The organism is Ignavibacteria bacterium, assembly GCA_036262055.1.
Lineage (GTDB): Bacteria > Bacteroidota > Ignavibacteria > Tepidaquicellales > Tepidaquicellaceae > DATAJP01.
Genome location: DATAJP010000004.1, coordinates 57,672 through 144,574, shown reverse-complemented (window position 1 = coordinate 144,574; position 86,903 = coordinate 57,672). Strand labels below are relative to the sequence as shown.

The window sequence follows — 86,903 nt, the reverse complement described above, 5'->3', positions numbered from 1 at the left end:
CAATACGATGCTTATGGTAACTTCTACAAACAGCAAAGACAACAGACCGATGGACTCAACTCATTATTCTTTGGTCGATTTCACCATAAGGGAAGATATTTTCTTTAAGAAAATTCCGGGATTGTCGCTTTCAGCTTCCGTCTCATATAACGCAAAAAATGCCGCAAATGATAAATCAAACATAACAGGTTTTGATTTATCGGCGAGCTATACCTTGTTTGATATCTGGACAAATTCTCTTGGATTCAATTTCACAAAAGAAACAGGAAGAAACAAAAAAATGACTCTGTCATTTACTTCAGGTGTACCAGTGTGGCTTTTAGGTGATTTTTTCCTGACCGCCGAACAAAGTTTTTACAGAGAAGAGTTATTCAGATACGGAAACAAAGATGAATTTATTGTAACTGCAGGATTGTCGAAAAGTTTTTAAATAAAAACTCCGTTCAGTATAAAAAAAGAGCTTATGAATACGAGTGCCATAAAAAAAGTAAAAAATTTAGATGTTGTAAGAGAATCAAATTTAAACTTGGCACTTTATTTAAAAGCGGAACAAGAAATAGAAAGAAAAGAAATTAATAGATTTATTCTAATTTTCATAATCTGTATATTATAAGAATTAATAAAATTAAAACTTAATTAAAATAATTTGTTCAAGATTGATAAAGATTTAAGTTTATTATTATTGTTTTTTCATTAGGTTAATCATTTCTGCCGGAGTAGCTCAGCTGGTTAGAGCGTCGGAATCATAATCCGTAGGTCGGGGGTTCAAGTCCCTCCTCCGGTACAACAAAAAAGCCGCTTTTTGCGGCTTTTTTGTTTCATATCATATGAGCCAAAATACCTATATGATGGTTCACTTTATTGCGACATCTAATTAATCCGTCAGTTCGGTTATTCCTTTTACAAAATAATTCATATTTAATAGCTGAGTGTCGTTTAAAGAGTGTCCTGCCTGGTTGACAAGATTTCCGTTTGAATCATATATTTCTCCGTAAAATAACTTATAGGGTTGTTCATCAATTAAAGATTTCTGCATTGCTATAAAATCCCAATCGATTCTGTCTGCATAATTATAAACTTTTGTTACATCAACTCCTCCTTTATCAAATCCCCAGAAAAGCTGCTGATTAATAGAATTCCCCTTTAGTATTTGGTTGGCGGCATAAATTGTAAATACATCCCAATTCCAAATTGCACTTGATACAATATTGTCCGGAGCAAACTCTTTAGAATCTGAATTGTATCCGAAAACAGGAATGTTCATTTCAGCACCAACCTGACAGGGAACGGGGCTATCCATCTGATGCGCAATAACATCAGCTCCGTTTGTGATTATCTCAAGAGTTGTTTTTCTTTCGGCATCGGAATTATTCCAGCTGCCGACAAATTTTGTGATAACCTGAATATCCGGTTTTACTTTTTGCGCTCCGATTGTGAAGGCGTTCAAACCGCGATACACTTCGGGAATTTTTACAGGTGAAACATAACCAATCTTTCCGTTTTTAGAAACCATTGCTGACATCATACCAAGAAGATATTCGGACTCATACATTCTACCCATGTATGTTCCCATATTCGGAGCAGTCATATATCCCGAGCAGTTCATAAAATATTTATCAGGATTTGCAAGAGCCATCGCATAAGTCGGTCCCATAAAATTAAAACTGGTTGTAAAAATCAAATTACATCCCTGTTTCAGTAAACTATCTATTGAATTTATTACTGTTACGCTGTCGGCAGTTTCCATAACTTCGACATAAAGCGCATCATTAACGAGCCCTGATTCGAGCAGTGCAATACGAGAAAGTTCGTGTTCATATGTCCATGTATTAAATGGTGTAAGCTTGTTAAGGTATATAAACCCTGCTTTCAGATTTGTCTGAGCTTGCATTAAATTGATATTTAATAATAATATAATATAAGGAAGTATAAATTTTTTCATGATTTTTGGATTTTCATAATTTTGGGGAATTAAAATTTATTTTCAAAGTAATTTTATAGTAAGTTTTCATTCTTCATAATGAAAAAGTAATGAAATCTTAACATTTGGTACCTTGATATTAAAATCTATTATTATTAAATTGGAAACTATAATAGTTTTTTTAGTTTCCTTTTCCTAAAAATACTTTGAAAATATGTGAAACTTTTTGAAACGGAAACCGAATACACTATCATAGTTTCCAATTTTATTTAATTAATCATTACATTTTAAGCCTTAATAATCAGCACAATGGACTTTTTTTCATATTTAGAAAATACTGACAGGAATAAGATATTGGTATTTTGTCATAACAAATTCGTGAATGAAGGATTTTATAAAACTTCAATGGATGAAATTGCTCAGGAACTCGGCGTGAGCAAAAAAACCATTTATAAATATTTTGATTCTAAAGACACTTTAATAAATGATGTTTGCACACTGCGCATCGAGACGATGAAAAAATATATAGATGAGATAATTAATTCCGACGATGACTGCATAGTAAAGTTTGAAAAAATAGGCGACCTTCATGCAAACTTTACAAAAAATTGCGCTGCGTCATACATAAAAGATGTTAAAACTCATGCTCCTCATCTTAATAAGAGATTTGAAGAATTCGGAAAAGAAACTTCCTTCAGGGTTTTCAGCAAACTTTTAAATCAGGGGAAGAAAGAAAAACTTATATCAGAAGATTACCCCAATAATATGGTGATAGAAATTTTCAGCTCTGCAATGCAGAGAGTATGTTCACCTGATTTTTTAATTAACAACGGTTTTACAATGAAAGAAGCGTTTGAATATGTCGTTGACATTATATTCACTGGCTTTCTTACATCAGAAGGAAAAAAACGATTTAAAAATAAATCCAAAAAAGTTTTACAAAACAATTAAAATGAAAAGACTATTAATTGCATTATTTCTTGTCTTGGGTATGTCATTAAGCTCAGGGGAATTTTTGCAGGCGCAAAACGTCAGAGTTCTTGATATTTATGAGGCGGTTTCAATTGCAAAAGAAAATAATCTTTCCATAAAACTTTCAAAGCTTAATGTCCAACAGGCAGAGTATAAAGTGAGTGAGGTTTACAGTGAAAACCTTGTTCCGAATCTGACGCTGACATCAAGATATACAAGAGCGTTCAAAAAACCAAAATTCATTATCTTTGGCGAGAGCTTTGAAGTCGGAACGGATAATTCACTCACAACTGCGCTTCAATTTCAGGAATCACTTCCTATTTTAGGAACTCCCGTGTTTTCAGGAATAAGGATAGCAGAATATTATACAAATTTGCAGGGTGAATTCCTCAATCAAAGCGAAATTGAAGTTAAAAGAAATGTAAAGCAAGCTTTTTATTCTGTGATGCTTGCAAAACAGGTATTGGTTTTGAACAATGAAATTCTTGCAAATGCATTGGAAAACTTCTCAGTGGTTGAAGCCAGATATAGAAATGGTGTAACAACGGAGTTTGATTATCTCAGGGCGAAGGTAAGAGTAGAAAATGTCAGACCGAATGTTTCGCAGTCAGAAAAAAATCTTGTCCTCGCAAAAAATAATCTGTCTAACATAATGGGCATTCCATCAGAACAACAGATTGACGTTGCCGGCGCACTTGTATATGACAGCACGGAAGTATATGGAACAACTCAGACATTAATTAATACCATAAGTGAAAGAAACGTTTTAGTCCGTCAGCTTCAGATAAGTAAAAAAATAAATGAAGAGCTTGTAAATGTAAATGAGGCAAATTATCTGCCGAAGCTTTCAGTTTTCGGAAATTATAATCTTGAAGCAAATGAAAACGATGATAAATCAATAAGTGAATATAAATTTAATAATTCCATTGCTGCAGGGTTGAGCTTAAGCTGGGATTTGAATCTGTTCAGAAATTCTTATAAGGTTCAACAGGCAGAAGTAGAAATCAAAAAGAATGAGATTCAGATAAATGATTTGAAGAGAAATCTCCGATTGCAAACAGAGAACGTGATTGTGCGCCTTGAAGATGCAAGGAATAGAATCAGGTCGCAGTATGCAACCGTTGGTGAAGCAGCCCGAGGACTTGAGCTTGCAAACATAAGCTACAGAAACGGTGTGATTACACAGATTGATGTTCTCGATGCAAACTTAATTTATAGTCAATCAAACCTGGCATATTTAAGCGCAATATATGATTATCTTGTTGCAAGAGCGGATTTGGAGGCACTGCTTGAGAAATAACATGAGAAGTAAAATGAAAAGTAGTATGAAAAATAATAAAATTTTATCTTTTACAAACAATAATATGAGAAAGCATATTTTAATCTTAACATTGGCAGTTTTTTCTTTAGGATTATATTCCTGCGGAGGAAACAGCAATTCTGAAGTAAAGCCTGAAAAAAAATTGACTCTGGTTAAAGTCAAAACTCTTGAGACGCAATACTTTGAAGAAAAATATTCAGTTGTCGGTGTTGTGAAGCCGTTTACTTCTGCAAAGCTGTCTTCTGAAGAGGGAGGTGTAATTACTTACCTTGGAGTTGATAAAGGAAGCAGGGTCGGAAGAGGACAGGTTGTCGTCCGTTTAAACAAGGATACTGATGTTGCTTCTTACGAGCAGTCAAAAGCACAGTATGAGCTTGCAAAGTCAACATTCGAGAGAATCGAGCGGTTATATAATGACAAGATTGCTACCGAGTCGCAATATACGGATGCAAAGCTTCAGCTTGATATTGCTGAGAGAACTCTAAATGTATTCAATGTAAGATTATCAAAGTCATATGTTACTTCACCGATAAGCGGTGTTGTTGATGCAAAATATATGAACATTGGTGAAATGACTGCGCCCGGCGCACCGATTTTGAATATTGTAGACATATCAAGAGTAAAAGTTACAGCAGGAATTCCTGAAAGATATTTGGGTAATATTACAAAAGGTGAGTCGGTAAAAATAACTTTTGACGTATTTCCAAATGAAGAATTCAGCGGAATCATAAATTTTGTATCTCCGGTTCTTAACCAGCTTAACAGAACTTATGAAGTTGAGGTAACGATACAGAATCCACAGGGAAGATTAAAACCTGAAATGTCTGCAAATCTTGCTTTTACTCTTTTGAAAGTTCCTAATGCAATCGTTCTTGAACAGGATTTGATTGTTGATAATGGTGACGAAAAGTTTGTGTTTGTTGTTGAAGGCAATGTTGCAAAGAAAAGAGTTCTGAAAGTCGGCGCTACGAACAATAACATGGCATACATAGAAAGCGGTTTAAATGCAGGAGACAGATTAGTTAATGTAGGATTTCAATATTTAGCTGATAATGATACGGTTGATGTTGCGCAGTAAAATTAATTAACGGAAGTCATTCCCGTGGAAAATGGGAATCTCGTTCTGTTCTAATAAAAAATAAAAGAAAGAGTTTATGAAATTCTTCAAGCTGTTACAGGAAAATAAAACAACGGTTTACATCCTCACAATCCTGATTGTGATAATTGGTATATTTTCTTATGCAGATTTACCAAGAGAATCGGCACCGTCCATCAAAATTCCATTTGTTTTTGTAACAACGGTTTATCCGGGTGTGTCGCCGCAGGATATTGAAAATCTTGTTACGGATAAAATAGAAAAAGAGATTAAGTCAATCAGCGGTGTGAAAAAAATCACATCTGTGTCGAGAGAAAGCTTTTCATCTATTTCGGTTGAGTTCAATCCCGATGTTTTAATTGATGATGCGATACAAAAAGTTCGCGATAAGGTTTCAATTGCAAAATCCGAAATGCCTAAAGACATCGAAGAGCCGAGCATAATGGAGATTAATTTCTCGGAGCTTCCTATGATGTATGTTAACCTTACGGGTAATGTCGGTTTGATTAAGCTGAAAGAAGTCGGTGATAAGCTTCAGGATAATATCGAGCAAATAAATGGTGTGCTTAGCGCAGAAGTAGTCGGTGGTCTTGAAAGGGAAGTACAGATTAATACCGATGCTAACAGATTGAAATATTATAATGTTAGTTTTAATGATTTGGTGAACGTAATTAGTGCTGAGAATTTAAATATTCCGGGCGGTTCTGTTGAAATCGGGCAATCAAGCTTCTTAATCAGAACTCCGGGTGAATACAGAGACCCGACAAAAATTGCAGACCTTGTTGTGAAATCAAAGGAAGGAATGCCGATATATGTCCGTGATGTTGCGCAGGTTGTTTACGGCTCAAAAGAGAGAACAACTTACTCACGCGAAAACGGAAAAGAAAGTGTTACCATAGTTGTAAAGAAAAGAAGCGGTGCTAATATTATTCAGATTGCTGATGCAGTGAAAGAAATTCTTAATACAAATGAAAATAATATTATCCCGCAGGGAATAACTGCAAGCATAACAGGAGATGAATCCGAGCATATTAAAGACACCGTGCATGAGCTTGAGAATGGCATCATTACCGGTGTAATTCTTGTTTGTATAATTTTATTCTTCTTTATGGGATTGAAAAATGCACTTTTGACGGCAACATCGATTCCTCTCTCATTTTTGATTTCGTTTTGTATTCTTAACATGATGGGTATCACATTAAACATCGTTGTGTTGTTTGCTCTTGTGCTTGTGCTTGGTATAATTGTGGATGATGCGATTGTGGTTATTGAGAATGTTTACCGTTTGCAGGAAAAAGAAGGGTATACTCCTCATGATGCGGCAATAGAAGCTCCGCGAGAAGTGGTCTTTCCGGTTACTATTGCTACGCTTACGATTATGGCGTCATTCTTCCCGTTATTATTTTTCCCGGGAATTGTCGGTGAGTTTATGAAATATTTGCCAATTACTTTGATTGTATGTCTTGCATCATCACTTTTTGTTGCGATGGTTATCAGCCCCATTCAGGCATCCATATTTATTAATTATAAACGCGACAAGGAACGTTCTGCAAAGAAAAAATTCCGACCTGTCGGGAAATTCCTTGAATGGTTCGATGAAAGATTCTTCGGTGTAGCTCTTCAAAAATATGAAAAAGTTGTTCGCTGGTCATTGCACCATAGAAAAACTTCCATTGGTGGTGTAATAATGTTATTATTAGTTGTGTTCTTCCTGTATGGCGGTCCTTTCAATACAGGTGTTGAGTTTTTTCCGGCAGTTGAACCAAAACAGGCAAACATAAATATTTCGCTTCCTGCAGGAACAGACATCAAAACCACAAATGATGTAACTAAAGGGATTGAAACTAAGCTTCCGCAGTTTGAAGATATAGAGTATTATGTGGCAAACGTCGGCTCATCTAATAATCCGATGGATTTTAGCGGAAGCGGTATTCCGAATAAAAGCACCATCACGCTTAACTTTTATGATAAACAAAACAGAAGCCAGAGCTCATTTGTAACAATTGATGAAGTCAGAGAGGCTGTTGGCAGAATTCCGGGAGCAGTACTTGAAATAAAAGAACAGCAAGGCGGTCCTCCGACAGGACCTCCTATCAACATTGAAATCGCGGGAGATGATTTTGAACTGCTTGGTGATTTAGCTGACCAGGTAATTCGTGAAATCAGGGATATTCCGGGAGCAGTAGATTTAAAAAGTAACTTTGATAAAGCTGTTCCTGAAATAAAGGTTATGGTTGACAGGGATAAAGCTGCGCTATACGGGTTAAGCACTGCATCAATCGGTATGACAATCAGAACTGCTGTTTATGGAACTGAAGCAAGTAAATATAGAGTCGGTGATGATGAGTATGATATTTCGGTCAGACTGGAAAAGGATCAGAAAAACAATACTGAGGACATTAAAAATCTTTACGTTAGCAATAAAGACGGTGTGAAAATTCCGCTCACGTCTGTTGCAAGGGTTGAATTCTCAGGCGGTATCGGTGCAATCAGCAGAAAAGATTTAAAACGAGTTGTAACAGTTACTGGTAACAATGAGAACAGAAATGCTAATGAAGTAATGCAGGAGATTCAGGCAAAATTAAAAGATTTCAAACTTCCTGACGGGTACACAATCAGTTATACGGGTCAACAGGAAGACCAGCAGGAGTCGTCTGCATTTTTAGGAAAAGCTTTTATGGTTGCGATACTTTTAGTTTACTTCCTTATGGTTGTTGAGTTTAACTCGGTGAGAACTCCATTGATAATTATGTTCACAATTTTGCTTTCATTGATCGGTGTATTGATTGGTTTGATGTTAACACAAACTCCGTTCGGTATAGTTATGACAGGTATCGGTGTAATTTCTCTTGCGGGTATTGTAGTAAGAAATGCAATTGTTCTTCTTGACTTCCAGCATGAGCTTATGAAGCGCGGTTTAAGCAGGGATGAATCTCTTGTTCAGGCAGGTGTTATCAGGTTGCGTCCGATATTCTTGACAGCTGCTGCCACTATACTTGGTATTATTCCTCTTGCAACGGGAGTTGATTTCGACTGGAGAACATTTTCATGGGTAATCGGCGGGGAGAACAGCGCATTCTGGAGACCGATGGGTGTTGCAATTATTTTCGGTCTTGTAGTATCAACATTCTTAACTCTTGTAATTATTCCGACTATTTATGCAGCGGTTGATGATACGTTTGCAAAAATATTTAAAAGAAAACCTAAGCAGATCGATACGGAAGTAGCAACAATCGGTCCGGACGGGATATAATTTTTAACGTTATTCGTAGAGACGCAACATTTTGCGTCTCTACATTTTTGTTACCTCCTTCTTCTTAACATTCCCAATTCACAAACACACAAAATTGTCTTTTGTAAAATAGATTATTCTTCATAGTTTTAATCAGTTAAAGCCAAAACTATGAAAAGAATAATATTTTTACTCGCATATTTAACCCTCTCTTTTCCGTTATTTGCACAAGTTATTCCAAGAACATGGCTCCAGCCAAATAACTTAAAAGCCGAATTCGGGTTGACCGGGATATTCAATCAAGGATTATCACCAAATACTGCGGGTTGTGAGTGGCCTATTGGTTCAGGAAATCATGTATGCTTTACTGCGGGATTAACAATTGCTGCTATGGTCAATGATTCGTTTGCGATGACAGCTGCAAGTTACAGAGGAGAATGGTCGCCGGGATATTATAATAATGGAGTTTATACAACTAACCCGTCTTTTAGATATTATTCTGTTAAAGTGGGAGATAATTGTTCCAATAATCCGGATTATGCCAACTGGGGATTGATGGTTCCTTACGGAGCTCCGTTCAAAGATGTAAATCAAAACGGTGTATATGACTGCGGAATTGACATACCCGGAATGCCAAATGCAAAACAAACCATATTTATTGTTGTATGTGACGGTGATGAATCACAACACAGCATAGGCGAAGGTTTCGGCGGTGGAGTATTAAAGCCGTTATTAAAATCACAGCTTGCAATAACTGCATGGGGTTATGATTATCCATCTGTCAACAATGCGCATTTCATAAAATATGAAATCACAAATAAAAGCAACAGTACGTGGAAGAAAACTTTTCTGGGTTTGTATTCAGACCCTGACATTGGAGATGCAACTGATGACTGGGGAGGATGTTCGCCGGAACTCGATTTGAGTTTTGCTTATAACAAAGACAATAATGACCCTGAATATGGAGTAAATCCTCCTGCATTTGGATTTGCCATTTTAAGGTCGCCATATGTTTTCAGAAACGGATATAATGACACGCTTGGGATGACTTCCTACAATCTTCTTTGGTGCAATGGTTCGGGCGGACCTGACTGCCAGAATATGCCAAATGGAGAACCGCTTGCTGCCTATAGATGCATGCAGGGTTTTAAAAAAGACGGAACACCGGTTTTAAATCCGCTAATAACAATAGGAACGAGAAAAACAAAATTCTGGTATTCAGGCGACCCTGAAACAAACACAGGATGGAATGCTTCTTACGGTTACATTCCTAACTGCGGAGGCGATACTACGATGACGACCATTTCTCATGCCGGCTGTGGAAGCGTTATGATGCTTATGAACACGGGAAGTGATTCGCTCGAGATTATTCCAAATCAAATAATTGAATATACAATTGCGCAGTTTGTTGAACGCGGAACTTCGAATTTGAATTCTGTTACTCTTCTGAAAAACAAAGTGAACAGCTTGAAAGATTTTTATAACTCGATTGCAAACAGCACTTCAATTTCTCATAACAATGAAATTATTATAAAAGATTATAAGCTTTATCAGAATTATCCAAACCCTTTCAACCCGGAGACAAAAATTAAATTCGACATTCCAAAAACATCACAAGTCCAGCTCGAAGTATTCGACATAAGCGGAAAGCTTATTGCAACGCTTGTAAATGAACAGCTTAACTCAGGACAATATACCATTGCATTCGACGCTTCAAAATTATCATCGGGGGTTTATATATACCGAATGAGAGCAGGTGAGGTTGTTTATTCAAATAAAATGCTTTTGTTGAAGTAATTTAAAAGATAAAATTATGAAAAGAATAATTTTAATACTCGCATATTTTATTTTTACTTTTCCTTTAGCGGCACAAATAGTCGTTGTTCAAAGAGTAAATCTGCAGGCAAATAATCTTAACGCAGTATTTCAGAACACCGGAATATTTAATCAAAATACTGCACTGCAAAATCAACCGGGTTGTGAATGGCCAATTGGCTCGGGAAATCATCTTTGCTTCACAACAGGATTGACAATGGCAGCGATGATAAACGATTCTCTTGCATATACATGCGCTTCATACAGAGGAGAATATGCTCCGGGAACGGTGGTTAATGGGGTTTATTATACAAATTCGACTTTCAAAATTTATTCTGTCAAAGCCGGTGATAACTGCTCAAACAATCCTGATTATGCAAATTGGGGTTTAATGGTTCCATATGGTGCGCCATTTAAAGATGTAAATCAAAACGGAACATATGAATGCGGGATTGACATTCCGGGAATGCCTGATGCAAAGCAAACTTTTTTTATGTGTCTTACAGATGCAAACATTTCTCAACACAGTACCGGCGAAGGATTCGGCGGGGGAGTAACCAAACCGTTGTTTAAATCACAAGTTGCAATAACAGGATGGGGATATAATTATGCTACGGTAAATAATGCGCAGTTCATAAAATATGTCATTACTAATAAAAATAATGTCTCATGGAAGAAAACTCATTTAGGATTATTCTCCGACCCTGATATTGGGGATTCAGATGATGATATGCTTGGTTGTTCGCCTGAACTTGATTTAGGATATGCATACAATGCCGATAATCATGATGCTGATTATGGCGCTAATCCTCCTGCGTTTGGATTTGTAATATTAAGGTCGCCGTTTATATGGAGAAACGGAGCTCAGGATACGCTAGGACTAACTTCTTTCATGCCTTTGTTCAGAAATGGAGGGGGTGCGCCTCCTTGTGTGGTTGAAAGTGTTTTATCACCGCAGGCGTATAATTATATGAGAGGATTTAAAAATGATGGAACACCATGGATGGAACACAACTCTACTCCATTAACTCCGACACGTTATTTGTTTCCGGGTGACCCTGAAACTCAAACGGGCTGGACGTACAACAAAGGAATTACAATTGATTGTCAGGGAGGTACTCCGGTTATTTATAATTCGCTTCCAGGATATGACGTAAAAATGATAATGAATACGGGAAGTGATTCATTGGATGTATTGCCTAACCAGAAAATTGAATATACAGTAGCGCAGTTTGTTGAACGCGGAACGTCGAACTTAAATTCTGTAACACTACTAAAAAACCGCGCAGCAAGCTTAAAGACCTTTTACAATCTCGTTGCAGGCAGTGTTTCAATTTCACATAGCAATGAAATTATTATAAAAGATTATAAGCTTTATCAGAATTATCCAAACCCTTTCAACCCGGAGACAAACATTAAATTCGATATTCCAAAAACATCAAATGTCCAGCTTGAAGTATTCGACATAAGCGGAAAGCTTGTTGCAGCACTTGTAAATGAACAACTTAACTCAGGACAATATACAATTAAGTTCGATGCAGGCGGCTTGTCCTCAGGGATTTATGTTTATCGAATGAGAACAGGTGATGTTGTTTATTCAAATAAAATGCTTTTGTTAAAGTAAAAAAGGCAAAAGGCAAAAGGTAAAAGAGAAAAGGGAAAAGGCAAAAATGAAAACGTTATTAATTTTTATATTAGCTATTATATCTTCCAATGCAATGTCACAGACGGTTTATACTTATTATCCGATAAATTTGAATACGGCAGTGAATTTGAATGGAGCGAATCAAAACATTATTATAGGAGATAATGGATTAATATTTATCAAAGATTATAATGGATGGAATCAAGTAAATTCTGGAACAACAGAAAATTTAAATTGGATAAATCGAACAAGGCTTCTTCTAGCAGGTAATAATGGAGTAATTTTAAGAGGTGGGGGAGCTAATTGGGTAAGAATTTATACAAATGGTTTTAATTCAAATCTCAATGGAGTTGAAATTGCTGCATCTTCTTATCCTCTTCCAAATTCAATTAAATTCATTGCTATTGGTGATAACGGAATGATAATAAGTTCTTCAAATCAGGGTGTTAGTTGGTCGCAAATCAACAGCAATACAACAGAAAATCTTAATTCATTTTCTTCGTTAGGTACTAATTCCTTTACAAATCATATCTGGATTGCGGCAAACGGAGGTAACATAATCCGTTCGACAGATGCCGGTTCAACATGGACAAAAATTTATACGGGAAGTAATCACAATTTATATTCAGTTCATTTCAAAGATACTGCAAACGGAATAACGGTTGGTGAACACGGAATCATAAAGCGGAGTTATGACGGAGGGCAAACATGGAGCAACATTCCGTCTCCTGTTACTACTACTTTGAAGTGCATTGCCGGAACTTTAAATTCATCCTTTTTAAAAATTGCGGGAGATAATGGTGTGATTTTAAAATCGACTGATTTCGGAATAACATTTACGAGAGACTCAACGGGATTTAATACAAACCTAAATTCGATTTATAACATAGATACTAATTTGTCGATAGTAACGGGAAATAACGGCAAAGCATATCAAAGGCAGATAGATTCCCTGTATCTGCCCTGGTCAACAATATCGGGAAATAATGTTAGAGTTTATATTTCGAACAGAGGCGTCATAGGTCAAAATACTTTATATCAGAATTCTCCGGGGTTTGAATGGCCGGTTGGCTCAGGAAATCATTTAAACTTTACAAGCGGGATTACAATTGCTGCCAAGTATCTTGGCGCGTTGAGAATGGCTTGTGTATCATTCAAAGGTGAGTATAAACCCGGTTATACAGTTTCAGGAAGCTTTGCAACTGATAACAGATTTAAATTTTACAAAGTAAAAAAATTAGATGTCGCAGGTTCGAGTTATGATTATGACAACTGGAGATTGATGACGCCTTATGGAGCTCCGTTTGTGGATGTGAATCATAACGGAATCTTCAATCCGGGTATTGACAAACCCGGAATTCAAGGGGCGGCTGAAACGGTTTTCATTGCGCTTTCGGATTCAGACCCAACATCGCATACTGTAGGGGAAGGTTTTGGAGGCGGCACACAGCCGCTTTATTGTGATTTGAGGTTAACTTTGTGGACTTATGATTTGCCTCAATTAAGAGACGCTGTATTTATTAAATATAGATTTATAAATAAAAGCAATGTTCAGTGGACTAATGTTCACTTCGGAAATTTCTTTGACCCTGATATTGGTGATGCGACTGATGATTATATAGGATGTGATACAACAAGAAGTTTAGGGTTTGCATATAATGCTGATAATCAGGATCCGGATTATGGGGCTAATCCGCCTGCGTTCGGAAATATGTTTTTAAAAACACCTCAAAGTTTTGGAATGAATTCTTATGCTACGGTTTTTAAATCCTCATCTTCGGGAATGCCTTTCTGTGTATTGGAATCTCATGGTGAGCCAATTCCTACTTATAATTTTATAAGAGGGTATAAAAAAGATAATACACCATGGATGCTTCATCGTTCAAACCCTTTAACACCAATAAGATATTTGTTTTCGGGTGATCCCGAAATGAACTCCGGGTGGACAATGGGAAAGGGTATAACCGTTGATTGCGGAGGAGTTAATCCTGCAATTTTTGATACAATATATGGCGGTGATAAAAGAATGCTTATGAATACAGGTTCAGAAAATTTTTATATGAACCCGAATGATACTGTTGAGATTGTTACCGTGCAGTTTGCGGCGAGAGGAAGCTCGAACCTGAACTCTGTAACGAGATTAAAACAGCTTGCTGATTCCATAAGAACGATTTATGAAAGCGGGTTCTCTGTCGGCATAAATCCGATTTCACAGATTGTCCCAGATAAATTTTCTCTGTATCAGAACTATCCTAACCCTTTTAATCCTATTACGAAAATAAAATTTGATGTTCCGAAAAAATCTTTTGTGATTCTTGAAGTTTTTGATGTAAGCGGAAGATTGATTTCGACTTTGTTGAAAGAAGAAATTTCATCAGGGCAATATGAAGTCCCGTTTGATGCAAATAATCTTTCATCGGGAGTTTATTTTTATAGATTGAGAACAGATGCAGTTATGATTTCAAAGAAGATGCTTCTTCTTAAGTAAGAGGTGAGAGGCAAAAGGTGAGAAGTGAGAGGTGAAGGTAAAAAAAGCAAAAAAGTATAAGGACTGGGATTCCCGCTTTCGCGGGAATGACTTCCTGCATAAAATTATAATTAACCCTCAAATTTGTGAAAAAAGATAGATTTTTAAGTTTTGTTATGGCATATCCATCGGATTATGTTCATTTAAAATAAAAAAGTTAACGCCACCCCGCCGGGTTGATTAATTTCCAAAACTACCAAATTTTGTTGCCATTCAGGAATTTTTGCTGATTTTTAACCTCAAATTCCATTGAAAATTATAATAAAAATCGATATTTTTAGGATTGTTTAAAATAAGGCAAACCTATGTCAGAATCATCATTAAAAGCCGTTAAAAGAACAACCGGCAAGCAATCACTTATCACGGATATCAAGAAATCAGGAATGATTCCGGGAGTTTTTTATGGTCATGGAGTTAAAGAAAATCTCAATATCGCTGCAAAAGAACTCGACCTTAAGCCATTCATCTATACATCTGAATCTCACGTAATAGATTTAGCAATCGAAGGTGATAACACTAAATATAGCTGCATCATAAAAGATGTTCAGTTTGACCCTGTAAAATATAAACCTATACATTTTGATTTAATTGCGCTCAGCGATGAAAATACAATCGACCTTGAAATTCCCGTTCACCTTGTCGGAACTCCGACCGGTGTAAGAGACGAAGGCGGTTTATTACAACATTTTATTCATAAATTGGAAATTCAGTGTTTGCCAAAACACATTCCTTCGAATATCGAATTGAATGTAGAAGGACTGCATATGAATGAATCGATTAAAGTTGGCGACATTAAGCTTGAGAACATAAAAATCTTGAATGATGAAAATGCTTCTGTTGTTGGCGTTGTTCCACCGCAAGTTCAGAAGGAAGAAACTCCTGCTGAAGGTTTAGCAACTGATGAAACCAAAGAACCTGAAGTAGTAGCAAAAGGCAAAAAAGACAAAGAAGAATAATTTTATTTCATTTAGTTCAATATTTTAGTGCAAAGTTCTTTAAGATTTGAATAAATGAAACTGATAGTCGGTCTTGGAAATCCCGGTAATAAATACGCGCTCAACCGTCATAATATTGGGTTTATATTGGTTGATTATATTGCTGATGTGGAAAACTTAAGCTTCAAACCGGGAAAAGGCGAGTATTATTTTGCCGAAGGAAATAATTTTTACTTACTAAAGCCAACGTCATTCATGAATAACAGCGGGATTCCTGTTAGCGAGTTCATGGAGGCGTTTGAAATAAAACCGGAAGATGTTCTGATTGTTCTTGATGATTTTCAACTGCCTCTTGGCACGATTAGAGTAAGACCATCCGGCAGTGACGGTGGACAGAATGGACTGGCTGACATAATTTACCGCCTGAATACAGATGAGATTCCAAGAATGAGGATTGGGATAGGTGAAGACAAACCGCCGGTGAAAGATGATTTTGTAAATTTTGTTCTTGAAAACTTCTCAAAAGAAGAAATAGAAGTCATAAAAAAACTACTTCCCACATATAAAGATTGTATCTTTTCGTTTATCAACGACGGTGTTTTAAAAACAATGAATTTATTTAATAAAAATTTTTTAATTGATTAATCAAATGATTTTTCTCTGCTTCATTTTGAAGGAAGCAAAGAAAAATTATTAACATTAATAGAAAAAATGAAAAAAATACTCGGACTGCTTTTTTTCTTGTTGATTCCGGCAGCTTCATTCGCCAGCGAAGCTGACCTTGTAATTCCGGAATTAACTGCTGACCAGAACCAGTTATTGTATTACGGTATCGTAATATGTATTCTTGGTTTACTTTTTGGTCTCTACCAATTTTTTCAGGTTAAAAAACTTCCTGCGCACAAATCAATGCTTGACGTTGCGCAGATAATTTTTGAAACCTGTAAAACCTATCTTATTCAGCAGGGTAAATTCCTTATAATCCTGTTTGTTTTCATCGGAATATGTATCGGATTTTATTTCGGTTACCTTTCAGGACAATCTGTAGGCGGTGTTGCATTAATCCTGATGTGGACGGTTATCGGTATTCTCGGTTCTTACGGAGTTGCCTGGTTTGGAATCAGAATGAACACTCTTGCAAACAGCCGTATGGCATTTGCATCGCTTCAAAAAAATCCTATTAAGCTTCTGAACATTCCGCTTAATGCAGGTATGAGCATCGGAGTTCTTTTGATTTGCGTTGAGCTTATCATGATGATTATAATCTTCTTGTTTGTTCCTCGTGAGTTTGCAGGAGCAAGCTTCATAGGTTTTGCAATCGGTGAGTCTCTTGGCGCATCAGCGCTCAGAATTGCGGGCGGTATCTTCACAAAGATTGCAGATATCGGTTCTGACCTTATGAAAGTTGTTTTCAAGATTAAAGAAGATGACCCGAGAAACCCTGGTGTTATCGCTGACTGTACAGGTGATAATGCAGGTGACAGCGTTGGTCCGACTGCAGACGGTTTTGAAACTTACGGTGTAACGGGTGTTGCTCTTATTAGCTTTATAGTGCTTGCGGTTGCAGGAGTTGAACTTCAGGCAACGTTGCTTGTGTGGATTTTTGTTATGCGTATCCTCATGATTTTAACTTCCATCGGTGCTTATTACATAAATAAAGTTATTTCAAATGCAAGATTTTCAGGTAAAGAAACTATTGATTTTGAAAAGCCGTTGACTTCACTTGTATGGATTACGTCTATCCTTTCAATAATAGTTACATTCATCGCAAGTTATTTATTAATCGGCGACCAGCCAAATGATTTGTGGATAACGTTATCGGTAATTATAAGCTGCGGAACATTAGGCGCGGCGCTTATTCCCGAATTTACAAAAATATTTACATCACCTAAATCAAAGCACGTTAATGAAGTTGTTACAGCATCAAAAGAAGGCGGCGCTTCATTGACCATTCTTTCAGGTCTTGTTGCAGGTAATTTCAGTGCTTTCTGGCAGGGAATGGTGTTTTTTGTTCTGATGTTCGTTGCTTATGTAGCTTCAAACGGAATTAATATTGCGGGAAGTGAAATTATGATTTATCCTGCAATCTTCTCATTCGGTCTTGTTGCATTTGGTATGCTTGGAATGGGACCTGTAACGATTGCTGTCGATAGCTATGGTCCTGTAACTGATAATGCTCAGTCAATTTATGAGCTTTCACTTATAGAAGAAAACAAAGAAGAGAACGAAAGACAAATTCAGAATGAGTTTGGTTTCAAACCTGACTGGGAAAGGGCTAAGCTTTATCTCGAAGAAAACGATGGCGCAGGGAATACATTCAAGGCAACTGCAAAACCGGTGCTTATCGGAACTGCGGTTGTAGGCGCTACAACAATGATATTTTCATTGATTCTTGTTCTTCAAAATGTCCTTGGCGTTCAGCCGGAATCTATATTAAACTTACTTAATCCATATTCCATTTTAGGATTCCTTTGCGGAGGCGCAGTGATTTATTGGTTCACAGGTGCTTCTACACAGGCAGTAACTACAGGCGCATACAGCGCAGTTGAGTATATCAAGAGGAATATTAACCTCGATGAGAATGCTTCATTGAGCGCTTCAACCGAGAAATCAAAACAGGTTGTTCAGATTTGTACAGAGTATGCGCAAAAAGGTATGTATAATATTTTCATAGCAGTTTTCTCTTTTGCTCTTGCATTCGCTTTCATGTCTTCTCCTGGATTTGATGCTGCTGCTCCTGCATTCTTCGTAAGCTACTTATTGTCTATTGCATTCTTCGGTTTGTTTCAGGCAATCTTTATGGCAAACGCAGGCGGTGCATGGGATAATGCAAAGAAAGTTGTTGAAGTTGACTTGAGAGAAAAAGGAACTCCATTACACGATGCTACCGTTATCGGTGATACAGTCGGTGACCCGTTCAAAGATACTTCATCTGTTGCGTTGAACCCGATTATTAAGTTCACGACATTGTTCGGACTTCTTGCGATGGAAATTGCAATTGTTCCTGACTTCCAGGCGGCGGCTCCTTATGTTGGAGTGGTATTCTTGCTTGTAGCTCTATACTTTGTATGGAGGTCATTCTTTAAAATGAGAATTGTAAAGGCAGTGTAAGGTTATAAGGTATTTAACAAAATTAAAGCCCGTTTTGAGAAATCAAAACGGGCTTTTTTGTTTTAGTTACTAATGTTTGTCATTCCCGCGCAGGCGGGAATCTAGGCAAAGATGATATGAGAAATAAAAATGTTATTATGCAAACGAGACGAGAAAGTATTATTTCTCATAAAAATTCTTGATGGACTAAAATAAATCTTTTGAATCTTTATTCTTTGGATTCCCGCCTACGCGGGAATGACAAAATTGCAATTTTATAATCAGTGTAAAAAAGCAGTATCACCCTAACTCAAACGTAGTTACTCCGAAAATTTTGCCGGTTTCCTGATTTAAAAAACCATTCTTATACATTCGTGCTGTTTCAAAGACATATTTGCGGACATATTTTTTTGCAAGCTCTAATCCCATTTTATTTGCTTCGGGAACATCGAGATAAACGGTATTTCCCGTCGCATAGTCTGCGAGTGCCAGATAAATTTTTTCTGCAATAACGAAATCATCGGCAAACAACGGACCGATTTTGAATCCGTTGCGGCAGTGGCGAATTAATCCGTAACCAACGACTTTATCATTTTTGTCTTTGCGCATAATTCCGCACGCATAAGTTCCTTCCATGTTCAACCAGCAGTTTAAAAAAGTTTTACGATTATATTTCACAATGTGATTATCGTATTCAAAAATTTTTTCAAATGGAATATTTTTTATATCAAGTATTTCGCTTTCGCGTGCACCTCTTACATCTTGTTCTTCGAAACGAAACTGGTTAAATGCTTTTACGTAGCCATGGCTTTCATAGCTTGCTTGCTGTGCAACCACACCGTCCAACCCCGAGCAGATATCTTTCAGATAATCAGAAGCGACCTGCCAGATTTTATGACCATAACCGTGACCTCTGAATTCGTTTTTGACAATATAAAAACCAATAAAACCGAACTCATTTCCATATTTTACAGCAGAAATCGTTGAAATCGGCTCACCGTCAAGTTCACCGATAAAAAATCCATTCGGGTCGGTCTGATAAAAGCAATCAGCATCTTTCAAGCCGGGATTCCATCCTTCCTGAGCAGCCCATTCTATTGCAATGTCAAGGTCTTTACGTGTCATATTTCTGATTACATAATCCTGCATTTTGAATTTAATTAGATTAATAAATAATATAGCTTGAAACTATATTATTATACAAAATTCAAATTTTATTTAAAATTAACTTTTGTTAATGGAGCTTCTTCGTTCTTTTTTAAATGATGAATTGGGATTTAATAATGTTGATGACAAAATCGGACAATTCAAACAATATGAAAAATTAGTTTTTGAGTGGAATGATAAAATAAATCTTGTAAGCAGAAAAACGGAATCTATTGAAAAATACATTATCGGTTCGATTTATTTTCTTAAAGATTATCCATTGAAAGGTAATGAAAAAATTGTCGATGTCGGCACAGGCGGGGGACTACCGGGAATTCCTTTGAAACTATTATATCCTGAATTGGATTTATTGCTTATAGATTCCATTGCAAAGAAAATTAATGCTGTGAGGGACATGATAAATCGTCTCAGTTTGACTAAAATTGATGCAATAACAGGACGTGCTGAAGATTTTGCAGATTTTCTGAAGTACGAGGGAAAATTCGATTATGTGACTGCAAAAGCGGTGACAACTCTGGCGAATTTATATAAATTTTCGCACAAATTTTTGAAACTTTCGGGTAAATTTTTGTGTCTAAAAGGTGGCGATTTAGCTGAAGAGCTGAACGAGCTTTCAAAAAAATATCCTGAAGTTCAACATAAAATAATTGATTTTTCTTTTCCTGAAAAATACGGTTTAATTGAAAAAAAACTTGTAATTTTACAAAAAGACTGATGATAAAATTTTACTTGTTTTGTTTAATTCTAATTCCGCAATTAGTTTTTTCGCAAACATACCAGCTTACAGGCAAAGTCTTCGATAATAATTATAATGCTTCTTTAGCTTTTGTTACACTCAAAGTTGATGGATCTAATTTTGTTACTACTTCAGATGAAGAAGGAAAATACAAGTTTGTTTTGCCTCCGGGTTATTATAAAATATTTGTGTCGCACATAGGATATTTTACGGATTCAATTTATGTTAATCTTGAAGAAAGTGATGCTGAGAGAGACATTTATCTGCGTCAATCTGAAATTTTAACTGAAGAAATAGTCGTTAGCGGTGAAGACCCCGCCTATGAAATTATACGAAACGCAATCAGGTATAAAAATCAATTTAATAAAAATCTGAAAGAATATAATTATAATGCTTATTCCAAGCTGGTGCTTTGGTCGAACCAAATGTCGGTTAAAGATACATTAATTCAAAATAAAGACACCAGCAAAAACGGTTTAGGCATTGTCGCAATTCTTGAATCCGAAACGGAAGGATTTTTTAAAAAACCTGATTTATATAAAGAAGTTATTAAGGCAAAAAAAGAAACTGCGAACACAAGACAGGGAGTAGCACTGCCGTTCATAGTAAATTTTTATGAGAATACTATTGATTTAGAGCAGGTGAAAGTCCCGGGACCTCTGAGCGATGATGCATTTGATAATTATGACTACAGATTGCTCGGAACGACATTTATGGATTCGCTCCCGATTTTTAAAATTGAAATGAAAAATAATTCCGAGGTTGTGCCGCAATTTTACGGAACATTATACATAGCTGACAGCATTTTTTCCTTAATGAAAATAGATTTGAACGTTAACAATGCTGCCAAGCTCAGATTTTTTGATGCAATAAATTTTAAGCAAAAATTTTCACAGTTTAAAGATGCAAATAATAATGTTTACTGGCTTCCCACAGATAACCAGATTTACGGAAACGGTTCTTTGGCAGGTGTTGTGAAATTGAAAGCAGAAGTATTTTCTGTCGTAACGGATTATACGATTAATGTTCCTGCGCCTCCCGGAACTTTTGATAAGTATATCATTAAAGTTCTTCCTGATGCTAAGAAAGATTCTGCTTACTGGAGAGAAAACCAGATAATTGCCAATACACCTGAAGAAAATTATGCATATAAGGAAATAGAAAGAAATGAAAGAATGAAAGCAGGGCAAATCAATATAAGTCCGCTTTCGCTTACATATGGAAAATATATTTCAAGCGTTCCTATAAATTACTTCCATTTTAACCGTGTTGAAGGAACTTATCTTGGATTAAACGCGAATTATACTTCGGAAAAATTCAGAACATTTGTAAATGGAGAATTTGGTTATGGCTTATCGGATAAAAAAACAAAATACAGTTTGTCTTTCACAAACAGATTTCTTGCTGATAAATCACTTGTGCTTAACATAAGTTTATTCAGGGAGCTTGAACCTTTGAATTTTAATGTTGGCTCTATGGCAAGATTTTATAACTCATTCAGGGCTTTAATTGATAAGAAAGATGAATATGATTATTATTATGCATCGGGCTACCGTGTATCATTGAATGCCTCAACAATTCCACAACTAAGATTGGGTATAAGCTATCATCAGGAAAAGCAAACTTCAGCTTTTACAAATACTGATTATAGTTTCAGAAAGAGAGATGAAATTTCAAGAGCAAACCCGCCTATTAATGATGCATTTTTAAGAGCAGTAGGATTTTCACTGAGAATAGACCCGAATGAATATAAATATATTGACTGGGGGGATGACAACGAGTCGAGAATAAGGATGACGGATTTCCCAACACTACAATTTTCATATGAAAACTCATCGAAGAAACTTCAAAGCACTTATGATTTCAGAAAGTATTCTTTGCTTCTGCAGGGCAGGAATCAATTGACTTATTTTTTAAATATGACATACAAAGCCGGAATTACACACATGAGCGGAACAGTGCCATATCAAAGTCTTGCATATTTTAATGCAAACCCGGGCGGCATAAATGCGGCACTTAATTTTAAAGCTATGGACTATCAGGAATTTCTTGGGGACAGATTATATTACATTAATTTTGAAAATAATTTCGGTAAATTTTTCTGGGGGAATGTTCCGGTATTAAATAATCTAAATTTTATCGCTTTTTATAATGCAGGAAAGTCTGAAATCCGAAAGTCAAACTATGACCTTTCCATTTATAAAGGATTTTCAGCAACTGACGGTATATATCAGGAGGCGGGTGTTGGAGTAGGTGGCATTTTGGGCTTATTCCGGCTCGATTTTGCATGGAGATTAAATAATTTTAAAAAGGGTGAAAATTTCAGAATAGTGTTCTCATCTGATAATTTTTAGGATAATTTTTAAGTTTTTCGCTCATAAAAGCTAAATAACAAAGTTGATTTCTCATCATAATTTAAGTAATTTTTTGAAAAACAAAGGGTTTGTATTGAAGGGATTCTTTTACAGTTTAAGTTTTATTATTGTCTGTTTTTTATATCAGAGCGTTTCAGCTTCTGAATTAAATTGGAGAAAAGGCGATGAAGATAAGCTAAAGGATGAACGTCTTAAGAGCAGTATGTGCAAACAGACTTTCAAAGACATAGGTAAAGGTCTTATTGATAACAATGTTAGCTTAATCAGTATTTATTTCAATGAAGATGTATATTTAAATGTAATCGGATCGGATAAAGGATACTATAGCTCATCGCAAGCAGAACTCATTATTACGGATTTTTTTAATTTTTTTCGTATTTATTCATTCAAATATAAGCGTTCACACAGAAAAAATAATTTTGCATATGCAACAGGTGTTTATAAATACAACAAAGGAAGCGGAACAGTCGAGCTTGGAGTCACGATTTCACTGAAATATAATAATAATAAGTGGTATATATACCAATTAAACATTAATTAAAATAAAAAATATTTTATCAAATATTTTTGATAAGCGGTTAAAAGTTCTTATTTTAATCGCTTTTTTCATTATAGGTTGGATTCTGGCAATCAATATAATAACATCGGTTATTATCAATAAATCAGAATCCGGGTGGAATGATATTTCCTCGGAAAAAAATAATAAAAATATTTCGGATGTAAAGAATATTTTTAATGATTATAAAAATGAAATCGGAGATTTATCAAACCGCATCGTAAAAGACTCAATTGTTATTAACAATCTTCTCGAAAATAATTTCCGAAAAACTTTTGAATATTTAATAGACCTGAATCTTAACTCCGGTTATCAGGTTGAGATTTACAACACAAAGCTTGAGCTTTTTGCATTTAAAGGCAGACAATTGCAGCCGGAATATTTCCTTTTACAAAAAACTCTTGCAGGCGGAAAGTTTTCTGTTTTAAAGAACGTCGGATTTTATACTTATTACATTATTTATGCTCCCATAACAGTACCCGGCGGAAAAGTAATAGGTGTCTGCCTCACCTCTGAATTAATCGACATAAAATTTCAGTTAAAGAATCAGTTTTTTCCTGACTTCGGGTTGACTCAGGAAATAAGCGAAAACATGAATGTGAGTGCAGACTTAATTACTGCAAATTCGATATCCGGAAAAATTGAATATGATTCCATTAAATATTCGGGATATATACCGGTTGATATTATTGGTTTAAATGACGTTCAAATCGGAAAGTTGTTCATAAGCAGTTTCGAGAAAGAGCAATACGTGCAAAATATAACTGAATTTAAAAACAAATATGTTTCCGTTCTCGCGTTTTTTCTCGCGTTTATTGTAATTACAATAACAATTCTGCTTTTAAACAAAATTCAAAACAAGAGTATTCAAATTTTTATTTTTGCTCTTGTTATGATTTTAATAAGATATTTTTTGCTGTGGATGGGATTCCCATCTAAGTCATTTGACAGCGATATTTTCTCACCGTCGTTTTACGCTTCACCGTTCGGGTTTGGAATTCTAAAGTCAATAGGAGCATTATTTTTAACGTCAATTTGTCTTCTGATTATATGTGCATATTCGGTTATAATTCAATATAGATATAAAGTCGCCGAACCGATAATAGAGGAACAAAGGATTTGGTTCAGAAATGTTAAGATAGCTGTTTATCTTGCAGGATTTTTCTTTGTTCTTGAAGCATTAGGGCTGATAATAAAAGTTATAATTTCCGATTCCAATCTTAATTTTTTTGACAGGTCTCAAATAATTCCCGATAAAGAGCTTTTTTTGGTGCAGTTATCCATTCTATTTATTTCATTTTCATTGATAACTTTTCTTGTTCAGATTGCATTTGCATTCAGGAATATAGTATTGTTCTCGGATAAAGAATTTTTTAAAAGATACAATATCATCACATTTTTAATTGTATTTTTAATTGTAAACCAGCTAATCGAATGGTTTATCCCTTCTTTTGACCTGGAGTATTATCAGCGCATATTTTTAATTGTTTCAATATTTCTTTTTGTGTTCTACATAAAGAAAAATTTATTATTAAAGCCGGATTACAGAGTCTTAAATCTTAAAACCTTTTCCATTTTTATTCTCATATGCATAGTCATAGTTCCGTTTATTATAATAACGAAGATAACTTCGCAAGAAACAAGATATGTTGAAATTATAGCGCAAAAATTAGCTGAAGATGAAGATGAAAGAATTAATTTTACTATATCAAATGAATTAATGAATCTTTCTTCGCTTACAAGGTTTGAAAATGATTTGAATGATAAAAATCTTCTGCCAAAACTTGCATTTTACTTGTGGGCGGAAAGCAAGCTCAATTCCGAAGATTTTAATTCTGCTGTAGTAATTCTCGATACAAACAGAAAAATATTAAGCGATTTTAATATCAACGATGCAAAGCTTAACACGAATGATATTATCACATTCCTTAATAAGAATTTTTTTGAAAAGGGATATAACATCTCCCTTCAGCAGATATATAAAAATCTTGATACGCTTGAAATTTCGGATACGGCAAATATTATAGATGAAATGGGTTTAAGTGATGAAACACTTGTTCTTGATTCGCTTAACGAAGAGCAATCACCGGTCATAATAGAGAATATAGCGATACTCAAAAATCCGGAAGAAAAATTTTATGTCGGCATTGCTCCGATTGAAAAACAGGATTTAAAAGGAACGCCATTCGCCCGTATTCTCGGGTATTTGGTTATCACGATTCATTCAGAATCGAGGAATTTTCTTCTGCAGACATCAGCCGAATTATTTAAGAATTATAATCGAAGCAACATACTTAATAAATTAATTTCCGACCCTGTCTTAACTGAATATGTGAACGGTGAAATTATAAGCTCAACTGATCCTGATGTCTCAAAATCAACAGTCAATTCACTCAGCATTTTTAAGGAATATCTTAAAAATTCAGAAACAAAATCTGTGTGGAGGATGGAGACGATAAACGATGAAAAATATAGAACTTTTTATATACTTTCGAGCAATTTTGAAAATGTGAGCGAGAATGAAAACACAAACGGCAATGGTGAAAAAGTTTATTCTGTCAGCATCAAACGTGATGACTTCAAAGTCATAACGTTTTTTTATCTGAAGTTTATTTTATTTACGCTTATAATATTTCTGGCTCTGTATTTTATTTTAGCAATATATTATTTGTTAAAAAATAAATCGTTCCGGCTTAACTTCAGAGAAAAATTATTTGTTTCATTTCTGATTGTATCGGTAATTCCGATTGTTTTTCTTGCGATTTATACAAGGTCGTTTATCATCGACAAAAACGATGTTGACCAGAAAAATCAGATTGTATCAGATTTGAATCTGCTTAATGAGAGCTTGAAAGGAATTAATTTTACATTAAGTTTTATTTCAAACCAGGACAGCTTAAAAACAATTCAGAAGGAATTTATTAACCGGAATATTTCACAGTTCGATAAAAATTTTAATTTATATTTAAAGAACCGCCTTGTAAGCACAACAAATGAAGAGCTTTATAAGTCAGATTTGCTTGACACGCGTGTAAGCGCTGAAGCAGCATATAACCTTATTTATCTCAAAAAGGATTTATTTCTTGATAATCAGGATATCGGAAGGTTCTCGTATCTTGTGGGTTATAAACCGTTACGGGATGCGCGAAATAACCTTGTTGGAATAATTTCATCACAGCTTGTTTACAGGCAGAATGAAATCAACGAGGAGCTGACAGAAACACTGACGTTTATCTTTGGGATTTACTTTATTGTAATTATAATTTTGCTAATTGTCGTCAGCTTCTTAACCGAAAAAATTTCTTCGCCGATTCTTGCATTAAGGAATGCAACAGAAAAGGTTTCCAAAGGAGATATTAACGTTGCAATAGACATTAACCGAAACGATGAGCTGGGGGATTTAGTGAGGTCATTTAATATAATGACAGTTGAGCTTGAAAAATCGAGAGCTGAGCTGAAAAAAGCAGAAAGGGAAGAAGCGTGGCGTGACATTGCGCGAAGAGTTGCGCATGAAATTAAAAACCCGCTTACGCCAATGAAGCTGTCGATACAGTATCTTGCGGAAATTTATAAATCTGGCGACCAAAAAACTTTTCATGAGGTTCTATATAAGACCAAGAAAATGATTTCCAATGAAATTGATAAGCTTAACAGGATTGCAACCGAGTTTTCATATTTTGCAAAGCTTCCGAAGCGAAACTATGAGCCGCTTTATGCAAATGAAGTTCTTGAAGATGTAATTTCTTTATATTCAAACCATCCGAACATAAAATTCAAAATCGAACTGAATGACAGCGACACAAAAATTGTTGCAGACAAGCAGGAGCTGAACAGAATTTTTCAGAACCTGATTAAAAATTCAATTCAGGCAATAATTAAGAAGGGTGTAATCGAAATAAATTCGGTCAGAATCGACGGAAAATTCAAAATTGAAATTGCCGATGACGGTATCGGGATGGATAAAGATACTCAAAAGAAGCTTTTTGAGCCGAATTTTTCAACGAAATCATCGGGAATGGGGCTTGGACTTGCAATAACTAAAAAATCACTCGATGACATGAAAGCGAAAATAAAATTTGAATCGAAATTAGGCGAAGGAACTAAAGTGATTCTTGAATTTAAGACATATAAGAATTGAAAAGAACAATTCTTAAAATAATTTTTTTTGTATTTCTCATCAAGGTTTGCGGATGCGCAAATCAGGACCCTCCTCCAGGCGGTCCCGATGATAAATCGCCTCCGGTTGTATTAAAAATCTATCCTGCAAATGAAACGCTGAACTTCAAAGACAATAAAATCACCATTGAGTTTGATGAATATATCGAACGTCGGAGTTTTATGGACGCCTTTTTTATTACACCAAAACCGGATTCGGAAATTAAATTTAACTTCGGCGGAAAAGATGTTGAGATAGAATTTCCCGGCGGATTCAAACCGAACACGACGTATAATGTAACTATCACGAAGGATTTAAGAGATGTTCGTGGAAATAATTCTCTCAATGAACCTATAGTAATTGCTTTTTCAACTGGCAGCCGTATCGACAAGGGAAGTATTTCAGGCAGGGTTTCTCCGCCTTCAAACGATGTTGTTTCTATATTTTGTTATAATTTAAGAACTCATAATCCGGATTCTCTTGACCCTTCGAAAGTAACGCCTGATTACATAAGCCAAACAGGCAAAGAGGGAACTTATATCTTTTCTAATCTTCCATCCTCTGAATTCAGATTTTTTGCGATAATCGATAAAGACCGTAACAGCTTATATGATAAAGATTTTGAAAAAATTGCGGTAACATATCAGGATTTTATTATATCGGATTCTTCGAAAGTTGATGGAGCAAATTTTTTGATAGAAGATTTATCGCCGGTCATAGGGTCGAGAGAATTTTTAGAGCTGCTCAAGCCGGATTCCGCTCAAAGAGTTTTTTCTTCAATTCAAAACAATCAGGAAAATATTGCAAACGTTGAAAACTTTTATTTTTATTTCAGGAATAATACGCTTACAAGATTTGATATTGCCGATAAATTAACGTTAAAGGACACGGCAGGTAACACTATAAGAATAATTTATAACTGGTATTCCGATACATTGCTTCAGATTATTCCAGCCGAACCGCTGCGGTTCAATACCATATATAGGTTTAATGCAGTTTTAGGGACATATAACTATACTTTGAATTTTAAAACTGCAAGCGAATCCAGAACAGGTAAAATTTTAGGAACAATTAATTCCAAACAAGAGATTGCTTCAAATGTTATTTTGAATCTTATTGAAAGTTCTTCAAGGATTTTAATTTTCAAACAAAGTAAACCCCCTGACCAGAAACAATTTGAGTTCAGAGCAATTCCTGTCGGAGAATACAGATTATTTGCATTTATTGATACGGATAACGATGACAGGTTTAATTACGGCTCCGCTTTTCCGTTTGCACCGAGTGAAAGATTTGTTTATTATGAACCACTGCTTAGCGTGAAGCCAAACTGGACTATTGATAATGTTTTTGTAAACTTCTGACAGGTTACTTTCTGACGATGTTTTGTTTAAGGCGGAAGGATAATTTGAAGAAAATAAGCTCAGGATTTATGTTAAGGTCGATGTCTCTGAAAGTATCTTCAATCTCAGAAATAACTTTGAAAAAATTCGTTTTAAAATTTTCATTGAATTTTTTCAGACGGTCAAGCTTATCATGATTCAAAATCATTTTTTCGTTGCCCGCATTTAAAAGCGCCAAATCCCTGAACCAGTAAATCAAAAAAAGCAGAAACTGTTTCATCTTTTCCTTTTCTTTTCCATCGTTTATGTTATCGATTACATTTCCCAAGCTCAAATATTTGTTAGAGAGAAGAAACATAAGATAATCCAGAACTTTATCTTTAACCTCAAGGAAGTATCCCGATAAGATTTTGTTGCAATTATAAATGCTTCCGCCGGAAAGCTCTGCATACATATCAAGGTCTTTTTCCGATAAAGAGGAGTCTTTTGAGCGTATATATTTTTTTATTTCGTCAAGAGAAAGATCATCGAACTGAATTTTCTGACATCTTCCGATAATGGTCGGCAGCAGAGAATTCAATCTTGATGTTGTGAGAATTAATATCGAATTTTTCGGAGGCTCCTCAAGAATTTTAAGTAATGCGTTTGCAGATTGCGGATTCATCATATCCGCATCAGAAATTATGTAAACTTTCTTTTTATTTCCTTCACTAAGATAAATCGAGTTTTTTATGTCACGAATGCTGTTTATGCGAATAAAATTTGCCTTCGGAATTCTTATTTTATGATAAATATCTTCGATTTTATTGTTTATTTCTTCACGTAGAGTCTCATAATCTTCCTGCTTTAAATCATTAACAGAATCATCATCATCCGTATCCTTCCCTCCTGTGGGAAGAGGCATTATGAATTTGACGAAAGGGGAGTTGAAGTTATTAATTTGAACACAGCTTTTACATTTGTCGCATGCTTCACCGTTGACAGGTGTTTCGCAGTTTAGCATTTTAGCAAATTCAAGAGCAACAGCATCTTTTCCTACGCCTTCTTTGCCGTAAAAAATATATGAATGAGCAATTTTTTCGCTTTTAAAAACTGTATTTACGATTTTCTTAACTCGTTCCTGTCCTATTATTCTATTCCACATTTAAATGAAATTTTAAAATGTATTTCCGATACCAAATTGAATCGCATATTTATCATTCCAATTAGCCCCGGATTGAAACAGCCATTTTGTTACTCCAACAGGACCCGGATTCGGGTCATAAAGCTTTAACCCTAAATCTAACCTTATCGCTCCTATTACAGTATAATACCGGATTCCCGGACCGATAGATATTGCGATTTGATTCATTCTAAAATCTTTGATGCCTTCCCAGACGTTTCCGTAATCAACAAAAGCTACAAATCCTAAATCTTTCAATAAAAAATTTTTAGAATCAAGAAATGGTCTTCCTCTGTATTCTATGCTTCCTTCAATAATGAAATTTCCGCCGACTTCCTGATTGGGAACGAACCCGAGCTGGTGAGAGCGCCATCCGCGGTTACTCGAAGCTCCGCCTTCTGTAAATTTGAAATCTGTCGGAAGAGCATCAGTACGTATTTCAACATCATTTTCGACAAAAATATTATTGTCGGAATATTCATATAGAATACCTGTCATAAATTTTGTAGCCAGTACAGATTCAAGAGGGTCTTTCGATAAACTCATAAAAAATTTATTGATAGTGAGAAACTTCAAATATTTAAATGTATGCGTGTTAAAAATTTTTTCAATCAGTCCGCCTATTAGTCCGCTTTCCTGAATATTATTCGTCTGATAAAAACCGCTTGTCGGATATAGTAAATTATCAAGACCATTATGAACAGCAGTTAAGCTTATTCTTGATGAAAAGACATTTACACTAAATGCCCGAAGGGTATCTGTACCGTCGGTTATATCATATTTAGTCGCAAAATTAGTATTTATAAGCTGCCATTCACCTACTAACTTATTTACATATGTAAAAGCCGGCAGGTCATACGAAACACCGTTTGAATTTTTAATCTCAACTACTTTGAAGGTATCGACAGTATAAAAATTAACCTCTGCGCTTATATTCCCGTTTATGTTCTCGTTGTTAAATAGATACGGCTGGTTTACAGTAGCCAGCCCTCCAATTAAATTATCTTCAAGAGTGTGAACTAAACCTCTGACTCTTCCCGTGAACACTCTTCCTCCGCCAAAAAAATACCTATCGGTGAAATTAACACCCAGACCACCGTAAAATTTCTGACGAATGAAATCTCCTATTATTTCAGGAGCAACTTCATATTTATTTCTTAAGATTAATGTGACTTTGTAGTTAATGCGATTATTGGAGTAATCAATGCCTGCAGTATCAAAAGCGCTGCTTTCGAGAAGTGAAACAGATGCAATTTTATTTTCAGTCTTTGCTAACTTTTCCTTACTGAAAAGTTCTCCTTCCTTATATTGCAAATCCCTGTAGAAGTCATTTACATCAATGTCATAAATATTATTTTTTATCGTTATGGTTGTCTTTCCGAAATAATAAATCTCCCCGGTATTGATAAATATCTCAATATTCAAAAGATTATTTCTGACAGGACTTGCATCCATAATTTTTTGCACCACAACTTCCTGTTTTTCAGCGTAAGCATAACCATTATTATTGAGAATTGTTAAAATCCTTATTACCTCTATGTTTACATTATTTTTAGTATAAATTTGTCCGGACTTAACAACATAATCCTTTGGTGTAAATATTTGGTTTTTCGGTGCTGCTGTAACGGAATCTAATCCAAAATATTCGATTTTATTTATTTTATACGGTTTATTTTGAGTTATAATAAATTCAACAGAAATTTCAGTTGTGTCATCATTATAAGTGAAACTTGTATCAACCTCAGCATCAAAATAGCCATTATCAAAATAAAATTTTTCAATTCTCTGCATATCGAGAACGAGCTCATCATAATTAAAATCATCGCCGGATTTTGTGAAGATGATCGACGATAGAGCACTTTCACCAAACTCTTCGTCTCCGTCATTAAATTTGAAAGTTACTTCATCGACAGATAGGGGATGGTCAAATTCTGTATTGGCACCTTGAGAATACAATAACCCGGGTACAAAAACCATCAATAATAAAAATAAATATTTAGAATGGATAATCTTCAATAATGTGTAATTAATATGTAATCAAAATAAAAACCCAATAATCCTCTGAAAAAGATTATTGGGTTCTTATCTTTATAAGGGAAAAATATTTTTAGAAATCTTTAGCCTCCTCATCGTAAAAGAAGTCTTCATCAGTAGGATAATCAAGCCAAATCTCTTCCATGCTTTCGTACGGTTCATCTGTGTCCTCCAATTCTGCTAAGTTATCGATTACTTCCTGTGGGGCTCCTGTTCTCGTTGCATAATCTATCAATTCTGATTTATTGCAAGGCCAGGGTGCATCATCTAAATAGGATGCCAATTCCAGCGTCCAAACCATTTTTTTAAATCCTCCGAATTATTTTTTGCAAATATATCTAAAAAATAATTACTTCAAAACGCAGAAATAAACTTTTTTAAAGTAAATTAGTGTTCTATTTAGCAACAATAAATATTTCTAAAAAATTCTGAATTTTGAAGTAATTATATTAAAATTAATCCCTCAATCTCGGGTCAAGAGCATCTCTCAAGCCCTCCCCGATGAGATTATAAGAAACAACACTTATGAATATCATAAAGCCCGGGAAAATTGCTAGCCACCAGGCGTTGGAAGCATTTCTCGCTTCGTTAATCAATGAACCCCAGGTAACTGTTGTTGCCTTCACCCCAAATCCTAAAAAGCTTAATGCGGCTTCTGTCAAAATTGCACCTGCAATTGCAAATGCACCTGATACCAGAACGGGTGCGATTGCATTCGGCAGAACATGCCTGAAAATTATCCTTAAGTTATTAAAACCTAATGAGGAAGCAGCGGTTACATATTCCATATTTTTAACTTTCAAAACTTCACCGCGAATAAGTTTTGCATCTGCAGTCCATGTGGTTATCCCGATGGCAGCCATCACAAGCCATATGCTGGAACCGTAAATTGCAACAATTGTTACTATCAGGAAAAATGTAGGCAGCGTCATAAAAATTTCAACAAGACGCATTATTACAATATCAACTTTGCCTCCGTAAAATCCGGCAAAAGCTCCTAATGATATTCCGATGAGAAGCGCTATTCCTGCGGCTATGAATCCGACCGAAAGAGAAATTCTTGAGCCATGGATAATTCCTGCAAGTAAGTCCCTTCCCGCGGGGTCGGTCCCCAGATAATGGTCGCCGCTGGGTTTCACAACCGCCGAAGCCAAATCGGTTTCGTTTGCAGCATAAGGAACCGCAGGCCAGATTGTATTCTGAAGCAAGTTTTGGTCATCTAACTTTTTCCAATTGGCAAGTATCAGGTTAGGGTCCCATTTATAAAGCCCTACAGCAGAAAGATAATCATATACAATAGGAAAGTAGGCTTTACCTTCATATTGTGTATATATTGGCTTATTATAAGCAAGAAAATCAGCAAAAACAGCAATATAAATTAAAACAAAAACTATGTTCAAAGCAATCATCGCAAGACGATTCTTTCCGAATTGATGTTTTACCAGAGACCAATATGATTCACCGACTTTCTCACGGCTTTCAATCTGGTCTTTTGTCAACCTGTCTGCACCGAGAACTACGTCAGTTTCAATCGGCTGGGCATTTATTATATCAATTTTTGGTTCGGTTACAATTTTGTTTTCTAATTTATCTATGTCAGGATTATTTGCCATATTAGTTTAAGCTGCTTTTTTTGAAAAAGTAATTCTTGGGTCAACAATTGAATAAATAATATCAACAATCAGAACACCGACAACAGTAAGCACAGCGACAAGCAGAAGCTCAGCCATAATCAAAGGATAATCACGGTCAAGGATGCCCTGATAAAAAAGTTGTCCCATTCCCGGAATGGTAAAGATTGTCTCGACAATAAGCGAGCCGCCGACCATTGCAGGAAGCAGACCGCCGAATATTGTAATAATCGGAATAAGAGAATTTCTCAGAGCGTGTTTCATTATAACGGTTTTTTCGTTCAATCCTTTTGCACGCGCAGTTCTTATGTAATCCTGCCTGATAACTTCAAGCATTGAACTTCTCATCTGTCGTGATAAGAAGGCGAAGCTTGCAAGGCTTGTAATCAGAACGGGTAAGATTAAGTGATGTATTCTGTCCCAAAGCTGTCCCCAGAAAGAGTAAGTTTCATAGTCAAGTGAGGTTAACCCTCCTGTAGGGAAGATATTCCAGAATTCGGGACTGCATAAGAAGAAAATTGCAAGTGTTGCTACCCAGAAATTCGGGAGTGAATATAGAATAAAAAGGAAAACCGTAGTTGCTCTATCGCCGTAGGAATATTGCCTTGCAGCGCTGTATATGCCTACCGGTATGGCAATAGAATATATGAGCAAAAATGATAGCAAGCTTATTGTCAGGGAAACAGGAATTCGTTCAAGGATTTTATTTATAACAGGTCTGTCATCTTTAAATGAGTTTCCAAAGTCACCCTGCGCTATATTTCCGAGCCATATAAAATATTGCTGCCATATTGGCTTATCAAGTCCGAATTTCTTTTTATAATATTCTTTTGTTGCCTGAGTAATCTGATTCTTTGCGCCTGTTTTCATTGCCTCACCTGTAGCGCCGATTCTCATTTCAGTCGGGTCGCCCGGAGCCATACGGCAAATTACGAACGTTATCATTGTTATGATAAGCAGGGTAGGGAAGAAAAGCAAAATCCGTTTAAAAATATAATCAGTCATTGATTAGTTGTTTTAATATTATTTATATCTTGCTAAATCCCGTGATGACCACCACTCTTTCATTAACGGAGAGTTCGGATATGAATACCATCTTGTGTTTTTAAATCTGTCTGAATATAAATATCTTCCTGTAGGTGTCCATAAAAATGTATATGGCTGGTCTTTGTAAATGATTTCCTGCCATTCATTTAGAATTTCTTTTCTTACGCTGTCATCGAAAGTAATTCTGTTTAATTCGATTAACTCATCACTTCTTTGATTTTTATAGCTGATGTGATTGCTGCCCTCACCGTCTGCCTGGGATGAATGCCATATCTGGTAAGGGTCTTCAGGACCTACAGATAACTGCCACGCCATTATTGCTGCATCAAAATCATGTTTCTTAACTTTGTCTAAGAATACAGACCATTCATAATCCTGAATGTCTGCCTGAATACCGATTTGTTTTAAAGCGTCAATAATTACCAATGCAGTCTGTTTTCTTGTAGGATTATTATTGTTTGTGAATGTAAACTTAAAATCTACTTTCTGCCCGTTAATTACTTTATCAAGTATTCCGTCGCCGTCAGTGTCTTTCCAGCCTGCTTCGGCAAGAAGCTCTTTTGATTTTTCCAAATCAAATGGTATTACAGGCAATGTTGAATCAACATATTGGCTTTTGTAAAATATGTGAGACTGGATTGGTATTCCCATTCCGTAAAAAATCTTATCTATAATCATATTACGGTCAACTGCATAACTCATTGCCATCCTTACTTTAGGGTCATTGAATAACGGACTATTGTTGTTCCATCCGATATATGAATATACAGGTTCAAGTACTAACGCTTTTTTTAGTCCGAACTGCTCGGGATTTTTTACATTCTCAACAAAGTCAATTGGACGTATAACATACATCAAATCGGTTTCTTTGTTTTTTGCAGCAGCAATTGCTGCGTTCTGGTCGGAAATTGTTCTCCAGATTATTTTCTCAGGATAAACTTTTCCTTCATCTTTATTCCAATAGTCATTATTTCTGACAACGGAAATTTGCTGTCCTGTTACCCATTTTTCAAGCTTGTATGGACCGCTTCCGACCACATATTTAGGATTTCTTGAAACGTCTTCCTGATTCAGGAAATCAGCAAACTTTTTCATTTCGGGATATTTTGCAGGGTCAAGAGTCTCATTTGCTTCATTCAGCATTTCCCAGCTAAGTCTATCGTTTATGTTTTCTATATCAAGAATCTTTTTAGGAACAATCTTTATATCTCCGATTGCATAAATTGCCCTGAAATATGGCTGTTTAAAAGTAAACTTAACTTTATATTTATCTCCATCAACAAGCTCAACCCTGTCCAAATCGGTAAAATAATTTCTCAATGCCTGGGCGTCAGTGAACGGGTTTTTTATAGCTTTGAATGTGAAGATTATGTCCTCGCCGGTTAAAGGTGTTCCATCCGAAAATTTTACATTATCTTTAAGCTCAAATGTGTAAGTCAGGTGGTCTTCGCTAAGTGTCGGCATATTTTTGGCAAGCTGGGGATAAAGTTCGTAAGTAATTCTGTCCTGCTCAAGCAACTTCTCGAACAAATAATAAGAAATAATCTCATCTGCTGTTGCATCATTAGTTACAACAGGGTTCAGTTTTTCAGCATCCGACATTTCCTGCTTTATAACCCAATCACCTACTGTTGCGCCGCTTAAATCAGGTTCCTGAAGCGGTGTGAGCATTTTTGTTACATTACTCTGGATTATGGGCTTCTTTTTTCTGCCGCCCGCTATTGTTATTAATACTGTCAGGGAAACTATAATAATAAAGAATAATCCGAATTTTTTCATTCTGATTTATTACTTATTTAAATTAAAAAAAATATTTTTTTATATGAGACGCAAAATATTGCGTCTTTACTATTAGTTGTTACTACTCAAAATCGTGCTCAAAGTACTCAATTGTGCGGTCATATTTTTCCTGTTCATCTGTGGTTTCATCCTTAGTTTTACTTTTAATCTCCTCGGATAGTTTCTTTCCAAACTCAACCGCAGGGTTGTAACCGTAGTGTTTACAAAGGTAATTAAGAGCTATAACTTCTGCAATTACAGTAATATTTTTACCGGGGAAAATAGGAAGACGGATAAGTTCAACATCAACGCCAAGAAGATTAATCGTTTGCGTATCCAAACCTGTTCTGTCATATTCGCGTTCAGGGTCCCAATTTAGAAGTTCTACAATTACTTCAACTCTTTTTTGAAAACGAATTGCGCGTATCCCGAATACAGCTCTCACGTCAATTATTCCAAGACCCCGTATTTCCATAAAATGCTGAACAAGATTCGTTCCCGAACCCATCAGAACGCTTTCAGCTTTTTTGGAAACCACAACAACATCATCAGCCACCAGACGGTGACCGCGTTCGATGAGGTCAAGGGCAATTTCGCTTTTACCTATGCCTGATTTACCGGTGAACATTACACCAATTCCGTATACGTCGATGAACGAACCGTGCATCACAACCTGAACCGAAAACTGGTCATCAAGAAAATCGCTGATTAAGTATGCCACACGTGTCGTAGGAACCGGAGTTCTGAATACAGGAGTTTCTGAAATCTCAGCAAACTCAAGAAGCATCTTTGGAATTTCATTTTCATTAGTAACTATGACGCAGGGAATATCAAATTTGAAAAATTTTTGAAGAGTGTGAAGCTTCTTTTCTTCGGATAAAGATTTTAAATATCTTATTTCCGTATTTCCGAAAACCTGGATTCTTCTATGTGTGAATAAATCATAATACCCCGCAAGTGCAAGTCCGGGACGATGAATGTCCTTATCGACAATTGTTTTTGAAGGCTTAATTTCTCCTGAAGTTACTTTTGACAATCTGAAACGCTCTTTACATTTATTGTAAAAAGAATCAACAGTTATCGATTCTTTTTTTATTTCTTTCAGATTGCTGAATCTATCCGACATTCAATTTTATTTAATATAAGTATACATCACACCTGCTTAACGTGGTGTTTATTGGTTTTGTGCTTATCAGCATATTTATAAAGCTGAGCTTCAATTTTTTCGATTGCCATATCAAGTGACTTAGAATAATCATCGGAGCTTTCCTTAGCCATAATACTCTTATCATTTATTTTCATAATAATTTCAGCAGTCTTAATGCTGTTGGTAGCTTTTTCAAAAGAAAGAATTACATCCGTATGCAAAACTTTTACTTCATAAGTTTTTATGGATTCTATCTTTTCTTTGATTTCATCGATGAGGGTTTGGTGAGCTTTGAAGTGGCGGGCAGTTATGTTTATGTTCATGATTTTATCCTTACATTTAAAATAGTGGAATTTTTAACGAATATGCAAAACTATAGTCTAAAAATCAATCAATAAATGCGATTTAATTTTCGTAAAAATATTAACTTAAATCAAAATTGAATACGTAATTTGTGCATTTTTGATACATTTATAATCTGCATTTAATTAGGTATTTTTGTATAAATAAACAAGTTTTTGAATATCTCTTATAAATTATCAAAGAAAGTATATTTTATCATTTTAATCATTTCTTTGATATGGTGTTCGCTCATTATTCTTACTCCCGTTCTTGCAAGCTTACAGGGTTTCCCTGAATCTGTTTCGACTGTTTTATATATTTTCTTTTCAAATGTCTGTCATCAGATTGATGACCGTTCCTATCATATTTTAGGGCATGCGCTTGGTGTATGTTCAAGGTGTTCGTTTATTTACTTTGCATTTCTGATTGGAGTGATTTTATATCCGTTCATACATAAACTTGATAATGTCAGGATGCCCGCAATATGGGTAATTATAACCGCAGCTGTTTTAATGGTCGGTGATGCTTTGCTCGATATATTCGATTTATTTAATAATACTTTTATTACGCGGTCAATTACCGGGTTCATACTTGGGGTTGTTCTTCCGTTTTATCTGATTCCGGGATTTACAATTTTCTCATACGAGATTCAGTCATACTTTAAATACAAAAACCAAACGTCCGATATTAAATGAGGCAGCCAAACAGACTTGCTCCGGTTATTTACTCAACAGCAACAATAACTTTGCTTGCCGTGCTTCCGTTCGTGAATCTTTTGCAGTTTGTATGCTGTGCAAATGCAATACTCGGCGGCGTGATTGCAGCAAATATTTATAACAAGGAACTTGCGAATACGGGAATCAACATTGAGTTCAAAGACGGTGTGATTATGGGTGTTTTGTCCGGGGTGCTTTCGTCTATAATCGTTACGGGGATAAATATTATCATTCTGCTTTTTTCAAATATAAATCCAATCGGCGAAGTGAACATCATGCTGGAGCAGATGAACCAGCCGGTTACGCCTGAAATGAATGAAATTCTTCAATATTTTTCCGATGAGTTCAGCAAATATGGTTTTTCCCCGACAATGTCGATTATTCAACTCATCGGGAGCATGGTTTTATATTCCGCATTTGCTTCAATAGGCGCTGCGATTGCGATTTCAATGATTAGAAAAAAAAGAAACACGGATTCATTCCCCGTAAATTAATTCAGGTAAATAAAAATTTTTGTTCAGATTAGTAAAAATAACAGATAGAGAAGCATGGAAAATCAGGGGAATAGTTTTATTAATCATTATTCTTGGCTTGCTTAATGTTACTTTTCCTGTTCTTAACCTTTTGAGAGATGTTTTTGGATTCACGGGAATGTATGGCAATTATGAAAGTGCCTGCATAGTTCTGAATGTTTTTGGAATACCCTGCACGTTCTGCGGTTTATCAAGAAGCTTTGCAGCATTAATAAATCTTGATTTCAGGACGACGGTTTATTTTAATCCCGTTTCGATTGTTATATACCCGTTGGGTTTTATCATAATATCATTAATAATAATTTTATCTTTTTTTAATTACAAAATCGGAATTGTCCACAAAAAAGCATTTTTATATGTAGTTATAACTATGTTTATTCTAATGTGGTTAATAAATATTTTGTATGGACATCAGCAATAAAAAAATCTAATGTTTGAATATTCGGGGGCGATTCACATACATTCTGTTTTTTCCGACGGCTCAGGCACGGTTGACGAAATAGCATCTTTTGCAAATGAAGTTGGCTTGGATTATTTCATTCTTACAGACCATAATACGATGAAGGCTCGTGAACAGGGAATGGAGAGATGGTATGACAAGACAATGATGATTGTCGGTTATGAACTGAACGATTTGAAAAACAAAAATCATTATCTTGTGCTTGGTGTCGATAATGCAATAGGGACTTTTGAAAGATTGCAGGACGGTGATTTAGGAAATATTAAATCTGCAAATGAATATGTTAAGGAAATAAACGACCTTGGGGGATTTGGTTTCATTGCTCATCCGGATGAAAAACGGCACCATCTTGCAGACCATCCGCCGTATCCGTGGACTGCCTGGGATTGCGAAGATTTTACCGGGATTGAAATCTGGAACCATATGAGCGAATGGATGGAAGGGCTGACTGATAAGAATAAATTGAGCAGGTTTGTTCATCCGCTTCGTTCCATCGTTGCTCCTGCGGAAGAAACGTTGAAGAAATGGGACAAACTGAATTTAAAACGTAAAGTTGTTGCAGTCGGCGGTGTCGATGCCCATGCTTTGAAATATAATGTAATGGGAATGATGATGGAAATTTTTCCTTATAAGGTCTTGTTTAAATCAATAAGGACACATGTTTTCACAGAAAGCCAGTTATCACCCGGAAACCCGCAGAACTTTGAAAAAGATAAGCAGGAAGTTCTAAAAGCTTTAAGAGAGGGCAGAAGTTTTATTGTAAATTATTATCATGGCGATGGAAAAGGATTCCGTTTTTTTGCAGAGTATGACGGTGAAGTTTATAATCTCGGTGATGAGATAAAATATAATCCTTCATCGGGCAAAAAAGTTACGTTAAAAGTTTATTTGCCAAAGGAAGCGAAAATAAGATTAATGAAAAATGGTGTTTGTGTAGATGAGCTTACCTGTTTTAATTGCATGTGGCACTCGGATGAGCCGGGAAATTACAGAATTGAAGCATGGCAGAACAATAAAGGATGGATTTTCTCAAACAACATTAGAGTAACAGTATAAAAATTTAATGACAAAATATAATTATATAAAGAAGATTGACCCGTCTTTAAAATCTAATTGCGGTGTTGTCGGGATTTACAATCATCCTGAAGCATCCATAATGGCTTATTATGCGCTTCACGCCCTTCAGCACAGAGGACAGGAAGCGGCAGGGATTGTATCGAGCCAGTATTTACCGGAAAAAAACAAAAGAGTTTTTAACATTCATAAGGGACTTGGATTAGTTAATACTGTTTTTGCAAATAATAAAATTTTAACTGATGCTTTAAAAGGCGATGCGGCAATAGGTCACAACAGGTATTCAACTACTGGAGCATCGGATAACCGCTCGAACATTCAGCCCTTTAAAGTAAATTACAAAGAAGGGCATCTCGCTCTTTCTCATAACGGCAATCTTACAAATACGAAATCATTAAGAAATGCGCTTGAGAATGAAGGAACGCTTTTCCAGACAACAACCGACAGCGAGATTATTCTGCATCTGATTGCGCGAAGCAAGGAGAAAGAGCTCGAGAATAAAATTCTTGATGCTTTTTCAAAAGTCACAGGCGCATATTCAATTGTGATAATGTCAGATGATAAAATGTATGCAGTGCGCGACCCGTATGGTGTACGCCCTTTATGTTTTGGCAAGCTCGGTGATACTTATGTAATAGCATCGGAAACCACTGCGTTTGATATTATCGGTGCAGAGTATATCCGCGATGTCGAGCCTTCTGAGATTTTGATTCTTGACAGAAATACAATTGAGACAGGTGAAGTGAAGTCGATTTATATGGAAAAAGTTCCTCAGTATAAACATTGCATATTTGAATACATATATTTTTCACGTCCTGACAGCATTGTGTTCGAGGAAAAGGTTGACAAAGTGAGAAGAGACATCGGGAAAGCTCTCGCAGAGCAGTCGCCTCCTCCCGATAAAGACAATCCGCTTAACTCGGATGAGAAAAAAGTCGTTGTCATAAACGTTCCTGATTCATCGAATACTGCAACGCTGGGATATTTTTCACGAAGCGTTAAGAAAAATAAAAATATTAAGAATGAAATTGGTTTAATACGAAGTCACTATATAGGAAGAACGTTTATTCAACCGGGACAAGACCAGCGGGAAATGAAAGTAAAAACGAAATTTAATATTGTTAAGGGAGTTTTGAAAAAAAGAAAAGTTGTGGTTGTTGATGATTCGATTGTTCGCGGAACAACATCAAAGCTGCTTGTCGATTTAATTAAGAAAGCAAACCCTAAAGAAGTTCATTTAAAAATAACTTCGCCCCCTGTTACTTCGCCGTGTTATTACGGGATGGATTTTCCCTCAAAGAATGAATTGATTGCAAACCAGCATGCCGATATCGAGGGAATAAAAGATGAGCTTGGTCTTACTAAATTAGATTATCTTACGATTGATAATTTGTTAAAGACAGTTCCTTACAAAAACCCTAAAACCGGATATTGCACCGCCTGCTTTACCGGTGATTATCCGATTCATATAGAAAAATTTAATCCTGATAACAAAAAAACCTTTGACGATTAACATTTTGAAGTCATTCCCGCGCAGGCGGGAATCCCAATACTTATTTTTATAATGACAAAAGAGCAAAAACAATTTCATAAATCCCGTCGTGAAAAGCTTCTTGAGAAAATTGGCAAAGATTCCATTGCTATTATTGTTTCAAATTCAATGCGAAGTTCCTCATACGATGCTGATTATAAGTTCAAACAAAACAAAAATTTTTATTATCTGACGGGATTTAATGAGCCTGATTCTCTTTTAGTCCTTTCACAGAATAAATTCAGGGTTCCGATTGACGATAAAAAGAAAGGTTTCAAGGAGGTAAATGAAGTTTTGTTTGTCCGTCCAAAAAATCAGAAAGCAGAAATGTGGACAGGCAAACGTCTCGGTGCGGAGAATGTGCCTTCTGAGCTGGGCATTCAACAAGGATTATCGATTAAAGATTTGGAAGTTTTTATGCAGCATATAATGGGAAAATCATATAAGAACTTTTATCTTGATGTTGTCGAGATGTTTAATGTTGACGGCAAGGTGAAAGAATATTTGACCCCGTTCATGCAAAGCTTAAGAGTGAATTCATTTAATTTTCAGATTATAGATATTGCTCATATTCTCGGAGCGATGAGAAAAATAAAAACAAGCTGGGAGGTCTCGCAGATTCAAAAAGCTGTTGACATTACCACTGAATCGTTCATTGATACACAGCGGCAGATAAAGCCGTATCTTTATGAATATCAGGTGCAGGCATTCCTTGAATATAATTATAAAATGCGCGGAGCTTCCGATATGGCATTCCAGACAATAGTTGCTTCGGGAGACAACGCGAATACCTTGCATTACGAAACCAATCAGGATGTAATTGAAAAAGATTCGCTGGTGCTGATTGATTCAGGTGCCGAGTATTGTTATTATTGCGCTGATATTACAAGAACTTTTCCTGCCTCGGGGAAGTTGACCGATGCCCAAAAAGATATTTATGAAATTGTTCTTGATGCAAATAAAAAATGTATAGCAAAAGTAAAGCCCGGAGTGAAACTTTCTTATTTGAGAAAATATTGTGATGATTTAATTGTTGCAGGTTTAAGAAAACTGAAACTTGTTAAGAAAAACGAAGATGGAAGGAATTTTCTTTTCCATGGAGTTGGACATCATCTTGGATTGGATACGCACGATGCGGTTCCTTACGGAAAGGGTGACACGTTCGATAACGATACACTAAGACCGGGTATGGTTATCACGATTGAACCCGGAATTTATCTTGATAAAAAACGTAAAGACATTCCTGCTAAATACAGAGGCATCGGTGTAAGAATCGAAGACGATGTTTTGGTAACAAGAGACGGAAGAAGAAATTTATCTAAGGGTATTCCGAAAGAAATAGACGAGATAGAAATTAGTTAAGTATTATGCGAGTTCGAAGTCGATTTTCTTTGATTCCATATTTGCACGGATTACTCTCACGCGAATTATATCGCCCGCGCGGAAAATCCTTCCGCGTCTTCTGCCGATAGCCGCGTGTTTTTTTTCATCAAATTCATAATAATCATCTGCTATATCTTTAAAGCGAATCATTCCCTCGACAAGAATATCGTTCAACTCGATAAACATTCCGCGCTCAACAATTCCCGAAATCAACCCGTCAAATTCATCTCCGATATGTTTTGAAATATATTGAATTTGTTTGAGCTTTATCACTTCTCGCTCTGCATTGACAGCATTTATCTCCATATCGGTTGATTGCTTGCAGACAATCGGAAGAATCAATTTATAATGATTAATACGTCTATCAAGATTTTTTTCGTTAGTAAGATAATCATATAAAATTCTGTGTACCTGTAAATCCGGATATCGTCTTATCGGGGAAGTAAAATGCGTATAGTCATCAAAGCCCAATCCATAGTGTCCGATGTTAATTGGTGTATAAACCGCTTTTGCCATTGAGCGTATCAAAAGGTTGTTAATAACATATTCTTCCGGTTTTCCTTTTATTGCATCAAGCAGCTTCTTCAATTGATTTTTATCGGGGTTTGGAAATTGAATCTTAACGTCATATCCGAACTGTTTCACAAATTCCGAAAGGTTATTTAATTTCTCAGCATCAGGAAAATCATGAACCCTATAAACAAAAGGCAGATGACGCTTTTCTTCTTTTGCCCTGCGGGTTACATAAAGCGTTGCGCATTTATTTGCAAGAAGCATAAACTCTTCTATCAAGCGCATCGAGTCGAGACGTTCTTTAAGTTTTATTTCTTTTACATTGCCTTTCTTATCCGTAACAAACTTTACTTCCTTGGTTTCAAAATCTAAGCCGCCTTCTTTCAATCTCAAAGCAGTAAGTTTTTTTGCAACCGACATCATAAGCTTCAGTTCTTCAGCATAATCACCCTTTCCAGTTTTAATTATTTCCTGCGCTTCTTCATAAGAAAATCTTCGTTTGCTGTTTATGATAGATTTGGTTATTTCAAATTTCTTTAACTTATAGCTTTTGTTAAGTGTTATGAAAATTGAAAAAGTTAACCTCTCAACATCAGTCCTTAAGGAGCAGATGTCATTAGAAAGTTTTTCGGGCAGCATAGGAATGACCTGGTCAACGAGATAAACACTTGTTCCGCGTTTGAGAGCTTCTTTGTCTATAGGAGTATTTTCTTTTACGTAGTGAGAAACGTCAGCAATGTGAACTCCGATTTCGAATTCACCGTTTTCTTTTTTCTTTATCGATACGGCATCATCGAAATCTTTTGCATCGGCTGGGTCAATTGTAAAAATATCTTCATCTCTTAAATCAATTCTTCCTTCAAGGTCTTCCTTAAACTCCGTTTTCTTAACTTGTTTTTCAATGTCGGAGGGGAACTCCTTTATCAGTTTATATTTGCGGATAACCGACATAGTTTCGGCATCCATATCACCTGACCTTCCAAGCACCTCGATAATATTTCCATAAAGTTCATTGCTTTCATAAATAATGTCTTCAGGATTGAGAACCTCACACACAACTTTATCTCCCGTTTGTGCATCGTAATTGTCTTTATGTGAAATAAATATTTCTTTCCGGCTTAGCTTCCAGTCTGCAAATACAACTCCATGCTTCCGCCCGTACTCATATCTTCCCGTAACGGTTTTGAAAGCATTTAGATTTTCACTTAGCTGTGTTTTCAGGTTTTCTTGTCTTTGTTCAGCTCTTTCGTAATCTTTTATACGCTTATTTGCTTTTTCTCGTCCTCTTTTTCTTCGTTCATTCTGCCGAATGTCTTTTGAGGTTAATTCGTTTTTAGTTTTCCTGGATATTTTGGTTTTTTTATTCGAAGTTTCTTTAGGGGCAGGTTCCTCGCCGGTCGATGCAATTTTAAAAAGCTTTCCGTCACGGATTATAGTTCCATCAGTAAGCAAATTTTTTAACTCACCTTTGATTGCGCTTTTTTTTAGATGAGTCAGCCCTGTATTCTTAATTATGGTGTTAAGCTTAAAAACATCTTTCGGATGTTTTTTAAGAAAAGAAGTTATTTTATCTGCGGCTGATATTTCCAAATCCAATCTTTAAAATTTAATTTTATATTGCAGAATTACGCCTACTCTTTCCTGAGGATTGATAATGGTGTTTCCGCCGTTTATGTTATAAATTCTTTCTAATTGTAGCACCAGATTATTTCCAATTTTAGGACTTATTAATTTACCGATAGGGTAGGTTACAATTACATTTGTGTTCGAGACATCTTCAAAGACCGTTCCTCCAAATCGGACAACGGCATCACCGAACTGCGCGGTAAGATTTAAAGATGTATTCTGAACAACCGAACCTGTTTGCGAATCCTGATAATTTAACCCCGCAGTTTTAATGAATGGGAGAATATTTTGAAGAAGGTTGCCGACATAATCCGAAACAAACATAGTTCCGACGTTTAGTCCTAAATTTGAAACTAAACTGCTTCTTTCTGCACCTGAAATCTGAGTTCTGCCAAAAAGAATAACGGAAATTGCATCACTTGTCGGGTCCGAACCTCCAATATTTGCGCCATTTTTATAGACTGTGAAATTTATAGGATTTAAATCCTTAGCGGTTCCTGTTACTCTCATTTCTACTTTATATTCTTCTATTGCAGAAGGGTCATTTGGATTTGTACTTGAGGTTTCGAATTCAGCTAAAATATCAAGCTTAGGATTAGTTAACTCTCCGTTAAAAGTAATATTTCCGCTTGCGTCAAAATTTCTATAAAATCTGTAATACGCAGCAGGACCAAGGGTTACTTCACCGTTTGCGTAAACATTATCATCACCTGCACGGTTATTCATTGCCAAATTAACAGCGACCTCGCCAAAAAATTCATTTTTGGTTTGTTCGTTGACAATGAAATTCAGATAAATATAATTGTTAGGATTTGTTAAAAGCCGTATATCATAAATAAACTTACTTGAACCTCCGTTAACAGGGATTTGTGATGAATCTAAAGGGACAAAAATTCTTTCAAACGGATTCAATGATGCATAATTTTTCTTGCTCCATGTGTTAATTTCATAAACGAGATATTGCTGTAAAGTATCTCCAAAACTGGATGAGTCAATGAGAACTGTATAAGTAAAGTCATCATTATAAATATCATACTCTTTGCCTGTAACGGGGTTCATTGTTACATTTCCATCTACCAAAATTACATTTCCTGACAAAAGAAGCTCATCAGCATTTCCCGTAATTTTTATAGGATTATCATTTCTGCTTCCGACAATTAAATCACCACCAATACCGAACTTTGACATTCCCGTGCTTTTATCGAACGCCTGAATTGTTCCGCCCATCACAAACTCCATATTGTTCAACTTTAAATTAGTGAAGTCAATAAATCCACTGGTTTCCATATATTGCGAGGGTTCAAATATGCTGTTCATCTTAGAATAATCCAATATCAACTTTTGACCTTCTGTCTTGAAATCTGCTTCAAGCGCATAAGTATTTCTTGTCATATTAAAAACAAACTGTGCGCTATCAAGATTAAGACCGCCCGTGAGAAGCGGATTATCAGATAAACCCGAGACTTTTACGTCACCGTTTAAACTTCCGCTTAAGCCGGAAACAAGCGGGATAAACGGACTGAGTATATCAATCTTAAAATGATTTGCTTCAACATTTAAGTCAACCTGTCTGTTCACAAATACGGTATCCTGCGCTCTTGTAGTATCGCCATCGAGAACAATCAAGATAGGCATATTACCTTTGATTAACAGATTTCCCAAGTTTCTATCGTTATAGAATGCTATATCAGTTTTTAGATTTGTGCTGTCATATTCAAGTATAGCATCAAACCTTCCCAAAATTTTTCTTCGCATAATAAGCGGGTCTGAGTTCACTTCAACATAAAACTTAGGGTCTGATAAGTGTCCTGTATATAATATTTCAACCCGTCTTAAACCTCCTCCGATAAGATTTTCAGGTCTTGTCAGCGGGTCCATAAACTTTTGTAAAGTTGTCATCTTAATATTATTAGCGGAAATCTGAAGATTGCTGTTTTTCTCGAGTGAATAATATCCTTCAAGACCAAGACGTTGATTGTCGCTTATCCAAGTTTCGGCATCGGCAAAAAGTGCATTGGTATCGTTAGTAGTAACATTTGTTTCAACACTAACGTTTTTCTGGTTGCCTATTGTGCTTGTCGAGCTTATCCATTTGCCTGTGCTGATTTCAAAATCTTTGAAGCTTATAAATTTATCTGTATCATTCTGAATATATGCAACCGTAAATTTATTATTATTATGCAGACGGTATTCGTTTATTTTTACATAAAGCAAATCCGTGTTTGTTGCATAACCTCCCGGCAATATATCCAGACTCCCTTTGGTATTCAGAACGTATAAAGTATCACTGCGTCCAAATATATCGTAATTGTTTGTATAGTTGACAAATTTAAAATCCGTGTATAAAGAATCCACAATAAATTTTGTAACGCCTGAACTGTCGGAAGTAATATAACGGATGCTGTCTGCAACAAGGTTTAAGTTGCTTTTGAAATTAGCCAGCTCAGGGTCGGTTGGATTATTTGTGAAATCGAATTTTAATTTAGGATGATAAAAATATATTGATGTATCTTTCAATGCAAAATTACTGAAATCACCATTGGCAGTCATTGTCAGAGTGTTATTTGAATTTACCAAGGTGCCTTCGATAGTTCCTTTTACCGTAAATGAAGTATCATAAAGATATGCAACGGGGGTTAAATCTTTCAGAACGATCTTGTAAATTAAGTTTGCATCCGGAGTAGATGTAACAACGTGACTGCTGACAATTGTTGTCATTGTTGTGCTGCCGGAAGTGTCTTTTGACTGCGCATATTTTTCAAGCTCGTAAGTAAGCTTATCAATGTTATTTGATACAATGGTTCCCAAATCCATAAAATCAAATCTTCCTTTTGCGGTTATGTCGGCAAAATCAGATTTTAAATCAAGATTTGTTTCACCGCCTGATTTACTAATTTGTGCAGTTAAATCTGCAGGAGGAATGAAATATTCCCCGAATGTTGACTGCTGCATTTTTATGTCAAAGTTTCCGGTTAAGTCATCGGGACTAATGCCGCTTCCGTTTAAATCAAATGCAAATGTTAAATTGCTTTTCATAGACTGGTCACCCGTGAAAGTATAGATATCGAGATTTGCAACATCACCTTTGATGTCATAAGAAGGATTTTCGAGATTGCGTATATTGACCTGACCTTTGGCTTTTGATTTTAATGTATTTGAGTTGAAATAAAAATCAACATTAGCAATACCGTTATTCAGATTAATCTGACCTGCCGAAGCTGAGATATTTGTATTTAATATTCTTGAATTTTTAATATCGTAATTGAGATTTGCTACCATTGTTTGCAAATCGAATCCTCTTCCTTCACCTTTAACGGTCAGGTTTACGTTGCTTTCAAGTTTAGGATCTCTGAGAAATTTCCCGAGATTTAAATTGGTTGCATCAAAATCGGTCCGGTAAACTATCTGGCTTTGTGTAAGGTCAAGATATGTGTTTCCGTTTATATTGCCGACTTCGGTTCTAATATCAAAATCGGAATTAAACCGTGTAGGTTCACCTATGTAAGTAATATATGGAGCCCTCACAACGCCGAGATATGAATAATCGGGAACAGGCAAGCCGGGTATGATGTATCTCGTATCACGGGGGTCTATAACTAAATCTTTTCCGGTAATATTAAAATATAATTTTGAAGGTTCTTGTAAATTCTGAATTCTTCCTTTGAAATCATAATGAGAATAAGGAGTATTTAAAATCAGTTTATCGATGAGAATATTGCCGTAGTTTCCGCTTGCCATAAGCTCAAGATGAACTCTTCCTGAGAGAAAATTTAATTGGGGTAGGAAATACAAAAGGTCTTTTGCGTAAAAATTATCTGCAACCATGTCAATTACCACTTCGTTGCTGTCGAAATTTTCATAAATCGTTTCGCCGAATGGATTATAATCTTCCATTCTTAAGTGATTAATAACGATTGAGGAGCTATCAGTGATAATTTTAAAATTAGTAACTTCGGAAATATTTTCTTCGGTTTTGAATTCTGCTTTTCCGCTGAGTTCGTATAAATTAAAATATGAATTTGATTTAAAGCTTATGTTCTTAATGTCAACCATCTTATACTCAGGAGTATATTCAGCTCCCAACTCCCAGTTAATTTCCCGAAGCTGAAGATAATCAACGTTGAGTGAGTCGGTATTTTTAAATGCAAGCTGAGAAAAAATCGTATTCACAGGGAGATTAGAAATGCTGGAATAATTTCCGTTCTTTAAAATTAATTTACCGAGAGAAATTTCCCAATCGAAACCTGCCGTATCAATTATTGCTGTGTCGGGTTGGCTTTTGAAAATTTGTGTATAGTTCCATCTTAAAGAATCATCTTCATTCCTGACCTGGGTAAATAAAATATCCGGGTTGATTAATTCAATGAGTGAAACATTTATTTGTTTGCTAAAAATAGGGAAGAGACTGTAATTAATGTGAATAGTATCGAGTTTAAGAAGCGTGTCATTCTTTACTATAATGCCGGCGTTTAATAAATAAATTTCACTGCGCAGGTTTCCTTCGAGACGTCCGGCATAAATCATACTGCCGGGTTTTACAAGATTTCCGTTAACATATTTTAAACCCTGGTCTAAAACTATGTCCCGGAACCATTGTGTCTGAATAAATATCGCGAGGAGAATTAAAAATGCAATTAATGAAACAAATAAAATTGAAATGATACGGAAAAAACATCCGCGTTTTTTCTTTGCGGGCTTGGAAGCAATTTTTGCTTCGGATGAAGATTCATTATTTTGTTCGATTCTTTGTAAACCTTCACTCATAAATTTTCAATATCCGGGTTACAGCTTTCTTATCTTTTCTAAAATCGACGAAGTGGAATAACCATTAACAAAATTTAAGCTCTTAACTTCACCGCCGTTTGCCAAAACAACATCGGAACCAACTATATCTTCGACTTTCCAGTCACCGCCTTTTACAAGAACATCAGGCTCGATTGCTTTAATCAAGTTATATGGAGTATCTTCCTTAAACAAAATCACGTAATCAACCGCTTTGAGATTATCTAATGCAAACATTCTGTCTTGTTCATTAGTCACCGGTCTTTCATCACCTTTGAGTTTTTTCACCGAAGAGTCAGAATTTACTCCGACTATTAAAATATCACCCAGTTTTTTGGCTTCATTCAGGTACGTAATATGGCCTTTATGTAAAATATCAAAACAACCGTTTGTAAAGACAAGTTTCTTGTTTTCGGATTTAATTTTGGCTCTAATAGGTTTGAAATCTTCCGTGGTCGTTATCATTTTATTTATATCTAATCTTTAATTTCATTCAGATGATTTAATAATTTATCTTTGGTAATGGGAACAATGCCTACTTCTTCAACTACGATTCCTGCCGCATAGTTCGCAAATTTCACCGCTTCGCTCACGGTTGCTCCGCCTGCAAGGCATACTGCAATTGTAGAAATGACCGTGTCTCCTGCACCCGATACGTCCGCAACTTCCCGCGCAACAGTTTCGATTTTTTCTATATTTGTTTTACCGTTTGTTTTTTCGAAAAGCATTACTCCTTTATCTCCGAGAGTCAATACGAGATATGTGCAATTCATTTTGCCCATTAGCTCATCAGCAAGTTTTTCGATTTCTTGCATGTCTTTTGCTTTTTTGCCGAATGCTTCTTCAAGTTCTTTTCTGTTAGGCTTAAATAAAAAAACATTTTTGTACTCAAAGAAATTATAAAACTTAGGGTCAACGAGAACTTTTATCTTGTTATCGTTTGCAAATTGTATGACTTTGCCTATAAGTGATTTGGTTAAAACACCTTTATTATAATCCTGAAGAATGATTATGTCAATCTTTCCTGAATTATTTTTCAGCGTTTCTAAAATTTTATTTTCGGTTTCGGCAGAAATATTTTCTTTCGATTCGCTGTCTATTCTGAGAAGATGGTGGGAATCGGCGATGACTCTTGTTTTTGTTGTAGTTGGTCTCGAGTTTTCTGTAATCATCCCGTTTGTATTTTTGTTCAGCTTTGTCATTTCACTCAGAAGAATTGTGCCTTCATTATCAGAACCAATCACACCGATTAAATACGGCTCAGCTCCGAGTTCCTTTATATTTAAACTCACATTAGCCGCTCCGCCGAATTTGTGCTCGCTTTTCTGAATATCAAAAACCTGCACGGGCGCTTCGGGGGAAATACGGTTAACATCACCAAGCAGGTACTTATCGAGCATAACATCGCCGATAACAAAAATTTTTTTTCCTTTTGCGTTTTTAAGTATTTCTTGTAGTCGATTTATATTCTTGTTTTCCATATTAAAGGGTTACGGCTGTCATGTAATATTCCGAAAATGTCTATTTGGTTAAATTGAGGAGTGATTAAATAATAAATATTGAAAGGGAATTTGTTGATTTTTGCTTTTCTTACATTTTTATAAACAGATTTATATAAAAAAGGATTTTCTTTTATTAACTCAATTGTTCTGTTTATTGTTTTTATAAATTCAACTCCAAGATTAATTTTTTGATTTTCGTACCAATTATATGATTCATTTAAGTCAGATTCTGCATTATCAGTTAATCTAATTATATACATTAATTAGAAGTTATACTTTTTCTTCACATCATCCCAATTTGTATATTTGACTTTTCCTTCGGCAATTTTTTCAAGACGTTCATCTAAAATTACGCGGGTTTCTTCATTAACTTGATAATTTTCATCATTTAAGCTATCCCAAATCTGATATAAAAGTTCAAGCTTTTCGGAAGAATTTAATTTATTAATCTGGTTTATTAACTGTTTATCCATATGTTTAAAATAATCCTAATAATAGCTTATTTCAATGTATTTGCATATAACAAAAACCCCGATAAATCGGGGTTTCAATCTTATAAACTTTATAACCTTATAACTTTATAAACTATTTGATAAGCATCATTTTCTTGATAGCGCTTAATCCGTTAGTTTCCAATCTATAGAAATAAACTCCGCTCGAAAGAAATGCTCCGTTAAATTCAAGGCTATGTTCGCCTGCAACTCTGAAATCATTAATAAGTTTTGCAACCTCACGTCCGGTTATGTCATAAACCTTCAAAATTACATGTGAGCTTTGCGGAATTGAAAAACTAATTTTAGTGACAGGATTAAATGGATTCGGTCTGTTCTGCTCTAACTTAAAGCTGGAGATAACTCCATTGTTTCCAATTGCCGAAGGGTTATCAACATAAAATTTTGTATATCCTGCAGGAGCGGTTAAAGGTTTGGTTATTGTTTTTCCGCTATTTGATGCCGCAGAAATATAATAATAAACATATTTACCAACCGGCTGAGCAGGAATAGATGCTTTGAAAGTATCAGCTGTTGCAGGAGTCATGCTAACTTGAGTATATGCCTGAGTTGTGTCGGTTCTCCAGTAAAGCTTTGCATTGTTCACACCGCTTTTGGTCTGAATGAATGCTTTAACTTCATAAGGAGTTGTTGTGTTGGTTGTGTTTCTCAAATAAGGATGAGAAATGAAAATTGTTTCTTTAATACCAACTTCTTTTGTTATACAGTGAATCGCACCGAGTGCTGAAATCATGCTTGAACAGTTTATGCCGACGATTCTGTAACCTGGCAACGCTTCCCGGTAAATTCTTAATGCAGTTGTATCTTGTGATAAACCGTAAATCGGAACGATAACAGTTTTGTTCACGAAAACTGAATTGGTGTAAGTAAAATAATTCGAGTTTGGAGGATATTGCCCGCTTGCACTTGGCGGCATCGGGATTCTTATAACTTTATAGGGTCTTCCATAACATGTCTGGAAATTATTTAACACATATTGCAGGTTTGCTTCAATCTGGGGACCATCTGCAACACCGTTAGGGTATTGTCCGACTAACAATGTTTCTTCATCAAGTAATTTTATGTGCATGTCAATGTGATGAATCTCATCATAAGGAAGGGTTTCCATTTTGATATATCGGGAAAGTCCGAGATATTTTTTCATTATGGTATCAATCTGCGCAGGAGTCTTTGATGGATTTTCATTTAATATTAATTTCGATGCAAAACCTGTCCCATTGCCGTCAACCATAAAGTTTCCTCCGGTATTGACTAAATCAAATGGTGCTTGTGTTGCAGTAAAAATTGTTGAGTTATAGTAATTGGCAAATGCTGTCGGAACTGCATCATCATTGGGCCTCGGTCTGTTATAAATCCAATCTGCAATTTGTAAAGTGTCATAATTGTTTTTATAAATCATCCATGGACCGTAATCCCTGCACCATATACTATTAAACGGAGCAATTACGAATTTTAAATTTACAAGTGGAACACTTCCGCTTGTTAAATAAGTTTTTACCGAATTTGAATCGGAGCAAACAATATAAACAAATCCCTCATCTTGTGCATAATCAACAATCTGTCTTAAGATTGGCTGATATGTTATCCATGCGATTATTAATCCTTCCTGCGGTTCCCATTCAGCCATAGTTCTCACGGGTCCATAAGGAGGATTAGTAAAATCTGAGAAAGATTGAGGTCTGTTATAAATCAAATCATTATATGCTTTCATCTCGCTTGGCAGAAGATTATTTGGTAAATTCTGCGCAAAAGAAATGTTTGCAATAAAAAGTATAAATAATATTTGAAGGTATTTCATTTTAGAAGTAAGTATTTAGTGTGTTTGTATATTATTGAAGATAGGGGTAATCTGTGTTTAAATAATTTGTAACGTAGTCAAAAACCGCTTCGTCAGCTGTCATTGTTTTTTTCTGATATCCGGCTTTTCGGATTTTGTTCATATCTGCCTCTGTAAAGTCCTGATACTTCTCAATTAATGACTCAGGCATATCAAAATATTCAATATTTACATCTTTTCCAAGTGCTTTAAATATAGGGGTGACGAACTCCTTCCAAGTAATTGCATTGCCCGTGCCGACATTATAAAGTCCGTTTATAATCTTGTTTTCCCAAAAAAACAGAGTCATATCAACTGCATCTTTTATATAAATAAAGTCGCGTCTTTGACCGCCATCACCATATTGGTTGGGTTTTGTGGTCTTAAATAAGCGGATTTTACCTGTTTCTTTGATTTGGTTAAACCCCTTGCAGATTATGCTTCTCATGTCCTCTTTATGGTATTCATTAGGACCATAAACATTGAAATACTTTAAACCCACAATCTTATCAAAAAGTTTATTTGCCTTTGCCCATTTGTCGAACATCTGCTTTGAAAAACCATATCCGTTCAAAGGTCTTAATTTACTGATTTCGTTTTCGTTGTCGTTGTAACCGTGCTCACCGATTCCATATGTAGCCGCAGATGAAGCATAAATGAATCTTATGTTAGCCTGCAATGATTTTTCGCAGAGAAATTTTGTGTATTCAAAATTATTTCTGAGAAGATAATCAAAATCGGTTTCGGTTGTCGAACTGCATGCGCCAAGATGAAAAACAGTATTAATTTCAGCCTTACTCAGGAAATCGTGAGCAACCATTTGTCCGAATTCATCTGCATCAAACACGTCCATATAATTCAGTGAAACAAGATTTTTCCATTTCTCATCCTTTCCGAACTTGTCGACGATAATAATGTTTTCTATACCAAGCTGATTTAACCGCCATACTAAAGCGCTTCCAATAAATCCCGCTCCGCCTGTAACTACAATCATTTATATCTCCTTAATAATAATAATTTCAAAACTGGGATTCCCGTTTCCGCGGGAATGACTTCAAAAATTTTATAACTTTATTTCTTCTAACGTTGAGAACAAATCAGGATCGTTTAGAAAATCGTTTGCTTTGATTATGTTTTCGCCCTGATTCAGCCAATGAACTCTTCCTGCTGCGCGTTCAAATGAAAGCCACGCAAATTCCGAATGCTCATTTGATAACTGCACATTGTCGCTATCAGTTTCCGCTAAGAACAATGGAATTGCTAAAACGGAATCTTCATTATGGTCATAAACAGTCGTAACGTTTTGCAAAGAAGCAAAATATATTGGTGATAATCCTGTTTCTTCTTTTAGTTCTCTCAACGCCGCTTCGTAAGCTTTTTCGTTTCCGTCAATTTTTCCGGTAACCACCTGCCATTTACCGGGAAGTTTTTTAGAGTTATCACTTCGCTTTAAAACTAAAAATCTTGTTTCATTATTAGGAAACTTTCTGATGACATAAACTTCCACGTATTTTATTTCAACTTTCGCCATAAATTTTAAATGGTGAAATAGTGAAGTTGCGAATTTGTGAAGTTTTAATTCACCCCTTCACCATTTCACAACTTCACAACTTGCTAATGTGCTTCGTACCAGTTTGCTCCGACACCAACCTCGACTTCAATCGGAACGTTCAGCTTAATTGCGTTCCGCATATTTCGTGTAACGATGTCCTTCACTTTTTCCATTTCATTGTCATAAACTTCAAAGACAAGCTCATCATGCACCTGCAAAAGCATTTTTGATTTTAATTTATGCTTTGCGAATGCTTCATCTATTTTTATCATCGCCATTTTAATCATATCGGCGGCAGTTCCCTGAATAGGCATATTGATTGCTGCGCGCTCGTCTTCAGCTCTTGCTGCTGCATTTTGATTGTTTATCTGGGACAGATAACGCCGTCTTCCCAATAACGATTCAACATATCCGTGGTCACGCGCGAATTTTTTCGTGCGCTCCATGTAATCACGAACTTTCGGATATTCTCTGAAATATCTTTCGATAATATCTTTTGCTTCCGTATTTTTAATTTCAAGCCGGCTTGCAAGACCGAACGCTCCAATGCCGTATATAATTCCGAAGTTAACTTCTTTTGCCTTACGCCGCATGTTAGGCGTAACATCTTTCTTTTCGCAATTGAAAACCCTCATAGATGTTTCTGTATGTATGTCATGTCCACGCTTGAAAGCATTTATCATGTTATCATCATCTGCATAGTGAGCCATAATGCGAAGCTCAATCTGTGAGTAATCAGCTGACATTATTTTTTGTCCTTTTTGTGAAGGAACAAATGCTTTTCGTAAGCTTCTGCCTATGTCTGTTCTTATGGGAATATTTTGCAAATTCGGATTAACACTTGAGAGACGTCCTGTTGCGGCAACAGTCTGGCTGAAGCAGGTATGAACCTTTCCCGTTCTCGGATTGATTGCTTTAGTTAATCCTTCTATATAGGTGGATTTTAATTTTGTGAGTGTTCTGTATTCGACAAGGAGTCCTGCAATCGGATGCTGATACCGCAGCTCTTCAAGAACCTTTACATCGGTAGAAAATCCTGTTTTTGTTTTCCTCGAAGGATTTAATTTCAGCTTTCCATACAAAATTTCTGCTAATTGTTTTGGAGAATTTATATTAAACCTGTCTCCTGCTGCTTTATAAATTTCATCTTCATATTTCGCTGCAGATTTAACAATCTCTTTGTCAAGCTGCCCTAAAATTTTCTCATCGATTTTTACACCTTGGGATTCCATGTCACCAAGAACTTTTATGAGAGGAAATTCGACTTCGGTGCAAACCTTTACGAGATTATTTTTTTCAAGTTCATATTTTATTCTGTGATAGAGCTGTAAAGTAACATCGGCATCTTCGGAGGCATATTCGCTTGCTTTCTCGACATCAACCTTGTCCATTGTAATCTGGTTCTTACCGCTACCGATTAAATCGGTTATCGGAATGGGGGAGTAATTCAGGTATTTCTCCGCTAAACTGTCCATATCATGCGCTCCTTCAGGTCTCAATATAAATGCTCCGATTAAAGTATCAAAATCCATATTTGCGATTTCAATGCCGTAATACTTCATCGCAATGTAGTCATACTTAATATTCTGTCCGATGAATTTTATTTTTTTATCTTCAAGGAACGGCTTGATTAATTTAAGCGCTTCATTAATTTCAATTCCGATTTTTTCAACGGGTTTATCTTTTGTAGATGCGGGTGCATCAAACAGCGACGCTTCCGTTCTGCTTCGTTTTATGTTGCCGTAAACAGGAACGTAATAAGCTTCGTGTTCTTTGTATGCAAAAGACATTCCAACGATGTTCGCCTGTGTTGCATCGGGATTATCAGTTTCAGTATCAAAGCAAACAACCGGTTCAGAGCTGAGTTTTTTTATCATTCGTTTCAATTCATCAACATTTTTAATCGTATAATAATCATGATGGGTATTCTTAATCGTGTTATGAATCTTTGGCTGTTCTTTTATGTCAACTTTTATTGTCCCAACTTTTTCAATTTTCTGTCCTTTAATTGTAACTTCAGGTTCTTCCGAGGCAGCTTTTTTTTGTGCCTTTGCAGTTTGTCCCGAGAATTTTTTAATGAGTGACTTAAATTCAAATTCGGTCAAAAGCTCAAGAAACTTATTCTGGTCAATATCGCGGCGTTTGAGAGTATGAAAATCGATTTTTACCGGAGCGTTTGTGTCGATAGTTACAAGCTTTCTGCAAAGAAAAGCCATCTCTTTGTTTTCAAGAAGATTTTCTTTCAGCTTTGGCTTTGAAATCCGGTCGATGTTCTTATAAATATTCTCAATTGAGCCGAACTCCTGAATCAATGCCATTGCGGTTTTCTCGCCTATGCCTTTCACGCCGGGCACATTATCCGATGTATCACCCATTAACCCTAACATATCGATTACCTGATGGCAATCGGTAATCCCAAATTTTGTTCTCACGCCGGCAATATCAACTATCTCAACATCCTTCCTTTGTCCGAAAGCAACCCGCGCGGGCTTGTATAAAAATATTTTGTCGGTTACAAGCTGCATAAAATCCTTATCAGGTGTAACCATATAACTTAAAACTTTTTCCTTTTCGGCGCGCTTAACAAGTGTTCCGATTATATCATCAGCTTCATATCCGTCAACGGTCAGCAGAGGAATGCCCATTGCTTTGATGACATCTTTTATTTTTTCAATCTGCCACGGCATATCGGTAGGAATCTCCATCCGCTGCGCTTTATATTGCGGGAACATTTTGTGTCTGAATGTCGGCTTTTCGGTATCGGAACAAATTGCAATATAATTAGGGTCTTCATCTTCAATGATTTTTACAATGGAATTTATAAAACCATAAATTGCGGAAACGTTTTTTCCCTTTGAGTTAATCATAGGACTGCCAATCAGAGCAAAGTAAGCCCTGTAAATCATTGCCATAGCATCAAAGAGAAATAATTTTTGTGTCATCTAATTTATTATGGTTGCGGCAGGTTATTTAATGTGTAAAGCATAAAGAGGAATTTGAGAATGATAAACCATTTCCTTTGTTAAGCTTCTTTTGAAAATTTTCTCGAAGAAATTTCTTTTGTGAATTGCCATTACAAGAATGTCAACAGGGTGAGAGTTTATATAATCTTCAATACCTTTTTCCACATCGGTTCCGTCAGTATACTGAAGAGTTATTTTATCATAACCGATTTCTTTTTTGAGCCCGTCAAATATTGTATCTTTTTCATTCTGAAGAGGTTTATCATCTTCATCACAAACGTGAAGGTAAGTCAATTGAGCATCAAACAACTGAAGAAAGTCTTTTAATTGCATAACTTCTTTTGTGTCATCATCAGTTAAGTTGGAAGCATAAACAACATTCTGAATATTTTTAAAATTTGCCTTTGCAGGAACAGCAAGGACAGGGCATTTAACTTTTTCAAGAACTGATGCGGTATTGCTTCCGAGAATTTTATCAAGCAATCCGCTTTCACCGGTTGTACCCATTACTATCAAATCAATATTATTTTCTTCACAAAATACTTCTATTTCATCGCTCACCAATCCCTGCTTATAAACAACGCTGACGTCAAGATTTTTACCATTTGAATACTTTTGGGATACAAATTCCTTACTCAATGAATCAAGATTTTCCTTTGCAAATTTCTGAGCTTCGTTCATAGTTTCCATAACCAATTCCGCAGGCATATTTGGGTCATAAATGGTTACATTATATACATTTAAGAGATAAACCTGTGCCCCCGAGCGTTTTGCAATTTCTATTGCATAACTCTTTGAGTTTAAAGAAGCCTCTGAAAAATCCGTTGGAAATAGTATTTTTTTCATAATTTTGAGTATGTATTAAAATAAACATATATATAGAAAGATTAAATCTAATATTTGGGGATGAAAAAGAGGATGGAAAAGACTATTAAATGAAAATTATTTTATCAAAAGCATTTTTTTGGTATAAACTGATTCTCCTGCAATTAGTTGATAAAAATATACACAACTGGCAAAATTTGAGCCGTCAAATATTGCTTCATAAACTCCGGAATTTCTAAATTCATTATTTATTAATCTTGTCATTTCTCTTCCAAGCAAATCGTAAACTATTAGAGTGACATATCCTGATTTCGGAATTTCAAAATTAATCTTTGTGGTAGGGTTAAACGGATTGGGGTAATTTTGATGAAGGGAATAGTGATATGTCGTGTTGCTATGTGAATTAGTATTTATGAAAACAGAAGTATTTGAATCAGTACTTTTTATTATTCCATTTTCACCAACAAATATTGCATTCCCGCCATAACTTGAAATTCCCCATAACCAACCAGCATCATAATGTAAACCTGTAGGTTCTAGATTCCAATTTAAACCGCCATTTGTAGTTTTTAATAAAACTGTAGATAAATGCCCAACTATATAGCCTGTTTTTTCATTTGTAAATGTTAAATCGTTCAGAATACTTCCTGTGTTTAATTGTATAGTTTCCCAATTTATACTACCATTAGTTGTTCTATAAATAGGACCATATGGATCAAGAATAAATCCCGTATTTTCATTTAAAAAATAAATATTATTCCCTGCAAATCCCGATTGTTCTGTCCATTGCATGCCTGAATTTGTTGTTTTGTAAATAATTGAAGGAGAAGCCAGAATATATCCGGTTGATTTATTTGCAAAAGTAATACTCACATAATCTCTATTATTTTGTATTACTTGAGTCCAATTAGTACCCCCATTGGTAGTTTTTGAAAATACCCCATTACTTCCAATTAAAAAAGCATCATTTTCGTTAATCATATAAATAGACTTAAAAGAAGCGCTATCATTACTTATTATAATGTTCCAATTAGAACCACCATTTGTAGTTTTTAAAATGTGAGTATGAGTCAATGCCATACCCGTGTTTTCATTTACAAAATGTATTCCGCATACAGTGCTTGGAGTTCCTAGCCTATTATCTGATAATCCGCTTTCCTGTTTAAACCAGGAACTTCCTCCGTTTGTTGTTTTAACAATTACACCATCAACTCCACCTACATAAAAAATTTTATCTGAAAAACAATATGAAGTAATTAATCTAGTAGAGGTGATACTGTTTAACTTACTAATCCAATTTAAACCTGAATTTGTAGATTTATATATTGCACCTAAATGTCCGGTTGCTATTAAAGTAGTCGAATCCATATAACAAAAATCATCTATAGCAATGCTTACAAATTGCCAATTATTACCTGAATTTGTTGTAAACAAAATTCCTCGGGTATTATCCGATTTCACAATTCCAATTCTTTCATTATAAAACAATATTTTTTTCAAATCATACTCAGAATTCAGACCAGTATTTAGTGTAACCCAAGTGTTACCTGAATTGGTTGTTTTAGATACTACACCTCCTCGTCCTGAAATAAATCCTGTTTGAGAATTTACAAAATGAATATTATTCCAATAAGAAGATGGAATAGATGCGCTAACATAAGACCAATTTAATCCACCATTAGAAGTTTGCATTATACCTTGTGTATATCCTATAAATGCATCCCGTTTTCCTAAACACTTTATTACGTTTTCATTTAAAAAAGCAATATCATAAAGATAAGTTATTTGTGGGCTCGTAAAAGCTGCAAATAAAAACCAATTATTGCCTCCACTGGTAGTCTTATAAATTGAATAATTTCCATCTAAAAATAATCCAATATCATTATTAATAAATTTTATTGATCTTATATTATTTCCGTTTTCAAATACAACATACCAATTGTTACCGCCATTAGTAGTTTTTAATAATTTATTGTCATCTCTAAATAAAAATCCTGTTTCACCATTTATAAAAGTTACATTTTTAGTAGTTAGGACATTATTAACATTTTTATTAATCCATTTTTCTCCGGAATTTGTTGTTTCAATGTAAGCACCACCTCCACCAACAGCAATTGCTTTGGTTTCATTTAATGATGCAATAGAAAATAATTGATTGCCTTGAGGACGTGGATTTTGCCAATACCAGCCGGCTTGGGCATAAGCAGATTTGTTCGGTGAGAGAAATAATGATAAAAAAATAAGAAAATATATGGCTTTTCTTACCATTTCTTTTTGGCGATTAATTTAAACTTAAATATAATAGTCATATTTGTCAATGTTAAATTTTCAAAAACCTGAATCTTTTAGTTTAATTTTAATAAAATTAGTTTTATTTTGAATTACCTCTCAAAGCTTTTATGGGGATATACACAAATACTTACACACAGTCCATAATCTAATGAGCGATTCTTTATCGGAGTTTTCCGAAAAATTCAGCTGGTATAAAAAAATTGCCGACAAGCGTATCTATGAGCTTTCGGCTGACAGAAAAGTCATTGCTTCATTAATCTGGACAAAAGATAACGGCACGCTTGCGGAGGGGAGCTCGGCAGAAGGCAAATGGACATTTAAGAGAAGCGGTTTTTTCAGACCGGTTGTTACTATAAGGAAATTGAATGATGAAAAAAATTTTGCAGTGCTTAAATTCAGTTGGGCAGGTGAGTCCGAGCTTTCACTTTCAAACGGTAAAAAATATTTTCTAAAAAATTTGAATCTCTGGCGCGGCGAGTGGGGATTTATCGACGAAAAAGAAAACATTGTTTTGCAAACTGTCCCGAATTATAATAAGCGCGGTGCTGACGGGTTTGTGTATTTTAACTATAAAAGTGTTCCTAAAGAAGAATTATACTTGCTTATACTTTTAAATTGGTATATTATTGTTTCATACTCAGAAGAAGAAACAATATTATCTGCTAAATGAAACTTCCTGCCTATTTAAGAATTTCACTTGTGTATTTAATTTTTGGCGTTCTCTGGATCTTTTTTTCCGATACATTATTGTTCGCAATAATATCTGACCAGGAGACGATTAAAGAGCTGCAGATTTTCAAGGGCTGGGTTTTTATACTTCTGACAAGCGCTACATTATATTTCCTTATGAAAAGTTATTCAATTAAACGCGATCAGCTTGAATATGATTTGCGTGAAACGGAAAAACAGATTAAGGAAACGAACAAAAAACTTGTTGCGCTGACTGAGAATTTATATTTAGTCAGGGAAGAAGAACGATTGAATATTTCTATGGAGATTCACGATGAGCTTGGACAGCAGCTGACTGCTTTGAAAATGGGGATTTCTGCATTCGGAAGCATGATTAACAAAAACAGCGACAAGATGGATGAGAAAACATATTATGAATATAAAGCAGAGCTTGCCGATATGCTTAAGCTGAGCGACGAATCAATTAAAACCATTCGAAAAATTTCATCACACTTAAGAACTGAAGTACTTGAGAAGCTCGGATTGTTTGATGCGATAAGGTCTCACGCTGAAGATTTTGAAAAGAAATTCGGAATACCTGTAAAACTCGAAATGGATTATGAGGATGAAGCACGCAGATATGATAAGAAAAAAGAAATTGTTGTTTTCAGGGTTTTGCAGGAATCATTGACCAACATTGCGCGTCATGCTAAAGCAACAGAGGTGAAAATCTATCTGCTTGAAGAAAATAACATGTTAAATCTTGTAGTATCTGATAACGGTGTAGGATTTTTTATGAATGAAAGCAAAGAGTTCAACAGTCTCGGGATAATGGGAATTAAAGAAAGGGCGCGGCTGGTAAATGCTGGCTTAGAAATTGTCTCAAACCCCGGAAAGGGAACTATTGTTACTCTTTCAGTTCCTTTAAATTGAAGTTAATAATTTTGTTTTAAACTCTTCAACGAATTTTACTGCAGGCAAACCATCAAGTATGTTATGGTCAAGCATTGCGGAATACCTCAACCAGATTTTCCCATCTTCATTTAGTATAGAGCCGATTGCGAAAGTAAATGTGTGTATGCTGTCGGTTATCCCCTGTAAAGGTGAATCACCCATGTTATGAAGCGTCGTTATTGCTGTAGTGCCGAAATATTTTTTTATAAGCTCAGGTCTTCTGCTTACATAATGCCAGTATTTATTTCTCAGCCACAGAGGAAGTTTATAAAACCACATTGCATTTTTATCAAGGAGCTCAGAAACAGGTTTGCGTTTTGCAATGCTAATTTCATTATCGAAATCTTCGATACTCTTACTATGAGCATTTCGGATTATGTAAAATAACGGGATTATCTCACCTTCGATTCTTCTCACGACTGTAATTGCAACATCAACTTCATCAAACTCAATAACATTTTTTTGTTTTTCCCAATAAGTATTTATTGGATTTTTATTATCAGCAACAGTTCTGCTGTAGCAATATAAAAGATAAGGATAAAGCGGAATCTTTTTTTGTTCGAGCTTTGAAATGCACTCAGTCACGTCGAGCTTGCCAAAAATATAAGCATTATTTTTTCGTTTGCCGAGCGTAATCAAATCCTGAATTGCGTAACGAAGGATATTTATCTTTTTTTTCTTCACTTTTTACGATGAACTTTCAGAAATATTCCGTCTTTTGGTTTTAATGTAATGGAAGATGACAGCTCGACTTCTTTCTGATGCGCAAGCTTGAAATCATAATGTCTCATGATTTTTATAATCGAGATTAACAATTCCATCCATGCAAAATTATCCCCGAGACAAACCCGCGGTCCAGCTCCGAAAGGTATGTAAGCATACTTAGCAACTAGCTTTCTCTCGTCGTTTAACCAGCGCTCCGGACGGCACTTCAAAGGTTCGTTGTAAAATCTTTTATCTCTGTGAATAATAAAAGGGAATAATAAAACCGTCGAATTTTTTTTGAAAATATAATTATTTAAAATCAAATCTTCAGTTGGATTTCTCGAAATTGCCCACACAGGAGGGTACAACCTCAATGTCTCAGCAATAAGACATCGTGTATAAATCAATTTATCTAAATCAGAATATTTTATCTCTTCACTAAGAGAATTTATTTCTTCAAAAACTTTTTCTTTGATGTCGTGATGCTTTGCAAGAAGATAAAATGTCCACGCTAAAATTTTTGAGCTTGTATCAGATGCTGCTATATATAGAGTAATCACCTCATTGTAAATCGCAACCTCATCCATTTTATACCCTGAATTTGTCTTTGCATGAATCAGAGCATCAAGCAAATCCTCTTTTCGTTTATGCGATTGAATTCTCTCTTTAATTATTTTTTTTAACTGTGCATCAAATTTCTTTTTAATTTTTTTGAAACGGATTGATTCGGGAATAGGCAGTTTAAGTGATATGTCAGGAGCAATAAGAAGCAGAGGACTTGCATTATAGAACAGCTTGTTTAAATATTGTCCGATTGTAATTAATTCTTCATAACAATCATCCGAGAAAATACTTTGAAGAATCATCTCAACAAATAAATCACCCGATTCTTCATGTATCTCAATGTGTTTCCCTTGTGCAATTTTTTTATCCCATTTGCTAAACATATCATCGATGCTCACGATAACATTATTCATATACTTTGACACGCTGTTCTTTTGAAAAAAAGGTGCCATCATCTTACGGTGTGTGTCGTGAACTTCGCCTTCGCTTGAAATTAGTCCTGTTCCTAAAATTATTTTTAATCTCTGAACCGAAGTGCCTTTCAGGAATTTATCGGGATGTTTTACAAGAATCTTTTCAACTAAATCCACATCGCTGATTAAATACATGTGATGCTTCATAGCTTTAAAGTGAACCGCATCACCGTATTTTTTATGCAGGTCTATTAAATAATCTAAGATTTTAAAATAAAAACTGTAGCTTGCATTCGCTCCGAAGAAACTCTCTTCAGGTCCGGGAGGGAATATATATTTTGTTTCTTGTTTTGTCAAATTACAATTTTAATTTTCTCAATTTTGGCGAGCCCGCCGCTATTACAACAACTACAATTAATGTCATAACAGAATTAAAAACAACCGAAGGGACCGTTCCCATAAGCTTTGCCATCAAGCCGGATTCAAATGCTCCTATTTCATTTGATGAACCCACAAAAATTGAATCCACTGAAGAAACACGTCCTTTCATGTTATCAGGTGTTTTTAATTGTATAATCAACGACCTGATAACAACACTCACTGCATCAAATGCTCCGCTGAGAGCTAATGCAAATAACGATAAATAAAAACTTTTTGAAATGCCGAATATCATCATACTAAGTCCGAATAAAAACACCGTTACAAGCAAATTTCTTCCTGCGTTTTTCGTTAATGGACGACGTGTCATATATATAGCCATCATTACTGCGCCGACTGCCGGAGCTGCCCGCAATGCCCCAAGTCCTTCAGGTCCGACAAGTAAAATTTCTCCCGCATATATCGGAAGAATTGCAACCGCTCCGCCGAACAGCACGGCGAATAAATCGAGCGAAATTGCCCCGAGAATTATTTTATTCTTAAAAACAAATTTAACACCTGCAGTTAAACTGTCTTTCAAGCTTTCTTCTTCATTGAAATCAGGAACAGGCTTACTTTTAATCATCATAAGAAAACCAATTGAAGCAAAAGTGAGCAAAGCATCGACTGCATAAGCAGCTGTAACACCTGCGAATCCGTAAATCAGCCCTCCGAGTGCGGGACCGACAACCATTCCGAATTGCCAGTTAGACGTATTCCATGAAATTGCATTCGGATATATTTCTCTCGGAACAATCTGCGCAAGGAAAGCAAAGTTAGCGGGACTCAGATAACCCCGCGCAATACCGCTCAAAAAAATCACACTATATATAAGAACAAGACGGTTATCTGCAAGAAGCGAGCTTATGTTTGTTGAAATAAATAAAAGCGATACAGAACAGAAAATCATTCCGAGAGAAGCCCAGAAAATTATTTTTTTCCGGTCGTTTCTGTCAACAACGTGCCCGGCATAAAGAGAAATCAAAATTGACGGAATCGCCTCTGCAAGCCCGATTAATCCAAGCGAAAACGGGTCTTTGGTAATTTCATAAACCTGCCATCCGACAATCACCGCCTGCATTTGTGTTGCAAGCACCATAGATAAACGTGTCAGAAGAAAAAACTTAAATTCCTTAATCTTAAGCGCAGAAACTTTTTCCATTTGCTTTGCAAAATATTCTATTTATAAATCAAATTCAGCGTATAAACCCTATGAATTATAAAGTTATGAAACTTGTTTATGAATTATATCGTAATTAAATTCAATTACCGGATAATTTCTATAATTTAAAGAGTGAAACCCCTCATACTTGCAAAGTTAATTTTGTTCGCGGCATTGCTGTTTTCCTCCGTTGGCTTCTCACAGGAGTCAGGAAGCATAGACAGCACAAGAAGCACCGATGGAGAAAAAGTACAGAAGACTGTTAACATTTCAAGTGATACTTCAAGTATAAAAGAATCTGAATTTAAACCTAACATTACCCCCGAACTTCATATCAACAAAATTCCGAATAACTCCATTACGATTGATGGAAAAATTATCGAGGAAATCTGGAAAGAAGCATCCGTTGCGGATAACTTCACTGAAATAAATCCCGGAGATAACGTGAAGCCCGAAGTCGATACAAAAGTATATGTCGCTTATGACGACGATGCGATTTATTTCGCATACATTTGTTATGATGACATGTCAACTGTTCGCGGAAGCATGTGTGACAGGGATTTTATGTATCAGGATGACTGGGTCGGACCGTTCATCGATACATACAACGATGAAAAACAGGCGTTTGAATTTTATGTGAACCCTCAGGGCATACAAGGGGATTTATTCTGGACAGTGAACAACGAAGATTCAAGTCCTGATTATATTTATGAATCCGAAACTCAAAGATATAATGACAGGTGGACAGCTGAGATTCGCATTCCTTTTAAGTCATTAAAATTTCCTGATACGGAAGAACAAACCTGGCGTGTGCATTTGCTTCGCAACCGCGTGCGCGGCGCAAGGCAGAGAATTTATTGGGCATCTGTATCGCGTGATAACCCCAATTTTCTCGGGCAGGCAGGAATTTTCAAAGGCATAAAAAATATTAAACGCGGAAAAAATCTTGAGATAATGCCTTACATAGCCGGAAATCAAACGAGCGCGGTTAATAATTCTCAGGTTCCTGTTCTTGAACATGATAAGGTAAATCTTAATATCGGTGGAACACTTAAATATGGAATTTCATCAACAACAACTTTAGATTTTACGTATAACCCGGACTTCAGCCAGATTGAAGCTGATGCTCAGATAATAGATGCTAATAATCCATTCGCATTATTTCTTCAGGAAAAGCGACCGTTCTTTTTGGAAGGGTCTTCGGTTTTTAATGTGCCGGGAAATATTGTTTATACAAGAGCAATAAACAATCCGCTGTTTGCAAGCAAGATAACCGGGAGAATCGGGAAGTATGAGTTCGGTTATATGAACGCGTATGACCATAACACAACTTTTCTTGTTCCACTTGAAGAAAAAACCTATATCGTTCCTTCTAATAGAAAGTCGCTTTCAAATATATTGAGAGTAAAGTATGATTTAGGCAATGAAAGCTTTGTGGGAATGATTTATTCGGACAGGGAATTTACAAAAGACAGCACAAAATCTTTTGACTTCAGCGGATATAATAGAATAATCGGAATTAACTGGCGTTATGCCTTCGCAAGCAATTATCTTGTAATAGGACAAGCGCTTGGATATTCAACAAAAGAGCTTAACGATACTGCGTTATTTAATGAGCAGGATAAGTTTGGAAATAATAATCAATATACTGCTGCATTCAACGGTGAGAGCTATAATGGTCTTGGAGGATTTCTTGCATTCAGCAGGCGCGCAAGAAACTGGTGGTTTTATAATGAAGCCTCATACTCTCCTCCGGTTGCGCGGAAAGATAACGGATTCATAAGCCGCAACAACATTATGGATTTTTATTTCGAGCAGGGGTACAGCATTTATCCTGAAGGCAAAGTTGTCAATGACTTTACGCCGAACTTCTGGGGCTATATGAGATGGGATACAAAAGGTGCACCGCGGGAGCAATTTTTGCAATTGCAAACTACAGTAGCATTTGCAAATGGAATTTATATTTATCCTGCATATCTTGCTGTTAACAATGAAGTTTATGGAGGAATAAATCACAGGAACGTTAACCGCTGGAGAATCGGTTCGGATATAAATTCATTCAAGCTTATACGCGGCGGATTTAATTATGAAAAAGGTAAATACATAGTGAGGCAGGATAATCCATACGTGGGGAATGGACAAATTTTGAATTTTTGGTTCACGTTTCTCCCAATTGACAGAATAAGAATGGATTTTGAATACAGTTATGAAGATGTATCACAGAACGGAAACGATGCGAGAGAATATGCAGGTTATGTTATGAACAATAAAGTTACTTATCAGATTGATAAGCATTTTGCATGCAGATTGGTTACGCAATACAATAGTTTTTCAAACAGTTTTAACTTTGACCCGCTTGTAAGCTACAAGTGGAATCCCTTCACGGTACTATATGTCGGTTCGACTCACAGCTTCGAGGAGTTCAGCGGCGCAAACAACCATAACTTCTACAAAGAATCCTACCGCCAGATATTTTTGAAGTTCCAGTATTTATGGAGCTTGTAAAAATGCGAGATGTCAGACGTAGGCGTGATACGTGAGATGTGAGATGTGAGATATAAGATGTGAAAAGAAATATAATTCAATTAAGTGAAGTCATTCCCGCGAAGGCGGGAATCCCAGTCTGGAAAATATTATTTTATCTCTCTCAAAACCTCTCTCGCTTTCTCGGCGTCTTCTTCGAGGACTTTAATCATAATATTGTTACTGCCATTTTCGAGGTTCACTAAAAACTCTCCCGTGACCATATGTCTTATATTGTTTTCATCTAAAATCTGTTTGCAGATTTGTATTATAGCGATATTATCCGATGTAAAAACGGTTACAAGCATAATTTTGTTTTATGTAAAATTACAAAATTTAAATTATTTTACACCATAGATTTTTTTAGCCAGCGCATACACTCCAAAAGCAAAAAACGGAGCTGCAAAGACATCGATTGTATAATGAGCTTTTTGCAGAATAACACACATGGCAACTATAATTAAGCTCACCAATAAAAAATATTTAAAATATTTATCGGCTTTAAGCTTTATGTCATTGTTCGAAAAATTTGGAGCATTAAAAGCCAGCAAAGTAATCAACGTGAGCGTCGAAGTATGTCCCGAGAAGAACAAATCTTTCATCACGGGCTGACCTGTTCCTAAAAGAAAAACCAAAGGGTCATTGAATTCAATTGCTCCAGCAGGAACATCAAGAGGGGTAACATACATCGTAAATAATCTCGTCCACACTAAAAATGTATATGAAGTGACTGCCATCATGAGCAGTTTAGGTCTGAAAGAAGCATATATAAGAAAAGAAATCAGGGAGATATAGATAAATGCGAAAGCTATGGTGTCGAGATTAACAGCATTGAAAAATTCAAGAATAGGGTCATTCAGTTGAACGGTATAATTACGATTCTCATTAAAAACTAAGAACTGCGTAAAAATATTTAAACTGGCAAACAGAAAAAGAAAATTGAAAATGAAAATAAAAACATTTTTCTTTGCAGAAAAAAACTCTTTCCAGTTTTTAATCCACATCAGGTCGATTTTTTGATGGTTATTATAAACTCAGCGCCTTTGCCTTTCTCGCTGTTAAGGTTAATATCAGCGTTAATGACATCACAAAGTTTTTTTACGATTGATAAGCCAAGTCCTGAAGAGGATTCACCTCCGGTAGGTCTTGCTGAAAGCTTTGCGTATTTTTTGAAAACTTTTTCTTTATCTTCTTTTGAAAACCCGGGTCCTTCATCCTTGATGGAAATTGATATATGCAGTTCATCAGACACGAGAGTAACTTGAATCTTCTTGTCACACGGAGAAAACTTAATGGCATTTGATAAAATGTTATCCAGTATCTGATGCAGAATAAAAGAATCCATATTCAAAGTAACCAATTCGGCAGGCTTATTATAAATCAGTGCTATGCGTTTCTGTTCGGATTTAAAATGATATAAATTTATTACTTCTTCTATAATCTCGTTTAGGTCGATTTTTTTGAAATTCGGATTTATTGTCCCGCTGCTCAAACTTCGGTCACTTAAGATATTCTCAATGATTTCAAGCATTTGCTTTGAGCTTTCGATTACGTAATCAAGATTTTCAAGCGATTCGGAATCGAGAACTTTTTCATTGTCTTCTTTTAATAATTGAGAAAGTCCTATCACGTTATTAAGTGGATTTCTTAAATCGTGTGTCGCAATGCTTATAAACTCATTTTTCTCTGACAGTAAAATGTTAAGCTGGTTATTTTTATCTTCGAGCTGTTTATTAATTGCGGTAAGTTCAAGATTTTTTTGCTTTGCGAACTCTGCCTCCGCCTGAAGGTTGTCAATTTGATGAACCGTTTCTAAATGCTCGAGCTGTGCTTTCACATTATCGACATATATCTTATTCTGCAGCTCCATATACTTTCTGAAATACTCAAGCGCAGTTTTATGAGAATTCATATGCGTATGAAGGTCGCCTAAATTATAATAGAGGTTTCTGAGCTTGTCAGTGTATTCATTTTTTATGGAAATATCTTCAACGATTTTATAAGATTCTTCAGCTTTCTTATGTCTTCCTTCTTCTTTATGGATGTTGCCGAGATTCATTATTGCATTGGCATAATTGGAATAATCATTCTGTCTCAAAAATATTTCCGCTGCTTCCTCAAATGCAGCCAGAGCGTTAACTGTTTCGCCCTGCTCTCGTTTCATCGCAGCTATGTTGTTCAAAAGCCGCGCGTGGGTATTTATATCATTTAATTCATTACTGATTGCAATTGCCTGATTGTAATATTCAAGAGATTCATCGAACCTCTTCATAAAACTTAATATTAAAGCGATATTTGCAAGAAGCGTCATTTTAGTCCGTGTGCTTTTAACCGAATCAATGTCCTTCAGGACATCCATTCTGATTTTTAAAGCTTCTTCAAAATTCTGAAGCTTCAAATGAACAACAGCAAGATTATCATAAGTTTTTATTAATGCTTCTTCATCGTTTAACCTTTTGAAAATTGAAATAGATTTCTGATAGTGTTCAAACGCCTTGCCATATTCAGCAATCTCTTTGAACATTGTTGCTATGTTGGAGTGCAGGTGAGCAATCTCGAAATCATTTTTATTCTTAGTCTGAATTTCAAGCGCCCTGTAGTATTTTTTCAGTCCTTCTTTTGTGCTTCCTGTTTTGTAATCAATCTGTCCGAGGTATCTAAGCGTGGTAGCAATATTGTGCTCATCATTGATATTTGTAAAATAATTCAATGCAGTTTCAAATTGTTCACGAGATTTTTCCAATTCTTCTTTCAAGAAATGAGAATACCCCGAAATTATTAAATGGAGAAATTTCCCTTTTTCGTAATTTATTTCTTCGGAAAGTTTTTTTGCCTCATCAGCAAGCTGAAGCGCGCGGGTGTTTTCGTCGTGTTTTATTTTTTCCGCTTCGTAATAGAGGGAATTGATTCTTAAGATTGTCTCGGAATTATCCACTAATTAGAAATTTAAACTTAGAGTTAAATTTAAATAACAAAGGAGATTAATCATCAGACTAATCTCCTTTTTGAGCTGGTGAAGGGACTTGAACCCCCGACCTGCTGATTACAAGTCAGCTGCTCTACCAACTGAGCTACACCAGCATAATTTATTCAGATTATTAAAATAAGCAATTTTTTATTTTATTAAAATCATAAAATAAATGATTTTTAGATGAAATTAATTGTAAGCAGGTTAAATAACGACAAATTTGAATCTTTAATTAATTGCTTGCGTAAATTTACATCAGTATATTCACCAAAAATATTATGAGCAATAATATTGAACTTGAAACAATTTATAATTTAAATCACGGAGTTATACATACTAATCTCAAAGGAATTACACAGGAAGAAAGCATTAAACCATCCGGGGAGGGCGGAACATCGATTAACTGGATTCTCGGACATCTTATTTTGACCCGTGACAGTATTTTTCAAATTCTCGGTGTTGATAAAATGTTTCCTGAAAGTCTTAAACCCATTTATTCGAGAGGCACAAAAAATGTTACAGCAGAAAATGCAGAAAAGCTTGAAACTCTTTTGCAGCTTCTCGATAAAACTCAGGAAGTTTTGAAGTCCGAAATAGAAATGTCTCTTGATGAAGAAAAAAGAAAAAATGTTGCATTCTTCGGATTTCATGAGTCATATCACGCGGGTCAGTTGGGAATTATGAGACGAGTGATTGGTAAAGAGGGAAGTATTAAGTAGCAAAAATTAAAAAGGCAAAAGTAAAAAACCTTTTGCCTTTGGAAACTCATTAAGTATTTTTCGTAATTTTAATGCATTGCAGGTTCTTTCTGGTCTTTGGGAAGCTTGCAGCAATCATCAAGATTTTGATATGCTACAGGGTCTGCTTTAACGCCGTTTGCATCATAACCTGCCTTGGCAATTAACTCTTCGACCTTTCCCGCAGAAGTTAAGTTCTTGTCAATCTCAACATCAGCTTTCAGATTTTTTATATCAACAGTCGTCTTAACTATGCCCGGCTGATTTTTCAAAGCAGTTTCAATATTTTTTTTACAGGTTCTGCACTGAACAGTCGGAAGCGATATGGTTATGACTTCAGTTGAAGCTGTCTGCTGTGTGTTTGAATTATTTGACGAGTTGTCAGATGTATTTTGTGAATTCTTATTGCATGAAATAATTATTCCAGAAATAAGAAAAAATAATAAATATAATTTTAATGCTTTCATTTCTTTATAAATTTAATTAACTGCTACTTGCGTTTGCGCGTTTTCTTTGGCTTAGTAGTAGTCGTTTTCTTTTTAGTAGTTGTTTTTCCTTCAGATACTATGAGTGTCTGTCCTATAAGAATAACATCGCCATCTTCAATTTCATTCCATTCAACTAAATCGTTAATGCTGATATTGAATTTATCGGCAATCATTGCAAGATTATCGCCTTTTTCTACAGTATAGGTTTTTTGTTTTTTTGATTTTTCGTTTGATTTGCTTGACTTATCGGTTTCTTCATTGTTAGCAACTTTTTTATCGGAATAAATTGTCAGCTTTTGTCCGACCATAATCATGTCACTTTCCAAATTATTCCATTCCATTATGTCGTCGATTGAAACTCCATATTTACCTGCTATTACTGAAAGATAATCGCCTTCTTCAACTGTGTATGATTGCGATTTTCCTGTATTCTTTTTTGTTTCTTTAACCGTTTCTTTCTTTGTATCGGTTTTTTTAGTTTCTTTCGGGGTAGAAGTACTAATTTCTTTTACATCAGCATCCTTCTTTGTGTTTGTCTTAGTATCCGTTTTGACAAAGTCTTCTTTTTTCTTTTCAGTTTTTAAAGGTTCTTCTTTCTTAGTATCTTTTTTTGTGGTCTCTTTTTTAGTTTCAGTCTTTTTGTTGCTTGTGTTGTCTTTCTTGGTCGTAGTTGAATTTTTATTTCCGGTATTGTTCTTACTATTTACCAAATCTTTAAAGAAAGAACCGTTATCGTTTGAGCTGACTTCTGAGTTTGTTTCAGTGTTTTGGGTCAGATTAACATTCTCAATGTTGGTATTATCAAGGCTTCCTTTATCACCTGATGATGTAATGATAATAAGCTGTTGTCCTTTTTTAGGATATTTTCCATAGCCAAGCTTGTTCCAGATTCTTATGTCAGTAGGTCGGACTCTGTGCTTAATTGCAATACTGCTGAGCTTATCGCTTTCAAGAACAACGTAAGTTTGTTTAGCTGTTGCATTGAATGACGCAATCTTTCTTGTGTCAAGAGGGAAGTAACCTTTTACTTTAAATTTTGTTGCTGCGACCTGTCCGAAATTAAATTTTTCATTTCCGGCAAACTCAGGTGAACTCATGCCGTTTTTTTCAAAGCTTGCTTTTTTATAGTTCTCTGCAAAGGTTTTGTATGTATTATGAGGAATTCTTATTTGATATGCCTGGTCATATACAGGCGTAACATCATTTGTAAGCTCGGGATTTAATTCTCTTATAGTCTCAATATCAGAACCTGTCATCTCCACAATCTGGTCAAATGTAAGTGAAGCTTTTATATTCACTCGGTCATAAGAAATCGGCTTACCCATCTCAAGGTCGGTAAATCCGTAAACTTCAGGGTTTCTATAAATAAACGAAAGCGCAAGGATTGATGGAACATAATTTTTTGTTTCTCCGGGCAGATAATTCCGCATCTCCCAGAAATCCCTTGAACCGCTTTTTCTTATTGCGCTGTTGACTCTTCCCGGTCCTGCATTGTAGGCAGCGAATGCAAGATACCAGTCATCGAAAGTATTGTATAAATCTATCAGGTGGCGTGCGGCAGCATCGGTTGATTTTTCAAAATCCCTTCTGTCATCGCGGTGTTCATCCTGATAAAGTCCATAAGAATATCCTGTTGCAGGCATAAACTGCCATAAGCCAACTGCTCCAGCGCGTGAGACAATTGTCGGATTTAATCCTGATTCCTGTACAGATAAATAGATTAATTCCTCAGGCGCGCCGTAATGCTTTAAAATCTTCCTCATTATCGGGAACAACTTGCCTGAACGGTACATTGTTTTGTCGATGAAATTTTTTCCGCGTTCTGTCTTGCTAAAGAAATCTATGTATTCTTCGACGACACTGTTTTTTATTAACGGTAAATCTTTTCCGTCGGGAAGCGGCTCTATGCCGTCATCAACTTGTGTTACTTCATTAATTTTTTCATAATCTATTGAAAGTTTTTTTGCGAATTTAAATACCTGGCTGTTTTCAGGAATGTTTGATTGCGTGCTGAGATAATCCTGAACAATGCTCACAGCGAGCTCATTGTAATCATTCTTCCAGCTTAAATTGCCCGGAGCATCCAAAACTTTATTATCAACATCGCTTAACATTTTCAAAGCATTATCGAATGCGCTTCGCGATTCATTATCCTGAAAGCTTTCATTATAACTTAATGCTTTTTCGTAGAGAAGAAATGCTTTATCAAGGCGGGTGTAAACTTCAATTGAGTCCTGAATTCTTCCGGCATTCGGGTCAACTTCACTACTGCCCGAACATCCGTTTAATAAAGTTAATGCTACAGCAAGGTAGAATAAACTGTAAAAAAAACTTTTATAAGACATAAAAATTTTTTTCATAATTTACTTAATTTGATTTAAAAAATGTCTTTTTATGAAAGACTTGTCCTTAGAAATTAAGGTTAATTTAAGGTTTTTTAGCAAAAATAGCAAGTAAAATTTTCATTGTAACATATTTTAAATTAAAGCAATTAATAACTTTCATTTAAGTATCACTTCAAAAGAAAAAGCCCCGCTCAATTTCTTGAGAAGGGGCTTTCATTGGAGGATACTCTAAGATGAGGGTTGAGTATCTTTGGAAAAAACTCTTAGATTTAGTTTTTGTATGTAATTGTGTAGTTGAATTTCGTTCCTGCGTATTCTTTTCCTGTCCACAAATTCAGTTCGTTTAGCTGTTTTTCAACATTGGCTTTAAGCGACTCATTTAATCCGGTAATGTTTGAAAAACTTAGCTTACCGTTTTCTTCAACGCTAACTAAAACTGAAACGTTCCCTTTTAAGTTTTTATCGCGATAGTTTAAAAGCGGATTAGTAAGTTTGGTTTTAATTTCGTTTACCAATTGGTAATTTAAGTCTTTTACTGCAAATTTTGTTTCGGCATTTGCACTTGTTGACATCACAACAAAGCATAACACTGCCATTAAAAACACGTATTTTAATGTTTTCATTATTAAAAAATCTCCCTTTTTGGTTTTATCTTGTTGTTGGAATTTTCGGAAGTAACAAGAAATGTTAATTATTTATGTATTCGTATAATTCTAAAAAAAGTTACACCTTTACAATTTCTTAACAAAGAAAATTTCCGTTAAAATTTGTGATAATTCGTGGCTGTTTTCTGAATTTGTTTTACGTTTTACGTTTTACATTTTATTTTCTCGATGGAAAAAAATTATCAATTCACGGTTCCTGATATAAAAACGCGTCAACGTATTGATAAATATATTGTCAACTTCGTTGAAAACGCCTCACGCACAAAGCTTCAAAAAATTATCAATCTCGGCAACGTTACCGTCAACGGTGAGATTATAAAATCAAATTACATTGTAAAGCCGGGCGATGAAATCGAAGTCGAGATGCCCGTTCCCGATAAGCAGGACGTTCTGCCTGAGAATATTCCTCTCGATATAATTTATGAAGATGAGTATTTAATGATTGTGAATAAGCCCGCAGGAATGGTAACGCATCCCGCATATAAAAATTACAGCGGTACGCTCGTGAATGCGATAATGTACTACGCTGAACAAAAGCACGATAAGCTTTCAAACCTCGGAGGATTTGAGCGCGCGGGAATTGTTCATCGTCTCGATAAAGATACTTCTGGGATTCTGGTAATAGCAAAAGATGAAGTTACTCATAGAAAATTATCAGAACAATTTTTTAAGCACTCGATTGAAAGAGAATATAATTCTATTATATGGGGACATTTGAAAAAGAAGTCAGGAACAATTAATGAAAAGCTCGGACGAGATAAACGTGATAGAAAAAAAGTTGCAGTGTATAAATCAGATGATGATGCAGGCAAAATTGCGATTACCGATTACGAAGTAATCGAAGAATATGATTTTTTATCTTTGGTGAAATTAAAGTTGCAAACAGGCAGGACTCATCAAATCAGAGTTCATCTTGCTCATCTTGCTCATCCTGTATTTGGTGATGAGACTTACGGTGGAACAGAACCGCATTCGGTTCAGGTAACAGCAAAGATGAAAGCAACGGTAAAAAATTTACTGGAGATTATGCCGAGACAGGCACTACATGCGAGAGTGTTAGGCTTCATCCATCCTCACACAAACCGGTACATGAAATTTGAAACCGATTTGCCTGAGGATATGAAAAAGCTGATTGCGAAGGTTAAGAGATAAATTATTTAGTACGACAGGCATTCCTGCTTGTCGGGACAGAAAAGAATGTCCGTCCTACTAACAATTGGAATTACTTACCCATAAAATATCCGGTGATGCCACCAATAACTGCGCCGCTTATTGTTCCGAGAATCAATCCTTTTGTAGAGCCATTCTGACTTACAGGACCTCCATCATTCGTTCCGGTTAAATTGCCGACACCGAATCCCAAAAGTCCGCCGCCGACAGCTCCGACTCCCACTCCAATCATTGAACTTTCAAACTTGGAAAGCTGTCCGTTTGCTTCAACATTGTTATACAAACGGTCATAGTAATAATCATCATAATAATTATCATAATATCCGAATCTATAATCCCTGTCTCTTCTTCCGTAGCTTGGATAAGAATACTTTTTGTAATTACGACGATATCCATATCTGCGCCAGTAATAATCATCGTACAACGAATATCTTCTGTAACGATGCCTATGATTATCATAACCAGGCGCTTCACTGCTGTTATTGTTTTTATTGTCTATGCCAGGACCTCTGTCATCTGAATTTCTATCTTGTGAACCTCTATCAGAACCTTTGTCTTGCGAACTTTGCTCACTGCTGTTTGTGGTTCCGTTGCTATTTGAACTTTTCTGCGCAAATACATTTCCTGAAGCAAACGAAATCGCAACTATTGCGAATAAAACAACAAATATATTTTTCATAACTTTATAAAATGTTTACTTATTTGACTATAATACTTAAACATTGGTTTAATCAAATAGTTTCTTATTTTTAGCGCAAAAATCATCCCTTTTCATACCAAATTTGGCATAAATTTATGATTACATCGACGGCTTTTTGCATATCCTGAGTTGATGTCCATTCAAGCTTTGAGTGAAAAGCATGTTCACCCGCAAAGATATTTGGGCAGGGAAGTCCCATGTAAGATAATCGCGAGCCGTCGGTACCGCCGCGAACAGCGTTTAACTTAGGTTCGAGTCCTGCCATTCGCACAGCTTCAATCGCATATTCAATAAGCTTAGGATGCTCATCTAAAATCTTTTTAAAATTTCTATATTGTTCTTTTACCGTGAACTCATATTTGGCGCGTTTGTATTTTGCAAAAACTTCTTTCGTGATTGCAAGCAGTAAATTTTCTTTATCCTTTAAACCTTCATCGTCAAAATCACGGATGATGAATTTCAAAATCGAAACGTCATTGCCTCCGTCAAAATGTATTGGATGAATAAACCCGTCCTTGCCGTCAGTTGTCTCCGGTGAGAGCATAATTTTCGGCAGACCAGAAATTATTTCAGCTCCTATTTTTATTGCGCCTTCCATTTTATCTTTTGCAAATCCGGGATGAGTATTAAAGCCGTTTATTTTAATCGTAACTTCATCGGCTGAGAAAGTTTCATCTTCGATGCTCCCAACAGACTCACCATCCATCGTATAAGCATAGTCTGCTCCGAGCTTTTTCAAATCAACTTTATCGACTCCGCGTCCGATTTCCTCATCGGGCGTAAACAAAATTTTTATCGTTCCGTGTTTTATGTCAGGATTTTTTATGAGATTATAAACAGCATCCATAATTTCGGCAACGCCGGATTTATTGTCCGCTCCCAGAAGCGTTGTTCCGTCTGAGGTTATTATATCGTTGCCGATTTGATTGTCTAATTCGGGATTATCTTCGGGGGATAAAACCTGAGAAGCATCACCCGGCAAAACTATGTCTCCGCCCCGGTAATTCTTGTGAATTACGGGCTTTACATTTGCCCCGCTCATTTCAGGAGAAGTGTCCATATGTGAGCAAAAACAAATTACGGGAACTTTCCTATCCCCATTTGAAGTAAGAGTTCCATAGACGTATCCATATTCATCTAACTCAGCGTCTTTAATACCCATTTCTTTAAGTTCTTTGACCAGCACTTTGCCAAGATTTTTTTGCTTCTCGGTTGACGGATAAGTAGGCGACTCGGGGTCTGATTGAGTATCAATCCGGACGTATCTTAAAAATCTTTCCGTGCAGGTATATTCTTTATTCATAAAATTGTTTGCGTTTTATTTCTTAAAAAATACAAGTATTTTAACTAAAAAATCATCCAAATGAACATAAAATTACTTTTTTTATTTTTAAATTTAGTATTTTTTGCTTCTTTATCAGCTCAGAATGTAACCGAGAAAAAAATATTTCATCTCGATTACAAAGGTAATCCCGACCCCTACAATCTTATACTTGATTCCGTTACAGGTAAATATATTTATATGTATTATTATGAAGAGCAATCAAAAAATTTTCTGATTGCCGATGGTTCTGTTTCAGAGCAATTTGATTTCATAAGCATTTCCGATACAAAGTTTGACAAGCAGGGAAATTTTTTCACAACAGCCGGAAATTATAATTCCGATTACGGCATCGATAATTATTTTTTAATCATAAACAATAAGAATGTTAAGAATTATGATTACATAGATTCTTATTCATCCTATGTTAATGAACAGGGACAGTATGTTTTTATTTTCAAAGAGTTTGGATTCTTCAAGTTCGGTTATATAAATGCTAATGGTGATATGACCCAATCAGAAAGTTTCGATAACATAAAACCGATTCAAAAGACTTATCCTTATGTTGCGCCGGGTGACCCTCAGCCGAATTACAATGATATGTTTTTCACTGATGCTCAGGGAAGAAGGGGGTTTGTGGTTATCAAAGATGGCAAAGCAGGATTTTGGTTTGGCGACCAGCAGATGGGGATGACGGATTATTCAGATATAAATGAAAGCAGTGTTGTTTATGATAATAATGGAAATCTAGCTTACGTGGCAAAGACCACCGGAAAATTTTACGATTATGATAATCCCGGAATAGGCGAGTTCGTTGTAGCTAACAATACACAATACGGTACATTTAAAACAATAATTACTCCGATTGTATTTACATCGGATAATAAACCTGTTTATGTGGTTTCAGATTCTATTGATATGTACATTTATAAATATTATCCGGTCATCGGAAGTGAAAGACAGACTCCGATGGCGAACGGAACTGCCATTGACGGCTTTACAGGTTATATTTACGATTTAAGGATCGATGCTTCAGGCGATATAAAATATAGTGCAACTTCAGTTTATCCTGCTACAATATCTCCGATGGAAACCGAATATGGATATGATTATATGACTTATGATGTTACAAATAATAATGCCCTTGAACTTGGTGTCGGCATAGGGCAGTTCAAAAAAACTTCTTCAGGCGGTTATCTTTATTCTGCTGTTGATCAGTCAACATATAAACCTGAAAAGAAAAAATATTATATAATGGAATATTCAAACGGAGCAGTTACAAAATATTCCAACTCAACTTATAATTACCTGCTTGATTATGGCTATTCACCTGATGGACAATTTTATTACATAATGGATAAGTACGGCGAGTATCAGGATTCATATGCACCTTTGCTGAACAGAACAATTGTGAATGTTAATAATAAAAATTATGAATGCCAGAGTGTTTCATATTTTGGTGATGCAATGACTACAGGTTATATTTGTTTCGGCAAAAACGGCGACTATGCTTTTGCGGAAAATAAACTATTGGATACAGTAACATATACGAATGTCAGCTATGTAATGACAAATAATGGCAAGCTTCCTTTTGCAACAACTATTTCGACCGATGCAAAAGGTTATAATTATATTACTAATATGTTTTATTCAACAAACGGTAAATTGCTTTATGTAGGTTCCTTGTATGGCAATAATCCTGAATCAAGTTACTCAGAAAATGAAATTGTTATTGATAGTAAGCCGACAGGACAGGTTTATGGGATGCTTAGCTTCCTGAATTATGATAAAGAATCAAATACAGTTTCATTTCTCGGGCAGAGAGGAAAGGATATTTACCAGGTTTCTATAGATTTGAACTAAATTAAAATTACTTTGATATATTAAAAAGAGCCGTTTAATTTTATTAAACGGCTTTTCTTTTTTTGACTGATTCATCTAATTTCTCCAATCATAGAATTTCATTTCCCCATCATTCATTTTTAAAACTACTGCTCCTGTTTCATTAAGATTTATAAAACTTGTATTTTCCTCAATACTTAATTTACCATTCAATTTATTATTCGAAGTAAAATAAATATCGCTTTGCACTAAGTCATATGAAAACAAAGAATCATTTTTGGAGATATATGTAATATTATCAGTCAACAAATCTTTGTATGAAACAAAAAAATATTTCGTTGAAGCAGGATTAATGCTATTTAAATAAAGAATATTTTCATTCCGGTATTTTATTATGGCTGAAGCATTATTTATTTCACCTTGTGCAGGAGACAGCATATATATTTTCAAATCATCAGAAAGATTATAAATTGTACCGACAGATAAAGAATTGGGTTTATTCACATTAATAAAAATGTTTGAATTACCGTTTTCTGATTTTTTCAGATAGGGAATAACAACTCTATCAAAGCTATTTTTATCTTTATCCGAATATAGTATTAGATTTTTAGTATCTGCATTGACCACAACAGCATCGTCATTTTTGGCATCGAGAAACGTTATTGATTCTGTTTTATTAAAATTATAATTACTTAAAAATATTCCTGCGCACAAAATTACCGTAACCGACAAACGAAACACAAAATTTTCTTTTCTCATTGTTGCAAGCAAAATCAATATTATGTAAGTAAATATTAAATTTACAATATTGAATTTATAAAACTCGATGAAAGCGAATTTTAACGATGACAGCCAATCAATAATGAAAGATAAAATATTCATTGCGAAATTATTCGTATACGAAATAATGTTCGATAAATAATCCGAAAATAAACTGACAAGAATCTGTAAAAATCCTGTTGCAAGCACAAAATTTGAAACAGGAACTGCAATGATATTGGCAGCAATTGAAACAATTGAGATTTTTCCGAAATATGATGCGCTGACGGGAATTGTCCCTATGATTGCAGCAGTCGAAATGACTATTAACAAAAACAACCACCTGAATAAAAAATTGTTTGTGAACCTGTATTTGAAAATTTTATTTTCAACCTGTCTGAAAACGGTTTCATAAATGAATACCATTGAGATTAAAGAAACAAAAGATAAAATAAACCCTGCATCAAAAAGCTGCTTAGAATCATAAACCAGAATTACTATTGCGGATACTGCAACGATATTATAAAATACAATCTTCTTTTCAATGAGATATGCAATAATGAACAATATTCCCATAGTTGTTGCACGGACAATTGATGGAGTTGCGCCTGTGAACAAACAATATAAAATTAAAAGAGGAATTGTTGTAACTAAAATATAATTTTTAGGGAGACGCAAAATTGACAGACATAAAGTTATGAGTAAAATGACATATGCCACGTTTAAACCTGAAACGGCAATTATATGCATTATGCCCGTATCAATAAAACTTGTTTTCATCTCATCGGATATGCCGGTTCTGTTGCCGGTTATTAAACCTTTTATGAACCCTCTGTTATCACCTTTATAATTTTTATCGAGTATTTGTTCTGAATAATTTCTGGCGGGATTAATGATTTTGGAAAAAATAAAACTTCCTCTGTTATGGTCAAGAACTTTTACGTTATCGAAACTTGAAAGTGTCAATGTTTTATATATGTCATGCATATATAAATATTTTCTGTAATTGAACTCAAAAGGATTTGACGGCGGCTTTGGTGACGAAAATTTTCCCGTTAACTCCACATAATCGCCAATCTGAAGCTGCGGCATTGGTTGCTCTTCTTTTGAAAATTTATTTTTCCATAATGTTGCAAGTATGTTGCCCGTAATTTTAATGCTGTCATTTTCTGAAATAAGATAGGCACTTTCAAATATAAATCTTACGTTGTCATCAAGATATTGAGGATAATCAGCGATGGTTCCTCTGAATGTATATTCAAAATTTTTTGAATCGGGAATTTCGTGAAGAGTAGTTTTAGAAAATTGATGGAAGTCTAAATTAGCTTTGAATATTCCAAATAGAAAAATCAAAACAAAAATATAAATCTGATTTTTAGTTGCAACATTCAAAATGATTAAAAGAACTAACAATATAAATAAAACAAAAATATTGAATTGAAGTGATGAGCCAATTAAAATTCCGATAATTAATGCGATGCAGAATTTTAAAGCAGGAACTGTTTCGAGCCACTTCTCAAATTTCATAAACAAAAAATAGTAAAATTATATATTTTTAGCACTTGACTTTTATATTTTTATATTGCAATATTGTAGTAAATGATTGAACTAACAAAATTTCAAATAAATATAAACATCAGAAGATAGTATAAGAAGTTCTGTTAATGAGGGTTACAGGATTTCTTATTTATAAGGGAGATTGAATTTCGGTTCAATCTCCTTTTGTTTTATGCATAATAAATATTCTTTAATAAGCATCCAATTTTAAGTATTTTGATTGCAAAATAACTCATCTATATAAATTGCTTTCACCTGTTCAGATAATAAAAGCTAAGCGTCACCATAAAGAGTTAACGAAGGAAAACATAAATCATTTCATCGACGGATTTCTCAAAGGTGATGTTACGGATTATCAGATGGCGGCGTTTCTTATGAGCGTTCATTTCAATGGAATGACTGATGAAGAAACATTCCATCTTACTGAAGCTTTTATTAACAGCGGAAAAACAATTGACCTTTCAGAATTTCCTCTTCCAAAAGTAGATAAACATTCCATTGGCGGAGTCGGTGACAAAACTTCGCTTATTATTGCTCCGCTAATTGCGACATTTGATTTGCTTGTTCCCATGATTGCAGGCAGGGGACTTGGGCATACAGGCGGGACGCTTGATAAGCTGGAAGCGATTCCGGGTTTTTCAGCAAACATTTCTATTGCCGAGTTCAAGAAAAATTTACAGAAATCAAAAGTTTGTTTAATCGGTCAGACTTCAGAAATTGTTCCTGCCGATAAAAAGATTTATGCTATTCGTGATGTAACTGCAACGGTTGATTGTATTCCTTTATTTGTTTCAAGCATTGTGAGCAAAAAAATTGCCGAAGGCGCAGATGCTTTAGTTTATGATGTTAAAATTGGCAACGGTTCAAATCTTCCGGATGATGAAGAAGCAATGAAGCTCGCTAAGGAACTTGTAACGGTTACAAAAAAATTCGGGAAGAAAGCTATTGCGGTTTTAACCGATATGAATGAACCGCTTGGTTATAAAGTCGGTAACTGGAATGAGGTCGAAGAGTGCATTGAAGCAATGAGCGGAGTTGATATTCCTGATTTGAATAAAGTTACCGCGGTGCTTTCAGGTGCAATGCTTTATATGTCGGGAATTGCTTCATCGATAGATGAAGGAGAAAAAATTGCAAAAGATAAAATTGCAGATATTAATACTTTTGAAAAATTTAAAGAACTTATTTCAAATCAATACGGAAGAATTGATTACATTACAGATTGGAAAAACAAAAAACGTTCCGGGATTAAACACGATATTAAAGCTGAAGCTGATGGTTATGTCTCTGAATTGAAAGCAATAGATTTTGGATATGCCTCAATAGAGCTTGGCGCAGGGAGAAAAAAATCAGCCGATACAATAGATTTTCTTGCGGGTATTGATTTGAAGAAAAAGGTCGGTGATAAAGTGAAGCAAGGTGAAGTAATCTGCGAGCTTTATGCGTCAACAAAAGAAAAAATTAACAAAGCACTATTTCAGCTTGCAGAGTCAATAAAAGTTTCTGAGAAAAAGCCCAAAGAAAGAGTTTTAATAAAAGACATAATTCAATAAGCTAATGAATAAAATGAAAACAGGTATCATAGCATTTTTATTTTTAACCTCTATTGCTGTAAGTGGGTGTGATAAAATTCCGTTTCTATCCGATTGGCTTGGAATGAAAGGCAAAATGGTTTTTTGTGTGAAGTATAATCCCTCAGAGGATATTTGTGAAAATCAGGGTGCATCGTTCAAAACAGGTAAGCTGACGGTGCTTATTGATTTGTATTCGGGTATTGGGGTTGATGATGTTAATATTAATATTACCGATGTTAAAACCAACAAGGTCATAAATACATTTGAGTTTAGTGTAAATAATGCACTCAAAAAAATTTATTTCGAAAATATTCCGTTTGAATATCCGTCTCAATACCGCGTTTCGGTTTTGAGACCGGATGGAACTGTTATTATAAGTAATGAGGTTACTATAATTAACTAATTCGACTTAATTTATTCTATTTTACGGATGAAAATTTTTTTACTTAGTGTACTTATTTTATTTTTAGTTGTTTGCGATGCAGCTTCTGCTTTTAATATCACTACCGACACTTCAAAAACCCGCAGCAAAAAGAAACAACAAACGGTTAAGCAGAAAGAAATTTATCCTTCACTTCTGGCGTTGGCATTTAACATAAATGAACTTTCTGAGGATAAATCTTTTATAAAAAATCCTGCCCAAAGCTGGACGCCGTTGATGACAAAAGTCCGTAACTTTGAACTTGAAAAATCCGAAGCAATATCTCAAATGAATTTATTTATCAATGAATTAAAAACTTTTCTTGCAAATAAAGATGTCGTAAACATTTCGGAAGAGCAATGGGTATTCCCGGTAAAAGGATACACTGCATCTTCAATAGGAGGACGCGGAGGAAATGGTTATGTCGTCAGTAATTTTGATTTCTTTGACTTGAACACGGGAGGTCATCCTGCGCATGATATTTTTATAAACGATGGCAATCAGGATAATTTAGATGATGCAACCGGCATGCCTGTTGAAATTTTATCGATGACAGGCGGCATTGTAGTCGAAACCCGCAAAAACTGGACTCCCGAAATGACCGACATAAAAGGAGGCAATATAGTTTACGTCTATGATGCGCATTCAAACGGATTTTTCTATTATGCACATCTCGATGTTGTTAATGTTAATGTTGGCGACATTGTTTATCCCGCAACAGTTCTTGGAACTATGGGACGGACGGGTAAAAATGCATACCCCTCGCGTTCTCCAACCCATCTTCATATAATGTATGTAAAATCTTACGATGGTGATTTGCGTCCTGTTAATCTTTATTCACAT

The 86,903-nt window shown here is 35.4% G+C and carries 65 protein-coding genes and 2 tRNA genes (1 of these 67 only partly in view); 32 read left to right on the top strand and 35 right to left on the bottom strand.

The features are described from left to right. Together VHP32_12905 and VHP32_12900 are read left to right on the top strand one after the other, a co-directional pair. The coding region (locus VHP32_12905) for a hypothetical protein (protein ID HEX2788787.1) at window positions 1–430 on the top strand (430 nt) is incomplete at its 5' end. Between the two features lie 280 nt (window positions 431–710). Beyond that, window positions 711–784 (top strand) — tRNA-Met (locus VHP32_12900). A gap of 90 nt (window positions 785–874) precedes the next feature. Here VHP32_12900 and VHP32_12895 read toward each other — a convergent pair. Continuing rightward, on the bottom strand, window positions 875–1,942 hold the full coding sequence (locus tag VHP32_12895; GenBank protein ID HEX2788786.1) for a BMP family ABC transporter substrate-binding protein: 1,068 nt from the start codon (window positions 1,940–1,942) through the stop codon (window positions 875–877). Window positions 1,943–2,230: 288 nt separating this feature from the next. On the opposite strand from VHP32_12895, the gene VHP32_12890 reads away from it, so the two are divergent. From VHP32_12890 to VHP32_12845, 10 genes are all read left to right on the top strand, one after another. Further along, window positions 2,231–2,872 (top strand): TetR/AcrR family transcriptional regulator, encoded by a 642-nt coding sequence (locus tag VHP32_12890; protein ID HEX2788785.1) that lies wholly within the window; start codon window positions 2,231–2,233, stop codon window positions 2,870–2,872. A 1-nt stretch (window position 2,873) separates the two neighbouring features. Then, window positions 2,874–4,193, top strand: coding sequence for a TolC family protein (locus tag VHP32_12885; protein ID HEX2788784.1), 1,320 nt, complete (start codon window positions 2,874–2,876; stop codon window positions 4,191–4,193). 25 nt (window positions 4,194–4,218) lie between these two features. After that, on the top strand, window positions 4,219–5,292 hold the full coding sequence (locus VHP32_12880; protein ID HEX2788783.1) for an efflux RND transporter periplasmic adaptor subunit: 1,074 nt from the start codon (window positions 4,219–4,221) through the stop codon (window positions 5,290–5,292). 76 nt (window positions 5,293–5,368) lie between these two features. Next, entirely contained in the window at window positions 5,369–8,563 is a 3,195-nt protein-coding gene (locus tag VHP32_12875; GenBank protein HEX2788782.1) for an efflux RND transporter permease subunit, read from the top strand. A gap of 150 nt (window positions 8,564–8,713) precedes the next feature. Further along, window positions 8,714–10,339, top strand: a complete 1,626-nt coding sequence (locus tag VHP32_12870) for a T9SS type A sorting domain-containing protein (protein ID HEX2788781.1) — start codon at window positions 8,714–8,716, stop codon at window positions 10,337–10,339. Window positions 10,340–10,355: 16 nt separating this feature from the next. Further along, on the top strand, window positions 10,356–11,981 hold the full coding sequence (locus VHP32_12865) for a T9SS type A sorting domain-containing protein (GenBank protein HEX2788780.1): 1,626 nt from the start codon (window positions 10,356–10,358) through the stop codon (window positions 11,979–11,981). 46 nt (window positions 11,982–12,027) lie between these two features. After that, complete coding sequence (locus VHP32_12860; GenBank protein ID HEX2788779.1) at window positions 12,028–14,490, top strand: T9SS type A sorting domain-containing protein; 2,463 nt, start codon at window positions 12,028–12,030, stop codon at window positions 14,488–14,490. A 344-nt stretch (window positions 14,491–14,834) separates the two neighbouring features. Next, window positions 14,835–15,485: a 50S ribosomal protein L25 gene (locus VHP32_12855; GenBank protein ID HEX2788778.1), complete on the top strand. Its 651-nt coding sequence runs from the start codon at window positions 14,835–14,837 to the stop codon at window positions 15,483–15,485. Window positions 15,486–15,539: 54 nt separating this feature from the next. Beyond that, complete coding sequence (gene pth, locus VHP32_12850; GenBank protein HEX2788777.1) at window positions 15,540–16,109, top strand: aminoacyl-tRNA hydrolase; 570 nt, start codon at window positions 15,540–15,542, stop codon at window positions 16,107–16,109. Between the two features lie 66 nt (window positions 16,110–16,175). Next, window positions 16,176–18,575, top strand: coding sequence for a sodium-translocating pyrophosphatase (locus VHP32_12845; GenBank protein ID HEX2788776.1), 2,400 nt, complete (start codon window positions 16,176–16,178; stop codon window positions 18,573–18,575). A 279-nt stretch (window positions 18,576–18,854) separates the two neighbouring features. Here VHP32_12845 and VHP32_12840 read toward each other — a convergent pair whose 3' ends face one another. Further along, window positions 18,855–19,679, bottom strand: a complete 825-nt coding sequence (locus VHP32_12840) for a GNAT family N-acetyltransferase (protein ID HEX2788775.1) — start codon at window positions 19,677–19,679, stop codon at window positions 18,855–18,857. Window positions 19,680–19,791: 112 nt separating this feature from the next. Here VHP32_12840 and rsmG point away from each other — a divergent pair, with 112 nt between their 5' ends. The 5 genes from rsmG (at window position 19,792) to VHP32_12815 (ending at window position 28,905) form a co-directional block, all read left to right on the top strand. Further along, window positions 19,792–20,436: a 16S rRNA (guanine(527)-N(7))-methyltransferase RsmG gene (rsmG, locus tag VHP32_12835; protein ID HEX2788774.1), complete on the top strand. Its 645-nt coding sequence runs from the start codon at window positions 19,792–19,794 to the stop codon at window positions 20,434–20,436. After that, the gene (locus VHP32_12830) at window positions 20,436–22,811 is read left to right on the top strand and encodes a DUF5686 family protein (protein ID HEX2788773.1); all 2,376 of its coding nucleotides are present in this window, start codon (window positions 20,436–20,438) and stop codon (window positions 22,809–22,811) included. The genes rsmG and VHP32_12830 overlap by 1 nt, the downstream gene beginning before the upstream one ends. 94 nt (window positions 22,812–22,905) lie before the next feature. Beyond that, the gene (locus VHP32_12825; GenBank protein HEX2788772.1) at window positions 22,906–23,373 is read left to right on the top strand and encodes a DUF4783 domain-containing protein; all 468 of its coding nucleotides are present in this window, start codon (window positions 22,906–22,908) and stop codon (window positions 23,371–23,373) included. 382 nt (window positions 23,374–23,755) lie between these two features. Beyond that, window positions 23,756–27,526 carry an ATP-binding protein gene (locus VHP32_12820; protein ID HEX2788771.1) on the top strand — a complete coding sequence of 1,257 codons (3,771 nt, stop codon included), beginning with the start codon at window positions 23,756–23,758 and terminating at the stop codon, window positions 27,524–27,526. Then, window positions 27,523–28,905, top strand: a complete 1,383-nt coding sequence (locus VHP32_12815) for an Ig-like domain-containing protein (GenBank protein HEX2788770.1) — start codon at window positions 27,523–27,525, stop codon at window positions 28,903–28,905. The genes VHP32_12820 and VHP32_12815 overlap by 4 nt, the downstream gene beginning before the upstream one ends. A gap of 4 nt (window positions 28,906–28,909) precedes the next feature. Here VHP32_12815 and VHP32_12810 read toward each other — a convergent pair whose 3' ends face one another. The 8 genes from VHP32_12810 to raiA all read right to left on the bottom strand — a co-directional run bounded on the left by VHP32_12810 (window position 28,910) and on the right by raiA (window position 38,007). After that, the gene (locus VHP32_12810) at window positions 28,910–30,028 is read right to left on the bottom strand and encodes an AAA family ATPase (protein HEX2788769.1); all 1,119 of its coding nucleotides are present in this window, start codon (window positions 30,026–30,028) and stop codon (window positions 28,910–28,912) included. 12 nt (window positions 30,029–30,040) lie between these two features. Beyond that, the gene (locus tag VHP32_12805) at window positions 30,041–32,023 is read right to left on the bottom strand and encodes a BamA/TamA family outer membrane protein (protein ID HEX2788768.1); all 1,983 of its coding nucleotides are present in this window, start codon (window positions 32,021–32,023) and stop codon (window positions 30,041–30,043) included. A gap of 130 nt (window positions 32,024–32,153) precedes the next feature. Next, window positions 32,154–32,381, bottom strand: a complete 228-nt coding sequence (locus VHP32_12800; GenBank protein ID HEX2788767.1) for a DUF2795 domain-containing protein — start codon at window positions 32,379–32,381, stop codon at window positions 32,154–32,156. Between the two features lie 154 nt (window positions 32,382–32,535). Further along, a complete protein-coding gene (locus VHP32_12795; GenBank protein HEX2788766.1) occupies window positions 32,536–33,693 on the bottom strand; it encodes an ABC transporter permease in 1,158 nt (385 codons plus the stop codon). A 6-nt stretch (window positions 33,694–33,699) separates the two neighbouring features. After that, complete coding sequence (locus tag VHP32_12790) at window positions 33,700–34,716, bottom strand: ABC transporter permease (GenBank protein ID HEX2788765.1); 1,017 nt, start codon at window positions 34,714–34,716, stop codon at window positions 33,700–33,702. Window positions 34,717–34,734: 18 nt separating this feature from the next. Next, on the bottom strand, window positions 34,735–36,537 hold the full coding sequence (locus VHP32_12785; protein HEX2788764.1) for an ABC transporter substrate-binding protein: 1,803 nt from the start codon (window positions 36,535–36,537) through the stop codon (window positions 34,735–34,737). 82 nt (window positions 36,538–36,619) lie between these two features. Further along, window positions 36,620–37,663 (bottom strand): HPr(Ser) kinase/phosphatase, encoded by a 1,044-nt coding sequence (hprK, locus tag VHP32_12780; GenBank protein ID HEX2788763.1) that lies wholly within the window; start codon window positions 37,661–37,663, stop codon window positions 36,620–36,622. Window positions 37,664–37,689: 26 nt separating this feature from the next. Beyond that, complete coding sequence (raiA, locus tag VHP32_12775; GenBank protein ID HEX2788762.1) at window positions 37,690–38,007, bottom strand: ribosome-associated translation inhibitor RaiA; 318 nt, start codon at window positions 38,005–38,007, stop codon at window positions 37,690–37,692. A 195-nt stretch (window positions 38,008–38,202) separates the two neighbouring features. Between raiA and VHP32_12770 the strand changes: the two genes are divergently transcribed. The 6 genes from VHP32_12770 to VHP32_12745 are packed head-to-tail and all read left to right on the top strand — an operon-like array spanning window position 38,203 to window position 43,702. Then, on the top strand, window positions 38,203–38,721 hold the full coding sequence (locus VHP32_12770) for a DUF2085 domain-containing protein (GenBank protein ID HEX2788761.1): 519 nt from the start codon (window positions 38,203–38,205) through the stop codon (window positions 38,719–38,721). Continuing rightward, complete coding sequence (locus VHP32_12765; protein HEX2788760.1) at window positions 38,718–39,236, top strand: hypothetical protein; 519 nt, start codon at window positions 38,718–38,720, stop codon at window positions 39,234–39,236. Before VHP32_12770 ends, VHP32_12765 begins: the two co-directional genes overlap by 4 nt. 19 nt (window positions 39,237–39,255) lie before the next feature. Further along, window positions 39,256–39,696: a DUF2752 domain-containing protein gene (locus VHP32_12760; GenBank protein HEX2788759.1), complete on the top strand. Its 441-nt coding sequence runs from the start codon at window positions 39,256–39,258 to the stop codon at window positions 39,694–39,696. A 9-nt stretch (window positions 39,697–39,705) separates the two neighbouring features. Further along, a complete protein-coding gene (locus VHP32_12755) occupies window positions 39,706–40,791 on the top strand; it encodes a CehA/McbA family metallohydrolase (GenBank protein ID HEX2788758.1) in 1,086 nt (361 codons plus the stop codon). 7 nt (window positions 40,792–40,798) lie between these two features. Beyond that, window positions 40,799–42,322 carry an amidophosphoribosyltransferase gene (gene purF / locus VHP32_12750; protein ID HEX2788757.1) on the top strand — a complete coding sequence of 508 codons (1,524 nt, stop codon included), beginning with the start codon at window positions 40,799–40,801 and terminating at the stop codon, window positions 42,320–42,322. Between the two features lie 51 nt (window positions 42,323–42,373). Beyond that, window positions 42,374–43,702: an aminopeptidase P N-terminal domain-containing protein gene (locus VHP32_12745; GenBank protein HEX2788756.1), complete on the top strand. Its 1,329-nt coding sequence runs from the start codon at window positions 42,374–42,376 to the stop codon at window positions 43,700–43,702. Window positions 43,703–43,705: 3 nt separating this feature from the next. Here VHP32_12745 and rnr read toward each other — a convergent pair whose 3' ends face one another. The 12 genes from rnr to VHP32_12685 form a co-directional block, all read right to left on the bottom strand. Next, window positions 43,706–45,826 carry a ribonuclease R gene (rnr, locus tag VHP32_12740; GenBank protein HEX2788755.1) on the bottom strand — a complete coding sequence of 707 codons (2,121 nt, stop codon included), beginning with the start codon at window positions 45,824–45,826 and terminating at the stop codon, window positions 43,706–43,708. Window positions 45,827–45,835: 9 nt separating this feature from the next. Further along, window positions 45,836–50,626, bottom strand: coding sequence for a hypothetical protein (locus tag VHP32_12735; GenBank protein HEX2788754.1), 4,791 nt, complete (start codon window positions 50,624–50,626; stop codon window positions 45,836–45,838). A gap of 18 nt (window positions 50,627–50,644) precedes the next feature. Then, window positions 50,645–51,109: a D-glycero-beta-D-manno-heptose 1-phosphate adenylyltransferase gene (gene rfaE2 / locus VHP32_12730; GenBank protein HEX2788753.1), complete on the bottom strand. Its 465-nt coding sequence runs from the start codon at window positions 51,107–51,109 to the stop codon at window positions 50,645–50,647. Between the two features lie 11 nt (window positions 51,110–51,120). Next, window positions 51,121–52,125 (bottom strand): D-glycero-beta-D-manno-heptose-7-phosphate kinase, encoded by a 1,005-nt coding sequence (gene rfaE1, locus VHP32_12725; protein ID HEX2788752.1) that lies wholly within the window; start codon window positions 52,123–52,125, stop codon window positions 51,121–51,123. Continuing rightward, complete coding sequence (locus tag VHP32_12720) at window positions 52,107–52,406, bottom strand: type II toxin-antitoxin system RelE/ParE family toxin (protein ID HEX2788751.1); 300 nt, start codon at window positions 52,404–52,406, stop codon at window positions 52,107–52,109. Before VHP32_12720 ends, rfaE1 begins: the two co-directional genes overlap by 19 nt. 3 nt (window positions 52,407–52,409) lie before the next feature. After that, window positions 52,410–52,619 carry an addiction module protein gene (locus VHP32_12715; protein ID HEX2788750.1) on the bottom strand — a complete coding sequence of 70 codons (210 nt, stop codon included), beginning with the start codon at window positions 52,617–52,619 and terminating at the stop codon, window positions 52,410–52,412. A 112-nt stretch (window positions 52,620–52,731) separates the two neighbouring features. Beyond that, on the bottom strand, window positions 52,732–54,456 hold the full coding sequence (locus tag VHP32_12710; GenBank protein ID HEX2788749.1) for an agmatine deiminase family protein: 1,725 nt from the start codon (window positions 54,454–54,456) through the stop codon (window positions 52,732–52,734). A 31-nt stretch (window positions 54,457–54,487) separates the two neighbouring features. Then, window positions 54,488–55,468, bottom strand: coding sequence for an ADP-glyceromanno-heptose 6-epimerase (rfaD, locus tag VHP32_12705; protein ID HEX2788748.1), 981 nt, complete (start codon window positions 55,466–55,468; stop codon window positions 54,488–54,490). A gap of 69 nt (window positions 55,469–55,537) precedes the next feature. Further along, entirely contained in the window at window positions 55,538–56,005 is a 468-nt protein-coding gene (locus VHP32_12700) for an NUDIX pyrophosphatase (GenBank protein HEX2788747.1), read from the bottom strand. A gap of 83 nt (window positions 56,006–56,088) precedes the next feature. After that, window positions 56,089–58,968 carry a DNA polymerase I gene (gene polA, locus VHP32_12695; protein HEX2788746.1) on the bottom strand — a complete coding sequence of 960 codons (2,880 nt, stop codon included), beginning with the start codon at window positions 58,966–58,968 and terminating at the stop codon, window positions 56,089–56,091. A 24-nt stretch (window positions 58,969–58,992) separates the two neighbouring features. Next, a complete protein-coding gene (locus tag VHP32_12690; GenBank protein ID HEX2788745.1) occupies window positions 58,993–59,835 on the bottom strand; it encodes a universal stress protein in 843 nt (280 codons plus the stop codon). A 96-nt stretch (window positions 59,836–59,931) separates the two neighbouring features. Beyond that, complete coding sequence (locus tag VHP32_12685) at window positions 59,932–62,082, bottom strand: YCF48-related protein (GenBank protein ID HEX2788744.1); 2,151 nt, start codon at window positions 62,080–62,082, stop codon at window positions 59,932–59,934. 172 nt (window positions 62,083–62,254) lie between these two features. Here VHP32_12685 and VHP32_12680 point away from each other — a divergent pair, with 172 nt between their 5' ends. Beyond that, window positions 62,255–62,776 (top strand): hypothetical protein, encoded by a 522-nt coding sequence (locus VHP32_12680; GenBank protein ID HEX2788743.1) that lies wholly within the window; start codon window positions 62,255–62,257, stop codon window positions 62,774–62,776. Beyond that, window positions 62,773–63,708, top strand: coding sequence for a sensor histidine kinase (locus tag VHP32_12675; GenBank protein ID HEX2788742.1), 936 nt, complete (start codon window positions 62,773–62,775; stop codon window positions 63,706–63,708). Before VHP32_12680 ends, VHP32_12675 begins: the two co-directional genes overlap by 4 nt. On the opposite strand, the gene VHP32_12670 is transcribed toward VHP32_12675, so the two are convergent. The 3 genes from VHP32_12670 to VHP32_12660 are packed head-to-tail and all read right to left on the bottom strand — an operon-like array spanning window position 63,700 to window position 66,990. Beyond that, window positions 63,700–64,413 carry a hypothetical protein gene (locus tag VHP32_12670; GenBank protein HEX2788741.1) on the bottom strand — a complete coding sequence of 238 codons (714 nt, stop codon included), beginning with the start codon at window positions 64,411–64,413 and terminating at the stop codon, window positions 63,700–63,702. The genes VHP32_12675 and VHP32_12670 overlap by 9 nt on opposite strands. Then, complete coding sequence (locus VHP32_12665; GenBank protein ID HEX2788740.1) at window positions 64,410–65,768, bottom strand: cytochrome P450; 1,359 nt, start codon at window positions 65,766–65,768, stop codon at window positions 64,410–64,412. Before VHP32_12665 ends, VHP32_12670 begins: the two co-directional genes overlap by 4 nt. A 1-nt stretch (window position 65,769) precedes the next feature. Continuing rightward, window positions 65,770–66,990 (bottom strand): MFS transporter, encoded by a 1,221-nt coding sequence (locus tag VHP32_12660; protein HEX2788739.1) that lies wholly within the window; start codon window positions 66,988–66,990, stop codon window positions 65,770–65,772. Between the two features lie 132 nt (window positions 66,991–67,122). Here VHP32_12660 and VHP32_12655 point away from each other — a divergent pair, with 132 nt between their 5' ends. Next, window positions 67,123–69,495, top strand: coding sequence for a DUF5916 domain-containing protein (locus VHP32_12655; protein ID HEX2788738.1), 2,373 nt, complete (start codon window positions 67,123–67,125; stop codon window positions 69,493–69,495). 128 nt (window positions 69,496–69,623) lie between these two features. Here the strand turns inward: VHP32_12655 and VHP32_12650 are convergent, their stop codons facing one another. The 4 genes from VHP32_12650 to VHP32_12635 all read right to left on the bottom strand — a co-directional run bounded on the left by VHP32_12650 (window position 69,624) and on the right by VHP32_12635 (window position 72,594). Continuing rightward, window positions 69,624–69,821: a DUF2007 domain-containing protein gene (locus VHP32_12650; GenBank protein ID HEX2788737.1), complete on the bottom strand. Its 198-nt coding sequence runs from the start codon at window positions 69,819–69,821 to the stop codon at window positions 69,624–69,626. A 33-nt stretch (window positions 69,822–69,854) separates the two neighbouring features. Beyond that, window positions 69,855–70,517, bottom strand: coding sequence for a phosphatase PAP2-related protein (locus tag VHP32_12645; protein ID HEX2788736.1), 663 nt, complete (start codon window positions 70,515–70,517; stop codon window positions 69,855–69,857). Continuing rightward, complete coding sequence (locus VHP32_12640) at window positions 70,517–72,448, bottom strand: tetratricopeptide repeat-containing sensor histidine kinase (GenBank protein HEX2788735.1); 1,932 nt, start codon at window positions 72,446–72,448, stop codon at window positions 70,517–70,519. Before VHP32_12640 ends, VHP32_12645 begins: the two co-directional genes overlap by 1 nt. A gap of 73 nt (window positions 72,449–72,521) precedes the next feature. Beyond that, a tRNA-Thr gene (locus VHP32_12635) sits at window positions 72,522–72,594 on the bottom strand. A 165-nt stretch (window positions 72,595–72,759) separates the two neighbouring features. Here VHP32_12635 and VHP32_12630 point away from each other — a divergent pair. Then, window positions 72,760–73,200: a DinB family protein gene (locus VHP32_12630; protein ID HEX2788734.1), complete on the top strand. Its 441-nt coding sequence runs from the start codon at window positions 72,760–72,762 to the stop codon at window positions 73,198–73,200. A 68-nt stretch (window positions 73,201–73,268) separates the two neighbouring features. Here VHP32_12630 and VHP32_12625 read toward each other — a convergent pair whose 3' ends face one another. The 3 genes from VHP32_12625 to VHP32_12615 all read right to left on the bottom strand — a co-directional run bounded on the left by VHP32_12625 (window position 73,269) and on the right by VHP32_12615 (window position 76,674). Next, window positions 73,269–73,685, bottom strand: coding sequence for a heavy-metal-associated domain-containing protein (locus tag VHP32_12625; GenBank protein ID HEX2788733.1), 417 nt, complete (start codon window positions 73,683–73,685; stop codon window positions 73,269–73,271). A gap of 23 nt (window positions 73,686–73,708) precedes the next feature. Then, entirely contained in the window at window positions 73,709–76,066 is a 2,358-nt protein-coding gene (locus VHP32_12620) for a LysM peptidoglycan-binding domain-containing protein (GenBank protein HEX2788732.1), read from the bottom strand. A gap of 254 nt (window positions 76,067–76,320) precedes the next feature. Beyond that, the gene (locus tag VHP32_12615; protein HEX2788731.1) at window positions 76,321–76,674 is read right to left on the bottom strand and encodes a hypothetical protein; all 354 of its coding nucleotides are present in this window, start codon (window positions 76,672–76,674) and stop codon (window positions 76,321–76,323) included. Between the two features lie 210 nt (window positions 76,675–76,884). Here VHP32_12615 and VHP32_12610 point away from each other — a divergent pair, with 210 nt between their 5' ends. After that, window positions 76,885–77,868 carry an RluA family pseudouridine synthase gene (locus tag VHP32_12610; GenBank protein ID HEX2788730.1) on the top strand — a complete coding sequence of 328 codons (984 nt, stop codon included), beginning with the start codon at window positions 76,885–76,887 and terminating at the stop codon, window positions 77,866–77,868. A 70-nt stretch (window positions 77,869–77,938) separates the two neighbouring features. Here VHP32_12610 and VHP32_12605 read toward each other — a convergent pair whose 3' ends face one another. Further along, the gene (locus VHP32_12605; GenBank protein HEX2788729.1) at window positions 77,939–78,565 is read right to left on the bottom strand and encodes a hypothetical protein; all 627 of its coding nucleotides are present in this window, start codon (window positions 78,563–78,565) and stop codon (window positions 77,939–77,941) included. An 82-nt stretch (window positions 78,566–78,647) separates the two neighbouring features. After that, window positions 78,648–79,889, bottom strand: a complete 1,242-nt coding sequence (pepT, locus tag VHP32_12600; protein ID HEX2788728.1) for a peptidase T — start codon at window positions 79,887–79,889, stop codon at window positions 78,648–78,650. A 60-nt stretch (window positions 79,890–79,949) separates the two neighbouring features. Between pepT and VHP32_12595 the strand changes: the two genes are divergently transcribed. Beyond that, complete coding sequence (locus tag VHP32_12595; protein ID HEX2788727.1) at window positions 79,950–81,770, top strand: hypothetical protein; 1,821 nt, start codon at window positions 79,950–79,952, stop codon at window positions 81,768–81,770. Window positions 81,771–81,845: 75 nt separating this feature from the next. On the opposite strand, the gene VHP32_12590 is transcribed toward VHP32_12595, so the two are convergent. Next, the gene (locus VHP32_12590) at window positions 81,846–84,035 is read right to left on the bottom strand and encodes a ComEC/Rec2 family competence protein (GenBank protein HEX2788726.1); all 2,190 of its coding nucleotides are present in this window, start codon (window positions 84,033–84,035) and stop codon (window positions 81,846–81,848) included. Between the two features lie 275 nt (window positions 84,036–84,310). On the opposite strand from VHP32_12590, the gene VHP32_12585 reads away from it, so the two are divergent. The 3 genes in view from VHP32_12585 to VHP32_12575 are tightly spaced (at most 27 nt apart) and all read left to right on the top strand, a layout consistent with a single transcriptional unit that may run on beyond the window. Continuing rightward, complete coding sequence (locus VHP32_12585; protein ID HEX2788725.1) at window positions 84,311–85,618, top strand: thymidine phosphorylase; 1,308 nt, start codon at window positions 84,311–84,313, stop codon at window positions 85,616–85,618. 4 nt (window positions 85,619–85,622) lie between these two features. Beyond that, entirely contained in the window at window positions 85,623–86,042 is a 420-nt protein-coding gene (locus VHP32_12580) for a hypothetical protein (GenBank protein HEX2788724.1), read from the top strand. A gap of 27 nt (window positions 86,043–86,069) precedes the next feature. Beyond that, window positions 86,070–86,903: the 5' portion of a M23 family metallopeptidase gene (locus VHP32_12575; GenBank protein ID HEX2788723.1), read on the top strand. 27 nt of this gene lie beyond the right edge of the window; 834 of the gene's 861 nt are visible here — the first part of the coding sequence; it begins with the start codon at window positions 86,070–86,072; its stop codon lies off the right edge, out of view.

Excerpts from the sequence above, each read along its gene's own strand:
- VHP32_12895 (HEX2788786.1), bottom strand. The coding sequence starts at position 1,942 with ATGAAAAAATTTATACTTCCTTATATTATATTATTATTAAATATCAAT.
- VHP32_12890 (HEX2788785.1), top strand. The coding sequence starts at position 2,231 with ATGGACTTTTTTTCATATTTAGAAAATACTGACAGGAATAAGATATTG.
- VHP32_12885 (HEX2788784.1), top strand. The coding sequence starts at position 2,874 with ATGAAAAGACTATTAATTGCATTATTTCTTGTCTTGGGTATGTCATTA.
- VHP32_12880 (HEX2788783.1), top strand. The coding sequence starts at position 4,219 with ATGAAAAATAATAAAATTTTATCTTTTACAAACAATAATATGAGAAAG.
- VHP32_12875 (HEX2788782.1), top strand. The coding sequence starts at position 5,369 with ATGAAATTCTTCAAGCTGTTACAGGAAAATAAAACAACGGTTTACATC.
- VHP32_12870 (HEX2788781.1), top strand. The coding sequence starts at position 8,714 with ATGAAAAGAATAATATTTTTACTCGCATATTTAACCCTCTCTTTTCCG.
- VHP32_12865 (HEX2788780.1), top strand. The coding sequence starts at position 10,356 with ATGAAAAGAATAATTTTAATACTCGCATATTTTATTTTTACTTTTCCT.
- VHP32_12860 (HEX2788779.1), top strand. The coding sequence starts at position 12,028 with ATGAAAACGTTATTAATTTTTATATTAGCTATTATATCTTCCAATGCA.
- VHP32_12855 (HEX2788778.1), top strand. The coding sequence starts at position 14,835 with ATGTCAGAATCATCATTAAAAGCCGTTAAAAGAACAACCGGCAAGCAA.
- pth (HEX2788777.1), top strand. The coding sequence starts at position 15,540 with ATGAAACTGATAGTCGGTCTTGGAAATCCCGGTAATAAATACGCGCTC.
- VHP32_12845 (HEX2788776.1), top strand. The coding sequence starts at position 16,176 with ATGAAAAAAATACTCGGACTGCTTTTTTTCTTGTTGATTCCGGCAGCT.
- VHP32_12840 (HEX2788775.1), bottom strand. The coding sequence starts at position 19,679 with ATGACACGTAAAGACCTTGACATTGCAATAGAATGGGCTGCTCAGGAA.
- rsmG (HEX2788774.1), top strand. The coding sequence starts at position 19,792 with ATGGAGCTTCTTCGTTCTTTTTTAAATGATGAATTGGGATTTAATAAT.
- VHP32_12830 (HEX2788773.1), top strand. The coding sequence starts at position 20,436 with ATGATAAAATTTTACTTGTTTTGTTTAATTCTAATTCCGCAATTAGTT.
- VHP32_12810 (HEX2788769.1), bottom strand. The coding sequence starts at position 30,028 with ATGTGGAATAGAATAATAGGACAGGAACGAGTTAAGAAAATCGTAAAT.
- VHP32_12805 (HEX2788768.1), bottom strand. The coding sequence starts at position 32,023 with ATGGTTTTTGTACCCGGGTTATTGTATTCTCAAGGTGCCAATACAGAA.
- VHP32_12800 (HEX2788767.1), bottom strand. The coding sequence starts at position 32,381 with ATGGTTTGGACGCTGGAATTGGCATCCTATTTAGATGATGCACCCTGG.
- VHP32_12795 (HEX2788766.1), bottom strand. The coding sequence starts at position 33,693 with ATGGCAAATAATCCTGACATAGATAAATTAGAAAACAAAATTGTAACC.
- VHP32_12790 (HEX2788765.1), bottom strand. The coding sequence starts at position 34,716 with ATGACTGATTATATTTTTAAACGGATTTTGCTTTTCTTCCCTACCCTG.
- VHP32_12785 (HEX2788764.1), bottom strand. The coding sequence starts at position 36,537 with ATGAAAAAATTCGGATTATTCTTTATTATTATAGTTTCCCTGACAGTA.
- hprK (HEX2788763.1), bottom strand. The coding sequence starts at position 37,663 with ATGTCGGATAGATTCAGCAATCTGAAAGAAATAAAAAAAGAATCGATA.
- raiA (HEX2788762.1), bottom strand. The coding sequence starts at position 38,007 with ATGAACATAAACATAACTGCCCGCCACTTCAAAGCTCACCAAACCCTC.
- VHP32_12765 (HEX2788760.1), top strand. The coding sequence starts at position 38,718 with ATGAGGCAGCCAAACAGACTTGCTCCGGTTATTTACTCAACAGCAACA.
- VHP32_12755 (HEX2788758.1), top strand. The coding sequence starts at position 39,706 with ATGTTTGAATATTCGGGGGCGATTCACATACATTCTGTTTTTTCCGAC.
- purF (HEX2788757.1), top strand. The coding sequence starts at position 40,799 with ATGACAAAATATAATTATATAAAGAAGATTGACCCGTCTTTAAAATCT.
- VHP32_12745 (HEX2788756.1), top strand. The coding sequence starts at position 42,374 with ATGACAAAAGAGCAAAAACAATTTCATAAATCCCGTCGTGAAAAGCTT.
- VHP32_12735 (HEX2788754.1), bottom strand. The coding sequence starts at position 50,626 with ATGAGTGAAGGTTTACAAAGAATCGAACAAAATAATGAATCTTCATCC.
- rfaE2 (HEX2788753.1), bottom strand. The coding sequence starts at position 51,109 with ATGATAACGACCACGGAAGATTTCAAACCTATTAGAGCCAAAATTAAA.
- rfaE1 (HEX2788752.1), bottom strand. The coding sequence starts at position 52,125 with ATGGAAAACAAGAATATAAATCGACTACAAGAAATACTTAAAAACGCA.
- VHP32_12720 (HEX2788751.1), bottom strand. The coding sequence starts at position 52,406 with ATGTATATAATTAGATTAACTGATAATGCAGAATCTGACTTAAATGAA.
- VHP32_12715 (HEX2788750.1), bottom strand. The coding sequence starts at position 52,619 with ATGGATAAACAGTTAATAAACCAGATTAATAAATTAAATTCTTCCGAA.
- VHP32_12710 (HEX2788749.1), bottom strand. The coding sequence starts at position 54,456 with ATGAAATACCTTCAAATATTATTTATACTTTTTATTGCAAACATTTCT.
- rfaD (HEX2788748.1), bottom strand. The coding sequence starts at position 55,468 with ATGATTGTAGTTACAGGCGGAGCGGGATTTATTGGAAGCGCTTTAGTA.
- VHP32_12700 (HEX2788747.1), bottom strand. The coding sequence starts at position 56,005 with ATGGCGAAAGTTGAAATAAAATACGTGGAAGTTTATGTCATCAGAAAG.
- polA (HEX2788746.1), bottom strand. The coding sequence starts at position 58,968 with ATGACACAAAAATTATTTCTCTTTGATGCTATGGCAATGATTTACAGG.
- VHP32_12690 (HEX2788745.1), bottom strand. The coding sequence starts at position 59,835 with ATGAAAAAAATACTATTTCCAACGGATTTTTCAGAGGCTTCTTTAAAC.
- VHP32_12685 (HEX2788744.1), bottom strand. The coding sequence starts at position 62,082 with ATGGTAAGAAAAGCCATATATTTTCTTATTTTTTTATCATTATTTCTC.
- VHP32_12680 (HEX2788743.1), top strand. The coding sequence starts at position 62,255 with ATGAGCGATTCTTTATCGGAGTTTTCCGAAAAATTCAGCTGGTATAAA.
- VHP32_12675 (HEX2788742.1), top strand. The coding sequence starts at position 62,773 with ATGAAACTTCCTGCCTATTTAAGAATTTCACTTGTGTATTTAATTTTT.
- VHP32_12660 (HEX2788739.1), bottom strand. The coding sequence starts at position 66,990 with ATGGAAAAAGTTTCTGCGCTTAAGATTAAGGAATTTAAGTTTTTTCTT.
- VHP32_12650 (HEX2788737.1), bottom strand. The coding sequence starts at position 69,821 with ATGCTTGTAACCGTTTTTACATCGGATAATATCGCTATAATACAAATC.
- VHP32_12645 (HEX2788736.1), bottom strand. The coding sequence starts at position 70,517 with ATGTGGATTAAAAACTGGAAAGAGTTTTTTTCTGCAAAGAAAAATGTT.
- VHP32_12630 (HEX2788734.1), top strand. The coding sequence starts at position 72,760 with ATGAGCAATAATATTGAACTTGAAACAATTTATAATTTAAATCACGGA.
- VHP32_12625 (HEX2788733.1), bottom strand. The coding sequence starts at position 73,685 with ATGAAAGCATTAAAATTATATTTATTATTTTTTCTTATTTCTGGAATA.
- VHP32_12620 (HEX2788732.1), bottom strand. The coding sequence starts at position 76,066 with ATGAAAAAAATTTTTATGTCTTATAAAAGTTTTTTTTACAGTTTATTC.
- VHP32_12615 (HEX2788731.1), bottom strand. The coding sequence starts at position 76,674 with ATGAAAACATTAAAATACGTGTTTTTAATGGCAGTGTTATGCTTTGTT.
- VHP32_12610 (HEX2788730.1), top strand. The coding sequence starts at position 76,885 with ATGGAAAAAAATTATCAATTCACGGTTCCTGATATAAAAACGCGTCAA.
- VHP32_12605 (HEX2788729.1), bottom strand. The coding sequence starts at position 78,565 with ATGAAAAATATATTTGTTGTTTTATTCGCAATAGTTGCGATTTCGTTT.
- pepT (HEX2788728.1), bottom strand. The coding sequence starts at position 79,889 with ATGAATAAAGAATATACCTGCACGGAAAGATTTTTAAGATACGTCCGG.
- VHP32_12595 (HEX2788727.1), top strand. The coding sequence starts at position 79,950 with ATGAACATAAAATTACTTTTTTTATTTTTAAATTTAGTATTTTTTGCT.
- VHP32_12590 (HEX2788726.1), bottom strand. The coding sequence starts at position 84,035 with ATGAAATTTGAGAAGTGGCTCGAAACAGTTCCTGCTTTAAAATTCTGC.
- VHP32_12580 (HEX2788724.1), top strand. The coding sequence starts at position 85,623 with ATGAATAAAATGAAAACAGGTATCATAGCATTTTTATTTTTAACCTCT.